Source organism: Bradyrhizobium sp. BR 10261, from assembly GCF_019455395.1.
Lineage (GTDB): Bacteria > Pseudomonadota > Alphaproteobacteria > Rhizobiales > Xanthobacteraceae > Bradyrhizobium > Bradyrhizobium manausense.
This window is the reverse complement of sequence record NZ_JACOFQ010000020.1, coordinates 1-111,613: the sequence shown is the minus strand read 5'-3', so window position 1 is coordinate 111,613 and position 111,613 is coordinate 1. Positions and strand designations below refer to the sequence as shown.

Annotated in this window: 108 protein-coding genes, 1 tRNA gene and 2 pseudogenes (1 of these 111 cut by a window edge); 49 read left to right on the top strand and 62 right to left on the bottom strand. The window is 64.2% G+C overall.

What is annotated here, in order from left to right:
- From HYH07_RS23025 to HYH07_RS23015, 3 genes are all read right to left on the bottom strand, one after another.
- Positions 1-1,191, bottom strand: partial view of a GGDEF domain-containing protein gene (locus tag HYH07_RS23025; RefSeq protein ID WP_220004635.1) — the 5' portion only. It extends 12 nt beyond the left edge of the window; the window shows 1,191 of its 1,203 coding nt (coding positions 1-1,191); the start codon lies at positions 1,189-1,191; its stop codon lies beyond the left edge, outside the window.
- 604 nt (positions 1,192-1,795) lie between these two features.
- Positions 1,796-2,407, bottom strand: coding sequence for a LysE family translocator (locus HYH07_RS23020; RefSeq protein ID WP_220004634.1), 612 nt, complete (start codon positions 2,405-2,407; stop codon positions 1,796-1,798).
- A 70-nt stretch (positions 2,408-2,477) separates the two neighbouring features.
- Positions 2,478-2,852, bottom strand: a complete 375-nt coding sequence (locus HYH07_RS23015) for a response regulator (RefSeq protein WP_220004633.1) — start codon at positions 2,850-2,852, stop codon at positions 2,478-2,480.
- A 127-nt stretch (positions 2,853-2,979) separates the two neighbouring features.
- Here HYH07_RS23015 and HYH07_RS23010 point away from each other — a divergent pair.
- Positions 2,980-3,809, top strand: a pseudogene (locus HYH07_RS23010) (SDR family NAD(P)-dependent oxidoreductase).
- A 174-nt stretch (positions 3,810-3,983) separates the two neighbouring features.
- Here the strand turns inward: HYH07_RS23010 and HYH07_RS23005 are convergent.
- Positions 3,984-4,790 carry a lytic murein transglycosylase gene (locus tag HYH07_RS23005; RefSeq protein ID WP_220004632.1) on the bottom strand — a complete coding sequence of 269 codons (807 nt, stop codon included), beginning with the start codon at positions 4,788-4,790 and terminating at the stop codon, positions 3,984-3,986.
- 155 nt (positions 4,791-4,945) lie between these two features.
- Here HYH07_RS23005 and HYH07_RS23000 point away from each other — a divergent pair, with 155 nt between their 5' ends.
- Positions 4,946-5,470 carry a hypothetical protein gene (locus tag HYH07_RS23000; RefSeq protein ID WP_220004631.1) on the top strand — a complete coding sequence of 175 codons (525 nt, stop codon included), beginning with the start codon at positions 4,946-4,948 and terminating at the stop codon, positions 5,468-5,470.
- A 685-nt stretch (positions 5,471-6,155) separates the two neighbouring features.
- Positions 6,156-6,392, top strand: a complete 237-nt coding sequence (locus HYH07_RS22995) for a hypothetical protein (protein ID WP_057747080.1) — start codon at positions 6,156-6,158, stop codon at positions 6,390-6,392.
- Between the two features lie 264 nt (positions 6,393-6,656).
- Here the strand turns inward: HYH07_RS22995 and HYH07_RS22990 are convergent.
- The 3 genes and pseudogenes from HYH07_RS22990 to HYH07_RS22980 form a co-directional block, all read right to left on the bottom strand.
- Positions 6,657-7,033: pseudogene (locus HYH07_RS22990) on the bottom strand (thiol-disulfide oxidoreductase DCC family protein).
- Positions 7,034-7,481: 448 nt separating this feature from the next.
- On the bottom strand, positions 7,482-9,215 hold the full coding sequence (locus tag HYH07_RS22985; protein ID WP_220004630.1) for an adenylate/guanylate cyclase domain-containing protein: 1,734 nt from the start codon (positions 9,213-9,215) through the stop codon (positions 7,482-7,484).
- A gap of 328 nt (positions 9,216-9,543) precedes the next feature.
- Positions 9,544-9,765, bottom strand: a complete 222-nt coding sequence (locus HYH07_RS22980) for a DUF1127 domain-containing protein (RefSeq protein WP_220004629.1) — start codon at positions 9,763-9,765, stop codon at positions 9,544-9,546.
- Positions 9,766-9,920: 155 nt separating this feature from the next.
- Between HYH07_RS22980 and HYH07_RS22975 the strand changes: the two genes are divergently transcribed.
- The 3 genes from HYH07_RS22975 (at position 9,921) to HYH07_RS22965 (ending at position 13,245) form a co-directional block, all read left to right on the top strand.
- Entirely contained in the window at positions 9,921-11,498 is a 1,578-nt protein-coding gene (locus HYH07_RS22975; RefSeq protein ID WP_220004628.1) for a winged helix-turn-helix domain-containing tetratricopeptide repeat protein, read from the top strand.
- A gap of 306 nt (positions 11,499-11,804) precedes the next feature.
- Complete coding sequence (locus HYH07_RS22970; RefSeq protein WP_220004627.1) at positions 11,805-12,797, top strand: ABC transporter substrate-binding protein; 993 nt, start codon at positions 11,805-11,807, stop codon at positions 12,795-12,797.
- 178 nt (positions 12,798-12,975) lie between these two features.
- Positions 12,976-13,245: a hypothetical protein gene (locus HYH07_RS22965; protein WP_220004626.1), complete on the top strand. Its 270-nt coding sequence runs from the start codon at positions 12,976-12,978 to the stop codon at positions 13,243-13,245.
- A 295-nt stretch (positions 13,246-13,540) separates the two neighbouring features.
- On the opposite strand, the gene HYH07_RS22960 is transcribed toward HYH07_RS22965, so the two are convergent.
- The 6 genes from HYH07_RS22960 to dnaG form a co-directional block, all read right to left on the bottom strand.
- Complete coding sequence (locus HYH07_RS22960) at positions 13,541-13,927, bottom strand: DUF4440 domain-containing protein (protein ID WP_057753135.1); 387 nt, start codon at positions 13,925-13,927, stop codon at positions 13,541-13,543.
- Between the two features lie 31 nt (positions 13,928-13,958).
- Positions 13,959-14,813 carry an SDR family NAD(P)-dependent oxidoreductase gene (locus HYH07_RS22955; RefSeq protein ID WP_057753134.1) on the bottom strand — a complete coding sequence of 285 codons (855 nt, stop codon included), beginning with the start codon at positions 14,811-14,813 and terminating at the stop codon, positions 13,959-13,961.
- A 47-nt stretch (positions 14,814-14,860) separates the two neighbouring features.
- Positions 14,861-17,104 carry an AAA family ATPase gene (locus HYH07_RS22950; protein ID WP_220004625.1) on the bottom strand — a complete coding sequence of 748 codons (2,244 nt, stop codon included), beginning with the start codon at positions 17,102-17,104 and terminating at the stop codon, positions 14,861-14,863.
- Positions 17,105-17,431: 327 nt separating this feature from the next.
- On the bottom strand, positions 17,432-19,222 hold the full coding sequence (locus HYH07_RS22945) for an adenylate/guanylate cyclase domain-containing protein (RefSeq protein ID WP_220004624.1): 1,791 nt from the start codon (positions 19,220-19,222) through the stop codon (positions 17,432-17,434).
- A gap of 476 nt (positions 19,223-19,698) precedes the next feature.
- On the bottom strand, positions 19,699-21,837 hold the full coding sequence (rpoD, locus tag HYH07_RS22940) for an RNA polymerase sigma factor RpoD (RefSeq protein WP_220004623.1): 2,139 nt from the start codon (positions 21,835-21,837) through the stop codon (positions 19,699-19,701).
- A gap of 372 nt (positions 21,838-22,209) precedes the next feature.
- Entirely contained in the window at positions 22,210-24,219 is a 2,010-nt protein-coding gene (dnaG, locus tag HYH07_RS22935) for a DNA primase (RefSeq protein WP_220004668.1), read from the bottom strand.
- Between the two features lie 269 nt (positions 24,220-24,488).
- Here dnaG and HYH07_RS22930 point away from each other — a divergent pair, with 269 nt between their 5' ends.
- On the top strand, positions 24,489-25,052 hold the full coding sequence (locus HYH07_RS22930; protein ID WP_220004622.1) for a chlorite dismutase family protein: 564 nt from the start codon (positions 24,489-24,491) through the stop codon (positions 25,050-25,052).
- Here HYH07_RS22930 and HYH07_RS22925 read toward each other — a convergent pair.
- A complete protein-coding gene (locus HYH07_RS22925) occupies positions 25,049-25,447 on the bottom strand; it encodes a gamma-glutamylcyclotransferase (RefSeq protein ID WP_220004621.1) in 399 nt (132 codons plus the stop codon). The two genes, HYH07_RS22930 and HYH07_RS22925, sit on opposite strands and share 4 nt — an antisense overlap.
- A 127-nt stretch (positions 25,448-25,574) precedes the next feature.
- The gene (locus tag HYH07_RS22920; protein ID WP_220004620.1) at positions 25,575-26,471 is read right to left on the bottom strand and encodes a transglutaminase family protein; all 897 of its coding nucleotides are present in this window, start codon (positions 26,469-26,471) and stop codon (positions 25,575-25,577) included.
- An 89-nt stretch (positions 26,472-26,560) separates the two neighbouring features.
- Between HYH07_RS22920 and HYH07_RS22915 the strand changes: the two genes are divergently transcribed.
- Positions 26,561-27,367: an N-formylglutamate amidohydrolase gene (locus tag HYH07_RS22915; RefSeq protein WP_220004619.1), complete on the top strand. Its 807-nt coding sequence runs from the start codon at positions 26,561-26,563 to the stop codon at positions 27,365-27,367.
- 5 nt (positions 27,368-27,372) lie between these two features.
- Here HYH07_RS22915 and HYH07_RS22910 read toward each other — a convergent pair whose 3' ends face one another.
- Both HYH07_RS22910 and HYH07_RS22905 read right to left on the bottom strand, forming a co-directional pair.
- Entirely contained in the window at positions 27,373-27,990 is a 618-nt protein-coding gene (locus tag HYH07_RS22910) for a LysE family translocator (RefSeq protein ID WP_220004667.1), read from the bottom strand.
- Positions 27,991-28,223: 233 nt separating this feature from the next.
- The gene (locus HYH07_RS22905) at positions 28,224-29,669 is read right to left on the bottom strand and encodes an LVIVD repeat-containing protein (RefSeq protein WP_220004618.1); all 1,446 of its coding nucleotides are present in this window, start codon (positions 29,667-29,669) and stop codon (positions 28,224-28,226) included.
- A 117-nt stretch (positions 29,670-29,786) separates the two neighbouring features.
- On the opposite strand from HYH07_RS22905, the gene HYH07_RS22900 reads away from it, so the two are divergent.
- Together HYH07_RS22900 and HYH07_RS22895 are read left to right on the top strand one after the other, a co-directional pair.
- Positions 29,787-30,101 carry a helix-turn-helix transcriptional regulator gene (locus HYH07_RS22900; RefSeq protein ID WP_220004617.1) on the top strand — a complete coding sequence of 105 codons (315 nt, stop codon included), beginning with the start codon at positions 29,787-29,789 and terminating at the stop codon, positions 30,099-30,101.
- 62 nt (positions 30,102-30,163) lie between these two features.
- Complete coding sequence (locus HYH07_RS22895) at positions 30,164-30,676, top strand: SRPBCC family protein (protein WP_220004616.1); 513 nt, start codon at positions 30,164-30,166, stop codon at positions 30,674-30,676.
- 125 nt (positions 30,677-30,801) lie between these two features.
- Here the strand turns inward: HYH07_RS22895 and HYH07_RS22890 are convergent, their stop codons facing one another.
- Positions 30,802-31,578: a DUF2189 domain-containing protein gene (locus tag HYH07_RS22890; protein ID WP_220004615.1), complete on the bottom strand. Its 777-nt coding sequence runs from the start codon at positions 31,576-31,578 to the stop codon at positions 30,802-30,804.
- Between the two features lie 241 nt (positions 31,579-31,819).
- On the opposite strand from HYH07_RS22890, the gene HYH07_RS22885 reads away from it, so the two are divergent.
- A complete protein-coding gene (locus tag HYH07_RS22885; protein ID WP_220004614.1) occupies positions 31,820-34,048 on the top strand; it encodes an ATP-binding protein in 2,229 nt (742 codons plus the stop codon).
- 8 nt (positions 34,049-34,056) lie between these two features.
- On the opposite strand, the gene HYH07_RS22880 is transcribed toward HYH07_RS22885, so the two are convergent.
- Both HYH07_RS22880 and HYH07_RS22875 read right to left on the bottom strand, forming a co-directional pair.
- Entirely contained in the window at positions 34,057-35,667 is a 1,611-nt protein-coding gene (locus HYH07_RS22880) for an acyl-CoA synthetase (protein WP_220004613.1), read from the bottom strand.
- Positions 35,668-35,893: 226 nt separating this feature from the next.
- Positions 35,894-36,349, bottom strand: a complete 456-nt coding sequence (locus HYH07_RS22875; RefSeq protein ID WP_220004612.1) for a GatB/YqeY domain-containing protein — start codon at positions 36,347-36,349, stop codon at positions 35,894-35,896.
- Between the two features lie 228 nt (positions 36,350-36,577).
- On the opposite strand from HYH07_RS22875, the gene carA reads away from it, so the two are divergent.
- Entirely contained in the window at positions 36,578-37,768 is a 1,191-nt protein-coding gene (carA, locus tag HYH07_RS22870) for a glutamine-hydrolyzing carbamoyl-phosphate synthase small subunit (protein WP_220004611.1), read from the top strand.
- Between the two features lie 203 nt (positions 37,769-37,971).
- Entirely contained in the window at positions 37,972-38,493 is a 522-nt protein-coding gene (locus tag HYH07_RS22865) for a cupin domain-containing protein (protein WP_220004610.1), read from the top strand.
- Positions 38,494-38,611: 118 nt separating this feature from the next.
- Here the strand turns inward: HYH07_RS22865 and HYH07_RS22860 are convergent, their stop codons facing one another.
- Positions 38,612-39,136 (bottom strand): Dps family protein, encoded by a 525-nt coding sequence (locus HYH07_RS22860; protein ID WP_057741289.1) that lies wholly within the window; start codon positions 39,134-39,136, stop codon positions 38,612-38,614.
- A gap of 104 nt (positions 39,137-39,240) precedes the next feature.
- Here HYH07_RS22860 and HYH07_RS22855 point away from each other — a divergent pair, with 104 nt between their 5' ends.
- Entirely contained in the window at positions 39,241-39,942 is a 702-nt protein-coding gene (locus HYH07_RS22855; protein ID WP_220004609.1) for a class I SAM-dependent methyltransferase, read from the top strand.
- 221 nt (positions 39,943-40,163) lie between these two features.
- Here HYH07_RS22855 and HYH07_RS22850 read toward each other — a convergent pair whose 3' ends face one another.
- A complete protein-coding gene (locus HYH07_RS22850) occupies positions 40,164-40,535 on the bottom strand; it encodes a helix-turn-helix transcriptional regulator (protein ID WP_220004608.1) in 372 nt (123 codons plus the stop codon).
- Positions 40,536-40,648: 113 nt separating this feature from the next.
- Here HYH07_RS22850 and HYH07_RS22845 point away from each other — a divergent pair, with 113 nt between their 5' ends.
- From HYH07_RS22845 to HYH07_RS22830, 4 genes are all read left to right on the top strand, one after another.
- Complete coding sequence (locus HYH07_RS22845) at positions 40,649-41,818, top strand: MFS transporter (RefSeq protein WP_220004607.1); 1,170 nt, start codon at positions 40,649-40,651, stop codon at positions 41,816-41,818.
- 142 nt (positions 41,819-41,960) lie between these two features.
- Positions 41,961-45,425, top strand: a complete 3,465-nt coding sequence (carB, locus tag HYH07_RS22840) for a carbamoyl-phosphate synthase large subunit (RefSeq protein ID WP_220004606.1) — start codon at positions 41,961-41,963, stop codon at positions 45,423-45,425.
- Between the two features lie 225 nt (positions 45,426-45,650).
- Positions 45,651-46,124 carry a transcription elongation factor GreA gene (gene greA / locus HYH07_RS22835; RefSeq protein ID WP_018318257.1) on the top strand — a complete coding sequence of 158 codons (474 nt, stop codon included), beginning with the start codon at positions 45,651-45,653 and terminating at the stop codon, positions 46,122-46,124.
- Positions 46,125-46,260: 136 nt separating this feature from the next.
- Entirely contained in the window at positions 46,261-46,656 is a 396-nt protein-coding gene (locus HYH07_RS22830) for a DoxX family protein (protein ID WP_220004605.1), read from the top strand.
- Between the two features lie 216 nt (positions 46,657-46,872).
- Here the strand turns inward: HYH07_RS22830 and HYH07_RS22825 are convergent, their stop codons facing one another.
- Complete coding sequence (locus tag HYH07_RS22825; RefSeq protein WP_057741909.1) at positions 46,873-47,352, bottom strand: Lrp/AsnC family transcriptional regulator; 480 nt, start codon at positions 47,350-47,352, stop codon at positions 46,873-46,875.
- Positions 47,353-47,619: 267 nt separating this feature from the next.
- On the opposite strand from HYH07_RS22825, the gene trxB reads away from it, so the two are divergent.
- The 5 genes from trxB (at position 47,620) to HYH07_RS22800 (ending at position 51,467) form a co-directional block, all read left to right on the top strand.
- On the top strand, positions 47,620-48,585 hold the full coding sequence (gene trxB, locus HYH07_RS22820) for a thioredoxin-disulfide reductase (RefSeq protein WP_220004604.1): 966 nt from the start codon (positions 47,620-47,622) through the stop codon (positions 48,583-48,585).
- A gap of 5 nt (positions 48,586-48,590) precedes the next feature.
- Positions 48,591-49,514 carry a LysR family transcriptional regulator gene (locus tag HYH07_RS22815; protein ID WP_057741302.1) on the top strand — a complete coding sequence of 308 codons (924 nt, stop codon included), beginning with the start codon at positions 48,591-48,593 and terminating at the stop codon, positions 49,512-49,514.
- Between the two features lie 445 nt (positions 49,515-49,959).
- On the top strand, positions 49,960-50,868 hold the full coding sequence (locus HYH07_RS22810; protein ID WP_220004603.1) for a 4-hydroxy-tetrahydrodipicolinate synthase: 909 nt from the start codon (positions 49,960-49,962) through the stop codon (positions 50,866-50,868).
- Positions 50,869-51,020: 152 nt separating this feature from the next.
- Entirely contained in the window at positions 51,021-51,167 is a 147-nt protein-coding gene (locus tag HYH07_RS22805; protein WP_167353956.1) for a hypothetical protein, read from the top strand.
- Positions 51,168-51,299: 132 nt separating this feature from the next.
- The gene (locus tag HYH07_RS22800; protein ID WP_220004669.1) at positions 51,300-51,467 is read left to right on the top strand and encodes a hypothetical protein; all 168 of its coding nucleotides are present in this window, start codon (positions 51,300-51,302) and stop codon (positions 51,465-51,467) included.
- A 75-nt stretch (positions 51,468-51,542) separates the two neighbouring features.
- Here HYH07_RS22800 and HYH07_RS22795 read toward each other — a convergent pair whose 3' ends face one another.
- Complete coding sequence (locus tag HYH07_RS22795; protein ID WP_027575286.1) at positions 51,543-52,220, bottom strand: ParA family protein; 678 nt, start codon at positions 52,218-52,220, stop codon at positions 51,543-51,545.
- Positions 52,221-52,600: 380 nt separating this feature from the next.
- Positions 52,601-52,933 carry a hypothetical protein gene (locus HYH07_RS22790; RefSeq protein WP_220004602.1) on the bottom strand — a complete coding sequence of 111 codons (333 nt, stop codon included), beginning with the start codon at positions 52,931-52,933 and terminating at the stop codon, positions 52,601-52,603.
- Positions 52,934-53,368: 435 nt separating this feature from the next.
- Between HYH07_RS22790 and HYH07_RS22785 the strand changes: the two genes are divergently transcribed.
- Positions 53,369-54,304 (top strand): AEC family transporter, encoded by a 936-nt coding sequence (locus tag HYH07_RS22785; protein ID WP_220004601.1) that lies wholly within the window; start codon positions 53,369-53,371, stop codon positions 54,302-54,304.
- A 121-nt stretch (positions 54,305-54,425) separates the two neighbouring features.
- Here HYH07_RS22785 and HYH07_RS22780 read toward each other — a convergent pair whose 3' ends face one another.
- Both HYH07_RS22780 and tenA read right to left on the bottom strand, forming a co-directional pair.
- Positions 54,426-54,596, bottom strand: coding sequence for a hypothetical protein (locus tag HYH07_RS22780; protein WP_220004600.1), 171 nt, complete (start codon positions 54,594-54,596; stop codon positions 54,426-54,428).
- Between the two features lie 109 nt (positions 54,597-54,705).
- Entirely contained in the window at positions 54,706-55,380 is a 675-nt protein-coding gene (tenA, locus tag HYH07_RS22775; protein WP_220004666.1) for a thiaminase II, read from the bottom strand.
- A gap of 247 nt (positions 55,381-55,627) precedes the next feature.
- Between tenA and HYH07_RS22770 the strand changes: the two genes are divergently transcribed.
- The 3 genes from HYH07_RS22770 (at position 55,628) to HYH07_RS22760 (ending at position 58,242) form a co-directional block, all read left to right on the top strand.
- The gene (locus HYH07_RS22770) at positions 55,628-55,975 is read left to right on the top strand and encodes a hypothetical protein (protein WP_220004599.1); all 348 of its coding nucleotides are present in this window, start codon (positions 55,628-55,630) and stop codon (positions 55,973-55,975) included.
- A 260-nt stretch (positions 55,976-56,235) separates the two neighbouring features.
- On the top strand, positions 56,236-57,063 hold the full coding sequence (locus HYH07_RS22765) for a hypothetical protein (RefSeq protein WP_220004598.1): 828 nt from the start codon (positions 56,236-56,238) through the stop codon (positions 57,061-57,063).
- A 12-nt stretch (positions 57,064-57,075) separates the two neighbouring features.
- Positions 57,076-58,242 (top strand): C45 family peptidase, encoded by a 1,167-nt coding sequence (locus tag HYH07_RS22760; protein WP_220004597.1) that lies wholly within the window; start codon positions 57,076-57,078, stop codon positions 58,240-58,242.
- Between the two features lie 88 nt (positions 58,243-58,330).
- Here the strand turns inward: HYH07_RS22760 and HYH07_RS22755 are convergent.
- Both HYH07_RS22755 and HYH07_RS22750 read right to left on the bottom strand, forming a co-directional pair.
- Positions 58,331-58,407, bottom strand: a tRNA-His gene (locus HYH07_RS22755).
- Between the two features lie 332 nt (positions 58,408-58,739).
- Positions 58,740-59,171, bottom strand: a complete 432-nt coding sequence (locus HYH07_RS22750) for a phasin (protein ID WP_057741497.1) — start codon at positions 59,169-59,171, stop codon at positions 58,740-58,742.
- Between the two features lie 716 nt (positions 59,172-59,887).
- On the opposite strand from HYH07_RS22750, the gene HYH07_RS22745 reads away from it, so the two are divergent.
- On the top strand, positions 59,888-63,430 hold the full coding sequence (locus HYH07_RS22745; protein ID WP_220004596.1) for a PAS domain-containing protein: 3,543 nt from the start codon (positions 59,888-59,890) through the stop codon (positions 63,428-63,430).
- Positions 63,431-63,438: 8 nt separating this feature from the next.
- Here the strand turns inward: HYH07_RS22745 and HYH07_RS36385 are convergent, their stop codons facing one another.
- From HYH07_RS36385 to HYH07_RS22680, 13 genes are all read right to left on the bottom strand, one after another.
- Complete coding sequence (locus tag HYH07_RS36385; protein WP_409363906.1) at positions 63,439-63,660, bottom strand: hypothetical protein; 222 nt, start codon at positions 63,658-63,660, stop codon at positions 63,439-63,441.
- A gap of 260 nt (positions 63,661-63,920) precedes the next feature.
- Positions 63,921-65,894, bottom strand: a complete 1,974-nt coding sequence (locus HYH07_RS22735; RefSeq protein WP_220004594.1) for a methyl-accepting chemotaxis protein — start codon at positions 65,892-65,894, stop codon at positions 63,921-63,923.
- Positions 65,895-66,090: 196 nt separating this feature from the next.
- Positions 66,091-67,263 (bottom strand): acetyl-CoA C-acyltransferase, encoded by a 1,173-nt coding sequence (locus tag HYH07_RS22730; RefSeq protein ID WP_220004593.1) that lies wholly within the window; start codon positions 67,261-67,263, stop codon positions 66,091-66,093.
- Between the two features lie 246 nt (positions 67,264-67,509).
- A complete protein-coding gene (serA, locus tag HYH07_RS22725) occupies positions 67,510-69,099 on the bottom strand; it encodes a phosphoglycerate dehydrogenase (protein ID WP_220004592.1) in 1,590 nt (529 codons plus the stop codon).
- Positions 69,100-69,250: 151 nt separating this feature from the next.
- Positions 69,251-70,423 (bottom strand): phosphoserine transaminase, encoded by a 1,173-nt coding sequence (locus HYH07_RS22720; RefSeq protein WP_220004591.1) that lies wholly within the window; start codon positions 70,421-70,423, stop codon positions 69,251-69,253.
- 79 nt (positions 70,424-70,502) lie between these two features.
- Positions 70,503-70,709, bottom strand: coding sequence for a hypothetical protein (locus HYH07_RS22715; RefSeq protein ID WP_057741513.1), 207 nt, complete (start codon positions 70,707-70,709; stop codon positions 70,503-70,505).
- Positions 70,710-70,865: 156 nt separating this feature from the next.
- A complete protein-coding gene (locus HYH07_RS22710) occupies positions 70,866-71,330 on the bottom strand; it encodes a GNAT family N-acetyltransferase (RefSeq protein WP_220004590.1) in 465 nt (154 codons plus the stop codon).
- Between the two features lie 17 nt (positions 71,331-71,347).
- Complete coding sequence (locus HYH07_RS22705; RefSeq protein ID WP_220004589.1) at positions 71,348-71,938, bottom strand: glutathione S-transferase family protein; 591 nt, start codon at positions 71,936-71,938, stop codon at positions 71,348-71,350.
- 74 nt (positions 71,939-72,012) lie between these two features.
- Positions 72,013-72,894, bottom strand: coding sequence for an outer membrane protein (locus HYH07_RS22700; RefSeq protein WP_220004588.1), 882 nt, complete (start codon positions 72,892-72,894; stop codon positions 72,013-72,015).
- Between the two features lie 167 nt (positions 72,895-73,061).
- Positions 73,062-73,892 (bottom strand): outer membrane protein, encoded by an 831-nt coding sequence (locus HYH07_RS22695; protein WP_220004665.1) that lies wholly within the window; start codon positions 73,890-73,892, stop codon positions 73,062-73,064.
- A 218-nt stretch (positions 73,893-74,110) separates the two neighbouring features.
- Positions 74,111-75,364, bottom strand: a complete 1,254-nt coding sequence (locus HYH07_RS22690; protein WP_220004587.1) for an MFS transporter — start codon at positions 75,362-75,364, stop codon at positions 74,111-74,113.
- Positions 75,365-75,643: 279 nt separating this feature from the next.
- Positions 75,644-76,987 (bottom strand): phosphoglucosamine mutase, encoded by a 1,344-nt coding sequence (gene glmM, locus HYH07_RS22685; protein ID WP_220004586.1) that lies wholly within the window; start codon positions 76,985-76,987, stop codon positions 75,644-75,646.
- Between the two features lie 220 nt (positions 76,988-77,207).
- A complete protein-coding gene (locus tag HYH07_RS22680; RefSeq protein ID WP_220004585.1) occupies positions 77,208-77,375 on the bottom strand; it encodes a hypothetical protein in 168 nt (55 codons plus the stop codon).
- A gap of 101 nt (positions 77,376-77,476) precedes the next feature.
- Here HYH07_RS22680 and HYH07_RS22675 point away from each other — a divergent pair, with 101 nt between their 5' ends.
- On the top strand, positions 77,477-78,613 hold the full coding sequence (locus HYH07_RS22675) for an alpha-hydroxy acid oxidase (protein WP_220004584.1): 1,137 nt from the start codon (positions 77,477-77,479) through the stop codon (positions 78,611-78,613).
- A 130-nt stretch (positions 78,614-78,743) separates the two neighbouring features.
- Here HYH07_RS22675 and HYH07_RS22670 read toward each other — a convergent pair whose 3' ends face one another.
- The 5 genes from HYH07_RS22670 to HYH07_RS22650 all read right to left on the bottom strand — a co-directional run bounded on the left by HYH07_RS22670 (position 78,744) and on the right by HYH07_RS22650 (position 84,684).
- Positions 78,744-79,370 carry a hypothetical protein gene (locus HYH07_RS22670; protein ID WP_220004583.1) on the bottom strand — a complete coding sequence of 209 codons (627 nt, stop codon included), beginning with the start codon at positions 79,368-79,370 and terminating at the stop codon, positions 78,744-78,746.
- Positions 79,371-79,425: 55 nt separating this feature from the next.
- Positions 79,426-80,265: a shikimate dehydrogenase gene (locus HYH07_RS22665; RefSeq protein ID WP_220004582.1), complete on the bottom strand. Its 840-nt coding sequence runs from the start codon at positions 80,263-80,265 to the stop codon at positions 79,426-79,428.
- A 324-nt stretch (positions 80,266-80,589) separates the two neighbouring features.
- Positions 80,590-82,638 carry an elongation factor G gene (locus HYH07_RS22660; protein WP_220004581.1) on the bottom strand — a complete coding sequence of 683 codons (2,049 nt, stop codon included), beginning with the start codon at positions 82,636-82,638 and terminating at the stop codon, positions 80,590-80,592.
- Between the two features lie 191 nt (positions 82,639-82,829).
- The gene (locus HYH07_RS22655) at positions 82,830-83,312 is read right to left on the bottom strand and encodes a DUF992 domain-containing protein (RefSeq protein ID WP_220004580.1); all 483 of its coding nucleotides are present in this window, start codon (positions 83,310-83,312) and stop codon (positions 82,830-82,832) included.
- A gap of 169 nt (positions 83,313-83,481) precedes the next feature.
- Positions 83,482-84,684: a pyridoxal phosphate-dependent aminotransferase gene (locus tag HYH07_RS22650; RefSeq protein ID WP_220004579.1), complete on the bottom strand. Its 1,203-nt coding sequence runs from the start codon at positions 84,682-84,684 to the stop codon at positions 83,482-83,484.
- A 627-nt stretch (positions 84,685-85,311) separates the two neighbouring features.
- Here HYH07_RS22650 and HYH07_RS22645 point away from each other — a divergent pair.
- From HYH07_RS22645 to HYH07_RS22620, 6 genes are all read left to right on the top strand, one after another.
- On the top strand, positions 85,312-85,962 hold the full coding sequence (locus HYH07_RS22645) for a glutathione S-transferase family protein (protein ID WP_220004578.1): 651 nt from the start codon (positions 85,312-85,314) through the stop codon (positions 85,960-85,962).
- Between the two features lie 155 nt (positions 85,963-86,117).
- The gene (locus HYH07_RS22640; protein ID WP_220004577.1) at positions 86,118-86,294 is read left to right on the top strand and encodes a hypothetical protein; all 177 of its coding nucleotides are present in this window, start codon (positions 86,118-86,120) and stop codon (positions 86,292-86,294) included.
- A 74-nt stretch (positions 86,295-86,368) separates the two neighbouring features.
- The gene (locus tag HYH07_RS22635; protein ID WP_220004576.1) at positions 86,369-86,527 is read left to right on the top strand and encodes a hypothetical protein; all 159 of its coding nucleotides are present in this window, start codon (positions 86,369-86,371) and stop codon (positions 86,525-86,527) included.
- A gap of 129 nt (positions 86,528-86,656) precedes the next feature.
- A complete protein-coding gene (locus tag HYH07_RS22630; RefSeq protein ID WP_220004575.1) occupies positions 86,657-87,469 on the top strand; it encodes a PAS-domain containing protein in 813 nt (270 codons plus the stop codon).
- A gap of 78 nt (positions 87,470-87,547) precedes the next feature.
- Complete coding sequence (locus HYH07_RS22625; RefSeq protein WP_220004574.1) at positions 87,548-88,003, top strand: GNAT family N-acetyltransferase; 456 nt, start codon at positions 87,548-87,550, stop codon at positions 88,001-88,003.
- 256 nt (positions 88,004-88,259) lie between these two features.
- Positions 88,260-89,201 carry an aldo/keto reductase gene (locus HYH07_RS22620; RefSeq protein ID WP_220004573.1) on the top strand — a complete coding sequence of 314 codons (942 nt, stop codon included), beginning with the start codon at positions 88,260-88,262 and terminating at the stop codon, positions 89,199-89,201.
- Between the two features lie 26 nt (positions 89,202-89,227).
- Here the strand turns inward: HYH07_RS22620 and HYH07_RS22615 are convergent, their stop codons facing one another.
- The 3 genes from HYH07_RS22615 to HYH07_RS22605 form a co-directional block, all read right to left on the bottom strand.
- A complete protein-coding gene (locus HYH07_RS22615) occupies positions 89,228-89,551 on the bottom strand; it encodes an antibiotic biosynthesis monooxygenase (protein WP_057741548.1) in 324 nt (107 codons plus the stop codon).
- Between the two features lie 117 nt (positions 89,552-89,668).
- Complete coding sequence (locus HYH07_RS22610; protein WP_220004572.1) at positions 89,669-90,886, bottom strand: DUF1501 domain-containing protein; 1,218 nt, start codon at positions 90,884-90,886, stop codon at positions 89,669-89,671.
- A 2-nt stretch (positions 90,887-90,888) separates the two neighbouring features.
- The gene (locus HYH07_RS22605) at positions 90,889-92,436 is read right to left on the bottom strand and encodes a DUF1800 family protein (RefSeq protein ID WP_220004571.1); all 1,548 of its coding nucleotides are present in this window, start codon (positions 92,434-92,436) and stop codon (positions 90,889-90,891) included.
- 114 nt (positions 92,437-92,550) lie between these two features.
- Here HYH07_RS22605 and HYH07_RS22600 point away from each other — a divergent pair, with 114 nt between their 5' ends.
- Positions 92,551-92,754 carry a cysteine-rich CWC family protein gene (locus tag HYH07_RS22600; RefSeq protein ID WP_220004570.1) on the top strand — a complete coding sequence of 68 codons (204 nt, stop codon included), beginning with the start codon at positions 92,551-92,553 and terminating at the stop codon, positions 92,752-92,754.
- Between the two features lie 113 nt (positions 92,755-92,867).
- Here the strand turns inward: HYH07_RS22600 and HYH07_RS22595 are convergent, their stop codons facing one another.
- The 3 genes from HYH07_RS22595 to HYH07_RS22585 form a co-directional block, all read right to left on the bottom strand.
- Positions 92,868-93,566, bottom strand: a complete 699-nt coding sequence (locus HYH07_RS22595; protein WP_220004569.1) for a glutathione S-transferase family protein — start codon at positions 93,564-93,566, stop codon at positions 92,868-92,870.
- 129 nt (positions 93,567-93,695) lie between these two features.
- On the bottom strand, positions 93,696-93,926 hold the full coding sequence (locus tag HYH07_RS22590) for a hypothetical protein (RefSeq protein ID WP_220004568.1): 231 nt from the start codon (positions 93,924-93,926) through the stop codon (positions 93,696-93,698).
- Positions 93,923-94,702 (bottom strand): sulfite exporter TauE/SafE family protein, encoded by a 780-nt coding sequence (locus HYH07_RS22585; RefSeq protein ID WP_220004567.1) that lies wholly within the window; start codon positions 94,700-94,702, stop codon positions 93,923-93,925. The genes HYH07_RS22590 and HYH07_RS22585 overlap by 4 nt, the downstream gene beginning before the upstream one ends.
- Before the next feature lie 170 nt (positions 94,703-94,872).
- On the opposite strand from HYH07_RS22585, the gene HYH07_RS22580 reads away from it, so the two are divergent.
- The 4 genes from HYH07_RS22580 to uvrB all read left to right on the top strand — a co-directional run bounded on the left by HYH07_RS22580 (position 94,873) and on the right by uvrB (position 99,399).
- Positions 94,873-95,784, top strand: coding sequence for a LysR substrate-binding domain-containing protein (locus tag HYH07_RS22580; protein WP_220004566.1), 912 nt, complete (start codon positions 94,873-94,875; stop codon positions 95,782-95,784).
- Positions 95,785-95,891: 107 nt separating this feature from the next.
- Positions 95,892-96,116: a hypothetical protein gene (locus HYH07_RS22575; protein WP_220004565.1), complete on the top strand. Its 225-nt coding sequence runs from the start codon at positions 95,892-95,894 to the stop codon at positions 96,114-96,116.
- A 60-nt stretch (positions 96,117-96,176) separates the two neighbouring features.
- Complete coding sequence (locus tag HYH07_RS22570; protein WP_220004564.1) at positions 96,177-96,407, top strand: hypothetical protein; 231 nt, start codon at positions 96,177-96,179, stop codon at positions 96,405-96,407.
- Positions 96,408-96,498: 91 nt separating this feature from the next.
- Entirely contained in the window at positions 96,499-99,399 is a 2,901-nt protein-coding gene (uvrB, locus tag HYH07_RS22565) for an excinuclease ABC subunit UvrB (RefSeq protein ID WP_220004563.1), read from the top strand.
- Positions 99,400-99,428: 29 nt separating this feature from the next.
- Here uvrB and HYH07_RS22560 read toward each other — a convergent pair whose 3' ends face one another.
- Positions 99,429-99,815, bottom strand: coding sequence for a hypothetical protein (locus HYH07_RS22560; RefSeq protein WP_220004562.1), 387 nt, complete (start codon positions 99,813-99,815; stop codon positions 99,429-99,431).
- Positions 99,816-99,964: 149 nt separating this feature from the next.
- The gene (locus tag HYH07_RS22555) at positions 99,965-100,201 is read right to left on the bottom strand and encodes a hypothetical protein (RefSeq protein WP_220004561.1); all 237 of its coding nucleotides are present in this window, start codon (positions 100,199-100,201) and stop codon (positions 99,965-99,967) included.
- 415 nt (positions 100,202-100,616) lie between these two features.
- On the opposite strand from HYH07_RS22555, the gene HYH07_RS22550 reads away from it, so the two are divergent.
- The 4 genes from HYH07_RS22550 (at position 100,617) to HYH07_RS22535 (ending at position 103,243) form a co-directional block, all read left to right on the top strand.
- On the top strand, positions 100,617-101,057 hold the full coding sequence (locus tag HYH07_RS22550; protein ID WP_220004560.1) for a nuclear transport factor 2 family protein: 441 nt from the start codon (positions 100,617-100,619) through the stop codon (positions 101,055-101,057).
- Positions 101,058-101,270: 213 nt separating this feature from the next.
- Positions 101,271-102,191 (top strand): hypothetical protein, encoded by a 921-nt coding sequence (locus tag HYH07_RS22545; RefSeq protein WP_220004559.1) that lies wholly within the window; start codon positions 101,271-101,273, stop codon positions 102,189-102,191.
- Between the two features lie 172 nt (positions 102,192-102,363).
- A complete protein-coding gene (locus tag HYH07_RS22540; RefSeq protein ID WP_220004558.1) occupies positions 102,364-102,789 on the top strand; it encodes a hypothetical protein in 426 nt (141 codons plus the stop codon).
- 316 nt (positions 102,790-103,105) lie between these two features.
- Complete coding sequence (locus HYH07_RS22535; RefSeq protein WP_164933651.1) at positions 103,106-103,243, top strand: hypothetical protein; 138 nt, start codon at positions 103,106-103,108, stop codon at positions 103,241-103,243.
- 36 nt (positions 103,244-103,279) lie between these two features.
- On the opposite strand, the gene HYH07_RS22530 is transcribed toward HYH07_RS22535, so the two are convergent.
- The 3 genes from HYH07_RS22530 to HYH07_RS22520 form a co-directional block, all read right to left on the bottom strand.
- Entirely contained in the window at positions 103,280-103,426 is a 147-nt protein-coding gene (locus HYH07_RS22530) for a hypothetical protein (RefSeq protein ID WP_164938884.1), read from the bottom strand.
- Positions 103,427-103,627: 201 nt separating this feature from the next.
- Positions 103,628-104,107 (bottom strand): MaoC family dehydratase, encoded by a 480-nt coding sequence (locus tag HYH07_RS22525; protein WP_220004557.1) that lies wholly within the window; start codon positions 104,105-104,107, stop codon positions 103,628-103,630.
- Complete coding sequence (locus HYH07_RS22520) at positions 104,107-104,559, bottom strand: MaoC family dehydratase (protein WP_220004556.1); 453 nt, start codon at positions 104,557-104,559, stop codon at positions 104,107-104,109. Before HYH07_RS22520 ends, HYH07_RS22525 begins: the two co-directional genes overlap by 1 nt.
- A gap of 153 nt (positions 104,560-104,712) precedes the next feature.
- On the opposite strand from HYH07_RS22520, the gene HYH07_RS22515 reads away from it, so the two are divergent.
- Both HYH07_RS22515 and HYH07_RS36610 read left to right on the top strand, forming a co-directional pair.
- Positions 104,713-105,009, top strand: coding sequence for a DUF4282 domain-containing protein (locus HYH07_RS22515; RefSeq protein ID WP_092230128.1), 297 nt, complete (start codon positions 104,713-104,715; stop codon positions 105,007-105,009).
- A gap of 211 nt (positions 105,010-105,220) precedes the next feature.
- Positions 105,221-105,781, top strand: coding sequence for an acyltransferase (locus HYH07_RS36610; protein WP_312016691.1), 561 nt, complete (start codon positions 105,221-105,223; stop codon positions 105,779-105,781).
- Between the two features lie 134 nt (positions 105,782-105,915).
- Here the strand turns inward: HYH07_RS36610 and ychF are convergent, their stop codons facing one another.
- The 4 genes from ychF to HYH07_RS22490 all read right to left on the bottom strand — a co-directional run bounded on the left by ychF (position 105,916) and on the right by HYH07_RS22490 (position 108,914).
- Entirely contained in the window at positions 105,916-107,013 is a 1,098-nt protein-coding gene (gene ychF, locus HYH07_RS22505; protein ID WP_220004554.1) for a redox-regulated ATPase YchF, read from the bottom strand.
- 4 nt (positions 107,014-107,017) lie between these two features.
- On the bottom strand, positions 107,018-107,623 hold the full coding sequence (gene pth, locus HYH07_RS22500) for an aminoacyl-tRNA hydrolase (RefSeq protein WP_220004553.1): 606 nt from the start codon (positions 107,621-107,623) through the stop codon (positions 107,018-107,020).
- Between the two features lie 61 nt (positions 107,624-107,684).
- Positions 107,685-108,410, bottom strand: a complete 726-nt coding sequence (locus HYH07_RS22495) for a 50S ribosomal protein L25/general stress protein Ctc (RefSeq protein ID WP_057741585.1) — start codon at positions 108,408-108,410, stop codon at positions 107,685-107,687.
- Between the two features lie 252 nt (positions 108,411-108,662).
- Positions 108,663-108,914 carry an accessory factor UbiK family protein gene (locus HYH07_RS22490; RefSeq protein ID WP_057741966.1) on the bottom strand — a complete coding sequence of 84 codons (252 nt, stop codon included), beginning with the start codon at positions 108,912-108,914 and terminating at the stop codon, positions 108,663-108,665.
- Between the two features lie 176 nt (positions 108,915-109,090).
- Here HYH07_RS22490 and HYH07_RS22485 point away from each other — a divergent pair, with 176 nt between their 5' ends.
- From HYH07_RS22485 to HYH07_RS22475, 3 genes are all read left to right on the top strand, one after another.
- A complete protein-coding gene (locus HYH07_RS22485; RefSeq protein WP_220004552.1) occupies positions 109,091-109,825 on the top strand; it encodes a dienelactone hydrolase family protein in 735 nt (244 codons plus the stop codon).
- Positions 109,826-109,833: 8 nt separating this feature from the next.
- A complete protein-coding gene (gene lgt / locus HYH07_RS22480; protein ID WP_220004551.1) occupies positions 109,834-110,679 on the top strand; it encodes a prolipoprotein diacylglyceryl transferase in 846 nt (281 codons plus the stop codon).
- A gap of 21 nt (positions 110,680-110,700) precedes the next feature.
- On the top strand, positions 110,701-111,613 hold a 913-nt coding region (locus tag HYH07_RS22475), incomplete at its 3' end, for an SAM-dependent methyltransferase (protein ID WP_220004550.1).

The window sequence follows — 111,613 nt, the reverse complement described above, 5'->3', positions numbered from 1 at the left end:
GCGCGCGGGTTCGACCGGCTCGGGCGAGAGCGGCGGGGACTGATCATAGATCGCAAAATCGTTCTTGCCGTGCTTCTTGGCGGCATAGAGGGCATGGTCGGCGTGGGCGATCAGCCTATCCGGGAATTGGCCGACGCCGCGATCCCATTCCGCAACGCCGATCGAAATCGCGATCGGGATGTCGTTGCCCGAGCAGCCGGCGGCGTCCTGGCGGCAGACCTCGAGGATGCGGCGGGCGATCAGCGCACCCTCGCGCAACGACGAGGACGGCAGCACGACGCAGAACTCGTCGCCACCGGTCCGGGCGAGCATGTCGCCGGGCCGGAGGCGCGTCTGCGCCATCAGGGTGAAGTGCCGGAGGCAGGCGTCACCGGCGGCATGGCCATAGGTGTCGTTGATGGTCTTGAAGCCGTCGAGATCGATCACCAGCAGCGAGAACGGCTCACCGCTGCGCTCCGAACGGGCGCATTCCTCGCTCAGCCGCTGCAACAGATGGCGGCGATTGGCGACGCCGGTGAGATCGTCGAGCAGCGCAAGGTCGGCGACCTCGTTGCGGAGGCGGTCCATCGCCATCAGCAGGAAGCCGAAATTGAGCGTCATCGACAGGAAGAGCAGCACCAGCACCATGACGGCATGGTTCTGACCGCGCGCGACTGCCGAGAAATCGCCGCCAAGCGCGTTGCCGACCGTACGGGCCACGAACACCGCGATCATGGTGAGGATGACGATGCCGGCAAGCCGCGCGCCGGGGCTGGCGCGGCCCTCCGGCGGCGACAACAGCAGGCGCAACGACAACACCAGCGGCCAGCCCTGACCGATGGTGTAGCAGAGCATTCGCAGCTGCATCTGGTCGAAGCCGAACTTAAAGAACATGACACCGCCGAGACTTGCGATCGCGGTCGCGGTCATAAGGCGCCAGGACGCCGGCCGATCGTAGAAACGCTGAATGCCCGCAGCCGCAAAGCAGCTCGCGGCAATGATGCCGGCAGCCCCGAACAGCAGCGGCACCACGGAATTGACGAACAGGCCGGTCAACGCCGTGATCGCGCCGGCTGCGCCGACGAAAGCCGACGCCATCCAGAACCGTGCAGCTTCGAATTTCGGATAAGAGCGCGTCACATAGGCCCAGATCAGACCGAGCGCCGAGAAGTTGACGACGAAGACCATCCAGAGCGTCGGTACGTTCAGCACGGCGTCCGCGATACGCGTAGCGTGCCGCCCCCCGTCTCCAGCAGAAGTTCGTCCATGACCCGCCCCCGCGTTCTTGCGGAGGATCATGCGCCGGTTGCGCTTAACGGAACCTCACTGCGATTGTCGAAAGCGCGCCCTTGGTTTTGGATTCATGAACGCAGCGTCTCGGTTATCGATCGTTAGGCACGTCGCCGGCGTCGAGGCGCGATCGCGTCGACGCCGACCGCGAAGCGGATTCGCGGGCCAAAATCACCTGAAAAGGCATCTGAGCTGTGGATAACGTGATGACGCAGATGTGACAGCGCGGGGCATAGACGCGCGAATCTGCTGAGTTTGTCAGCGAGGATGTTGCGAGGCTGGCCCTCCGCCGAGCGATCCTCGTGTCGCGTTTCACCATTAACCCTTAAGAGGATCCTATGGCTAAGAAAGCGAAGAAGGCGAAGAAGGCGACGAAGAAAAAGGCCAAGAAGGCCGCGAAGAAGAAGTAGCGCGGATGTTCTTTGCCCGGGTGGAGCATGCTCCGCCCGGGCGTCGGGCAAAGCTACAGGCTACAAGGCTAAGAGAGTTTGAAGATGGCGGGCGCGGGGCCCGCTTTTTTTATTGGCTACCGCTCGGCGAAGGCCAGCTTGGCACCCAGCAAGGCGAAGCCCGCCGCAAAGGAGCGGCGCAACCAGGCCATCACGCCGGGACGGGAGATGACGCGCTCGCGCACGGAGGCGGCGCAGAGGCCATAGATGACGAACACCACAAAGGTCATCGCCATGAACGCGCCGCTCAATTCCAGCATCCGCGCCAGCACATGCGCTTCGTCCACCGCGATGAACTGCGGCAGGAAAGCGAGGAAGAAGATCGAGAGCTTGGGGTTGAGGATGTTGATCAGGAAGCCGGTGACGATGACCCGGCCGCCCGAGCGTTCCTTGATCTCGCCGTCGACCGCAAGCGCCCCCGTCTCCCGCAGCGCCTGCCAGGACATGTAGAGCAGATAGGCCACGCCGCACCATTTCAGCGCGGCAAAGGCGAGCGCGCTGGTATGGAGCACGGCGGCAAGGCCGAGCATCGCAGCACACATGTGCGGCACGATCCCGAGCGTGCAGCCGAACGCCGCCGCCACACTGGCGCGCGAGCCGCGCGTCAGCGCCGCAGCCAGGGTGTAGAGCACGCCGGTGCCGGGCGACGCGACGACGATCAGCGAGGTGAGCAGGAAGGACCAGGACATGCCTCGTCCCTACCACCCCTGCCGCTTGCCGAGAAGTCACGACACGGTCAGCGCTGCAGCCGGGCGCGCCTCAGTTCAGCTGGGCGATCTCGGCTTCGCGCAGGACGTCCAGCGGCGCCCAGGGCTTGGCCCAGAATTTTGCGCCGGCGGGCAACGCCTGCACCAGGGGGCGGCCGGAGGTGACGACGACGTCGAGCTTCGGATTGCGGTCCTTGGCGACGTGCGCCAGCTCGACGCCGTTCATGCGACCGGCCAGCTGCACGTCGGTCAGCATCAGGCAGAGCGCGCCGGCGCTCTTGTCCAGCACACGCTCGGCGGCCTCCGCACTTTCGCACTGGATGACCTGGTAGCCGCTCTCCTCGAGCAGGAGGCAGAGCATCTCCCGCTGCATGAGGTCGTCTTCAACGATGAGGGCGGTGGCACGAAATGGTTCTGATTGTCCCATCGGCGGCTCCCAATGCTTGCCTCCGTTCAAGTAACGCATGTTAAAGATGGAGCGGGACAACGGTTCGGTTCCAAACTGAAAAAATGTACATTCTTGTTCCCGCCACGCGGGCTTGACGGGGGGCATCATGACAATGATTCGCGGCGCGGCGGCTATCACGGGGGCGGCCAGCGGCATCGGCCGCGCGCTCGCCATCGAATTCGCTCACCGCGGCTGCGACCTCGCGCTCGCCGATCGCGACGAGGCCGGGCTGAAATCGCTGGCCGCCGAGATCGGCGCACAGCGCAAGATCAGCGTGCATCGCATCGATGTCAGCGAGCCCGATGACATCGCGCAATTCGCGCGCGAGGCCATCGCTATGCATCCCGCGCTCAACATCGTCATCAACAATGCCGGCGTGGCGCTGATGGGGACGTTCGAGGAGATCGACCAGGCGCAGATGGACTGGCTGTTCGACATCAATTTCTGGGGCGTGGTGCACGGCACCCGCGCCTTCCTGCCGCATCTGAAGACGCAAGCACAGGGGCATGTCGTCAACATCTCCTCGATCTTCGGCATCTCGCGCCGCCGGGGCAATCAGCCTATGCGGCGGCCAAGTTCGCGGTGCGCGGCTTTTCCGAGAGCGTGCGGCATGAGCTCACGGTCGCTCGCAGCCCGGTGCGGCTCTCGGTGGTGCATCCCGGCGGGGTCGCCACCTCGATCGCGCGCTCCTCGCGCACCGGGGTCGGCGGCACCGACAATGCGCGCCGCGCCGAGGCGATCGACCGGTTCGAGCGTGCGGCAGGGACGACGCCGAAGGACGCGGCGCTGCGCATCATCAGGGGCATCGAGCGCAACGAGCCGCGCATCCTGATCGGCAACGATGCGAGATTCATGGACATCCTGCAGCGCTTCCGCCCGGGCACGTATTGGGCGCCGTTGCAGCGGCGGCTGGAGAAGATGGGGAAGGGGAAGTAGGTGGGGCGCAATAGCGGCGGCCTCACCCTCCGCTGTCATTCCCCGCGAAGGCGGGGAATCCAGTACGCCGCGGCTTCTCGGTTCAATCACGGCTGTCTCTGGAATACTGGATCGCCCGATCGAGTCGGGCGATGACAGCGAGTATGAGGCGCGGGCGCTCCGCCTCTCGCCCCTCTACTGCCCCACCAGCCGGTCGGCAAAATACCCGATCGTCTTGCGGTAGACCACCGCCCTGTTCCACTCGCGCATGGCCTCGAAATTGGCCGAGCCTTCGCCATAGGGCTGGCCCATCTTGAAGCCGTTCGAGTGCAGCAGATTCGCGGTCGAGGCGAGCACGTCGGCGACGCTGTGGCGGAGGTCGACATGGCCGTCGCCGTCGAAATCGACGCCGTATTTGATGTAGGACGACGGCAGGAACTGGGTCTGGCCGATCTCGCCGGCATAGGCGCCGATGAGGTCGCGCAAGGGCAGGTCGCCGCGCTGCACGATCTTGAGCGCGGCGAGCAGCTCGCCCTGGAACAGCTCGGTGCGGCGGCAATCATGCGCGAGCGTCGCCAGCGTGCGGATGACAGGCAGCTTGCCCATGTCGCCCTTGCCGAAATCGCTCTCCAGCCCCCAGATCGCGACCAGGATCTGCCGGGGCACGCCGAACTGCTGCTCGATGCGCGAGAGCAGCGCGGCATGACGCTGCAGCAGCGCGCGTCCGCCATTGATGCGGCCGGGGCCGACGCGGGTCGAGACATACTGCTCGAAGCTCTTGTTGAAGGTGTAGCGCTGGCGCCGATCGAAGGCGAGCACGGCGGCATCAGGCGTGATGCCGCTGAATGCCGCGCTGGTCACGGCGGCCGAGACGCCGGCGGCTTGCGCTTCCGCAGCCATGCTGGCGATGAAGCTGTTGAAGTCGCCGCCGCAACGCGCGGCCTCGGCCGAGCCGCCGACGAGACAAACCATGACGGCGGCGGCGAGAAGCGGTCTCAACATTCGAAAGATTCCTCATGGCATGGGCGCGAAACAGAAGGCGATCATGCCCGGGAACGCGGGCACGGTCAAAGCAGCAGGTTTGATCCGCATCAACGTGCCTCACGCTCCTGTTCATAAATTCGAGCAGACCGAGCGCCTGCCGAGGAGATCAGCCCATGACCGGAATCACCCTGACCACCGACCAGATCCGCAATGCACCGCCGGCGGTGCGGCAATGGATCGAGCAGGAGGTCATCACTTCGCTCGGCCTGACACCGCGGGCGCCTGCGGCCATCCCGGCTCAAGCCGCCCATCTCGTCGCCTGCAGTGTGGACGACGTCGCCGGCGTGCTCGAGCGCATCCGCGGCACGTTCCCGGCGGTGAACGTGCTGTTCGAATTCGGCCGGCCCGGCATCAATTACGGACAGCCCGCGGTGATGACGTTCCGCCTGATGGACATCCTGCACCACACCCGGCTGCAACAGATCGAGCAGGTCATGACCTGCCTCGAAATGATCAACCAGGCGCTGACCGTGGTCAGGAAAGACCCGTCCGCGCGGTTCTGCGGCTTCGACAATGAGGGCCATTGCCTGATCGCGCCGCAGACGCAGGCCAGCATCGCAGCGCTCTGGCAGGACATGATGGCGCGGCAGCAGATGCAGCAGACCAAGGCGGACGACCATATCGCGCCGGCGGCGTGAGGGCCTGGAGGCGCGCGACCAGCTGCGCAAACAAAACCGCAAAACAACCCCATGCACAGTAGGGGCCGAGCCACGACATGATGCTCTTTTTCCGAATTGCGGTTTGACCCGTCGGGCAAAACAGGAGTATGGTGTCAGCATCGCAGACTCCGGGCGCAGGCGCCTGCCCCACGACAATCCGGCGAGGCGTCGTGCGATCCACCATCATGCCCGACGACGCATGGGAGCCGGCACCGCATCCCGCCGCGCATGGTCGCAGGGCTTGATCCCGGTACCGCACGCGTTCTCGCTGCATTGCGAGAGCCAGGCCAACGAATCATTTCAATATCCAAGCATCTGCTTTCGAGATCACGGGAACCCGCTTGTGACATCTTCCGCATATCCGATGCGCCGGCTGCGACATCATCGCCATCACGATTTGCCTTGCCAGCATGGAGCACAAGCGATAGAGTTCTATCTCAGGTTGTCGCCCTGCCAGCCCCGGGCCGACGCTGAAGACCTCAAGATAAGCGGCGGGCTTATCGGCCCGCCGCTTCTTGAGGTGATGGGCCGCGCGCAGATATCAGGACGCTGCTGGCCGACAACAAGCCCTATCCATGAGCTCCGCCGGTATTCGGGTCGCGAAGAACATCGACTTCCGCGCGAAGTCATTTGACTGCGGCGCCCTGATCGACGACAAGCCGCCATGGCCAAGAAACCCGGAACCAACCCGAAAGGCGAGTTCGCCTTCTTCAACGTCGTCTACGAAGACGGCTCGCAACGCTCCAACCGCCGCGTGCCCAGCGAGCTGCTCGGCGGCCTCGACGGCGACGAACCCGCCCGCAACTTCATCAGAGAGCAGGACCGCGAGATCGCGGAAAAGAGCGGGCGGCCCGCGCTGGAGATCGAGCGGATCGAAAGGGTGGGAGCGAAGAAGAAGTAGGTAGCTTCGGCTCGGAGATTGGGCCCAACTGGTGCGGCATCGGAAGTCCACCTCTCCCTTGGGAGAGGTCGGATTGCTTGGTGCGCAATTGCGCACCTGAGCAATCCGGGTGAGGGTTTACGGTCTCACGGTGTGCAGCACCCCCTCACCCGATTTGCACCCGACGATGCTTCGCATCGCCAGGAGCAAATCGACCTCTCCCCGCTGGGGAGAGGTGTCAGAGTCCGCGGCCAATTAAACGAATCCAAGCCCCCGGCCGAGCGCTCACCAGCGCCCGCACCATTTATTCCAGGCAAACAGCAGGTCGGCAAACCGGTCGTAGACAAACCGTGTAATCGGCAGCACCACGCGATTGCCTGATAGCGCCGCAAGCCACCCCTCGCCCGGCGTCTTCAGCCACAGCGCAATCGCGACGTCAGCACCGACGATGAGCCGGCCGGCCGCATCGGTCGCATGCAGGCGGCGCCTGATGTCGTCGAGCGAGGCGCCAAACTGCGCCAGCGCATCTGGCTGCTCGTTGATGTCAGTGAATTCGACGGCACCGCTGCGCACCAGCGCCAACAGCTTGTTGCGCTGCCAGTCGATCCGGCATCACAGAAGGGGCGGCGGATGTTGTAATAGATGGTGAGGTGGGTCGGTATCGATGCGCCTTTCACGCACTAGTATAGTCCGAGAGAAAGCCAGATAAACCGCTTTGGCTGAACGCTGCCGATGCGTAGACATAAGAAGAGCGCCCGATATCGGTCCTCCGGATTGCTCGGTGGCCTCGACGGCGACGAACACGCGCAACTCGATTCGGGAGCAGGACCGCGAGATCGCGGCGAAGAGCGAGCGGCCGACGCTGGACATCGAGCGGTAAGGGCGAAGAAGAAGTAGGCTTCGGCCCTATCCAGGTCATTGCGAGCGCAGCGAAGCAATCCAGAGATGCGTCTGTCGGGATGGTCTGCAGAGCAGACCTGATTTGCTCAACCTGAGTTCTTCGCGTTTTGACCCGAATCGGACGTTTGGCGATCCGACAAGAGACGTCGTGCGAGAAACGTCGAACAGCTCGCTGCAAACAGAAGGGATGGCCTGCAGTTTAATGCAGCCTCACCCCCTCCATCCGGCCTTACCGAGACCGTCGACGAGATGCGCGTAGTCTTCTGGACGAAACCACGGAGCTCTGTTGCGGACATACATATCTAATGCCCCCGGTGCGCGCGAGACGGCCTTTTCCAGTTCTTCCTTCGCTTCCGCTGTGCGGCCAAGCTGGCCCAGCGCCGCCGCGGACCAGCGGTAGATCATCGGAAAATTCGGATACGATCGGATCAGGCGTTTTGCGGCCTCGATCGATGCCTCGTATTCGCCGCAGAAATATAAACCGCACGCAATGTGCAACAAGCGGACTGCCAGATAGGGATCGCGGGGGTCGAGCCTGATACACACGTTGAGAGCCGTGACCCCCTCCTTGGGCCGTCCGGCAAAGATCAGCGTCGCGCCTCGATGGCCATGCGCGATCGCGAGATTTGGACTCATAGAGAGAGCTCGCTCGATCTCCGCCAACGCATCGTCAGCCTCGCCGCGCGCTTGCAAGGCCCAGCCAAGGCACGAACGGGCTTCGGCATCGGCACCATCGAGCGCGACCGCCCGGCGGGCCAAGGCCTCCGCCGAGTGTTGCGCGTCTCGCAGGCCAATCTTCTGATAGAGCGCGGCCGCTTGCAGCTGGTACAGAGCGAGCGCGCTGTAGCTCCCGCTGAAAGTCGGGTCGAGATCGATCGCCTGTCTGAAGAATTTCTCGGCGCTCTCATCGTCCTCTGCGGTCGCTTTGCTCAGATGCCACAGGCCGCGCTGATAGGCGGCCCAGGCATCAAGGCTGCCCGGCGGCCTGCGCATGGCGCGTCGGAGCTCGGCGTCTGCAATGGCGGGGGCGAGCGCAGTCGTCAGCGCTTCGGTAAGCTCATCCTGCACGGCGAAAATATCTGCGAGATCGCGGTCGTAGCGCTCGGCCCATACATGATTGCTGGTCGCCGCCTCTATGAGCTGCGCGGTCACGCGGATCCGGCTGCCGGCCTTGCGCACGCTACCTTCAAGCACGTAGCGGACGCCGAGCTCGCGCCCGACCTGTCTCACATCAACCGCTCGCCCTTTGTAAGTGAACGACGAGTTCCGTGCGATGACGAACAATGAGGGATAACGCGATAACGCCGTGATCACATCTTCGGCGATGCCGTCGGAGACGAATTCCTGCTCTGGGTCGCCGCTCATATTGGTCAGCGGCAGCACGGCGACAGACGGCTTGTCAGGCAACGCGAGCGCCGGAATCTCGCGTTTGGGCGTCCCAGTCCGCGGGCCCGGGTCGATGATGATGCGGTAAACGTGGACGGGCCGGGCGATGTTCTTCAGAGTTTGCTCACCCGCTTCCTCAACGTCGAACGGCACCTTGTCGCGCGCGTGATTGAAGACAGTCTGAGAGATACAGATGCCGCCGGGTTCAGCGATACTCTCGAGCCGGGCCGCAATGTTGACGCCGTCTCCAAAGATGTCATGGGCTTCGACGATGATATCACCGATATTGAGCCCCACACGGAAGAGAATGCGCCTGTCTTCCGCGTCGTCGCAGGTAAGTTCGTTGATGCGGGACTGAAACTGCATGGCAGCCCGCACCGCTTCGACCGCACTTGGAAACTCAGCCAAAAACCCGTCGCCGGTGTTCTTCACGATGCGGCCGCCGTGCTGCGCAATTGCGGGCTCGACGCCTCCGGCGAGAAGGGCCGTCAGCTTGGCGTGTGTCGCCTCTTCGTCATTGTGCATGAGCCGAGAATAGCCGGCCACGTCGGCGGCCAAGATCGCTGATAATCTTCGCTCGACTCGGACCCGCTCTTGCACCATGGCCGCACCAGGCCCCACCGGCCCACCATACTCTAAACGGATCAGAGCACATCGCCAAACGCGCTTTGACGTTTCGGTCATGCGCTAAGTTGAAACGTCAACTGTGCTGACCCGGGGTGCGCCTGAGCTGACCAGCGGTGCGCACCAAATAGAGATCGAGTCCGGGCCGCCAATGTCGCCTCCTGTGAAGGATTTCGGATGCTGGCCGCCGCGGGCAGCTTTTGGACCCATGGCGGACATCACTCGCGCGGCGCTCAAGTGAGAAGTGCGATATCGCGCCACGTCAGACATGTCGCGGGTCGATTTCCGGGTGCGAGGCCAGGTACTCGATGTCGCTATGGGCAATGCCGATATCGTGCAGGTCGCGGCTGTTCATGCCGTACAAGGCGGCCCGCACCTTCTCGCGGCGGCGCTGTTTCTGAATCGCATTCCTTGCTCGCTCGATGAAATCTGTAACTTTCCGGGTCAGCACGGCAGGCTGTCCCAATACTGTCATCGTGCTCATGGCGGTCTCTCCTTGGGAGGGGCGGGCCAAAGGATGCCAAGGGATGGACGAGCGCGCTTTACCTGCTCCTTACATTTTCGTCACTGGCGGCTTAATCTTTGACCGATCGGCGTGTTGGAGCCTGATGTTCGGAAGTTACTTAGGGAAACAGTAGCTTGCGTTATCTCTTCGACAACTGCGCTTTGGATACCGACCGCCGCGAGTTGCGTCGCGGCGCCGAATTAGTCGCCGTCTCGCCGCAGGTCTTCGACTTACTTGAATACCTGATCCGCAACCGGGAGCATGTGGTCAGCAAGGACCAGTTGATCGAGGCCATATGGAAGGGGCGAATTATCTCTGAGTCGGCACTCACGACCCGACTGAATGCCGCTCGAAGCGCCATCGGCGACACGGGCGAGGAGCAGCGCCTCATCAAGACCCTTCCACGCAAAGGCTTCCGTTTCGTCGGATCAGTTCAGGAGGCGACAAGGCTCGAGGGCGAGGCAATCGGCGATGCTCCCGTGCAGGAGTCGATACCGGATCTTCCGTTCCCCGAGAAAGCCTCCGTGGCCGTTCTCCCATTTACTAATCTTAGCTCCGATCCGGAACAGGACTACTTCGCTGATGGAATGACCGAAGACATCATTACAGCGCTGTCTCGGTTCAAGGCCCTGTTCATCATCGCGCGCAACTCGAGCTTCACCTACAAGGGGCGTCTCGCCGATGTGAAGCAAATCGGGCGCGAACTTGGGGTGCGGTACGTGCTGGAAGGCAGCGTCCGAAGCGCACTCGGCCGCATGCGCATCACAGGCAAGCTCATAGACGCCGCGACCGGGGCACATCTTTGGGCCGACCGATTCGAAGGCGACCTGGGAAACGTCTTTGATCTGCAGGACCAGGTAACTGAGAGCGTGGTAGGAGCGATCGCACCGACGGTTGAAAAAGCAGAGATTGAGCGCGCGAAGCGTAAGCCAACAGAAAGTCTCGATGCCTATACGGTCTATTTGCGCGGGTTGGCCAAATTTTATCAGATAGATACCAACCGGCTGGCGATCGACGATGCATTGCAGCTGTTCAACAGCGCGACTGAACTCGATCCTGATTTTGCGGTCGCGTACGGCCGTGCTGCCTCTTGCTACGCGTATGGAAAGGGGAACGGCTGGTTTTCAGGCGCCGAGGAAGAGATTGTGCAAGCAGCATTGCTCGCTAGACGGGCCGCCGAGTTGGGCAAAGATGATGCAATCGCACTTAGTGGGAGCGGGTGGACTTTCGCCTACGTCGTTGGTGATTTCGAACAAGGTGCCGCCTTGGTCGACCGCGCACTTTTTCTCAATGTCAATTTGGCAGAGGCTTGGCACTTTAGTGGCTGGATTAAAAACTGGCTTTGCGAGCCGGACCAAGCACTTAATTGCTTTACGCACGCCATGCGTCTGAACCCATTGGATCGGCGGATAGCAGGCATGCGAACCGGGACAGCATATGCGCACTTCCTGCTGGGCCGCTATGAAGAGGCAGCGTCCTGGGCGGCAATGGCATTGCAATACAACCCAGAATTTCCCGCCGGACTGCGCGTCGCTGCGGCGAGCAACGCAATGGCCGGCCGACTCGAACAGGCACGCAAGGCCATGGCGCGTCTCCGGCAACTACGTCCCGCGCTCCGGGTATCCAACATCCGTGACCTGGTGCCTCATCGGCGGCCGATTGACCTTGCGCGATTTGAAGAAGGGCTGAGGAAAGCCGGGTTGCCAGAGTAAACTTGGTTCACTTGGGCAAACGCCTGATCGAAGGAGCGCAAGGTCCGCAATCGGGTCCATCGCTGCCGCATCCCACGGCCGAGGATATGTCGGCTGTCAGAGGTAGACCGGACCTAACTCAAGCCGGGCCAAACCGTCGCGATTGACCCAACTCAGACCTTCCAGAGTTTAGGAGATTGTCGCCGCCGTCCATCCGCCAGCGAGTGCCGTGCGGACCAGAAGATTTCCTAATTAATGGAGAGCACGGCTCGCCGACAAAGTGATAGGCTTTTCACCATTGCAGACATGGTCCTGGAGTACGGACACATGCGACGACGCGATTTTCTAGTTGGGTTATTGGGGACCGCAGGAGCAGGCGCCCTCTCGGCAGCTGAGCCCAACAAGGTCTATCGGCTGGCAGTTTGCAGCCAGGACGGAATGGAGAATTTCGCAAAGACGTTCTGGAGGGTTCTCTTCAATCGGCTGGCTCAGATCGGTTTTACAGAGGGCAAGAACCTGATCGTGGATAGATACGCCACGGAGGGTCGGCCCGAACGCTATGAAGAAGTCGCGCGCAAGATGGTGCAAACAAAGCCTGACGCAATAGCGCTTGGGTTTGATCACCAGATGATCCTGAAAGTTGCGAAGGAGACAACCACAATTCCGATCGTCGCCACGTTTGGCGATCCGGTGGCCGCTGGGATTGTAAAGAACATGGCAAAGCCGGAGCGCAATATCACGGGCGTTTCCTTAGATGCCGGAATTGAGATGCAGGGAAAGCATCTCGAACTTTTACATGAGGCAATTCCAACGGCATCGCGCATTGCCTATCTTTCCAACCGCGCAGAATGGGAGGGGGCTTGGGGACAGGCAGTTAGAGACGCCGGTCAGCGGTCGAAAGTTTCAATCATCGGCATATCAATGGAACGTTCGGCAGGAGAGCCGGAATATCAGCAAGCGTTCGAGACCATGGCGCAGCAATCGGTTCAGGCGCTCATGGCCAATGGACTTCCTCCCAATTCCGAACACCGAGAGCTGATACTCCGGTTGGCAATGAAATATGGCCTGCCCACCATTACTTGGTGGACGGACCTCGTCGAAAATGAGCCGGTATTTTTGGCCTATGCGCCAGATTGGCCATATTATTTCGGTCTCTGGGCAGATGATGTTGGCCAGGCTCTCAACGGAGTGGCACCGGCCGACATTCCTATCCATCAGCCAACGAAACTTATACTCGCAATCAACCTCAAAACCGCGAAGGCACTCGGCCTCACCATACCACCGGCATTGCTCGCCAGCGCCGACGAGGTGATCGAATAGGATGCGCGCGGATGTCGGGTTGTGGCCCATCGCTTCCATTAGGGCGTTGCGGCGAGATGTCCGGGATCGGGGGTAAAGCGGAAGCGCCCAGCGCTGTTGACCCATCTGGGGCATGGTCCGACCGGAGCTCAGGAATTCCGTTACTGGGGCCCAAGGAGGACATCCAGATGTCGGCTACGTGACACTCATCACATCCTGTAATCTCGGCGTCGGGTATCCCATCGGCTACGGGCTGAGGTTGGTCTTCATCGAGAGATTAAAGGGAACGACGATGCGCGATATTCGTGATCGGAATTCAATCAAACTGAATGACGAGAAGCGCGAGCTGACAATTGCAGAGCTCGACAGGATCGCTGGTGCTGGCGGCTACAGCGAGGCCGACCAAGCACTGTCCTCCCTGATAAAGAGCCTTCACGACGCCAGAAACTCCAATATCGGAAAGATCTGAGAAGAAGGGATTTCCGCGTTGAGACCGGCTCAAGTGGCGGCCTCTCTCATTTCGAAATGTCGCTTATTGGCCCATCGGCGAAGGTTGCGGCGGGCACGTCAGCAGTTGAGGCAGGACCGCAAATGTCGGAGACAAGCCAAAAGCGACGCGATTGACCCTGAACGGACATCTAGGAGAGCCCCTTCGCAGATCTGCAGTCAACATAAACCCTCGAAGCGGGCGAGCGCTTGCATCGGTCCAAGACCTGCGCAGGATCCAGGACCGATGCTGTTCTGCGCGCTCGTTTTGAGGCGAGTCAGTTGGGCGGGTTGACGCTCCAGGTATGCGCCTTGATGCGCAGGGCGGAGCCTTCCTTCTCGGCAACGAGCAGGAAGTTGCCGCTGATGTCCATCGTCTCCTTCGCGTCGGGCACGTTGATGTTGCCGGTCCAGGTGCCCTGCTCCCAAACCACGTCTCCTTCGGTCGAGCAGCTTCCTCCGTCGTGAATCTCGAGGTGGTTCCAGATCTTCATCGCGCCCTCGGCCCATGTCTCGATGCCCGCGCGTCCGGTCACGCTCGGTTCTCCGGCGGGAATGAGAACGGCATCTTCGGAAAACAAGGCCGCCCAGCGATGGGGGTCATGGCCGTTGACGGTCTCGGTAAACCTGGCGTTCAAGTCGGTAAATGCTCCGGAAAAACTCATAGTCGCCTCCTGTGTTGAGATTTGCTGGTGATTAGGCGCGCGCGGCGATTGCCTCCGGAGGCGCGGTTTCGAACAGCGCCGCCTTGTCGAACGCGGCCAGGATCCGGTCGAAGCGGCCGGCGATGACGTCGCGCAATTCCGGATGCGTCAGGATGTAGAGGTCGTTATCCGCGATCCCGGCCAACACGCGCTCGGCCACGAAGGCCGGATCGATTCCGGCGGCGACAAGGATAGCCATCTGAGGGTTGGCCGGCTCGTCGGACGGTCCGCCGAAACGCGATGGCCGGTTGCGGACACTGGTGGCGATGCGGGTTTGCACGAACGCCGTACACAGCACGCTGACCCCGATCTTGGTGCCGGCGAGCTCGGCCGCGAGGGTCTCCGTCACGGAGATCACGCCGGCTTTGGTCGCATTGTGCGGGCCCGTGCCGGGTTGAGCAAGCAGGCCAGCCAAGGACGCGGTGTTCACGATGTGCCCCCCTTCGCCATGCGCCTTGATGTGTGGCAGGAACGCCTGGATGCCATGGACCGAGCCCATGAGGTTGACGGCCGTGAGCCAATTCCAGTCCGTCTCGACGATGGCCTCGATGGGACCGCCGATACCGGCGCCGGCGTTGTTGCAGACGACGTGGACCTTGCCGAACGCGGCGAAGGTCTCATCCGCCGCCTTCATCACGGAGATGGGGTCGGACACGTCGCAGGCGACGGCCCGTGCATTTGCTCCGGAATCCCGGAGGTCGCGCAGGGCCGCGTCGAGCGCGCCTTCCTCGATGTCGGCGAGCATTACCTTCACGCCCTTCGAGGCAAGGGCGCGGGCCAAGGCGAGGCCGATGCCACTGGCGGCGCCGGTGACGAAAGCCGTTTTTCCGTCGAAGCTCTCGATCATTTCCCTTCTCCTCTCCGTGCTTGCTTTCTCCATCTGGTTCATCGGATTCAGGCGGACCACCACCATCCGCCGACCATGATGCGGTTCCTGAGCTCCACGGTTCGCGGAGCGCGCGGCGGAAGCGTCGCGACGAGTGCGAGCGCGCGTTTGAGGTGCGCCGCCGCCTCGACATTGTTACTGGCCGCGGTGGCACGGCCCGAGGCCGCGATGTAGAGCTCCACCGCCTTCTCGGTCTGGCCCGCTTCGGCGCAATGACGGGCCAGCGTCTCCGGCTGGCGCTTCGGGACTTCCGGGAAGTCAGTTTCGAGCACCGCGGCGATGCGCCCATGCAACCGCTGACGCCGGTCGCGCAGCATCGTGGCGTAGGCGGCGTCCTGCACCAGCGCATGCTTGAAAGTGTATTCGGCGTCGGGCGGCGCGCCGCGCCGGAAGATTAATTCGGCGCTCTCGAGCCGCTCCAGCGAGCGCTCTAGCAGCGCTGGCGGCAGTTCCGAGACGGCGGCGATCAGCTCATAGGAGAATTGCCGGCCGAGCGCCGCGCCCAGTTGGGCGAGATCGCGCGTCTCCGGCATTCGGTCGAGACGGGCGAGCAGAGAGGCGAGCAGCGTCTCCGGAATCGCCGTCCGCCCGATCAGGGCAGTCGCGATATAGGCGTTGCCGGCCTTCCTGACCAAGCCGCTCTTGAGAACGGTCTTGGTCAGTTCCTCGACGAACAACGGAACGCCGTCGGTGCGGTCCAGGATCTGGCCGGCGATCTCTCGTGGCAGCAGCCTACCGCCTGTGAGGTGGGATATGATCGCAACGCATTGGTCGGGCGCCAGCCGGCCGAGGCTGAGCAGATCCACGTGAGTGCGGTCGCGCCATGCCGGAACGAATTCCGGGCGGAACGTGATGACGAGGAGGACCCGCAGGACCGCGAGCCGGTCGACGAGGATGTCGAGCAGCGCACGCGTGGTCGGATCGCTCCAGTGAGCGTCCTCGAATATCATGAGCACGGGCCGCCGCGCGGCAAGTCCCTCGGCCAGCGTCAGCGGCGCTTCGAGAGTCTTCGCCCTACGCGCTGCGGGCGTCAGGTCGAGCGGCGGATAGCGGTCGCCGATGGGGATGCCCAAGAGATCGGCCAAGAGCGGAGCGGTCTCGGCGACCCGGTCGGTCGCCTCCGCGATGATGTCTTCGAGCTTGGCGAGGCGTTCGCCGTCGGTGTCGGTCCGGCGGATGCCGGCCGCATGATTCAACTGCGCTATCAGCGGGTGGAGCGCGCTGTCCTGATGATGCGGGGAGCAGAAGTAGCGCAATCGCGCATGCGGCTCCTGGGCGGAGCATTCAAGTAGTACCTGCGTCATGCGCGACTTGCCGACGCCGGCCTCTCCCGACAGCAGCACAACGCGGCCCTCTCCCGCTTTCGCCTGCTCCCAGCGGCCCAAGAGCAGCGCGGTCTCGTCGTCGCGACCGACGAGCGGCGTACTGGCGGCACGCAGTGCCTCGAAGCGGCTTTCGGCCGCGTCGCTGCTCAGCACCTGCCAGGCTCGCATGTCGCGGTCGAATCCCTTGAGCGCGACCGTGCCGAGATCACGGTATTCGAATAGCCCGCCGGTCAGGTCGCGAGTGCCGGACGCGATGACCACAGTGCCCGGCTTTGCCAGCGCCTGCAGCCTGGCGGCGAGGTTCGGGGTCTCGCCGACGACCGCCTGCTCCTGCGCCGCGCCAGTGCCGAGCAGGTCGCCGACGACCACCAGCCCGGTGGCGATCCCGACCCGGACCCCGAGCGGCGCGTTGGCGGGGGTCTCGAGACCCGGTACGGCCTCAACCAAGGCAAGGCCGGCCTGGACCGCGCGCTCGGCATCGTGCTCGCTCGCCTGCGGATAACCGAAATAGGCCAGCACGCCGTCGCCCATGTATTTGGCGATGAAGCCACCTTCGCCTTCGATGATCTCCGCGCAGCACCGGTGATAAGCGGCGACGACGGCACGCAGATCCTCGACGTCCAGCCTGGTCGACAGCGCTGTCGATCCGACGAGATCGCAGAACATGATGGACAGATGACGGCGCTGGGCGTCGTCGCGCGGCGCTGGTGCCATCGTCTTCGGACGGGCGCTCGACGTGACCGGCAGTTCGGCAATGTTCGCCAGCAGCTTGCGCCGGTGACCGAGCGAGACGCCTAGCTCCTTCAGGTCGCGATCTGTGAGATGGCAGAGGACGGAGAGGTCGATGTCGTGATCGGCGAACCGCGTCGCGTATTCGGGCATCCCTATGGCCGTCAACCATTCGGCAATGGAAGCTGGTTGGGACATCTCGACCCCGCCCATGCGTGCCCGGTTAGCGCGTCAGTTTAACAAAACCCTCATAAATAGCTACATGTCCGCCCGACGGTGCGTTCTCCCAACTACCGTTCGTGTACTTCTTGGCCGACATGGTTCGCCCAGCCAAGCTCTACCCGGTGATTGCTCGTCCCTCCACTTTACGAAGCCCGTTCTTGCGGCCGCGCTGTGGATGACCTCCACAGGGGAGGTGTCACGATTAGATTGCACCAACTGAGACAGCAAGGATGACCATCCACGTCGGTCCCGCATTCGTTTCAATGTCGCCTTTTGACACCGGAACGGACTCGTTGCGCGCTTCTATTCCGGCAGGCCGGCCACACGAAGCGCTTCCGCCAAGGGCTCGGCGATCGAAGGATGGAGGCCGGCGGCGGCGCGCATGCCACTGATGGTATAGCCCGGCTCCAGCTCCAGAACGCGCGCGGCGGCCGCCCGGGCGGCGTCGACCCGCCCAAGCTTCGCGTGTGTCGCCGCCAGCAGCATGTGCGCGTAGCTCCAGTTGGGGTTGGCCTGGAAGCACCTGCGCGCCGCCTCCGCGGCCCCCTCATACTCTGCGCGCTGGAAATGGCCGAACGCGATGGCGAATAGCGGGCCGAAGCTCATGGGGTCGAACGGGCTCAGACGGAGCGCTTGCTCGCCCCATTCAATGCCCCGATCCGCATCGCCGCCCGTGGCCATCACCACGCTGCCGAAGCCGTAGGCGAGCGAGCATGACGGGCTCAGCGCCAGCGCCACCTCGAACGCTCGAGACGCGGCTTCGCGGTCGTGCGCGACGAGGCCGAGGGCGAAGCCTCCGAGCGCCAGCGCGGTGGCGTCGTCGCGTCCATTGGCAATGGCCGCGTGGGCATGGCTCGCGGCGCCGAGCCGGTTCTCTTCGTGCGCGCCGCCGCGTACGAACAGGATTTCATGGCACCATGCGGCAAAGCCGTGCGCGGCAGCGTAGTCCGGCTCGAGGTTGAGCGCGCTTTCAAGCAACGGCAGCGCCTTCGCGGCGCGACCCGGCATGGCCGGATAGACGTCGGGGATGGCGCGGAGCAGCAGATCGTAGGCGTCGAGGTTGTCGGGCCGCTTTCGCTTGACACGTTCGACCTCCGCTTGGCGGAGACTTGGCTCGATGGCAGCGACCACACTTGTCGTAAGTTCGTCCTGGAGCGCAAAGATGTCATCAAGGGTGCGGTCGTAACGCTCCGCCCAGACGTGCCGGCCCGTCTCGGCCTCGACCACCTGACCAGTGACGCGCACGCGGTTCGATGCCTTGCGCACGCTCCCCTCAAGGACGTAGCGCACGCCCAGATCGCGCCCCACCTGCTTCACGTCCACGGATTTTCCCTTGTAGACGAAGCTCGAATTGCGCGCGATGACGAACATCCACTTGAGGCGCGAAAGGCCGGTAATGATGTCCTCGACCATGCCGTCGCAGAAATAGTCTTGCTCGGCATCGCCGCTAATGTTGGCGAATGGCAGCACGGCGATTGAAGGCCGATCAGGAAGTGCGAGCATCGCAGGCCCCGGGTTGCCTGAGGAGGCCGCATTGCCTGAGGAGGCCGTCTTGGGCTCGGAGCGCGTCTCGATCCGATAGACATGGACCGGTCGCGCGATGTTCTTGACGCTGTGCTCGCCCAGGTCGGCGAACCCGATGGGAAGCTTCTCACCGACGTGTTCGCGCACCGTGGCGCTGACGCAGATCTCGCCGGGCTCAGCGAGCGTCTCCAGCCGCGCCGCGACATTGACGCCGTCTCCGAAGATGTCGCCGTCTTCGACGATCACGTCGCCGACATTGATGCCTACGCGAAAGCGGATGCAATCGCTGTCGTCGAGGTTTGCGTTGCGATCTTTCATGCCCTGCTGCATCACCACGGCAAAGCGCACCGCATCGACGATGGATGCAAATTCGATGAGAAGGCCGTCCCCCGTCGTCTTTACGATGCGGCCCTGATGCTGTGCGATCAGGGGATCGATGAGTTCCTTGCGATGGCCTTTGAGCGCGGCCAGCGTGCCTTCCTCGTCAGCGCCCATGAGGCGCGAATATCCCACCACATCCGCGGCAAGGATTGCGGCGAGCCGCCGCGCAGTATGCGACTCTTCGCTCATGCGCTTGTCTCCAGCGCGACCCGTCAACACCCCGTGCCGTGGGCCTGACGAACTATGCCTTGACGCCCGAACTGGCGCAATAACAAGGAGTTCCTCAGGAACGAAATTCGTGAGGGACGACGACACCAGGTGGGAGCGCTCGTTATTCGCCTTTCCGCGGTTCCAACCACATAGATCCAGGCGGTGACAAAAACAGGCATGCATGAGTCCGCAAGTGGTCCATCTCGGAAGCCGGGCACCGTCCGCTCTTTCGTTGCTGTTGGAATAGAAGCGGTCATGGGTCGGGCAATCGCCTGGTGAGTACAAGCCGCAGCCTGGATTGCTTCGTCGCATCAGCGCAAAATTGCTTTGCAATTTTGTCGCTAGCTCCTCGCAATGACTTGGCGAGAGCCGGGTCAAACAAAAACGGCGGGCTGTTGGCCCGCCGTTTTCGTTCAGATGGATGCCCGGGTCGAGCCCGGGCATGACGGTCCGAGTTAGTTGTCCAAGAAGCTCCGCAGCTTCCTTGACCGCGACGGATGCTTCAGCTTCCGCAGCGCCTTCGCCTCGATCTGGCGGATACGCTCGCGCGTCACCGAGAACTGCTGGCCGACTTCTTCCAGCGTGTGGTCGGTGTTCATGCCGATGCCGAAGCGCATGCGCAGGACGCGTTCTTCGCGCGGGGTGAGCGAGGCGAGCACGCGCGTGGTGGTCTCGCGCAGGTTCGACTGGATCGCGGCGTCGATCGGGAGGATCGCGTTCTTGTCCTCGATGAAATCGCCGAGATGCGAATCCTCTTCGTCACCGACCGGGGTTTCGAGCGACAAGGGCTCCTTGGCGATCTTGAGGACCTTGCGGACCTTCTCCAAGGGCATGCCGAGCTTTTCGGCGAGCTCTTCCGGGGTCGGCTCGCGGCCGATCTCGTTGAGCATTTGCCTCGAGGTGCGCACGATCTTGTTGATCGTCTCGATCATGTGCACGGGGATGCGGATGGTGCGGGCCTGGTCCGCGATCGAGCGGGTGATCGCCTGGCGAATCCACCAGGTGGCGTAGGTCGAGAATTTGTAGCCGCGGCGGTACTCGAACTTATCGACCGCCTTCATCAGGCCGATATTGCCTTCCTGGATCAGGTCGAGGAATTGCAGGCCGCGGTTGGTGTACTTCTTGGCGATCGAGATCACCAGGCGGAGGTTGGCTTCCACCATCTCCTTCTTGGCCTGGCGTGCCTCGCGCTCGCCCTTCTGCACGGAGTGCACGATCTTGCGGAACTCGACGATCTCGAGGCCCGTCAGCGCGGCGAGCTGATGTACCTCGTGACGGAGGTCCTTGATGCGGTCCTTCTCGTGATGGACGAAGTTCTTCCAGCCCTTGGCCGAGAGCTTCGAAACGCGGTTGAGCCAGCGCGGATCGAGCTCCGAGCCGGTGTAGTTGCGCAGGAAGTCCTCGCGGGCGACGCCATGGCTGTCGGCGAGGCGCATCAGGCGGCCCTCATGCGAGACGAGGCGCTTGTTGATGTCGTAGAGCTGCTCGACGAGCGAGTCGATACGGGCCTGGTTGAGGCGCAGCGACTTCACCTCGACGATGATCTCGTCCTTCAGCTTCTTGTACTTGCGCTCCTGGTGCGGCGAGAGCGACTCGTTCTGGAGCTGGTTCTGGATGTCCTGCTCCTGAAGCTTGCGCAGCTTCTTGTAGCTGTCGGCGATCTTGTCGAAGATCTCGACCACCTTCGGCTTGAGCTCGGCCTCGATGGCCGCAAGCGACATCTGGTTCTCGAACTCGTCGTCGTCCATGTCGGACTCGGCGGCAGCCTCGGCCGGATCCTTCTCCTCGCCGGCCTCTGCGCCAGCGGCGGGAGCGGCGCGGAACGGGGTCGGTGCCGGGGGAGCTGCCGGCGGGGCCACATGCGCAGGTGCGCCAGCGACGGCAGCCGCCGCCTCGCCTTCGGCCGGCGCCTCTCCGTTCTCGCCGGTGGGACCTGCGATCATCGCGGTGTTCATGCCGCCCTTGGCGTCGGGACCGGCATAGGTGGCTTCGAGATCGATGATGTCGCGAAGGAAGATCTTGCCTTCGTTCAATTCGTCGCGCCAGATGATGATGGCCTGGAAGGTCAGCGGGCTTTCGCAGAGGCCCGCGATCATCGCCTCGCGGCCGGCCTCGATGCGCTTGGCAATGGCGATTTCGCCTTCGCGGGAGAGCAGCTCAACCGTGCCCATCTCGCGCAGATACATGCGCACGGGATCGTCGGTGCGCTCGCCCGGCTCGCTCTTCTTGACCTCGGTGACGGCCTTCTGGGTGACCTCGACGAGCTCGTTATCGGTCTCGTCGTCGGCCTCGTCCTTGTCTTCCTCGCCTTCGCTATCCTCGGCTTCGGTGACATTGATGCCCATGTCGGAGAGCATGGACATGATGTCCTCGATCTGCTCCGGCGAGGTCTGGTCGGACGGCAACACTTCATTGAGCTGATCGAAGGTCACGAAGCCGCGCTTCTTGGCCTGCTTGATCATCTTCTTCACTGCCGCGTCGGACAGATCGAGCAAGGGCGACGGCGCGTCCTGGGAATCCTTCTCGGGAGCGTCCGCTGCCTTGTCGTCTTTTTCCTTGTCCTTCGCCTGCAGCGTCTTTGCCTTGGTGGCCATCCATTGCTCCTAAACGCGTTTCATGCAGACGTGCGCTGCGCCTGCGTGAAATCACTTGAACCTGTTGCTCGACGCTCTCGCTTCGTCAGATCTCGACACGGAAAGGGCGGCGCGCACACATCTCGCCACCCCGACCTTTCTCTCGCCGGATTTGCCTAACGCTTCGTGAGCCTCTTTGTCGCGGCGGATGCAGGTGAAGTGCCAACAGCTGTTGCGCGGATTCATTCCTGACGCGTCTGTTCTGCCTGCGGCCGCGGGGGCCAAAGTGCTACAAGACCGTTAAGCCTCGATTAACCCTGTTTTTGCCGCCAAACCTTGGATTTGGCGAGTCTTTTAGCGACACCTAACCCGGCCGTCCGCATGAATCTTTCATCACACGCTCTTCTGGAACCTGCCCGACAGCTCGCCAAAACCCTCGATCAGGGCCTCGGTACCGTCGACCTCTCCTATCCGAGCCTTGACGTCACGCAGCCACGCCAAATTGGCCTCGCTGGGGTCCTCCCCCAAGGCCAGCTCGGCGTCTTTCAGCTCTCTAAGTAGTGAATGCCATTGCCGATGCAAGGCAACGAGCTGATGCCAGGTCGAGAGAACGTCGTCCCGTGCCGCCCCCTCACGGGCGCCCCACACCGCCGCGGTGGTGATGGCGCCCTCAACCCGTTGAAGAACCTGAGATAATCCACCTTTTTCGAGGTCGCCGCGCATCTTCTCGGCCTGCTCCTCGGGGTCCGGGGAGTGGTAGTGGTCGTTGACAAAGGCGCTGATAATGGCGGCCCGGAGCTTGTGGGCCTCGGGATGGGCGATCTCCAGGGCTGCCACCTCCTCGAGATGGTCATGCAGCAGCCAGGGGTGGTTGATCAGGCATTGCAGAATCAGCGCCTCCCGCCGGGAGATGGCGCTGCGCTGGCCGCGCATGATCGGGCTCGCCGCCAGCTGGGGGCTCGCCGCCTGGTAGGGGCCTGATGGCAGCGGCGCCGGGCCGGGCGGGCCGCCCCGGCGGCCTCCAAACCCTTGGCCGCCGAATCGATTCGCCTGACCGCCGCGGGGCTGGAACGGGCGGCCGCCGCCCCCCTGGCGGAAACCACCCCTGCCAGCAAAGCCGCCGCGCCCGCCGTCCGGCGAGAAGGTGCGCTGCAGCCGCTCGATGAACTCGTCGCGATAATAGCGCCTGACAACCTCGTCGCGGATGCCGTTCGACAATTCCCTGATGCGCGCTTCCAGCGCGGCGCGGCGCTCGGGCGTGGCAAAGTTGCCGCCTTCGAGCTCGCGCGACCACAGCATGTCGGCGAGCGGACGCGCCGCCGAAATCACCTCTTCCATCGCGCCGCGGCCACTGGTGCGCACGAGATCGTCGGGGTCCTGCCCCTCGGGGAGCAGCGCGAAACGAAGACTTTTGCCGGGCGCGAGAAACGGCAGCGCGAGATCGGCGGCACGATAAGCCGCCTTCTGTCCGGCGCGGTCGCCGTCGAAGCAGAGGATCGGCTCGTCCGCCATCTTCCAGAGCAGCGCGAGCTGGCTTTCAGTGAGCGCGGTGCCGAGCGGCGCGACCGCGCCTGCAAAGCCCGCGGTGACCATGGCGATGACGTCGACATAACCTTCGACCACGATCAGCGGACTGCCATCATGGGTGGCTTTGCGGGCGGTCTGGTGATTGTAGAGATTGTCGCCCTTGTGGAAGAGCGGCGTCTCCGGCGAGTTCAGGTACTTTGCCGGAACGTCCTTCTCCAGCGCGCGTCCGCCGAAGGCGATGACGCGGCCGCGCAAATCCGTGATCGGAAACATCACGCGATCGCGGAAGCGATCATAGGGTACGGGAATATCGTCGCCGGCAACCAGCAGCCCCGTTTCGACCATGTCCTCGACGGAGACGCCGAGCTTGCCGAGATGCTCCTTCAGCGCGAAGCGATCGGGCGAGGCATAGCCGAGGCGGAATTGCAATTGCGTCGCAGGCGAAATGGCGCGGTCGGCGAGATAGCCGCGCGCCTTCGCACCCAAGCGCGAGGCCAGCGTTTCCGCAAAATACTTTGCGGCGAGATCCATGACGTCATGCAGCGTGCGGCGCCGCTCCTCGTGCCGCGCCGCATCCGGCGTCACCGCCGGCAGCGGCAGCCCGGCCATGCCGGCGAGCCGCTCGACCGCCTCGCCGAACGGCACACCGTCGGTCTCCATCACGAAGGTGATGATGTCGCCGTGCTTGCCGGAGGAGAAGTCGTGGTAAAAGCCCTTCTGGTCGTTGACGTAGAAGGACGGCGTCTTCTCCTGCTGGAACGGCGACAGTCCCTTCCACTCCCGCCCCGCCTTCTTCAGCTTGACGCGCTTGCCCACGACCTCGGAGACCGAAAGCCGGGCGCGGAGCTCGTCAAGGAATTGGGGCGTGAAGCGCATGGCCATGGTGTAGCGCGAACCGGGGTGAGTCGGGCGAAGGATCTGGGATATAGGTGCGGGGCGGCCAGAAGTCAGGTTTAGCTGGGTTATCCTGACTATTCGACCTATGCACAGGGGCGGTCATTCCGGGGCGATGCGGAGCATCGAACCCGGAATCCATTTCTCCAGCATTCCCGCGGGACAATGGATTCCGGGCTCGCGCCAAGGGGCGCGCCCCGGAATGACGGGAAAAGCTTGAACCCCGCCCGGTTCCACGCTTCGATAGCGCCATGTTCAGGACCTTTCGGGGTGGCCAGAGCGGGGGCTGGCGCGTGACTTCGATGTCGCCTGTGACGGGCGAGCCCCTGCCCTTCATGCCGGCGCTGTCGGTGACCGACAGCGACGCCGTCGCGCTGCCGGTGGTGCCCTCGCGCAATGCCTGGCGCCTGATCGGCGTGCCGAGCAGCCTGCGCTACACCGAGCGAGCAGAGAAGCAGCAACTCGTCGCCATGCAGGCCGGCCTCGGCCGGCTGGAAGCGACGAGCGCGGCGCTGATTCCGATCCGCAAATCGCAGGCCTGGTGGGATCTCACGCAAGAGGAGCGGCGCAAGATCTTTGAAGACAGGTCGCACCATATCGCCAGCAGCATGCGTTTCCTGCCCGCGATCGCGCGCCAGCTCTATCACTGCCGCGACCTCGGCGAGCCCTTCGATTTCCTGACCTGGTTCGAATTTTCCCCCGCGCATGCCTCGCTGTTCGAGGAGCTGGTGGGGATGCTGAGGCGGACCGAGGAATGGAGCTATGTCGAGCGCGAGCTCGATGTGCGCGTGGTGAAGGAAGTGCTGTCGGCTTAATGGTCAAGAAAGCGGCCGGACTCGATGTGCGGCAGGCCGGTGACCGGCCAGTTGTAGACGTAAGTCCAGGCCTTCTCCGCAACGCCATCCGCGCCGGTGACTTCGATCAGCTGCCGCAGATATTCGGTCGGCTCCGGAAAGCCTTCGCCGCAGGCCTCGTACATGTCGAGCTCGCGCAACAGCTCATCGCCGGCGCGCAAGGCGAACAGCTCGCCATGCACGATATCCGATGACACCTCGGACAACAGCAATCCCGGATAGTGCTTCGCCAGCACGAGCCGGCCGCGGCAGGTGGCTTCACCGAGGAAATCCGCATGCTGCGAGAGCAGCCGCGCCATCGGATGGTCGAAGCCGCGCATCAGGGTGCCGTAGACGAAGAGACGGTCGGAGGTCATGGGGTGTCTATAAACTCTCCACGCCGTCATTGCGAGGAGCCCGCGACAAAATTGCGAAGCAATCCAGAGTCCCTCCGCGGAAACAGCCTGGATTGCTTCGCTCGCAATGACGAAGGAAACAGCCCGTCTACGCAACCGCCGCTTCCAGCTCCTCGGCCGCGACCACCTTGACGCTGACATCCATGACGTCGAACGCATCCTGGGTGCCGATATAGATGCCGTGCAGCGGGATGGCCTGGCGCGGGTCGCGCGCGACGGCGACGCGGATGAGGTCGCGGGTGCCGACGATGCCGTTGGTCGGATCGAACTCGATCCAGCCCGCGCTCGGCAAGTAGACCTGCACCCAGGCATGGGTCGAGCCGCCGCCGACATGGTGCTGCGCGATGTCCTTGGGCACGAAGACGTAGCCGGAGACGAAGCGCGCGGCGATGCCGAGCCGGCGCAGCGCCTCGATCATGAACAGCGCGTAGTCGCGGCAGGTGCCGGTGCCCCGCAGCAAAGTCTCGCACGGGCTCTGCGTGCCCGGCGCGTGACGCCTTTGGTATTTGAACTGCTTGCGGACGGCGTGGGTGATGCGGCTGAGGATGTCGAAGGTTGGCGACGGCGCATTCTCGTCGAGAAAGCCGCGTGCCCATGCCGCGATCCTGCCCTCGGGATCGGGATATTGCGCCGTGATGTACTGGACGAGATCGGGCAATTCCGCATCGTCATAGGCGAACGGATAGAAATAGGCGGGATCGTCGGGCGTCAGCGCGAACTCGTCCACGGGATTGTGCTCGACGGTGACGTGCCAGTCGAACACCAGCCTGTCCGCGCGCGCGTCGAAATCGGCGATCGCGACCGAATTGCCGAACACATCGTGAATCCAGCGCAGCGACATCGGTTTCGGCGAGATATCGAGCCTGGAATCGAGCACGCGCAGATCATGGCCGTCGCTCGGACGCAGCATGAATCTGTGCTCGCCGAAGGCCACGGGACGATAGTAGCGATATTCGGTCTTGTGATGAATCGTCAGCAGCGGCATCGTCGGGAGATCAAGGTGATGTTGGGCAGGCCCATTGTTAATGTTTGCCCAATGTCCGGGGCGACTGCTTTTTCCACAGGCAATCAGGAATGGCTTTCAACACAGCCGAGGCGACGGATCAACTACTAGGCGACGGCGATATTCCGCCAGTGCATGAGGTGAATGCAGAGGGCACATCGCCCTTTTTGCTCACATCGGACCATTACGGCCGTAGTCTGCCGCGGGCGCTCGGCGATCTCGGTGTATCGGAAGACGAGCTAACGAGGCACATCGCCTGGGACATCGGCATCGCCGGCGTCTCCGAGCGGCTGGCAAACATGCTTAACGCGCATCTGATCGCACAGCGCTATTCGCGGCTGGTGATCGACTGCAACCGTCCACCCGCTGTCGCGAGCTCGATCCCCGTGATATCGGAGGCGACCGCGATCCCGCGCAACGAAGGAATCTCGGACGGTGAGCGCGCGGCACGGCGGCGCGAGATTTTTCAGCCCTATCATGATCGCATCGATGCGGTGATCGACGGCCGGAGCCGCGCGAAGCGGCCGACGGTGCTGGTGTCGCTGCACAGCTTCACGCCCGTCTATGCGGGCGTCGCCCGGCCCTGGCACATCGGCGCGCTGTACAATCACGACAAGGTGCTGCCGCAGCTGCTGCTGAAACACTTACGCAGCGAGGGCGATCTCGTCGTCGGCGACAACGAGCCCTATGCGGTGAGCGATCTCAGCGACTACACCATTCCCGTTCATGGCGAGGCGCGCGGTCTCGTCAACACCGGCATCGAGATCCGCCAGGATCTGATCGCGGATCAATCCGGCCAGCAGCAATGGGCGGAGCGGCTGGCAAGGATCTTTGCGGAGATCGAGGCGGAGCTGAGACCGGCGCTGCTGGTCGGCTAGCATGCTCATTTGGCCCGGATCAGCGCTAGCCAGATTCCGCCGCCGATCATGAAGCCGCCGGAGACGCGCGACACCAGGCGGGTGCGGCGCGCCGAGAAGAAGCCGCGGACCTGGCCGGCAAGCAGCGCGTAGATGCCGTCGGTCAAGCCGGCCAGCACCATGAAGGTGATGCCAAGCACCAGGACCTGCGACAAATGATCCTTGCTCATGTCCATGAATTGCGGAATGAACGCGCCGAAGAACACCAGCAGCTTCGGGTTCGACAACGCGACGACGAAGCCCTGCAAGAGGAAGCCACCGCGCGGCGGAGGCGGCGGCGCGTCGGCGTTGACGCCCTCGACCGGCGAGCGGATCAGCTTGATGCCGAGCCAGACCAGATAGGCCGCGCCCGCAAAGCGCACCCAGTTGAACCAATAGCCCATCGTCGCCATCAAGGTGGTGAGGCCGACCGCAAGGATGCCGATCACGATCAGCAACCCCATCTGCACGCCCAGAATGTTGGTCAGCGCCGAGCGTGTGCCGTACCGCAGGCCGTTGGCGATGACGAGGGTCACGATCGGCCCCGGCAGCAGCGCCAGCGCAATGCAGGCAGCGATAAAGGCGAGATAGGCTTGCATGGACATCATGGGAGGACTCTGCGCGATGGCGTTTGCAGCTATTAATGCATGAGAAGAGCAGGAACGGAAGTCATCACTGTGTGACACAGAGGCCCTGCAATCAGGGGTGTTATCACCCGCGAAGGCGGGTGATCCAGTACGCCGAGACCTTCATGAGATACGGAGAGGTTGCGGCGTACTGGATACCCCGCCTTCGCGGGGTATGACAGCAGAGGTGGTGGAAGCACCGCGCCGCATCGTCAATTTTTCGGCAAGCCGGCAACGGCGCGCGCGGGGCCGGTCAATTCGATGATATGCAGGCCGGTGTTGGCGCGATCGACGATGTAGATGTAGCCGCGGTCGTCGGTTTCGACATTGTTGGTCTGGATCGCGACCTTGCAGCGCTCGCCGCCCTCAACAGGAATGCAGCGCTTGTCGGTGGCGCTCGTGATCGCCGGGATGAAATAGCCGACTTCCCTTGGATGATAGGGATCGCGAACGTCAAGCGCGCGAACGCCGGCATTGAAGAAGGCGATGAAGGCCATCTTCTTGTAATAGACCGGCGCCATGCTCTCGTTCGAGGAGTGCGAGCCGAAGCGGCCGCCGCGCTGGCAGAACTTTCCGCTCGCCTCCGGCACGGTGTAGCTCGAGATCATCATCGGCCGCGCCTCGGTTGTGACGTCGGCGAACCACACCATCTGCCTCGCCTCACCGCATTCGTTGAGGATCGCCTCATCCACGATCATGACGATGTCGCGGGTCTTGCCGTCCTTGTCCTCGGCAAATTCCGCCACGGGCATGTCGAGCATCGGGAACGTGGTGTGCGCGCCGTTGAAGGCGGACATCGGCAGCCGCGAGATCTCCGGAAAGCGCAGATTGTCCGGCGTCGGCTCCTTCGGCCCCGTCAGCAGCTTCTCGCGATCGACGATCTGCAGGATGCCGCCCTTGTTGGTGCCGTAGCCGAAATAGACGCGGTTGCCGTCGGGCCCGGTCGAGATCGGTCCGTGCAATTCGGTCGGCACCGCGCCGGTCGAGCCGGGCTCCTGGCCGGGCAGGCCGAAATCGCGGATCTTCTGCGGATGCGCGGGGTCGGAGAGATCGTAGACCTGCGTCATGCGCCGCGTGCGCCAGTCCGGCGCGCCCGAGACGAGATAGGCAATGCCGGTGTCGCATTCCCACCAGCTCTTGTGCGTGTCTTTCAGGCCGCCAAGACGCGTGATCATCACGGGATTGGCGGGGTCGGCGACGTTCCAGATCTCATGCGCCTCGCTGCCGAAGGTGCGCAGCATGTAGACCGCGTTGGGATCGCCCTTCGGCAAGGTCTTGCCGTCGCACACGCGCACCATCTGCGCGCCGCCGGATTCATATTTGCCCGGCTGTCCCGGCAGGTGCCTGAGATATTTGGGATGCGCGGGATCGGTGACGTCGAGGATCGAGGTGCCGTTCGGCTCGGCATTGCCCGTCATCGGATTGACCGGAGCCGGCACGTCGTCGGTGCCGCCGTGGTGGCCGATATAGGCGATCCAGCGGTCGCCCTGATGATGGATGGTCGGCTGATAGGCGCTGCGGGCCTGAAGATCGTTGCTGCCGACCAGCTTCATGTTCGATGCCTCGGGCGGCGCACCGATGGTCTGCTTCTGGGCGTGAACAGAAGCGCTGCCGGCGAAAAGGACGAGGGCCGCAGCAGTCAGGACGCAACGGAACATCAAAGCCCTCCCCGGAACCAATCTGCGCTGGCTGAGCTTCAACGCTAGCACGGCCGCTCGCACGCGCCAAAGACACCATCTTGACATGCAACCATTTAGTTGCATATTATCGCCGCCATGGATGAGGTCTTCAAGGCGCTCGCCGATGCGTCGCGACGGTCGCTGCTGGACCGGCTTCACGCCAGGAACGGCCAGACATTGAACGAGCTTTGCGAGGGCCTGGCGATGACGCGCCAGGCGGTGACGAAACACCTGGTTATCCTGGAAGAGGCCAATCTGGTTACGACCATCAAGCATGGCCGCGAGAAGCTGCACTATCTCAACCCGGTGCCGATCCACCAGATCGGCGAGCGTTGGATCAGGAAATTCGAGCGCAGCAAGCTCGCCGCACTCAGCGAGTTGAAACGCCAGCTGGAGAAGCGTGATGAGTAAGCCGCAATTCGTCTAGTCACCTATATCCCGCGCGCAGCGCTCAACAAGGGATTTGATGCGAAATGAACCTCGACAACTTCCAGCCCCTGACTGTCTACAGCATCTACATCGCCGCCACGCCGGAGAAGGTGTGGGAGGCGCTGACCTCGGCCGAGTTCAGCAGGCAATATTTCTTCGGCAATACCGTGGAGGTCGAGCCGCGGCTCGGCGGCGCCTTCATCGTGCGGACACCCGACGGCGCCCTGCATATCAGCGGCGAGGTGCTCGCTTACGATCCGCCGCGCAAGCTGGCGGTGACCTTCAACGTCAACTGGCCCGAGCTGATCGAGAAGCTGGGGCCGACCCTCGTCACTTACGACATCGAGCAGGTCGGCGACGCAGTCCGGCTGACCATGAGCGAAGGCCACGATCGTCCGCTCAGCGATGACATCCTGTCCGGCGGACGGTCGGGCTGGCCAGCGATCCTGTCCAGCCTCAAGAGCTTGCTCGAGACCGGCAAGCCACTCGTCGTCAAGCTCGGGCCGCCACAGCGGATGCTGGATGCGCTGAAGGCGATGGGGATCAAGACGCCGTAGGCCTGACCTTGTCATTCCGGGGCGCGCGGAGCGCGAGCTATGGTGCGCAATTGCGCACCTGAGAATCCATCGCGCAGCAGAGTTGGTGGAACAATGGATTCCGGGTTCGCCCTGCGGGCGCCCCGCTAGCCTGGCACTGGCACCACCAAGCGCCGGTAAAGATGCCATGTCGCATGCCCGAGCACCGGCAGCGTTACCACCAGGCCGAGGAAATACGGCAGCGCCGACACGATCAGCAGCATCACGATGACGGCGGCCCAGCCGACCATCGGCAGCGGACTGGTCACCACCGCACGCACGCTCGTCACCATGGCGGTGACGAAATCGACCTCGCGATCGAGCAGCAGCGGAAACGACACCACGGTCAGTGAAAACAGAATCAACGACAACGCCGCGCCGACTGCATTGCCGATCGCGAGGAACAGCAAACCCTCATTGGTGGTCAGCACCACCGTCATGAATTCCTGCAAGCTCGAGAACGAGGCGTGCAGGCCCAGCAACAAAGCGATCAACAGCCGCACCTGGTACATCCAGATCACGAACACGAACAGCGTGACGAAGGCCATCCAGCCGATTTCGCTGCGCGAGCGTATCGCGGACCAGATCGCACCGAAAGAGACGGGCTGGCCGCGCTCGCGGCGGCGGCTCACCTCGTAGAGGCCGATGGCCACGAACGGCCCGATCAGCGCGAAACCGGCGGCCAAGGGATAGACGAGATAGACCATGCCGAAGGCGGTGAGGCAGAGCATGATGGTGATGCCGCCGGCGGCGTAGAGCGCGCCGAAGCAGAGCCCGTAAAGCGGCAGCGCCTGGAAATCGCGCAGGCCCTCCGCCAGCGCCTCGGCGATATCGGTCGCCGCAACGGGGCGCACCACCGGATCGACCTTGCCCGAGATGGACATCAGCTTCCTCCGCGCATCGGCGCGATCTTTTGTCGCGCGCAGGCCGCGATATTAGCGTCACTGCGCCCGGGCGCAACTTGACGCCGGATGGCGGAGCGATTGTAGCGTCGCCGCGATGCACGCGTGACAAAATCTTTAGCGTTCCGGGCAATTTCGCGTCGATGCCTATGGACGGGGCCGACGATCGTGCCGCAAATTGTACCTCCAAACATATACACGCGAACAGCGGACCGGCCAATCGATGAGCCTGCGTACCCGGTTACTGATCCTCGTCATCGCGGCCATGCTGGTACCGGCGAGCCTCGTCGGCTTGCGCTTCGTGCAGAACCGCTCCAGCGAGATCAACGCTGCGCTGGCCAATCTTGTTGCCTCGGCCGATGACATCGCGAGTGATCTCGGCGGGAAGATCCAGGGCACGGCCCAGCTTCACTATGGCCTTGCTCGCGCCCGCGACCTCGACACAAGCGACAAGGCGGCATGCTCTGCCTTCCTGTCCGATGTGCGCGAAGAATATCCGCAGTTCACGGGAATCCTGACGATCAATCCGGACGGCAGCCTGTTCTGCGACTCGCTCCGGACCAACCGCAGGCTCGATCTAAATGACCGTGCCTATTTCAAGCAGGCCAAGGTCTCGCAAGGAGCCGTCGCGGTGGAGCCGGTGTTCGGCCGCCTGACGGGACTATCGGTCCTCCAGATTGCCTATCCGGTGCGCTCGGACGCCGGCGCGCTGAAATTCATCCTGCTTGCCTCGTTCAACTTGAACAAGTTCGCGGAGTTTCACGACAGGCGCTTGCTCGCCGAAAAGGAGATCCTGTTCCTCGACAGCAAGGGTACGGTGCTGGTGGCCCCCACGCGCGGCGGCTGGAGCGATCCGATCGGCGCCTCGATCGCTGGCTCTGATCTGTTCCGCTTTGCGGCAGCGGCCGACGGTGAACCTTCTCGCGAGCTCACCGATCGCGACGGCCGCACGCAGGTCTGGGCCGTCGCCCGGTCGCCGTCGATCCGCAAGGCCGGCCTCTATATCCTGGTCGGGCGCTCCAAGGACGGGCTGGTCGCCGCCGCCAACCGCCGGCTCTACGAGGATCTGGCGATCCTCACTGTGGCCTCGCTGCTGCTGCTCGCCGGTGTCTGGATCCTGGCGACGGTCAGCGTCGGGCGCCAGGTCGGCCGGCTTGCGGCGATGGCCAAGCGGCTCGGGCTCGGCGATCTCAGCGCACGGATTCCACCGCCGCATCCGCGCGGGGAGCTTGGTGGGTTGATGATGCTGCTCAACGGCACCGCCGAGTCGCTCGAGCAGCAGCGCGCCGCCATCGCCGATCTCAGCCACAAGCTCAGCCAGTCCCAGAAGATGGAGGCGATGGGCCAGCTCACCGGCGGCGTGGCGCACGACTTCAACAATCTCCTGACCGTCATCCTGGGCAACTCCGAGCATCTCGCCGACCGGCTGGCGGACGACAAGGAATTGCAGCGGATCGCCGCCGATATCGCGACCGCGGCCGAGCGCGGCTCCGACCTGACGCGCAGCCTGCTTGCCTTCGCGCGCAAGCAACCGTTGCGGCCGCGCGAGATCGACATCGCCGAGCAGGTCGTCGGCATGGAGCAGTTGTTGCGGCGATCACTCGGCGAGCACATCGAATGCGGCTTTGCCTTTGGAGCAGATCTGTGGCGGGCCAGCGTCGATGCCGGCCAGCTCGCAACCGCCCTGCTCAACCTCGTGCTCAACGCGCGCGACGCGATGCCTGAGGGCGGCAAACTGACGGTCGAGGTGCGCAACAATTCGCTCGGTCCATCCGATCTCGACGTCAACGGCGAGCCGCGGCCCGGCGACTACGTCATGGTGGCTGTGACCGATACAGGCTGCGGCATGGCCGATGATGTCGCGAGCCGCGCGTTCGAGCCGTTCTTCACCACCAAGGAGGTCGGCAAGGGCACAGGCCTCGGCCTGAGCATGGTCTACGGATTTGCGCAACAGTCAGGCGGTCTGGTGCAGCTACAATCCGAGCCGAAGCAAGGCAGCGTCGTCAGGCTATTCTTCCCGCGCATCGTTGCAGCACACGACGAAGCCTCGGCTCCGGCAGAACCGATCGCGGTCCCCGACGGACGCGAGACTATTCTCGTCGTCGAGGATGACGACATGGTGCGCGCCTATGTCGAGAATGAGCTGCGAACGCTCGGCTACCGCGTCATCACGACGTCGAACGGGCCCGCGGCGCTGGAAGTGCTGCAAAAGCCCGGCGACGTCCATCTGCTGCTCACCGACGTCGTGATGCCCGGCGGCATGTTCGGGCCGGAGCTTGTGCGGCAGGCGACGGCGCTGCGGCCCGGTCTCAAGGTGCTGTTCACCTCCGGCTACAGCCAGAATCCGGTCAAGATGCCCGACGGCGTCGACGCCCGCATTCTGACCAAGCCGTTCAAGCGGCAGGATCTTGCCGCGATGCTGCGGTCTACACTGTCGGCGCCGCCGCGCTAAAATACGCTCTAACCTCTCGCCCGCAATTCGCGCCGCAGCACCTTTCCTGTCGCCGTCATCGGCAAGGTCTCGGCGAATTCCACGTAGCGCGGATATTCGTGGGCGGCGAGTTGCACCTTGACGAACTCCTGGATTTCGCGCGCGAGCGCATCGTCAGCGGCAAAACCCGGGCGCAGCACGATCCAGGCCTTGATCGATTCGGTGCGGATCGGATCGGGAATGCCGACCACCGCCGCCATCGCCACCGCCGGATGCTTCATCAGCGTGTGCTCGATCTCGGACGGGCCGACGCGATAGCCGGCCGTGGTGATGACGTCGTCCTCGCGGCTGACATACCAGAAATAGCCGTCCTCATCCTGCACGCCGAGATCGCCGGTCAACAGAAATTCGCCGGCATATTTCTTCGCTGTCGCGTCCGGGTTGCGCCAGTATTCGAGCATGGTGACGGGACATGGCTGGCGCACGCCGATGATGCCGCGCTGGCCGCGTGGCTGCTCCTCGCCCTTGTCGTTGACGATGCGGACGTCGAACCCTGGCGTCGCCTTGCCCATCGAGCCGGGCCGGATCGGAAACAGATTGGAGTTGCTGCCGATCACCAGATTGCACTCGGTCTGGCCGAACACTTCGTGCGCATCGACGCCGAAGGTGTCCCGCACCCAGCCGAGCAGCTCGCCGCCGAGCGATTCACCGCCGGTAAAGATGCTGCGCAGCTTGACGCCCGCGTGTTTCACGCCCGCCTGTCGCATCAGCTTCAGCGCGGTCGGCGGCAGGAAGACGTTGCGGACGCCGAGATCGGCCATCATCTGCATCGCCGCCTGCGGCTCGAATTTTCGCGCGCGATGTCCAACCAGCGGAATGCCGTGATACCAGAACGAGAGCAGGCCGTTGATGAGACCACCGATCCAGGCCCAGTCCGCCGGCGTCCACATCAGATCGCCAGGGCGCGGCAGGAAGTTATGACACATCTCGACATTGGGGAGATGGCCGAGCACGACGCGATGCGCGTGCAGCGCGCCCTTTGGGTTGCCCGTTGTACCCGACGTGTAGATGATCAGCGCTGGATCATCGGCGGATGTGTCGACATTCGCAAAATCTTCGGACGCGGTTTCGATTGCCGACCAGAACGGTTTCGCGCCGGCGTGGACGGCACCGCTCGTGATGTAGATGTCCTGCAGATAAGGCAGCCGATCGCGGATCTTGGTGAGCTTCTCCCAGCCAGCCTCATCGGTGATGATCGCCTTCGCTTGCGAATTCGACAGGCGGAATTCCAGCGCATCCTCGCCGAACAACGCGAACAGCGGGATCGAGATCAGCCCGGAGCGGAACGCCGCCATATGCGCGATCGGCAGCTCCAGCGACTGCGACAGGAATACCGCGACGCGATCGCCGCGGACTAACCCGTCCGCCTTCAGCACATTGGCGAAGCGGCGCGACATCTCGGCGACTTCGTCGAACGAGGTGCGCGTGGTGGCACCGTTTTCGTCGACATAGACAAGCGCAAGCCTGCCGGTTCCGTCGGCATGGCGGTCGCAGCACGCATCCGCGATGTTGAAGCGCGCTGGGATGTCCCAGCGGAAGTTGCGGTAGAGCTCGTCGTAGGTTGCGGCTTCGGTGAGCATGGTCGTTTCCCGGCGGCGGCGTCATGGCCGGGCTTGTCCCGGCCATCCACGCTCTTGTTTTTGGCGACACTCTAAAGCCGTGGATGCCCGGGACAAGCCCGCATGACGCTCCATTCGATGTCATTCCGGGGGCGTGCGGAGCACGAGCCCGGAATCCATTGATCAACAGAGTTGGTGGCACGATGGATTCCGGGTTCGACGCTTCGCGTCGCTCCGGAATGACGGCCTAGCCCGACAGCGCCGCCTTCACCAACCCGCTGGCCTTGCCAAAATCCATCTGTCCCGCGTACTTGGCGCGCAATACCGCGATCACCTTGCCCATGTCCTTCATGCCGGCAGCACCGGTCTCGGCGATGGCATCGGAGATCGCCGTCTTCACTTCGTCCTCTGCCATCTGCTTCGGCAGATAGGCCGAGATCACCGCGATTTCCTCGCGCTCCTGTGCGGCAAGCTCGGCGCGGCCGCCCTTGTCGTAGAGCTCGACCGCCTCCTGGCGCTGCTTGATCATCTTCTGCAGCACGGCGAGCAAGTCGGCGTCGGACAGCGGCGGCTTGCCTTGGCCGCGGGCGTCGATGTCCGCGTTCTTGATGGTCGAGTTGACCATGCGCAGCGTGGAGAGCTTGCGCTCGTCCTTGGCCTTCATGGCCTCCTTGACCGCATTGTTGATGTCGTCGCGCAGCATGATCGTATCCTCTTGATCTGTCGCCCTGATCTAAGCCGTTCGTGGGAAAGAGGCCAGTGTGGACCTGTCACCGGGGGTTCATTGTTTCCCGCCTGACGGCCAAAACGGCGCAAAATTTCAGGCCCCACCCTAAGTCCCTGAAGACACCTGTCAAATATGCAAAAACGCATGTGAATCCGGCGTTTCCTGCTTTGACGGGCGCCCGTGGGGGGCTTATGAAGCGGGCTCATGACACAACATGACAACGATCCCGCCTGGCCGGACCATAGACCGACCGCGCTCCTCGTGCTTGCCGATGGCACGGTGCTCGAAGGTTTTGGTCTCGGCGCCGAAGGCCAAGCCGTCGGCGAAGTCTGCTTCAACACCGCGATGACCGGCTATGAGGAGATCCTCACCGATCCCTCTTATGCCGGCCAGCTCATCACCTTCACCTTCCCGCATATCGGCAATGTCGGTACCAACGAGGAAGACATCGAGACGGTGAACATGGCCGCGACGCCGGGCGCGCGCGGCGTGATCCTGCGCACCGCGATCACCAATCCTTCGAACTACCGCGCCACCAGGCATCTCGACGCCTGGCTGAAGGCGCGCGGCATCATCGGCCTGTCCGGCATCGACACCCGCGCGCTGACCGCGCTGATCCGCAGCAAGGGCATGCCCAATGCGGTGATCGCGCACGCCAAGGACGGCGAGTTCGACCTGCATGGCCTGAAGGAAGAAGCGCGCGAATGGCCCGGTCTCGAGGGCATGGACCTCGTGCCGATGGTCACGTCAGGCCAGCGCTTTACCTGGGACGAGACACCCTGGCTGTGGAACAAGGGTTTTGGCCGTCAGGACAAGCCCGAGTTCAACGTGGTCGCGATCGACTACGGCATCAAGCGCAACATCCTGCGCCTGCTCGCCGGCGTCGGCTGCAAGGTGACGGTGGTGCCGGCGACGACCTCGTCCGAAGACATTCTGGCGATGAAGCCCGACGGCGTGTTCCTGTCGAACGGCCCGGGCGATCCGGCCGCCACAGGCAAATACGCGGTGCCAGTGATCCAGGACGTCATCAAGTCGGGCACGCCGACCTTCGGCATTTGCCTCGGCCACCAGATGCTGGGCCTTGCCGTCGGCGCGAGGACCAAGAAGATGCATCAGGGCCATCACGGCGCCAATCATCCGGTCAAGGACGAGACCACCGGCAAGGTCGAGATCACCTCGATGAACCACGGCTTTGCCGTGGACGAAAGGACGCTGCCCAAGGGCGCGACGCAGACCCACATTTCTTTGTTTGACGGGTCCAACTGCGGCATCCAGCTCGACGGCAAGCCGGTGTTCTCGGTGCAGTACCACCCGGAAGCCTCGCCCGGTCCGCGCGACTCGCACTATCTGTTCCAGCGCTTTGCCGATCTGATGCGGCAGAAGAAGAGCGCATAAGGCTAAATCTCTCGTGCCCGGGCGCGGTGCATCACGCCGCTCCTCGCGGCGTGATGCACCGCAGAACCGGGGCCCATATCGCGGCCCGCTGGGTCCCGCCTCTGCGACGCAGCGTTGCACGCTGCATCGCGTCCGGGACAGGGGAGGAACGCAGCGCGGGCAATGCCCGTTGAATCCTGCCACGTCCGTGCAGGAGTCCTGTCATGTCCGTCGTCCGCGACTATGCCGAGCCGCTCGCCATCCTGTTCGAGGATGACGGGCTCGTGCCGAACAACATCCTTCCCTTCCTCATTTACCAGGGCGCGGTGACGCTCGATCCGAAGCAGCCCGAACGAACCATCGAAAACCTGTTCGAAACCAACGGATGGGGCGGCACGTGGCGCAACGGCGTCTACGACTATCTGCATTACCACGCGACCGTGCATGAGGTGCTCGGCGTCGCGCGCGGCCATGCCCGTGTTCGCTTTGGCGGCGATCACGGCCAGGAGCTGGAGATCAAGGCCGGCGACGTCGCGATTTTGCCTGCTGGCACCGGACACCAATGCATCACGGCGAGCGATGATTTCTGCGTGATTGGCGCTTATCCGCCGGGATCGAAGATGGAGATCACGCGGGCAACACCCGAGAACCACGCCAAGGCGTTGCAGACGATCCCGAAGATCGCGTTGCCGCCGGCCGATCCGGTGACGGGGAAGCACGGCGCGTTGATGCGGTTGTGGCGATAACCAAAAAGCGCGAGATCGGTAGGGTGGATTAGCGAAGCGTAATCCACCTCTTCCGTTTCCGCTGAGACAGACGTGGTGGATTACGCCTTCGGCTAATCCACCCTACGGCAGTGTACCCTTACGCTTCGTTCGCGCCTTCCTGCCGTGTTGCCTCGAACAGGAACCACGTTCGTCGCTCGGTCTCGTCGATGAAGACCTCCAAGATGCTGGCGCTGGCGACGTCGCCGGCGTCGTCGCAGACCTCGTGCGCCTTGCGCATGCTGGCGGCGACATGCTTGTTGTCCTGCATCAGCTCGCGCAGCATCTCGCGCGGCGGGACGTAGTCCTCGTTGTTGTCCTTGATGGTCTGGAGCTTGGCGACCTGGCCGATCGACTTCAACGTGGTGCCGCCGATCTTGCGGACGCGCTCGGCGAGCTGGTCGGTGGTGGCGAAGATCTGCTCGGACTGCTCGTCGAGCAGCAGGTGATAGTCGCGAAAATGCCGGCCGCTGATGTGCCAGTGGAAATTCTTGGTCTTGAGGTACAGCGCGAACGCGTCGGCCAGAAGCACGTTGAGCGCCTCGGACACCTTGTTGACCGCCTGGGGCTGCAGATCGGTGGGGGTATCGAGATCGGGCGAGACCTTGCTGGGGGCTTTGCTCACGGGAAACCTTCCTGTTAGGACGCGGACATTGACGGCGCGCCGTCGCACCCCTAACGCAAGGCGGGCAGCGCGGTTCCTCAACAGGAACCACTGGGCGGGATCTCATGGACGATTGGATCGACTATTACGACTCGACGCATACGATCTATGTCAGCAAATTGCACCGCGATTTGCACTTCCAGATCATCGCGCGGGACATCATCGGCTACATCACCTCGCCTGACGCGATCGTGCTCGACTATGCCTGTGGCGAGGCGCTCTCGGCGAGCCAGGTGGCGACCGCCTGCGGCCAGCTGATCCTGGCCGAGCCCGCGCCCGGTGTGCGGGGCCGTCTGATCGCTCGGTTTGCGCCCGACACCAAGATCCGCGTCCGCTCGCTCGACGACGTGCGCAAGATGCCGGACCAATCCATCGACCTCGTCGTGATGAACTCGGTCGCGCAATATATGACATCCGAGGAGCTCGATGCCGCGCTGCTCAATATCAGGCGGATCCTGAAGCCATCAGGCAAGCTGGTGCTGGGCGATATCCTTCAGCCGCATGTCGGGATGCTCAGGGACGTGGCGGCCTTGCTGTCCTTCGGACTGCGACACGGCTTTCTGAAAGATGCGCTGATCGGGCTGATCAGCACCGCGCTGTCGGACTACCGTCATTTGCGCTCGCGCATCGGATTGCAGCGCTACAGTGAGGACGAGATCACCGCCAAGCTGAAGGCGGCGGGTTTCGCCAGCCAGCGTGCCAACACCAATATCGGCCACAACCGCTGGCGCATGACCTTCATCGCCCGGCCACCCCTGGTGCGTTAAGCATAACCACCACCTGAGGTGGCTTGTCGCAGCTCTATCGGGCAATGATCGCCGCGGCCCGGTGGCGGAAGCGTCTACGCGAGAGCGGTGCATCGCTCTTCATCCTGGTTCAAATCCAGGCCGGGTCTCCAGCCTTCGCCGGCTTCGGCTAGGCGAGCCCTGTCGTAGCGAAGGCTGCCTCGGCGAAGCCCGAAGGGCGAAGCCGGGCGTGGCGCAGCGCGCTACTTCGCCTCAACCACATCGCACTCCGCAACGAGCTGAAGCCTGTCCGCGTCCTTGGCCGCCGACTTGAGCACGGCGTCGAGCAGGCCCGGAAAGCGCGCCTCGAGATCCTCGCGGCGCAGCCGCATGAAGCGGTTCGTGCCTGCCACGCGGGTCTGCATCAGCCCGCAATCGCGCAGCTTTGCGAAGTGATAGGTGAGGTTCGACTTGCCAGAGAGACCGTTGAAGTCGCCGCAGCAGAGCTCGCTGCTGACACGTTCCTGCTGTGCGAGCTGATACACGATCGCCAATCGGATCGGATCGCTCAGACAATCCAGGACCCGCGGCAGCTCGATCTGCTCTCGCGTGGGATGAGGAGGGGTGCGGCTCATGATGTGAGGAATCATAGCGATGCGGGCTCAATGTTCAATAGTTCTTGAACTGATTGACTCCTGAATCGACTTATTCGATAGTTCAATAAACATTGAACATAGGAATTCGAGCAATGAGCGTGTTCTGGCTGGCCCTGGGGGCTTTCGCGATCGGCACTGAAGGCTTTGTCATTGCTGGGCTTTTGCCGGCGATCGCCGGCGACCTGTCGATTTCGGTCTCGGCCGCCGGCCAATTGGTCACCGCCTACGCCCTCACCTACGCCGTCGGCTCGCCGATCCTGGCGGTGGCGCTGAACAACATCGACCGTCGCACCGTGCTGGCGCTGGCGCTGACGACCTTCATTGCCGGAAACCTCGCGGCGATGGTGGCCTCCAACTACGCGCTGCTGCTGGCCTCGCGCATGCTGATGGCCCTGGGCTCCGGGCTGTGCATGCCGACAGCTCTCGCCGTATCGGTTGCTGTCGCCTCGCCGGAACGGCGTGGCCGCGCTGTTGCGCTGGTGACCTCGGGCCTCACGGTCGCGACCGTCATCGGCGTGCCCCTGGGCAATCTCATTGGCAGCCTGCTCGGCTGGCGCGCGACGTTTGCCATGGTTGCCATCATCGGCGCGGTCGCGCTGGCTGGCCTCTTGCTCGGCCTGCCCCGCGGCCTGCCGCGGAACACCGCTTCGCTCAGCGAACGGCTGGCGGTGGCGCGTCACAGCAATGTCGTGATTGCACTCGCCATCACGATTTTATGGGCGCTGGGCGGCTTCACAGTGTTCACCTATTTTGCGGTGCCGCTGCGCGGCCTCGGCTTCGATGCCTCGCAAATCAGCCTTGCCCTGCTGGTGTTCGGTGGCGCTGCCGCGATCGGGAACATGCTCGGCGGCATCCTCGCCGATCGACTCGGCACGCTCGCAACGGCAGCACTTGGCCTTGCCGGCATGGCAAGCGCGCTCATTCTACATTCGCTGGTCCTGAAACTGCTGCCCGGACAGGCGCATTACGCGGTGCTGGGCGCGATCTTCCTCTGGGGCCTCTCCGGCTGGGCGTTCTATCCGGCCCAGATCGCCAGCATCATCCGGATCGAGCCGCAGGCCTCGATGATTGCGCTCTCGCTGAACGCCTCGGCGATGTATCTCGGCTTCGCCATCGGTGGTGCCTTGGGCGGAGCGGTGCTGGCCACCCTCGCGCCTGATGACCTCGGCTGGATCGGCGGATCAAGCGTTGCGGCCTCGCTTCTGGTGCACCTCGCCCGCGGCTGGCAGGCCCGGCCAAAACCGGTCAAAATTGCTGGTTGATGGGCGTTTTTCGGGGTTTCGCCGTCCCGAAAACTGGTCTAAGACCCACCCGCGCGCGAGGGAGACCCCCGCGCTCTCGGCTTAGGGGACGCGCGGCAAGCGCGCCCTTTTTTTGTGCCCAAAATCCAGCCCGCGAGCGGTGATGCCTAAACGAACCGACATCTCGACCATCCTGATCATCGGCGCCGGTCCCATCGTGATCGGCCAGGCCTGCGAGTTCGACTATTCGGGCACGCAAGCGGTGAAGACGCTGAAGGAAGAGGGCTATCGCATCGTCCTCGTCAATTCCAATCCGGCCACGATCATGACCGACCCGGAATTGGCCGATGCCACCTACATCGAACCGATTACGCCCGAGATCGTCGCCAAGATCATCGAGAAGGAACGCCATGTCGTTCCCGGCGGCTTCGCGCTGCTGCCGACGATGGGCGGCCAGACCGCGCTGAACTGCGCGCTGTCGCTGCGCCGGCAGGGCACGCTGGAGAAATTCGACGTCGAGATGATCGGCGCGACCGCCGACGCGATCGACAAGGCGGAGGATCGCCAGCTGTTTCGCGAGGCCATGACCAAGATCGGGCTGGAGACGCCGAAGTCGCGGCTCGCCAACGCCTCCGAGCTGAAGAAGGCGTTCCGCGACAAGTACCATGCCGAACGCGAGAAGCTGTCGGGCGCGGCCCTCGAGGAGCTCGACCGGCAGTGGACGCTCGGCGAGAGCGATCGCCGCAAGCGCTACCAGGAATATGCTTTCGGCCAGGCCATGATGGCGCTGTCCGAGATCGGCCTGCCCGCGATCATCCGGCCCTCCTTCACCATGGGCGGCACCGGCGGCGGCATCGCCTACAACAAGGAAGAATTCCTCGACATCATCGAGCGCGGTCTTGACGCGTCGCCCACCAACGAAGTCCTGATCGAGGAATCCGTCCTCGGCTGGAAAGAGTTCGAGATGGAGGTGGTCCGCGACAAGAAGGACAATTGCATCATCGTCTGCTCGATCGAGAATTTCGATCCGATGGGCGTGCACACCGGCGACTCCATCACGGTGGCGCCGGCGCTGACGCTGACGGACAAGGAATATCAGATCATGCGCGACGCCTCGCTGGCGGTGCTGCGCGAGATCGGTGTCGAGACCGGCGGCTCCAACGTGCAGTTCGGCGTCAATCCGGAAGACGGCCGCATGGTCGTGATCGAGATGAATCCGCGTGTGTCGCGCTCCTCCGCGCTGGCCTCGAAGGCGACAGGCTTCCCGATCGCCAAGGTGGCGGCCAAGCTCGCCGTTGGCTATACGCTCGACGAGATCGCCAACGACATCACCGGCGGCGCGACGCCGGCCTCGTTCGAGCCGACGATCGACTACGTGGTGACCAAGATCCCGCGTTTCGCCTTCGAGAAATTCCCCGGCGCCTCCTCGACGCTGACGACCTCGATGAAGTCGGTCGGCGAGGTCATGGCGATCGGCCGCACATTCCAGGAGAGCCTGCAGAAGGCGCTGCGCGGGCTCGAGACCGGCCTCACCGGTCTCGACGAGATCGAGATCGAAGGCCTCGGCCAGGACGACGACAAGAACGCCATCCGCGCAGCGCTCGGCACGCCGACGCCGAACCGCCTGCTCCAGGTCGCGCAGGCCATGCGGCTCGGCTGGTCGAACGAGGATATCTTCAACTCCTGCAAGATCGATCCGTGGTTCCTCGGCGAGATGCGCGGCATCGTCGACATGGAGGAGAAGGTCAGGAGGCACGCCCTGCCAAGCAACGCCTTCGGCATGCGCACGCTCAAGGCCATGGGCTTCTCGGATGCACGCCTTGCGGTGCTCGCCCAGATGACCGAAGCCGACGTCACCGCCAAGCGCCACGCGCTGGGCGTCCGTCCGGTCTACAAGCGCATCGACACCTGCGCGGCCGAATTCGCCTCGCCCACAGCCTATATGTACTCGACCTACGAGGCGCCGTTTGCCGGCAGCGCCGCCGACGAGAGCACGCCGTCGGACAAGAAGAAGGTCATCATCCTCGGCGGCGGCCCGAACCGCATCGGCCAGGGCATCGAGTTCGATTATTGCTGCTGCCATGCCTGCTTCGCGCTGCACGACGCCGGCTATGAATCCATCATGGTCAACTGCAACCCGGAAACGGTATCGACCGACTACGACACTGCCGACCGGCTCTATTTCGAGCCGCTCACCGCCGAGGACGTGCTGGAGATCATCGCCAAGGAGCGCAGCAACGGCACGTTGCACGGCGTGATCGTGCAGTTCGGCGGCCAGACCCCGCTGAAACTTGCCCGCGCGCTGGAAGCTGCCGAAGTGCCGATTCTCGGCACCTCGCCCGACGCCATCGATCTTGCGGAAGACCGCGACCGCTTCAAGCGCGTGCTCGACAAGCTCCGCCTGAAGCAGCCGAAGAACGGCATCGCCTATTCGGTCGAACAGGCTCGCCTGGTCTCCGCCGATCTCGGCCTGCCGCTGGTGGTGCGCCCGTCCTACGTGCTCGGTGGCCGCGCGATGCAGATCATCCGCGAGGAGAACCAGCTCAACGACTATCTGCTCGGCACGCTGCCGGAGCTGGTGCCCGCCGACGTCAAGGCGCGCTATCCGAACGACAAGACCGGGCAGATCAACACCGTTCTCGGCAAGAACCCGCTGCTGTTCGACCGCTATTTGTCCGACGCCACCGAGATCGACGTCGACTGCCTCAGCGACGGCAAGGACACGTTCATCGTCGGCATCATGGAGCACATCGAGGAAGCCGGCATCCATTCCGGCGATAGCGCCTGCTCGCTGCCGCCGCACTCGCTCGACGCGAAGATGATCGCGGAGCTGGAGCGGCAGACCCGCGAGCTCGCGCTCGGCCTCGACGTCGTCGGCCTGATGAACGTGCAATATGCCATCAAGGACGGCGAGATCTACGTGCTCGAAGTCAATCCGCGCGCCTCGCGCACGGTGCCTTTCGTCGCCAAGGTGATCGGCACGCCGGTCGCCAAGATCGCCGCGCGCATCATGGCCGGCGAGAAGCTCGCCGACTTCAAGCTGAAGAAGGCGGACTTCAAGCATGTCGGCGTGAAGGAATCGGTCTTCCCGTTCGCCCGCTTCCCCGGCGTCGACACGGTGCTGGGTCCGGAGATGCGCTCGACCGGCGAGGTCATGGGCATTGATCGTTCTTTCGCGGTTGCCTTTGCCAAGAGCCAGCTTGGCGGCGGCACAAGAGTACCGCGCAAGGGCACGGTGTTCGTCTCGGTACGCGAGAGCGACAAGGTTCGTATCGCCGAAGCCGTGCGCCAACTGCATTCGCTTGGCTTCAAGGTGCTGGCGACATCAGGGACGGCGCGCTTCCTGACCGATCAGGGCATCCCGGCGGAGAAGGTGAACAAGGTGCTGGAGGGACGGCCGCATATCGTCGACGCCATCACCAATGGCGATGTCCAGCTCGTTCTCAACACCACCGAAGGCCCGCAGGCGCTCGCCGACAGCCGCTCGCTGCGGCGCGCGGCCCTCTTGCATAAAGTGCCATATTACACCACTCTTTCCGGGGCCGTGGCGGCCGCGCAGGGCATCCGCGCCTATCTGGGCGGGGACCTTGAGGTTCGGACCCTGCAGAGCTACTTTTCGGAAACCTGATCGTTAGCGAAAGGCCCGGCCCTGAGGGGTTAAGCCTTGCGCTAAGTGATTGGCAATCAAGCCATAATGGCCGGAGGAACCGTCCGGCCATGTGGTTGTTTTGTTCCGGCGCCAGCCCACTTAACGTTCCGGTGGCCGTGTGTTCGGATCCGGAAAGCACTGACGAATCAGGGTTGCCGCGCCCTCCGCTTTCGGCGGGCGCGCGACTGGAAGACGAGAGAAAAGATGGAAAAGGTTCCGATGACTGCGAGCGGCTTTGCCGCGCTCGGGGAAGAATTGAAGAAGCGCCAGTCCGAGGACCGTCCGCGCATCATCGAGCATATCGCGGAAGCGCGCTCCCATGGCGACCTCTCCGAAAACGCGGAATACCATGCCGCGAAGGAAGAGCAGTCCCATAATGAGGGCCGCATCGCCGAGCTCGAGGACAAGCTCGCGCGGGCCGACATCATCGACATTTCCAAGCTCTCCGGCGACACCATCAAGTTCGGTGCCACCGTGACGCTGGTCGACGAGGACACCGAGAAGAAGACGGTGTGGCAGATCGTCGGCGAGGTCGAGGCCGATGCCAAGAAAGGCCGGATCTCCATCACCTCGCCGCTGGCGCGCGCGCTGATCGGCAAGAAGAAAGGCTCGACCGTCGAGGTCAACGCCCCCGGCGGCGCCAAGGCCTACGAAATCACCAAGGTGGAGTGGCGGTAATCCACTCGACAAAGAGTGCCTGAAAGGCCGCGCGGGTTGCGCGGCTTTTCTGTTTCGCAATCTGTCCAGGGCGCGATTGTGAGCCGCACCGTCCTCCGTCATGCTCGGCGCTGCCGTTCGAGCACGGGAGGACAAGATGGACATCGATCGCATCGCTGCGCAAAGCCAGCCCTATCTGCTCAGCCTCTTCCGCTTCATCACCGGGCTAGTGTTCTTTCACTATGGCGTAGCCAAGCTGTTCAAGTTTCCGCCGGTGGAAATGTTTGCCGACGTGACGCCGTTGTCGCTCTGGGGCGTCGCCGGCATGCTCGAATTCGTGCTCGGCGGTCTCTTGATGATTGGGCTGTTCACGCGGCTGGCGGCCTTCATCCTGTCCGGTGAGATGGCCTTCGCCTATTTCATCGAGCACATGCCGCACAGCTTCTTTCCCGTCGTCAACGACGGCGCGCTTGCGATCGTGCTGTGCTTCGCGTGCCTGTTCCTCGCGGCCGCTGGAAGCGGTCCGGTCAGCGTGGATGCGCTGCGGCGGTAACCCTGCTCCCCGCCGTCATTGCGAACGCGAATCGATCACCGTCACCCCGCGCAACGGCGAAGCCGTTGTCGCTGGGGGCGCTCGCCTGTTCGGCGAGTCGAAGGGCGACGGCCCAACTGCCAGCTTGGCCGCTCATCCTTCGAGGCTCCCGGCGCGATGCTTCGCATCGTGCCACTCGCACCTCAGGATGAGGGATCTGCTATGCCGTTTTGGAAGCTACCTTCTTCCCTTCACGTCGAGCGGCACCGCCGCCTCGTATTTCGAATTGTGCAGCACCAGCGAGGTGCGCACGTTGCGCACGTGCGGCGCCGCGGTCAGGTGCGTCACAAAGTCCTGGAAGGTCGCCATGTCAGGGGCGACGCATTTGAGAATGAAATCGACCTCGCCGGACAGCATCCAGCATTCCCGCACCAGCGGCTCGGCGCGGACGAACTCCTCGAAGGCGCGTAGATCCGCCTCCGCCTGGCTGGAGAGGTGCACGGCGGCGAACACCGTGACGTCGAAACCGAGCTTTCGCGCGTCCAGCAGCCCGCGGTAGCCGTGGATATAGCCCTCCTCCTCCAGTGCTCGGACCCGGCGCAGGCAGGGTGGAGGCGAAATACCGACCCGTTTGGCGAGCTCGACATTGGTGATTCGACCGTCGGCCTGGATTTCGGACAGAATCTTGAGGTCGATCTCGTCTAGGTTCCGCGACACGTGATTGGAACTCCTGGCCTTATCGGCGGTATCCGGTGGGGTCTGTCGCAATCCTCATAGCCAGTCTGGGCCAAATGAGCAATTTTATTGCGCGTGCAGCGCAATCGACTTTTGTTCCTTGTTGGAAAAATCCGCCGAGAGGGAATGCAATTCTTGCATAGCTCACCAGAACGCTTAGATTAGCTCTGATATTTCAGCGCCTCCGCGAGGCCTCCCGGCACGTTCCGCGCCCGCGCTGCAAATCCCCCGTGAAAGGCGTCCATCGAAATGTCCGCTCCTGTTCATGCAAAGGTCATCATCATTGGCTCCGGCCCCGCCGGCTACACCGCCGCGATCTACGCTGCGCGCGCGATGCTCGAGCCGATCTTGATCCAGGGCATGCAGGCCGGCGGCCAGCTCACCATCACCACCGACGTCGAGAACTATCCGGGCTTCGCCGACGTGATCCAGGGTCCCTGGCTGATGGAACAGATGGAAAAGCAGGCCGTGCATGTCGGCACCAGGATCGTGACCGACCTGGTGATCAAGCTCGACACCTCGCAGCGGCCATTCCGCCTCACCTGCGACTCCGGCGATGTCTATCTCGCCGACACCGTGATCCTCGCCACCGGCGCGCAGGCGCGCTGGCTCGGGCTGCCTTCTGAAGCGAAATTCCAGGGTGGCGGCGTCTCGGCCTGCGCCACCTGCGACGGCTTCTTCTACCGCAACAAGGAGGTCGTGGTGGTCGGCGGCGGCAATACCGCGGTCGAGGAAGCGCTGTACCTGACCAACCACGCCTCGCAGGTCACCATCGTGCATCGCCGCGATCATTTCCGCGCCGAGCGCATTTTGCAGGAGCGCCTGTTCAAGCACCCGAAGATCAAGGTGATCTGGGACTGTGCGGTCGACGAGATCTGCGGCACCGAGAACCCGAACAAGGTCACCCATGTCCGCCTCAAGAACGTCAAGACCGGCGCGCTGACGGATGTGAAGACCGACGGCGTCTTCGTCGCCATCGGCCACGCGCCGGCAACCGAGTTGGTGAAAGATAAGGTCAAGCTGAAACCGTCGGGCTATGTCGAGGTCGCCTCCAACTCGACCGCGACGTCCGTGCCCGGCTTGTTCGCCGCGGGTGACGTCGCCGACGAAACCTATCGCCAGGCCGTGACGGCCGCAGGCCTCGGCTGCATGGCAGCGCTCGAGGCCGAACGTTTCTTGGCCCTGCGCGCCAGCGAGCGCGCGGCAGCGGAATAACGATCATGCCCCGAACACGCGACGGATTCACGGATATGGACTGGGACAAGCTGAAGGTGTTTCACGCGGCAGCAGAAGCGGGCAGCTTCACGCATGCGGGGGAGCAGCTCGGCCTGTCGCAATCGGCGGTCTCGCGCCAGGTTTCGGCGCTGGAACAGGAGCTCTCGGTCTCGCTGTTCCACCGCCATGCCCGCGGCCTGATCCTCACCGAGCAGGGCGACCTGTTGTTCCGCACCGCGCATGACGTGTTCATGCAGCTGCAGGCGGCGCGTGCCAAACTGACCGACAGCCGCGAACGGCCGAGCGGCGATCTCAAGATCACCACCACGCCCGGCGTCGGCATCAATTGGTTGATCCCGCGGCTCGGCGAATTCACCGCGCTCTATCCGGAGATCCGGATCTCGCTGATCGTCACCGACGAGGAACTGGATCTGTCCATGCGCGAGGCCGACGTTGCGATCCGCACCCGCAAGCCGACGCAGCCGGATCTCATCCAGCGCAAGCTTTTCGCGATGGGCTTCCACGCCTATTGCTCGCCGGAATACATCAAGCGGTTCGGCACGCCGCGCACGCTGGAGGAGCTCGACTCCCACCGCATCATCACGCTTTCCGATGGCAACTTCGCGCCGCATCTGCAGAACCGCAACTGGCTGGTCGAAGCTGCGCGCAACGGCTCGGGTCCGCGCGAGGCCTATTTCAAGGTCAACAACATCCTCGGCCTGGTGCGTGCCTGCCAGCAGGGCCTCGGCATCGCTGCGCTGCCCGACTACCTGGTCGAAGACCAGAGCCGCCTCGTACAACTGTTCGGCGAGTCGGATTCGATCCAGCTCGACACCTATTTCGTCTACCCGGAAGAGCTCAAGACGGTCGCGCGCGTGCAGGTGTTCCGCGACTTCGTGGTGAGCAAGGCGCAGCGCTGGCCGTCCTGATTTCCGCATGTCTGACATGCGACCTCGGCTGTTGCTGCATGGCGCTGGAGAAGCCCATAATGTTTGCACGCTGAGCCTTCGCGTTGCGCATTTGTCCCCCTCCTCCAGTGGCGCGGGAGTTCAGTAATCCCTCTTGGAAGGTGATTGTGTCGGCCTCACGTGGCCAATACCTAAGCCGGGCCCTCGGGTCCGGCTTTTTTTCTGCCCAATCAGGCTTTCGCCCTCCGCGTGTATTGACAGTCTTGGGCATAGCCCGCATCATTTCCCAATGATCACGAAGTCGTGCGCAATCGTTTCGAAAAAAGGCCCCCATCCGGGGACCTCGGATTTTGCGCGCGCTAGCTGACTTCGTCATCGCTGCCAAATCCCGAAAACCCCGCCGCCTGGACGGGGTTTTTTCATGTGCCCTCCGTCTCAGGTCCATCACCGAGAAGGAGATAGGAACATGACTGATTTGCGAACCCACATGCATGGGCTGTGGCTGCCGCTGGTGACGCCGTTTCGGAACGGTCGTCTCGACCAGAACTCGCTGCGTCGGCTGACGCGGCACTACGCCGCGCAAGCCATCGACGGCTTCATCCTGGGGGCGACCTCGGGTGAAGGCATGACCCTGCGCGAGGCCGAGCTCGAACGCCTCGTCGCCATCGTCCGCGACGAGATGGCGGCGGGACGCCGCAACGTTCCGATCGGCCTCGGGCTGTCCGGCGCGGACACCTCGCGGATGAAGGAGCGGCTGGACGAGACCGCGGACTGGCCGATCGACTTCTATCTGATCGCGAGCCCCTATTACGTGCGGCCGTCGCAGCGCGGGATCGTTGCGCATTTCGAGGCGCTGGCCGATCACGCCGCCTGGCCGCTCGCGCTCTACAACATTCCCTATCGCTGCGCGGTCGGGATCACCAACCAGACCATGCTGCGGCTCGCCGAGCATCCCAACATCGTGGGCTTGAAGGATTGCAGCGCGAGCCGCGAGCAGTCGGTCGCGCTGCTGCGCGACCGGCCGAAGGATTTCCGCGTGCTCACCGGCGAGGATGCCAATTATCTCGAGGCGCTCAGCGACGGTGCCGACGGCGGCATCCTGCTGTCCGCCCATCTCGAGACCGCGGCGTTCGCGGCAGTCTATAGCGAGCTGAAGCAAGGCAATGCCGACGCGGCAGAGGCGCGCTGGCAAGAGGTCGCGGAGCTGACGCGGCTGTTGTTCACCGAACCGAGCCCGGCGCCGGCGAAGTACTGGCTGTGGCGGACGGGCCTGATCGACAGCCCCGAGGTGCGCCTGCCGATGGTGGAGGTGAGCAGCGAGCTCGCCGCCACGCTCGACCGCGAGATCGAGCGGCGGATGAAGGTCGCGGCGTAACTCTTCGCTCGCCTCTCCCCGCGTGCGGGGAGAGGCGCCTTGGTTAACCGCACACCAACGCGCTTCGCAGCTGCCGCATGGCGCATCCACGTCTCGTTTACGCAATGGCGCCTATCGTCCCCCAGCAACGTCTTTCAAAAGGGGGAAGGACCATGAGGCAACGCGTTCGCCCGACTGCGGCGGAAATATTCGCGCCTGCCGATCTTTTGCGGGGAATTTTGGTGGTGTCGTCGTTCGGCTTCTGGGCCGTGATGCTCGGCCTGATGCCGGTGCTGCTATTCCGGCTCTGGCTCGCCTGATGACGCAAGGCCGCGGCGATGGTTAATCCGTGGTGGCAAATGCGCTCAAAATGCGAGCGTGGCGCTGAGCCGGAATTTTAAAACATCCCGCGTATCGTTCTCCCCATAAGCGAAGAAATCGCGGGGGCGATCTTGAACAATCAGAACGATATGGTGCCGCATTACGGCGCCACGCAAAGCTTCGACGACAACGAGCAGCAGGGCTTTTCCACCGGAGACATTCTCTGGGCCGCCGGCGTCTGGTCGGTGATCCTGACGTTGTCGCCGGTGATCGTGTTCTACATGCTGATGGTGGCGTAACGGCATCATCAGCCCCAGAAAACGCAAAACGCGCGGGATGCCGCGCGTTTGTCGTCCGGGGAAATGATTGATGAATTATGCCGCCTGCTTGTGCATTGCGCCGGATGCCGACGCCGTGCCGCGAATAGCTTTTACTGAACGCTCGATCGCCGCCCACAGTCTTGCAATTTCCTGGGCCGCACGGCTTTCGGCCTGATACTCACGCGCGCCCTCGCCGTGGCTGAGTGCCATCAACAAATCCGAACGATTGGTGATCTGACCGCCCCAAACAGGAGCGCGGAACTTGGCCAGCGCCTCGCGGGCGATGGTGACGATCGGGCTTTCGGCTTCGTCGCGGCGCGCCGGAGCGCCGTTGAGCACGACCGCGTAGGGCTTGCGCGCCGCGCGGCACATCTGGATGGTTTCCTGCACCGCGTTGACGTCGAACACGCCGGGCCGCGCCGGAATGATCACCATCGTCGCGTTGCGGATCGCATCATCGACCACGGCCGACAGGTTCGGCGGCGTGTCGATCAGCACCCACTCGTAACCGTCGCGCTTGGCCGCGGAGACGATGCCGCTGACCGAATTCACGGCCGCCTTGATCGGCGGCTCGTTGGTGCCCCGCAGCTTGTGCCACAGCGTCAGCGAACCCTGCGGGTCCGCATCCACCAGCATCACCTGCTTGCTCGCCTTGATCTGCGCAGCGAGATGTGCAGCCAGGGTACTCTTGCCCGAGCCGCCTTTACGCGATGCGAAAACAATTACATTCATCCTCTGGCCTCCAGATTGACCCCAGGCCGCGAAAATGAATCACCGCGCTGATTCGGGAAAGAAAAATTATCGGCAGTCGTGCCGGCGCCATGAAATAACAAGACGTGTTGGCTTTTGAGTCACACTGCCTTGCGCGGCTGATGACATCAACCATCGTGAACTGCAGACCACGCCAGCAATCCCAAATCTTTTCAAGCAGGACAACCTTGCCGCGCAAATTCTCGCGATGCTTTTTTTCAGCAGAGCGAAGCGCGATGGCTGCAAGCCGCGCGCTGACCTCGGGCGAACAAAACGAGTCCGGTGGCTGTCGCGCGGCTGGTGTCGCCCTTCGCGTCACGATGGCGCGCGGGGCAGGAGGAGGTTTCGCGAAGGAAACGCGCCTAGCCGTCGTCGGTCTTTTTCTTCTTCGCCTTCGGCTTGGCCTTCCTGGCGGTCTTCGGCGCGATCTTGGTGGGCTGCCCGGCAACCGGCTCCGGCCCGCGGCGGAAGAACACCGCGCATTGCGGCGACAGCTGCGCCCTCTTCTGGATCATGCAGGCGGTGATGGCATCGACGTTGGGCACGAACTCGCCGCACAGCCGCATCGCATCTGGCGTGCAGGCCTGCTGCTGCTCCGGCGTGTAGGCAGAGCCAATACCCGGCTCGACCAGAACGGCGAGGGCAACCCCAAAGGTCGCAGCAACCACGGACGTCGTGACGCGAGATACCGGCATCGATCCCCCCAAATGTCGAACAGGACGGGAGTGTGGGTGAACGGGCGTTGGTTGGCAACGAGGGCCGAGGCGAAAGGTCGGAGCTGTGCGGTCTCGGCAACAGCGGGCCTCCCTCGTCGCCCGGCCTTGTGCGCAATTGCGCGCTGGACCGGGCGACCCGGTACGCCGAGACGGTTGTGATGGAGCCGAGGGGCCGCGGCGTACTGGATCCCCGCCTGCGCGGGGGATGACAGCGATGGGTGGGGTGGGCCGCTGCCCCAGAACGTCAAAACAACCCCATGCACAGTAGCCAGCCCGCTGGGCTGCCTCGCGGATTCCCGTCGTTTACGGATTTTACGAATTTTCCTTTGACTTGTCGGGCAAAACAGCGGCATGATGGCAGCATCGAGAGGCGCGTGGGGTGGTCGGCCGAAATCCCCGTGAGGGGAGGACCGCATGGCCACCATGTTGATCGTCGCGCCGGTGTTTGCGCTGATCGCGGCCGGCTATGCGGCGGTGCTGTTTCGCTTCGTCTCCGAGGGCGCGCACAAGGGCATCTCCGAATTCGCCTTCAGCATCGCGATCCCCGCGCTGCTGTTCCGCACCATCGTCGTGTCGGAATTCCCCGACGTCAGCCCGTGGCGCATGTGGGGCGCCTATTACGGCGCGCTCGCCATCACCTGGATCGCGGCGCTGCTGATCTCGGCGCTGATCCGCCAACGGCGCGAGGACCATGAGGACGGCGTCGTGTTCGCGATCGGCTCGGTCTACGGCAACATCGTCATGTTGGGGATTCCCCTGGTGCTCTCCGCGCTGGGCAACGAGGCCGCCGGCCCGATGTCGCTGATCCTGTCGGTGAACACGCCGCTGCTCTGGCTCTGCGGCATCCTGCAGATGGAGCTGGTCAGCCGCAAGCGCACCGGCTCGGTGCTCTCGGTGATCTGGCCGATCCTCGCAGACCTCGCCAAGAACCCGCTGATGCTGGGGATCGGCTTCGGCGTGATCTGGCGCTTCACCGGCCTTGGCCTTGCGCCGGTCGTCGACAAGACCATCGAGCTGCTCGCGCAGGCGGGATCGCCGGCCGCGCTGATTGCGCTCGGCATCACCCTGTTCCGCTTCGAGGTGAAAGGCGAGATGACAAGCGTCGCCGCGATCAGCGCACTCAAACTGCTGGCGATGCCGGCAGTGGCGTTCGCGCTGGCCAAGCTCTTGAACCTGCCGCCTGTTGTCACGGGCGTCGTCGTGCTGTTCGCGGCGATGCCGACGGGCGCGAATGCCTACATCTTCGCGGTTCAGTATCAGCGGATGGTGAACCCGGTCTCGGGCGCGGTGGCGCTGTGCACGCTGCTGGCCGCGGCGACGCTGCCGGTGGTGGTGATGGTGGTGCGGTAGGGGGTAGGCGAGAGCCCGGCCTAAAGCGCGATGAGATTGGCTTGAATCGTCATCGCGCTTTAGCTCTTTGTTTGAGCATGATCCTTTCGGAAAACCGCTTCACACTTTTCCGGGTCATGCTCTAGGCAGCCCAGTCCATGATCGCGTCGATGAAAGTCTTGGCCTGGCGGATCGCATCCAGCCTGGTGGCACAGACACCGACCGACACTGTCCGGCCCTTCCCCACGGTCCACTTCCAACCATAGGGGTAGCTCATTTCAACGATGGAAAAGCTGACGCCGCGATGTTCCACGGAGGACCTCCGCTGACATGTTGCTCTGCGAAAAGGTTACGCCAAATGGGGAATCTGGTCCAGCGGGACGGCTCGACCATCATGTGCCGAAACCGCTATTCGACACACGCTATTCAACGGGCTGGCCAGCGCCCCAGGCCATCTCCCAGAAGTTGGCCTCGAGCCGGGTGGCCTCCTTGAAGATAGCTACCAGCTCGGCCTCGCGGGCCGGCGTGGCGTAGAGATCGGCAAGATGCTCCAGATGCGCCCGCGCCTTGGCCGCGACCTCCTGATACGGCGCGCCGGCGTATTCGGCGATCCAGACGCGATAGGCGTTGGTCGTAGCCCCCGCATCGGGGCGCGAGGCGAGCCGCGTTGCGATCTCCGCGTAGCCGATCACGCAAGGCGCAAGCGCCACCTTGAGCGCCAAGAGATCGCCGCGCATTCCCGCATCGAGCACATAGCGCGTATAGGCCAGCATCTCGGCCGCCGGCGGGGCTTGCTCAAGGTCGATCGGGGAGAGGCCCCAATCGGCACAGAGCTTCACATGCAGGTTCATCTCGACATCGAGGATGGCGGACAGGCCGGCTGCTGCTTCACGCATATCGGCAAGCCTGGGCGACTTGTAGACCGCGAGCGCGTAGGCGCGGGCAAACTCGATGAGGAACAGATAATCCTGAACGAGGTAGTGACGGAACGCCGCTTCGGGGAGCGAGCCGTCCGCCAATCCGCTGGTGAAGGGATGCTCGGTGTAGGCCCGCCACTCGGCGGATGCTGCTGTCTTGAGACGCTCGAAGAAGCTCACGATCTCTCCCGCCTGGCTCGCCATGAACGTCCTTGGCTGGCTACCGATATCGCATTGCGTAGCGAGGAGCTACGGTGGCAGTGCACGAAACTGGCTTTGCGAAGCGGTGCGGATAGGGCACTCCCCGCGTCGAGAGTTTGGTGTGCTGTAGTTCCTGCAGGCGCAGCAGGGACCTGCGCGCGCCACGCGATAGCCATTTTGGTCTGGCTCAACTCGGCTGCAAGACCGGTCGATGTGGTGGGCTTGAGTGATCACCCCGGGCAGATACTCCGTTTGGTTCAAGACGCCGGTCGGCGAAGGCGCCGGTGTGGTCGAGTTCGGCCCTGACGGAAAACTCAGCGGCGGCGATTCCACCTTTGCCTATGCGGGACACTGGACGCAGCAGGGCGAGCACTTCAAAGCCACTCTTTCCGCCCGACGCGTCGAACCGGGGCCGCCCGGTGTGTTCGGACTGGATGAGATCGACATCGTGGTGTCGGGGCAGTCGGTGGATGACTCGTCGACGTTGTGCACGGGCTTTGCGAAACAAGCCCCGGGCTTGAGGCTCGAGGTGGAGCTTGTGCGGATTCTTGGCGATCATGGCGAAGATGCGTAAATCGGACTTAGCCGGCGTTTGCGCGTGCTCGGGAGGATCAGGAGTTTAGGTTCTCGACCCGGCAATCACCCGTGAACCAGGACTGATCCGTCGTCGACAAATTGGCTGCATACGCGCGTTGCTGATGGCACGGCGCCCGTTATCTTGCGTTCGGTCGATGACTGGTCCGAAGGAGACCGATCTTGCGCCTGCCATGGCCGCTTCTGTTCGGATATGCCGTCGTCACCAATTGGTTCGTGACCATCCCGCTGGCGCTCGCGTTGGCCTTTGCCGCCTGGTATGGCTCGCCCTGGATCGGCGGACTGCGCTTTGTATTGATCGCTTGCGCCGCCTTTCTGACATTGCCATTTCCCGCGGCCGGCGCCCTTTATCTTTACCAGAGCTACGACGCAACCAGATATTGGCGCACGCTCGAGATCGCCGAGACCATCGCTGATTTGCCTTTGCCGGCCGGCAGCAAAATCCAGTTCGCCGACAAGGCGCATTCCATCGTCGTCTCGATCGAGCTGCCGCACGCGACCGAGATCCTCGGCATGCGGCTCACCGGAACGCTCAAGCCTTGGAAGCGACAGGGCAATGACGTCACGCATTGGGGTGGCGATCTGCACGGCTATCAAATCATCGACCGATTGCCGTGCAAAGGTGGGCCCTACGCGAACGACCGGTTCGGCGGCGTTCTGTTCGATAAGGCCGGTACGCTCCACCGCTTCACGCTGGGCGCGCCGCACGAGCTGCTTGGGTTGAAGCTGCCGGCCCAGACGACGATCCGGCGCGGCAGCGGCACGGAGCCCTGGAGCTTTCTTCTCTCGGCGAGCGAAGCTTACATCCCGATGCTGGACACGATGGCCCCAGTCGGGGTCACGCTGGACGTTGCCGGTGATGGGCGGCTGGTGCGCATCAGCTCGGGACACGGCCAGACCATCGTCCTTCGCGGTGTGCCCTTGACCAGCAAGAGCTTCGAGGTGCGGGGCGGGACTGTCGTCTCACAGCTCGCCGAACCATTCGCCATCGCCGGAAGAATGCGACCGGCCGGCACCTCGGTGCGGATCGGCTTGGATACGGGAGAGATGTCGGTGATGAGTGCGTGATGAGATCCTCCGGTGTTCGGTGCCAACAAATACGAGAGTTATTGCCTCCCAGCTTTTGCCTATGGGATGGTCTGGGCGCGACTCACCTCAGGCCTCACCATGGCGTCCGCTCCCAAGATGCTTCGCGTCGGCTTCGTGCAATGCCGCGGCACGCCTTACGAGGTCGGTCGGGCTCAGACCGCTGCCTTTGCGGCGACGCTTCGGGGAAAGGTGTTTCTCCGCCGCAAGAATGTTCGTCTGCCCTGGTGGTTCAATGTCCGCACCGAGGAGCGCGCGTTCAGGACCTACGCGCCTGCGCTGTGGGAGGAGATCGGTGGGATCGCCGAAGGGCTCGACATCCCGATGGAGCGCGCGGTCGCTTGTTTCGGCAATGATGGCTTGCGGATGCCAACCGGCGGCTGCTCGGCCGTGATGAGCGGCGGCGTCTACGGCCGCAACTATGATTTCTGGCCGCGCGGCTATGAGGCGCGGTTTGCGCTGATCCAGGTGCGCGGCAGCTACGCCAGCATCGGGGCCAGCCACCAGCTGACGGGACGCCTCGACGGCATGAACGAGCACGGCCTTTCGATTGGACTGCATCAGGTACGGGCGCGGCCGCGATCGCCGGGCCTCACTAGCACGCTATTGATCAGGCGGGTGCTCGACAGCTGCGCGACGACGGCCGAGGCGATCGCCTTTCTGCGCCGTACGCCGCACGCCATGAGTTACAATTATTCGCTGCTCGATGCCGGCCGGGTGGCGGCGGTGGTCGAAGCCGGGGCCGGAGCGGTGGCGGTACGCCTTGGCGACTGGCTCGCCTGCACCAATCATTTCCAGTCGACACAACTGCGCGCCCTGAACCGCCGCGTTGCGCACTCGATCGATCGGCTGCCGCCGCTCGAAGGCTGGGCCGCGCGCGACCTCAGCGCCGAACAAACTTTTGGCGCGCTGAACCTCTCGGCGTCGCCCGCCTTCCACAATTACGGCAGCTGCCAGACGTTGCACACAATCGTCAACGAGCCGGGCAAGCGACGGCTCCTCATCGGCATCGGCGGCGATGCCGCCGCGCTCGAGGAGGATATGCTGGATGTTGATTTCGGGCGGTGGGTGAGCGGGGAGGATCTGGCGATCGGGCAGCTGAAGGGGCAGCTCAATTTGGGGCGGCCGTTGGTTCGGCGAACCAGGAGGAGGGTGAGCTAGGAGTTGCTGAGGGGCGTTCCTAGGCGGAGCGAGGAGATCGCCCCGGATATCCAGGCTTCAGCTCAATGGCTTTCCGGCGATGCAGCGCTGGTACAGTTGGGTGGGCTCGAACCACCGACCTCCTGTTCCACAGACAGGCGCTCTAACCAACTGAGCTACAACTGCATCCTTGCGAGCCGCGCCTCAAGGGCTGCCTGAAAAGGCCTGCTGCCTAAGGGGGCTGGACGGGGCGGAAACTAGGTGCAACGGGGGTTTTTGGCAAGGCCGCAGAGGGGCGAAAAACCAGGGTAAATTGCGGTCTGCGCGATAAAAATCGGGGTTGGTGGCGACTGTGGGGTTGTTCTGCTCGTCTCGCCTGCTTGTGGAGAAAATCCCCTAGAGGAGAGAGCCCTCACCCGCGCCTTCGGCGCGACCTCTCCCGCAGGCGAGAGAGGTAAGAAAAACCCGGGCCTTTTGGAGGCCCGGGTTTCTTGCTTGGTCGATCCGCCGTTCTTTTGTCAGGCCGCCGGGTAGAACTTCGAGGCGGAGGCCTTGATCGGCTCGGCGGTCGCACTGGCGGTGCGCTGGGCGATCTCGAACAGCTCCTTGGCCTGGGCCTGGAAAGTCTCGAGCTGGGTCTTGGCGTGACCGGACCAGAGCTGGAAGGCGTCGGTCGGTGACTTGGTGCCGAGCAGCTCCTGGGTGAAGTCCAGATGGGCCGTGGCGTTGGCCTTAGCGAATTCCATCAGCTTGGCGGTGTACTCGTTCGCACCCTTCTGGGCGGAGGCGAACACGGCCTCGATGGTGCCGTTGTGGGTCTCGGCCGCGTCCTTGAACTTGGCGTAGTTTTCGCGGGCCTGCGAAACGCCCTTTTCGGCGAATGCGCGCACCTGCTCGGGAACCTCGAACGGGATGATCGAGGCAGAAAACGGATCAGTCGCACCTGTCATGTTGGTCCCTCACGCTAAAGTAAAACGAAGTGAGCCTTCTGGCGCGCCCGCCGGGCCAACCGGGGCCGTTTCTTCTTTGAATGGCGGGTACGAAAGACTGGAAACGCAGAACATCGAGATCCTCTCGTCCAGCGCCAGCATTGTTGCTCACTAACATGTCAACATTGTGCAACGCAATGTGATCCGGGGGTGCGCTGCGAAAAATTTAATCCAGAGGGTGAGGTTCCCAGGATGGGGAACCAGGGGTTGAGGTACGCCCGTCAATGGATTGAGGTATGTCCGTCATTCCGGGGCGCGACGAAGTCGCGAGGAGACGGCGGGACTCTCTCCGTTCCCTCCCCCCTTGTGGGGGAGGGTCAGGGTGCCACACGGGGATTCTCTCGGTGAGGCGCCGCTGTGCGTCGTCAACGCGAACAGTCTTTGCTGGGCACAAGGGGTGAGGGAACGCACCGTCGTTGGGGCACGCAGCTGCCTCACTCACTCAAGCTCTTTTTTTCGCGTCCATCGCGGACGAGCCGGCCGCCGAATCCTGCGGATGCAGCGGAGAGGCGCCTTGCGGGTCCGGCCACATTAAGGTTATCGCGGCTTTAGGGTGCCCCCGTTAAGGTCCGGGCGTGGACCTGCCCGCGCCGGCGGGCGATAGTAACCCTTTCTTAAGGCTGCCATTCCCGGCAGACCTGACGTGAAGCGTGGCGCGAAGAGTTGAAGCCGGTCGGATGACGAATTCGGATTTCCAGTTGCGGGGCGTCGGCGATCCCAGGCTGTCCGTGCATGCCACCTCCCCCCTGTCGGCCTGGCTGTGGTCGCTCGACGGCTGCCGCGTGCTGTGGGCCAATCCGGTCGGCGCCAAATTCTTCGGCGCGGCCAATGCGGCTGCGCTGGCGCAAAAAACCTTCGGCCCCGCCGACAGCCATCGCCGCCAGATCGTCCGCCTCGCCCACCGGCTGCCGGCAGGCGGAGCTGTGAGGCTGGAGCGGTTGCGCGGCTTCGGCGCCGGGCTCGGCACGCTGATGACCTGCGCCTGCGCGCGGCTCGAGTTTTCCGATGGCTCATCCGGCGTGCTGGTCAGCGCGATGCAGGGTGCTTGCCGCAGCATGCCACTGGTCGAGCGGCTGCATCGTCTGGTCGACGGCGCGCGGACGCCGATGGCGGCGTTCGCACCTGACGGCCTGTTCGCCGGCGCCAGCGAAGCGGCGCGCTCCCTGCTCGGCTTTCGCGATCTCGGCGAAGCCGGCCTCGACCAGGCGCGCAGCGAGGCGCTGGCGAGGGGCCGCGCCGAGCTGCCTGTCGGCATCGGCAAGATGGTGCTGCAACGGGTCGGCGTCGGCGCCGATGTCGGGCTCATCGCGCTGATCGAGCCGGCGATGGCGCAAGCTCAGCCTGCGGCGGAGCGCGCGCCGCCTCCCGCGGCTGAGCCTGCGCCGCCCGTCGCATCGGCGCCAGCGCACGGGCTCGATGCCGGGATCGCGATGTTCGATCCGTTCGCCGAACCGGACGAGACGCCGGTGACGGCCGCGGATGAGGCGAGCGAGATCGTCTCGACCGAGGACGCCGCGAAGGAGGCCGAGGCGGCTGCTCCGGAAACCATTGCGCAGACGGTCGATGCCGCGCCTGATACAGTGGTTGAAAACCCGCCCGCAGCCATCGTGCCGCCGCAAGCTGCGCCGATCACGAGCCACATGGTCGAGCCCACAGGACACGCGGAGACGCGGTCAGGACATGCGGAGACACCGCGCCAGCATCCGCTGCGCTTCCTGTGGCAGATGGATGCGGAAGGCCGCTTCGCGCTCGGTTCGGATGAATTCATCCGCCTGATCGGCGCGCACACCGCTTCCCGCTTCGGCCGGCGCTGGCGCGAGATAGCAGAGGAATTTGCGCTCGACCCTGACGGCCGCGTCGCGCAGGCGCTCGCCAGCCACGACACCTGGGCCGGCATCACCGTGAACTGGCCGGCCGATGGCGGCGAACATCTGCCGGTCGAGCTGGCAGGTCTTCCGGTCTACGACCGCGCGCGCAACTTCGCCGGCTTCAAGGGCTTTGGCGTGTGCCGCGATCTCGATGCGCTCAACCGGCTCGATGCGCTCCGGCGCTTTGAGCTGTTTTCCGAGCCGGTCGCTGCGCAAGGCCCGTCGGCCGATGTGGTCGAGCCTCCGTCTCAGCCTGTGTCTCAGCCTGGGCCTGAACCGGAGCACAAGGCGGAGACCAAACCGGAAGCAGAGCCTCCGCCAGTCGAGCCGCCGCCCGAGCCTGAGCCGCCTGTCACAATTGAGCCCGAACCGCCCGCACCGATCACCGAAGCGAATTCACACCCAACCGAACCGGAAACGCCAGTGGAAACGCCTCCGAATGTCGTGCCGTTCCGCGCACCCGGTGACCTCAGATCACAAGGTGATCAGAGATCACAAGGTGATCAGAGATCACAAGGTGATCAGAGGTCACAGGGTGACCAGAGATCGCCGACGCTGACGCCGGTCGAGAACAGCGCGTTCAACGAGCTGGCGCGGCAATTGTCCGAGCGGCTCGAACGCGAGCGCGAGCAGATGGCCTCTGCCAGCGCCGAGCCGCCGGCGGACGCGATCACGCCCGACGCGGCGACACCACCCGAGCCCTTGATCTCCGAGCCGCCGATCTCGGAGCTCGAGACGCCGCCGGCCGCGGCCGAATGGCTGAGCGAGCCCGCACCGCCCGCTTACGGCCACAGCGCGCGCGACCGCGCGCTGCTGGATCTCATTCCCTCAGGGATTCTGATCTACCGGCTCGATCGCCTGCTCTACGCCAATTCCGCCTTCCTCAGCCGCATGGGCTATGCCAGCCTCGGCGCGCTGGAAGATGCCGGGGGGCTCGATGCGCTCTATGTCGAGCCGGGCGTTTCCGCGGCCAGCAGCACGTCGCAATCAGGCACGCCGGTGACGATCAGCGCGACGCTCGCCAATGGCGCGCAGAAGCTCGCGACGACGGAAGCGCATCTGCACACCATCGACTGGGACGGCGCCAGCGCGCATGCGCTGATCTGCGCGCTGCCCAATCCTGAACCTGTCGTGACAACTCCCGTCGCCACGCCCGTCATCGTGGCGCCGGTGGCCGCGCCACAAATTGCCGCCGAGACCGAGCTCGACGAGCCCGTCCTGTTCGCGCCCGAGCCTGACGTCGGCGATGCCGATGCGGAAGATCTCGCCGCGATCCTCGACACCACGGCCGAGGGCATCGTGATGTTCGATGCCGACGGCAACATCCACGCCTGCAACCGCAGCGCCGAGGCGCTGTTCGGCTATGACGGCGAGGCGCTGATGCAGCAGAAGCTGCTGGCGCTGTTCGCGCCCGAGAGCCAGCAGATCGTGCTCGATTATCTCGACAGCCTGAAGAGCCAGAACATCGCGAGCCTGCTCGATCACGGCCGCGAGGTGCTGGGCCGCGAGAAGAAGGGCGGCGTGCTGCCGCTCGCCATGATCATGGGCCGCACCCGGCCTGATGGCCCGAACTTCTTCGCCGTGTTCCGCGATCTGTCGCAGGCCAAGAAGGGCGAGAGCGAGCTGACGCAGGCGCGACGCCTGGTCGACGGCGCGGCCAATGCGAAAGCCGACATGCTGGCGCGGATCAGCCACGAGATCCGCACCCCGCTCAACGCCATCATCGGCTTTGCCGAGGTGATGATCTCTGAACGATTTGGTTCGCTGGGCAACGAACGTTACGGCGAATACATGAAGGACATCCGCGCCTCCGGCGAGCGCGTCATCACCATCATCGACGATCTCCTGGAGCTGTCGCGGATCGAGACCGGCAAGCTCGATCTCAGCTTTGCCGACCTCCACCTCAACGACCTCGTCGAGGCCTGCGTCACCGTGATGCAGCCGCAGGCCAATCGCGAGCGCATCATCATCCGCACCTCGCTCGGCCATGCGCTGCCGCAGGTGGCGGCGGATCCGCGCGCGATGCGGCAGGTGACGATGAACCTGATCTCGAACTCGATCCGGCTCGCCAGCGCCGGCGGCCAGGTGATCGTCTCCACCGCGCTCAACGATCGGGGCGAGGTGGCGCTTCGCATCCGCGACACCGGCCATGGCCTCAGCGACAAGGAAGTCGCCGCCGCGATGGAGCCGTTCCGCACGCCGCCGCCCGGCGATGCCGCGGACAATTCCGCGCTGAGCCTGTCGCTGACCAAGGCGCTCGTTGAAGCCAACCACGCCCGGTTCAACATCAAGAGCGCGGGCCAGGGCACGCTGATCGAGGTGACATTCGCGCCGGTGACGGCACGGGCTTAAGCGACGGCTTACCGCTTCGCCGGCTCGCCGCTCTTGTTGCCGGGCAGGCCCTTGATGTTCGACGAATCCTGCTGCTGCACGGTGGAGTTCTGCGAGGCCGCGCCGACCGTTCCCTTCTGCGCGGGAGGACCGTTCTTGTTGCCGGGCGCTCCCGCGATTCCGGTGCCCGAATTCTGCGCGCTGGGCGATGTGGCAGCATCACTGGTGTTGTTGGTGCGGTCACCGGGCATCTTTGCCGCCGCGCCGGGCTTGTCCTGGTCTCCGACATAGCCCGAGGCGCCGGAATTCTGCGTCTTGATGCCCTTGTCGGCCTCGTTCTGCACGTTCTGGTTCTGCGCGATCGCCGGCGCTGCCATGAGCGGGACCGCCAGAAGGAATGCTGCCATTATTGTCCGCATGAGCGTTCTCCTCGACCTGCCCCGTCGCGGGCTTAACGCGTGGGGCGCGAAAGATTTCCGATCGCTTGCGAATAAGCCTTGGCAGATGCGCGTTAGGCCGCGCGCACCGTATCGAGGAACTTGCAGACCTCGAATTTGAGACGGTTGCTGTCGCCGGACAGCGATTTCGCCGCGGACAGCACCTGCGCCGATGCCGAGCCGGTTTCGACCGCGCCCCGCCTGACATTGCTGATATTGGCGCTGACCTGCGTGGTGCCGGCCGCCGCACTCTGGACGTTGCGCGAGATCTCGCCGGTTGCGGCGCCCTGCTGCTCGACCGCGGCCGCGATGGTCGACGAAATCTCGGACAGGCGCTCGATGGTGCCGCCGATGGTCTTGATCGCGCCGACCGAGTCCGCCGTCGCGGACTGGATGCTCGAAATCTGCTGGCCGATGTCGCCGGTCGCTTTCGCCGTCTGCTCGGCCAGCGCCTTCACCTCCGAGGCCACCACGGCAAAGCCGCGTCCGGCTTCGCCGGCGCGCGCGGCCTCGATGGTGGCGTTCAGCGCGAGCAGGTTGGTCTGGCCTGCGATCGCATTGATGAGCTCGACGACGTCGCCGATGCGCGCTGCCGCCTTCGACAATTCGCTGACGCGATCGTTGGTCTGACCGGCCTGGCTGACGGCCTCGCCCGCGATGCGCTCGGAGGCCTGCACCTGACGGCTGATCTCGTGGACGGAGGCGGTGAGCTCCTCCGTGGCCGATGCCACCGACTGCACGTTGGTCGCAGCCTCTTCCGAGGCCGCCTCGACCAGCGTGGCAAGCTCGGTCGACCGGCTCGCGGTGGAGGTGAGCGAGGTCGCGGAGACCTCGAGCTCGGTGGCGGCCGACGACACCGCCTCGACGATGCGGCCGACGGCGGCTTCGAAATGATCCGCCATCCTGATCATGTCGGCGCGGCGGCGTTCGGCAGCGAGCTTGTCCTGCCGGCTCTTCTCCTCCGCCTCCTCGCGCGCCTTCCGCTCGGCGTTGATCTTGAAAGTCTCGACGGCCTGCGCGATCTCGCCGATCTCATCGGGACGGCCGAGGCCGGGCAACACGATGGCGAAATTGCCGTTGGCGAGCTCGATCATCGCGGTGCGCATCGCCGACAGCGGCTTTGCGACCGAACGGCCGATGAAGACACCGAGGCCGAGCACGCAAGCTGCGATCAGTGCGATGGCAATGGCGATCCAGAACTGGATGCTCTCGCGCTCCGCCTCGTTCTGCTTGTCGGCTTCGATGCGGATGGCGTCGACCGATTTCGAGACCTGCTCGATGACGGGCTCGACGGTCGCAAACGCCTCCGACGTCGCCTTCAATTCGCCCGCGAGCTTGAGCGCGGTCTCCATCCAGGCGGAGAAGTCGCGCTGATAGTCCGAGAGCTTTTGCCGCAGCTCGGCCCTGGCGGCATCGGGAATCGCGCCGGCATCGAGGCCGGCGAGGAATTCGGATGCGCGCTTCTGCATCTCGCCGCCATATTTGGCGTCACGACGCAGCATGAAATCCTTCTCGTGCCGGCGCATCATCAGCATGATCACCTTGAGCGAGGCATCGTGGAGCTGATCGACCTTGCCTTCGATCTCGTGGACGGAGCCGCGCAGGCGGCCTTCGAGGCCTGAATTCTCATCCAGCCCGAGGCGCTGCCGCTCCTCGACCACCGCGGCGAAGTGCGCCTGGTAGGTCTTCAGCGACGCGTTCATGGCGTCGACCTTCTGCGCCAGCTCGGGCTTGCCGAGCGCCGCGATCTTGCCGCGCAGCGTCTCAATGTCCAGCGCGACCTGCCGCGAGATCTCGACCTGGCGCTGCGCCCGCGCAGGGTCGCTGCGCAGCAGGAAATCCTTCTCGGCGCGGCGCGCCTCCAATAGCTCGACCGCGATCCTGCTGTTCAGCTCGAACACCGCACGCGCTTTCTCGGCGGCGTCGCGCGATATTCCCATCGCGCGCTCGCCGTAGAGATGAATGCCGCCGATCAGGACGACGCCGACGAGGCCGATGACGCCGATCGCAGTGATCTTGTGAGTAAGCCGCAGAGAGAAAAGCCGCATCGTGATCGCAAGGCCAGTGATGACAGATGCGGTTCATGAGGCCGTAATGCGTGAAAAGTTCCGTTAATTTGCGAGCACGTAGGATTACGTGCTTTGTGACACAATGCACGCAAGAGTGCACCGAATGCGTCTTGGATGCACAACGAAAAGGCACGGCGCTGGTGGCGCCGTGCCTTTCACATCTCTGCGCGTCAGGTCAGCTGTAGATCTCGAACAGGCCGGCGCCGCCCTGGCCGCCGCCGATGCACATGGTGACCACGCCCCATTTGGCCTTGCGGCGGGCGCCCTCCTGCAGCAGATGGCCGGTGAGACGGGCGCCGGTCATGCCGAAGGGATGGCCGATCGCGATCGAGCCGCCGTTGACGTTGTACTTCTCGGGGTCGATGCCGAGCTTGTCGCGCGAATAGAGGCACTGGCTGGCAAAGGCCTCGTTGAGCTCCCAGAGATCGATGTCGTCGATCTTCAGGCCGTGACGCTTGAGCAGCTTCGGCACGGCGAAGATCGGGCCGATGCCCATCTCGTCAGGCTCGCAGCCCGCCGCCGCCCAGGCGACGAAGCGGCCAAGCGGCTTGAGGCCGCGCTTTTCGGCATCCTTGGCTTCCATCAGCACCACGGCGGCGGCGCCGTCGGAGAGCTGGCTGGCATTGCCGGCCGTGACGTATTTGCCGGGACCCTTCACCGGCTCGAGCTTGGCAAGACCTTCGAGCGTGGTCTCGGGCCGGTTGCACTCGTCGCGGTCGACGACGTAGTCGACGATGCTCTCGGCCTTGGTGGCCTTGTCGACCACCTTCATCCTGGTCTTCATCGGGACGATCTCGTCCTTGAACTTGCCGGCCTGCTGCGCGGCGGCCATGCGGCGCTGCGATTCCAGCGAATATTCGTCCTGGTATTCGCGGCTGACCTTGTAGCGCTCGGCAACGATGTCAGCGGTGTCGATCATCGCCATGAAGATGTCGGGCGCGGTCTTGAGCAATTCCGGATCGATCGACTCCTTCGGCGCGCCGCCACCGGGGATCGAGATGCTCTCGACGCCGCCGGCGACGATGCAGTCGGCGCCGTCGGAACGGATCGAGTTCGCGGCCATCGCGATGGTCTGCAGTCCCGAGGAGCAGAAGCGGTTCACCGAGACGCCGGCGGTGCTCTTCGGCAGCCCCGCGAGCAGCGCGGCCTGGCGGCCGATGTTCGGCGCGCCATGGGCGCAATTGCCGAGATAGCAGTCCTCGACATAATCCTTCTCGACGCCGGCGCGATCGACCGCGTGGTGGATGGCGTGCGCCGCGAGCGACATTGGCGGCGTGATGTTGAACCCGCCGCGGCCGGATTTGGCGAGGCCCGTGCGCGCATAGGAAACGATGACGGCTTCACGCATTGTTTTCTCCCTTCTCTCGAACGACTGATACGGAGCGTCCTGACCGCCATTGGTACACAAAGTTTGCGGAGAGCGGGAGAAAAAGCGGGTCGATCAATCAACAAAAAACGCCGCCCCTTACGAGATGGGCGGCGTTGTTCCGCGGGTCGGAATATATGATGATTGTCATTCCGCAGGACGCACGCCCCGCTCTATCCACTCGTCATGCCCGGGCTTGTGCCGGGCATGACGACGGAGGGAGTGTGATCAGAACCTCAGCGCCTTGACCTGCTTGACCTGCGGCAGCACCTGCACCTTGGCGAGCACGTCGGCCGGCACCGCGCCGTCGACCTCGATCAGCGCAATGGCATCGGAGCCCGGCGCGACGCGGCCGAGATGGAAGGTTGCGATGTTGATCTTGGCGTCACCCAGAAGGCTCGCGAAGCTGCCGATGAAGCCCGGCTTGTCTTCGTTGGTGACGTAGATCATCGACTTGCCGAACTCGGCGTCGACGCGGATGCCCTTGACGTCGACAAGGCGCGGCTTGCCGTCATGATAGACCGTGCCGGAGACCGAACGCTCCTGGCGCTCGGTCGCGACCGTCACGGTGATCAGGCTCTCGTAGTCGCTCTGGGCAGCGCGGACGATCTCGTCGACCACCATGCCGCGCTCCTTGGCGACGACAGGTGCGGACACCACGTTGACCTCTCCCAGCATCGGGCGCAGCAGGCCCGACAGCACCGCCGAGGTGATCGCCTTGATTTTCATCTCGGCGACGTGGCCTTCATAGGTGATCTCGACCTTGAGGATGCCTGATTCGGTGAGCTGGCCGGCGAACGAGCCGAGCTTCTCGGCCAGCGCGATGAAGGGCTTGAGTTTCGGCGCCTCTTCCGCGGTGATCGACGGGAAGTTCACCGCGTTCGAGATTGCACCGGTGAGGAGGTAGTCCGACATCTGCTCGGCGACCTGCAGCGCGACGTTCTCCTGGGCTTCCGTGGTGGAGGCGCCGAGATGCGGCGTGCAGATCACGTTGGGATGGCCGAACAGCACGTTCGAGGTCGCGGGCTCCTCGACGAACACGTCGAAGGCGGCGCCGGCGATATGCTTGGCATTGAGCGCATCGACCACAGCCTGCTCGTCGACGAGGCCGCCGCGGGCGCAGTTGATCAGGCGCACGCCCTTCTTCATCTTGGCGATCGCTGATGCGTCGATGATGTTCTTGGTCTTCTCGGTCAGCGGCGTGTGCAGCGTGATGAAGTCGGCGCGCCTCAGCAGGTCATCGAGCTCGACCTTCTCGACGCCGATATCCTTGGCGCGCTCCGGCGACAGGAACGGATCGAACGCGATCACCTTCATGCGCAGGCCGAGCGCGCGGTCGGCAACGATCGAGCCGATATTGCCGCAACCGACCACGCCGAGCACCTTGCCGGTGATCTCGACGCCCATGAAGCGGTTCTTCTCCCACTTGCCGGCCTGGGTCGAGGCGTCCGCCTGCGGGATCTCGCGGGCCAGCGCCAGCATGAGCGTGATCGCATGCTCGGCGGTCGTGATCGAATTGCCGAACGGCGTATTCATCACGATGATGCCCTTGGCCGTGGCGGCCGGGATCTCGACATTGTCGACGCCGATGCCGGCGCGGCCGATCACCTTGAGGTTGGTCGCCTTCTCCAGGATCTTGGCGGTCGCCTTGGTCGCCGAGCGGATCGCGAGGCCGTCGTAATTGCCGATGATCTCGGCGAGCTTGTCCTTGTCCTTGCCGAGGTTGGGCTGGAAGTCGACCTCGACACCGCGGTCTTTGAAGATCTGCACGGCAGCGGGCGAGAGCGCGTCGGAAATGAGAACTTTGGGCTTGGTCATGGGAATGATCCGTTGGTGCGAGCTGCAGTTACGGAACGTCATCCGCGGGCAAAAGCGGAAAGCGCGTCTTCGCGCTTGAGACCCGCGGATCCATCTCTCTTGATGGATGGATGGCCGGGCCAAGCCCGGCCATGACGAGGATTTGGTTCGCTTACGCCGCCTTGGCGAGCGTAGCCTTGGTCTCGGCAAAGGCCCAATCGATCCACTGCGTCAGCAGCTCGACATCCCTGGCCTCGACGGTGGCGCCGCACCAGATGCGCAGGCCGGCCGGTGCATCGCGGTAGTAGGCGAAGTCGTAACCGGCGCCTTCCTTCTCGACCAGCGCGACCAGCTTCTTGGAGAACTCCGCCTGGGCGTCGTCCGAGAGCGAGGTGATCGCAGGGTCGGTGAACTTCAGGCACACCGAGGTGTTGGAGCGGATCGAAGCGTCCTTGGCCAGGAAGTCGATCCACGGCGTCTTCGCCTTCCAGTCGGCCAGAACCTTGGTGTTGGCGTCGGCGCGCGCGATCAGCGCCTTGAGGCCGCCGATCGACTTGGCCCAGTTCAGCGCGTCGAGATAATCCTCGACGCAGAGCATCGACGGCGTGTTGATGGTTTCACCGACGAAGATGCCTTCGTTGAGCTTGCCGCCCTTGGTCATGCGGAAGATTTTCGGCAGCGGCCAGGCCGGCTTGTAGGTCTCGAGCCGCTCCACCGCGCGGGGCGAGAGGATCAGCATGCCGTGCGCGGCTTCGCCGCCGAGCGCCTTCTGCCAGGAGAAGGTGACGACATCGAGTTTTGCAAAATCCAGCGGTTGCGCGAAGGCGGCAGACGTCGCGTCGCAGATTGTGAGACCTTCACGGTCCGCCTTGATCCAGTCGGCGTTCGGCACGCGCACGCCAGACGTCGTGCCGTTCCAGGTGAAAACGACATCGCTCTTGGGATCGACCTTGGAGAGGTCGGGAATCTCGCCATAAGCAGCGTTGAGCTTGGTGACGTCCTTGAGCTTCAATTCCTTGACGATGTCGCTGACCCAGCCCTCGCCGAAGGATTCCCACGCGAGCGTGGTGACGGGCCGCGCCCCGAGCAGCGACCACAGCGCCATCTCGACCGCGCCGGTATCGGACGCCGGCACGATGCCGATGCGATAATCTGCCGGCACTTCAAGCACTTCGCGCGTCAGATCGATCGCGAGCTTGAGCTTGGTCTTGCCGACCTTCGCACGATGCGACCGGCCGAGCGCTGCGTCCTTGAGATTTTGGGCGTTCCAGCCGGGGCGCTTGGCACAGGGGCCGGAGGAGAAATGCGGCACGGTCGGCCGCGAAGCGGGCTTCGCTACAGTCATGATCTACCCTTCCAGATAGTAAGCCTCCCGTTGGGGGGAGGTGTCCCGCCGCGGCTGATACGGGAAACAGGAAGATCAGTCAAGAAACTTCCGGTGGCTCACGGCGGAGTGCAGGCAATTCCGGCGCGATATCGGGGGATTCGACCGCGGCGAGCGCGTTCAGCAAGTCCGTGGCCTCGCTAATCAATTGCGCGGCGCGGCGGCGGCTGCTGACTTTCAGAATGCACTTGTCGTTGGCCTGCACAACGTAGTCGTTGCCAACCTTGATCATGGAATAGCTTGTCATTGAAATCCCCGAACCGACCGAGCCCGGTACTGACGCTCCCTAGCACCGTTCGTTCCTCGATCCACGCGAACGACCAAGGGGTAGTTTATCAGCTGTTAAGATGAACGAACGCGCGATCCGATTTCGCTGATGGCGCAACGGCCATTGCGAGCTGCATCAAAAACGCACAGTCATGCCGACATGACTCGCCGAAAATCCAAGCCGCTGGTAGAAGCGCTGCGCATCGACGCGGCTCGAATGCGTGAGCAGTTCGACCAGATTGCAGCCGCGCGCCTTGGCTTCGGTAACAGCCCATTGCACCAGCTTTTCGCCGATACCGCGGCTGCGGCAATCAGAGGCAACGCGAACATCTTCGAGCAACCCGCGGATGCCGCCTTGCGAGCTGATGCCGGGCAGAAGTGCGAGTTGCAGGCAGCCCACCACCCTGCCGTCGCTCTCGGCGACCACGAGCAGAAGATTGGGACTGCGTTCGACCCGTTCGAACGCTTCGTAATAGACCTCAGGCAGCGGGTCCTCCAACCGCTCGCGGGCGCGGCCGAGCTGGTCATCGGCGAGCATCGCGATCATCGCCGCGACGTCCTCGCGTCGCGCAGGGCGGATGGAAACGGATCTTTCATTCATCGAAAAGCACTCCAGGCTCAGCGCGCAGACGGCAGGCCGAGAAACGCCTCGACCTCGCGCAGCCAGCGGCGAATGGCGGCATAGCGACCGAGATCGAAGCCGCCTTCATGCGCAACGCGCGTATAGGCGAGCAGCGAGACGTCCGCGAGCGAGACCGCATCGCCAGCGAAGAAGCGGTTCGCGGCAAGATGCGCTTCCATGCGGTCCAGCGCCGCATAGCCGCGCTTGACCTTGTCAGGGTCGAGCTCGGAGGCTGACTTGCCGAGATAGACCATCTGGAAACGGCACACCGCGATGTAGGGCTCGTGGCTGTACTGCTCCCAGAACAGCCATTCGTCCATCTTGGCAGCGGCAAAGGCGTCGCGCGGAATGAGTGCGCTGTCGCGGGCGAGATAGCGGATGATGGCGTTGGACTGCGCCAGCGTGCGGCCGTCGTCGAAGGCGACGGTCGGCACCTGGCCGGCGCCGTTCATCGCCAAAAATTGCGGCGTGCGCGTCTCGCCCTTGCGCGTGTCGATCTCGATCCAGCGATAGGGCAATGCGAGATGATCGCACACCCATTTCACCTTCAGACAATTGCCGGAATTGCTGTCGCCGTAAATCTGCATTGCCGCCGCCTCATCGGAGGCGACAGAGCATCAGGCTACGGCGAAGCTGTCAACCGCAACGCAGCGAAGCCGTGTCAGAACTTGTAGCCGAGCCCGACGCGCGCGTTGTTCAGCGTCACGGAGGTGTTCATGACCGGCGAGAATTTCACGTATTCGTATTCGACGCGGGCGAACAGGCCGTCCCAGATGCAATACTCGACCCCGAGACCGGCAACAAAGCCCACCGCGAAAGCGTTGGTTCTATGCTGGGTCTGCGTCTGCGACTGCGCGGGGACATCATAGGTCGTCGCCGTGGTCGACGAGCCGCCGGCGCCCGTCGTGGTCACGATCTTGGTCAGCGTCACGTCGCTCGTCACCGTGCGGGAGACGTCCATCCGGCCAACCGCAGCGCCGGCGAAGGCGTAAGGCATGAAGTCGCCTCCGTCCCAGCCCACGCGTCCGCGCAGCGAAATCATGTCCTTGACTTGCGCTGCGGCGGTCCCGGTCAACGTCACGTTATAATTGTCGGTCGTGCCGGTGGGCGGGTTATCGCCGGGCGGGTTGACGATGATGAGCGAGTTGGAGCCGCGCGTCGACGTGGCGAGGTTGTTGAAGTAGCTGTAGGTGCCCTCGAGGCCGAGAACGGCGTCGTACCATTGCCAATTGCGGCCGACGAAGGCGCCAAAGTTCGTGCCTTGCGTGTTGGTCTTGTTCATGAGCGACCAACTTGCAGTCGGCTGCTGCAGCACGCTGTTGCGGAAGATGAAGTTGGTCAGGCCGACCACGCTTTGGCTGAAATCGGTGGCGTCGGCCGTGTAGCCGCCATTGACGCCGAAATAGGCGCCGTCCCAATTGTGGTGCGTCGTGGACAGACCGTCGGTGAAGCCGCCGCGCAGGACGGGCAGATCCGGCATGTCGGCCGCGTGTGCGGCGGACACAGATCCGAACACCGCCGCCACCAACCAAAGCCTACGCATTGCAACGCTCCATCGGACTCGAACTCTTCAGCGTGATCATGGCTCGTTAACCTTAATCAATGGTTGCGTCTGAGGTTTTCGGCGCCGCTTGCCATGAAAAAATGCAAAGCAAAACGGCGCGGGATGATCCCGCGCCGTTAAGAGACGTTAAGCGATGAGGCTTGCGATCAGCCCTTGGTGACGAGCGGCGGCGGCGGCGCGTAGGCCGGCGGGCTGTCGAGATTCCAGCGCACGCCGAGCTTCAGGTCGTGCGAGGTGATATCCTTGAGCGTGATCGGGTTGTTGGTGGAGGAACCGTTGTAAGCAGTGAAGCTACCCGTGACGCCATCGCCCATATCGACATAGCGATAGGCCAGCTCGAGCGTCATGTTTGGCGTGACTTTGTAGGCGAGACCGGCATGCAGCGCCCACGCGAAATTCCATTTCGAGGCATCCGGCGCAGTCGAGATGCCGGCCCTGACGGTGTTGATGTCATAGAAACTCGATATGGTGTTGCGCGATGCACCGACGCCGGCGCCTATGAACGGTGTTACACACCACCATGTTCCGAGATCGACGTAGGCGTTAGCGAGTGCCAGCCATTCCGACTTGCTGCCATGATATTCGTCAGTGAAGGCAGCCACGCCGCCGTTGCCGTAGACGATATCCAGGCCATGGAAATTGGAGCGGCCGCGATACTCACCGGTGACATCGGCGCGGAACCAATTGTTGAACTTGTAACCGACGCCGAGGCCGAAGATGCCCGCGGTATCGAAGCCCAGCGAGGTGTTGGTCACAGCAGAAATGCCGGGGGCGCGGTAGTCTGGGGTGTCGAGCTTCTTCACACGCTGATTGCTGAAGCCGATATCGCCACGCAAATACCAGCCGCCGAAATCGGCGGGCGGGGCGGGCGGCGCGTACATGGGGGGCGGAGCCGCAATCGGCATATCGGCGGCAAAAGCCATCGAAGAAATCAGTGATGCCGCACCCGCGGCAAGGAGAGACTTAACGCAACGCATTGGCTTCGTCCTTATGGCCGGTGAGGCAAAATGCAGATGCCCCACGTTCTGGAAACTCGCGGAACGGACGATGGCAGCAAATGCTTAAGCGCCACTTAACCCTAATTTTTAAGGTTGATTTTTTCTGAGCGGCCGCGCGGATGCGGTGCGAGCGATGCGTAAATGCGGCAGCAATTGCTAACGATGTATGAAGCCGCAACGCAGAGAAAGAAGGTTTGTTAACGCCTGTGCTGCGGCAGCCTGGGCAGGAACACCGCGAGCAGCCCGATCGCCGGCAGATAGGCGCAGACCTGGTAGACGAACGCGATGGAGGTGTGGTCGGCGAGCTTGCCGAGCACGGCGGCGCCCAGGCCGCCGATGCCGAAGGCAACGCCGAAGAACACGCCGGAGATCATGCCGAAGCGATGCGGCACCAGCTCCTGCGCGAACACGATGATCGACGATGTCGTCGAGGAGATGATGAGGCCGATGATGACCGACAGCACCGCGCTCGCGTAAAGCCCGGCATGGGGCAGCGCCAGCGTGAACGGCAGCGCGCCCAGGATCGAGATCCAGATCACGATCTTGCGGCCGAAGCGATCGCCCAAGGGACCGCCGAAGAACGCGCCGACAGCGTTCGCGGCGAGGAAGACGAAGAGATAGATTTGCGCCGCCTGCGTCGACACGCCAAAGCGGTCGATCAGGTAGAAGATGTAATAGCTCGACAGGCTCGAGACGTAGAGCTGCTTTGAGAACAGCAGCGCCACCAGCACGGCAAGCGCGACGGCGACACGGCGCCGGCTCGGTCCGCCGGGTTGCGCATGCGCGGGCGCGGCTTTCTTCGCGGTGATCTGCGGCGCGTACCAGCGGCCGATGCGCCACAGGATGAGAATCGCGAGGAACGCGATCGAGGAGAACCAGGCGATGCTGCCCTGCCCGAACGGCACGACGATGAGCGCGGCCAGAACCGGCCCCATCGAGGTGCCGAAACTGCCGCCGAGCTGAAACACCGATTGCGCAAAGCCGTAGCGTCCGCCCGAGGCGAGCCGCGCGATGCGCGCCGATTCCGGGTGAAACACCGCCGAGCCGAGGCCGACCAGCGCAGCGGCACCGAGGATGACGAGATACTGCTGTGCGACGCTGAGCAGCAAGAGGCCGAAGAAGGTCGAGGCCATGCCGATCGACAGGGAATAGGGCTGCGCCTTCTTGTCGGTGTAATGGCCGACCAGCGGCTGCAGCAGCGAGGCGGTGAACTGGAACGCCAGCGTGATCATGCCGATCTGCGCGAAGTCGAGCGCGTAGGTGTCCTTCAGGATCGGATACACCGAGGCGATCAGCGATTGCATGGTGTCGTTGAGGAAGTGCGAGAAGCTGATGCCGGCGAGCACGATATAGGCCGGCCCTGCGCTCGGCTTGGCAGGAGCGGTGGTCACGTCGCTGACGACGACGGGCTCGGTCGGCGTTTCCGCATGGACGACGACAGGCTTGTTCACTGGAGCATCCCGGCAGGCGCGGCGGATGGCCGCGATCTGCTAGGTACGATAATGGCGGCGGCCGAACCACCGCCAATCGCAAATGGCTGGGATGCTGGGGACCCCTCCACGAGTCCGGAATCGGTAGGGTGGGTTAGCCCTGCGGATTGCGCGAAGCGCAAACCGCTCGGCGTAACCCACCTCTTTTGTTTCCACGGTGGCAGAAGTGGTGGGTTACGCTCGCTGATCGCGCTTCGCGCGACCGCAAGCTAACCTACCCTACGGCAGTGCGCTTGGAGCTCAGGCCGCGGCCTGGCCCAGCGCGGTGACGATGGTGTCGACGATGTCCTCGACCAGGATGCGGTCCTCGCCCTCGCCCATGACGCGGATCACGGGCTCGGTGCCGGAGGAGCGGATCAAGAGGCGGCCGTGGCCGTTGAGGCGCTTCTCGCCGTCGGAGATCGCCGACTTGACGTCGGAATCGTCGAGCGGCTTGCCGCCCTTGTGGCGGACGTTCTTGAGGATCTGCGGCAGCGGATCGAAGCGGTGGCAGACCTCGGAGACCGGGCGGCGCAGCTTCTGTACCACCGCCAGCACCTGCAGCGCGGCGACAAAGCCGTCGCCGGTGGTGGCGTAGTCGGACAGGATGATGTGGCCGGACTGCTCGCCGCCGAGATTGTAGCCGCCGCTCAGCATCTGCTCGAGCACGTAGCGGTCGCCGACCGGCGTGCGCACCAGATCGAGCCCCTGCCCGTTCAGGAAACGCTCGAGGCCGAGATTGGACATCACGGTGGCAACGATGCCCGGACGCGACAGGCGACCGTCTTCCTTCCAGCTCTGTGCGATCACCGCCAGCAGCTGGTCGCCGTCGACGACATGGCCGCGCTCGTCGACCAGGATGACGCGATCGGCGTCGCCGTCGAGCGCAATGCCGATGTCGGCGCGCATCTCGCGCACCTTCTTCGACAGCGCCTCCGGCGAGGTCGAGCCGCAATCCTTGTTGATGTTGAAACCATCGGGCTCGACGCCGATCGGCACCACGTCGGCGCCCAATTCCCACAGCGCTTCCGGCACCACCTTGTAGGCGGCGCCGTTGGCGCAATCGACCACGACGCGCAGGCCGTCGAGCGAGAGATCGCGCGGCAACGTGCGCTTGGCGAATTCGATGTAGCGGTCATGCACGCCGTCGATACGGCGGGCACGGCCGAGGCTCGCGCTCTGCGCCAGGCGCTTCTCGATCGGCTCGTCGAGCAGCTGCTCGATCTGCTTCTCGACGTCGTCGGAAAGCTTGAAACCCTGCGGGCCGAACAGCTTGATGCCGTTGTCCTCGAACAGATTGTGCGAGGCCGAGATCATGACGCCGAGATCGGCGCGCATCGACTTGGTCAGCATCGCCACCGCCGGCGTCGGCATCGGGCCGACCAGCAGCACGTCCATGCCGACCGAGGTGAAGCCCGCGACCATGGCGTATTCGATCATGTAGCCTGATAGCCGCGTGTCCTTGCCGATCACGACCCGGTGGCGGTGGTCACCGCGCTGAAACGCAAGGCCGGCGGCCTGGCCGACCTTGAGCGCGAGCTCCGGCGTGATCAGTCCGTTGGCGCGGCCCCGGATCCCGTCAGTCCCGAAATATTTGCGGCTCATCATCGTCCCCCAAGCAACAACCAGGGATCCCCACGACAACTTCCGGGTGCCCGAACGGGCCCCGCATCCCTGATTTGCTGGGGATCTTATAATGCCTGGAGGGCTAAATTGGCTTCAAAAAATATGATGAATCATTACGGAACCGGGAACTGGGCTGTCCGGTAACCGGCTGTTAACATTATATTTCCGCTTTTGTCGCCGGAATGAGCCGGAACCGGCCTCATCCCTTCCGCTTCACGTGACCATCCTCGCGGCTCGGCGCCGGCTGGGTGACGTTGACGGGATCGGAGCCCGGGAAGGTCTCCTCGAGGCCCTCTTCGAGCGCGTCGTCGAGGGCCTGCTTCTCCTTGATCTCTTCCGGCGAAGGCCCCGTGTGCGGCTTGGTCATGGTCCCTCTCGCAAACGATTTGGCTGCGCATCCAACCATGCTAGATGACCCCTCAATCTTCCGATGCAAGACTCTCAAGACAAGATGGGCCGGGAACGTTCATGAAGCACATCACCTGTATCGACGATCTTCGCGCGCTGCATAAGCGCCGCGTGCCGAAGGCATTCTTCGACTATTGCGACCGCGGCTCCTATGCCGAGGAAACGCTGCGGGCCAATCGCGAGGACATGCAAGCCATCAAGTTCCGCCAACGTATCTTGGTCGACGTCTCCAAGCGCGACACCTCGACGACGATTTTGGGCGAGCCCTCGACCATGCCGCTGATCCTGGCGCCAGTCGGGCTGCTCGGCATGCAGCATGGCGACGGCGAGATCCACGCCTGCCGCGCGGCGCAGGCCGCCGGCATCCCGTTCACGCAATCGACCATGTCGATCTGCTCGATCGAGGACATCGCGGCCGCCGTGGACAAGCCGTTCTGGTTCCAGCTCTACGTGATGAAGGACCGCGGCTTCATCAAGGAGCTGATCCAGCGCGCGATCGCCGCCAAGTGCAGTGCGCTGGTGCTCACGGTCGACCTGCAGGTGATCGGCCAGCGCCATGCCGACATCAAGAACGGCATGACGATCCCGCCGGAGTGGACGCTGTCGAAATTCCTGGATTTCGCCACCAAGCCGGCCTGGGTCTCGGGCGTGCTGCAGGGCAAGCGTCGCACCTTCGGCAACATCGCAGGCCACGTGAAGAACACCGAGGACCTCAACCGCCTCGCCGAATGGACGGCCTCGCAGTTCGACACGTCCTTGAACTGGAAAGACGTCGATTGGATCCGGAGCATCTGGCCCGGCAAGCTCATCATCAAGGGCATTCTGGACGTCGAGGACGCCGAGGAAGCGGCCAAGACCGGGGCGCAGGCGCTGGTGGTGTCGAACCATGGCGGCCGTCAGCTCGACGGCGCGCCGTCCTCGATCGAGGTGCTGCCGGAGATTGCGGACGCGATCGGTGACAAGATGGAGATCATGTTCGATGGCGGCATCCGCTCCGGCCAGGACGTGATGCGCGCGCTCGCGCTCGGCGCCAAGTCGTGCATGATCGGCCGCGCCTATGCCTATGGCTTGGGTGCCGGCGGCCAGGCCGGCGTCGCCAAGGCGATCGACATCATCCAGAAAGAGCTGCTGACCACGATGGGCCTGTGCGGCGTCAACAGGATCGACGAGATCGACGATCACGTGATTGCGGTATAGCCGCAAGGGCGGTGCCGTTGAGCGTAACCCACCAACTTCGGTCGGCATTTGCGGAAGCATGGTGGGTTACGGCTTCGCCTAACCCACCTACGATGCTAGCGCCCTCACATCGGCGGCAGCTTGCTTCACTTCACATCGGCGGGGTCAGGCCGTCTCGGCCGACGCTGACGCGGTCGGTCTCGAACGAACCATCGGGCCGTTGCTTCATGAAGGCGATGACCTGGGCGCCGGCCTTCAGTTCCGATTTGTCGGCGGGAACGAAGGTCACCACAGGCGTCATATCGGAGACGAAAACTTTCTTCTCGCCGTCCTTGTACTTCACCAGCAGCGTATGACCGTCATTGCCGACCACGCTCTCCGACACCGTGGCGTTGGTCATGCTGGAATTGGGCTTCAGATCGTAGGGCCGCGAGCCCTCGCCGGTGCCGCGCATGCTCTCCGGAAACACATGCACCTCGACGGCATTGTTGCCGCCATCGGGGCCCGGCACGGTGGTGGCGCCGACGAAGGAGCCGACCTTGATGTCGGCGAGCGAGATCCTGGTGACACCGACGACGCGCGCGTCGGGGGCGATATGCAGCTTGACGTCCTCGCCGCTGCGCGACTTGACCTGCAGCGTGTCACCATCGGCGTTCTCGATCGTGCCGCGCACGCGGGTCGGCACCGGCGCCTTTTGCGCGACGGCGGCAAAGGTGGAAGCAACCACCATCGCAGCAGCGATGAGCGGGCGCGTGAAACTGTCACGTTGGATCGTCATTGATGTCTCCGATTGTCCCCACGGGGTAGAACGCCGGAGACAGCGCACTATTCTCTCAAGTCTTTGTGAGATCGGCCTCGACCAAGGCACGGAGCTCGGCGGTCACTTCAGGCCGCCGGCCGAACCACAGCTCGAAGCCGCGCACCGCCTGGTGCAGCAGCATGCCGAGCCCATCGGCGGTCCGGAGCCCGCGGGCCCGGGCGGCCGCGAGCAGCGGCGTCACCAATGGAACATAGACGAGGTCGGCGACGACGGCGGATTCCGGCAGACGCGCCACATCGACCTCGAGCGCGCCCTGGCCATGCATGCCGAGCGAAGTCGTGTTCACGAGAAGTTTTGCACGCGGCAGCACGTCATTGATGCCGTCCCAGGCCAGCGGATGCACATTCGGCCCGAATTGCGCCGCAAGTGCCTCGGCGTTCGCCAGGGTGCGGTTGGCAAGATGGACATTGGTGAAGCCGCGGTCGAGCAAGCCGAATACCACCGCGCGCGAGGCGCCGCCCGCCCCCAGCACCAGCGCTTCGCCGGCCTTGCCCCAGCCGGGCGCGCTGGCGTCGAGATTGCCGAGAAAGCCCTCGACGTCGGTATTGGTCGAGCGCAGCTCTCCATCTTCGAACCACAGCGTGTTGGCGGCGCCCACGGCCCTGGCGCGCGCGTCGGGGGTCGATAGCGCTAGCACGCCGACCTTGTGCGGAATGGTGACATTTGCCCCGACAAAGCCGCGCAGCGACAGCCGCAGCACGAAATCGCGCAAATCATCCGGCGGAACGGCCTCGATGACATAGCCACCTGCGATGCCGAGCGTGCGCAGCCAGTAATGATGGATCAGCGGCGAGCGCGAATGCGCGGCCGGCCATCCGATCAGGCAGGCTGCGGGCGGTTTGGGCGTGGTCATCCTTCCCCCGGGTCGTGTTCGAGGGCGATCCATTTCGCGTCCGGCCGGTCCTGTCAAGCGCGCCGGCGCCACAGTGCCGATCAGGCCGCCAGCTCACGGTTTCGTCCGCGACGGGGGCAGCTGCATCTCGCGCGCCCCTGATATCGGCAACCGCACGCGCGGTCGTCTCCCGAGAAAGACTTTGGATTGCTTCTAAACTCGCAATGACGTGGAGAGGGCGTGGCTCACATAAAGTGCCGCCCTCGCAGAGACAGTCCCTCACGCCTCCCTCTGCCCCTGAGAACGGGGGGAGAGGGAGTGAGAGAACGGCGCGTCCCTAACCGATCACGCCGCGTGCTGATGCGCGGCGATGATCTGGTCGGCGGCGCGGCCGGTGACTTCGGCCATGTGGTCGAACTGACGCGTGAAGCTGCCGGCACCGGCGGTGGCCGAACGCAGCTCGACGATCAACTCGCCGATCTCGGCTTCCGGCATCATGGCGCGAACGCAGTCCCAGCCGCTCCAGCCCTCGCGGGTGTCGAAGCCGAGGATCTGGCCGCGCCGCGCCGACAGGATCGCGTTGATCTTGGCGGTGGCATCGGTCGGACAGACGATCTCGACCATGTGGATCGGCTCCAGCAAGACCGACTGGCATTGCGGCAGGCCTTCGTTGAGCCCGATCCGCGCCGCCGTGCGGAAGGCGAGGTCGGAGGAATCGACGCTGTGATAGGAGCCGTCCGTCAGCGTCACCTCCACGTCGGTGACGGGGAAGCCGAGCGGGCCGCGGGCGAGCCCGTCGACGACGCCTTCTTCCACCGCGCCGATATAGTTGCGCGGCACCGCACCGCCGACGACCTTCTCGGCGAACCTGAAACCTTCGCCGCGCGGCAGCGGCCTGATGTCGAGCACGACATCGCCGAACTGGCCGTGACCGCCGGACTGCTTCTTGTGGCGACCGCGCTGGACGATCGGCTTGCGGATGGTCTCCTGGTAACCGATCGCGGGCGGATGCGAGGTGATCTTGACGCCGAAGCGGTCGCTGAGCCGCTCGCTGGCGACACGCAGGTGCATCTCGCCCTGCCCCCACAGCACGGTGTCATGAGTCTGGGCATTCTGCACGATGACGAGGGACGGATCCTCCTCGTGCAGCCGCATCAAGGCCTGGCCGAGCTTGACGTCGTCCTTGCGGTCGGTGGCCGCAACCGACATGGCGAGCACAGGCGGCGTCGGCTCCGAGGCCTTGAGCGCAGCCGGCGCGGTCTTGCCGCTCGAGACGGTGTCGCCGGTCTTGACCGCATCGAGCTTGGCGAGCGCCACCGTGTCGCCGGCTTCGGCCGAGGCGCGCTTGCTGTCGTAAGCGCCGCTGACGGCGAGGATGCCGGAGACGCGGCTGGCACCCCCGGAGGAGGATTGCAGCGTGGCGCCGTCGTCGAGATGGCCGGAGAGCAGCCGCGTCAGCGACAGTTTGCCGCCGTGCTGCGAATGCAGCGTCTTGAAGACGAAGCCGAGCGCATCCTTGCTTTCCGGGGCGCCGAGACGTTTTGCGGTCTCGGCAATGCCAGGCGCCTCGTGGCGCAACGCCTTCATCAGACGCAGCACGCCGTTTTCGCGCGAAGCCGCGCCAAGTAGAACCGGGCAGATCAGCCCTTCGCGCAATTCGCGGGCGAGGTCGTCGAACACCGCATCGCGCGGCGGCTGAATGTCCTCGAGCAATTGCTCCATCAGCGCGTCGTCGTGATCGGCGAGCTTTTCCAGCATCGAGAAGCGGGCCTCCTTCTCGCGATCGAGATCGCCGCCGTCGAGCGCAATCACTTCGGAGGCCTTGTGCTCGCGATAGATGAACGCGCGCTCCAGCGCGAGATCGACAAAGCCCTCGATCAGCTCGCCCTTCCAGATCGGGATCTGGCGCAGCACCAGCGGCACGCGCGAGGCGGGCTGCAGCATCGCGAGCGTCTCGCGGATGCGCTTGTTGGCGCGGTCGATCTTGTTGAGGAACAGAAAACGCGGGATCTTCAGCTCCTCCAGCTCGCGCAGGATGATCTGAAGCTGCGGCAGCTTCTTCTCGTCGGCCTCGCACACCACGACGGCGGCGTCGACCGCGGGCAGCGCGGCGCGCATGTCGTGGGCGAACTCGACGGAACCGGGACAGTCCAGGAAGGTATAGCTGTCGCCCATGAAACTCGTGGTGGCAGCAGTGAGCCCGACGCTCATCTTGTGATGACGGGCCTCAGGCGTGGCGTCGCCGACCGACGTACCGGCGTCGACGCTGCCGGCGCGCGGGATTGCGCCCGTCCGCGCCAGGATCGCTTCGAGAAGTGTGGTTTTACCTGATTGGAAAGGGCCCACCAGCGCAATGCACCGTGGACCTCGGGGACTTCTGACGTCTTGTCCCATTTCGCCGCCTCCTTGGTGTGGAGCTCGGCCCTTGATTGGGTCGGCAAACGCAGATGCTCTGCCCGTCCCCGAGATTTGGCAAGCGTCAAACGTCGCTGCGGTGCGTCGTCAGTTCGTTGGTACCGCTGTCGCCTGATGTTCCACCTCTCCCGACGGGGAGAGGCGAACGCGACATCGCCGTCGAGGCGGCGTTAGCGACCCGGGCGAAGTTCCAGGCTTTCCAGTCCGGCGGCGACGTTGAGGCCGACCTGGCCCTGCACGCTGAGCGGCTGAAGCGCGATCGAATTGTTGGAGCCGCCGACCAGCACATTGCCGCCGAGGCCAACGCCCACCGAGGCGCTGCCCTGCGCGCCGGCGTAATTGCCGGCGAGATCGCCGGGACCGAGCCGGTTCACCGGTGCGAACACGCCCCAGGCAAGCCCGGTCTCCTGGGTGATGCCGAGGTCGAGGCCGACTTTGCGGATCGTCGCGACATAGCGGTCTTCGGGCAGGCCCTCGGCGCGCAGCACGCAGCCGAGATTGGTCACCGATCCCACGATGAAGCCAACACTGGCGCCGCCACGACATTCGAGCACGCCGACCTGCACCATCCTCTGCTGCTGAGCGTCGCTGCTTGTGACGGAGGCAACGAGGCTGGCGGCAGCGAGCCCGGCGAAGATGAACGAACGGCGCATGAAATATCTCCGGCTATGTGTGATGCGAGCAGAGAGAGCACCCCACCCGTGTTGCGCGATGGTCTATGCCACAACAGCCGCGATGGCGCCAGATCGCACACGATGATAGGCGTGCGAACAAAAAAGGCCCGCCAGAGGCGGGCCCTTCCTGAAGTCGGTCGCAACGGGCCTAGCGCAGATTGCCGCAGAAGCGCTGGATGCGCTTGCAGGCGTCTTCGAGGTCCGAGGTCTTGGTCGCGTAGGAGATGCGGAACGCCGGGCCGAGGCCGAAGGCCGAACCCTGCACGACGGCAACGCCCTCGGTCTCCAGCAGCTCAGTGACGAACTGCTCGTCATTTCCGATCACATTGCCCGACGGCGCCTTCTTGCCGATCGTGCCGGCACAGGAGGGATAGACGTAGAACGCGCCTTCGGGACGCGGGCACTCGATGCCATTGGCCTGGTTCAGCATGGAGACGACGAGGTCGCGGCGCTCCTTGAACACCTTGTTGTTGGCGGGAATGAAATCCTGCGGACCGTTCAGCGCTTCCACCGACGCCCATTGCGCGATCGAGCACGGGTTCGAGGTCGACTGCGACTGGATGGTCGACATCGCCTTGATGAGCTGGGCCGGGCCGCCGGCGTAACCGATGCGCCAGCCGGTCATGCAATAGGCTTTCGAGACGCCGTTCACGGTGAGCGTGCGGTCGTAAAGGCTGGGCTCGACCTGCGCGACCGTGGTGAACTGGAAGTCGTCATAGACGAGATGCTCGTACATGTCGTCGGTCATCACCCACACATGCGGATGCTTGACCAGCACGTCGGTGAGCGCCTTGAGCTCGGCGCGCGTATAGGCCGCGCCGGTCGGGTTCGACGGCGAGCACAGGATCACCCATTTGGTCTTCGGCGTGATCGCGCGCTCGAGCGCCTCGGCTCCGAGCTTGAAACCTGATGCCGCGGTGCAGACCACCGACACCGGCTCACCGCCGGCGAGCGCCACCATTTCAGGATAGCTGACCCAATAGGGAGCCGGGATGATCACCTCGTCGCCCGGATTGATGGTCGCCATCAGCGCGTTGTACAGCACCTGCTTGCCGCCGGTGCCGACGATGATCTGGTTCGGCTTGTAGGCGACGCCGTTCTCGCGCTGAAACTTCGCGATGATCGCGTCCTTCAGCTCGGGGATGCCGTCGACCGCGGTGTACTTGGTCTTGCCGGCCTCGATGGCGCGGATCGCCGCGAGCTTGATGTTGGCGGGCGTGTCGAAGTCGGGCTCGCCGGCGCCAAGGCCGATGACGTTGCGGCCCGCCGCTTTCAGCGCGCGTGCTTTATCCGTGACCGCGATGGTCGCGGACGGCTTCACACGGTCGAGCGCAGCGGCAAGGAAGGACATCGTCATCTCCTGACAAGCGTCGTGAACCCATGGGTCGCACGACTCTGATTGTGGGAATGGAGCCACCCTAAAACGTGTGCCGCTGCACCGCAAGAAACTTCGGCCCGATCTTCAGAAAGTTTACGGGTTTCACGCGGCCGAAGTCTCGATTTTCGCAATTTTCCGCAACTTTGCCGGGCAAAACCCTCATATCCGACAAGGCTTGTCCTCGGAGCAATCTTGCGTGTTGCACGTAGCTGCGAAACCAGCACTCCGTCATGCCCGGGCTTGTCCCGCCTGCGCGGCCGAAGCCGCTTCGGCGAGGCGAAGGCCTGGGCATCCACGTTCTTCGTGCCAAGTGGCAAGACGTGGATGGCCGGGACAAGCCCGGCCATGACGAGGCGGAGACACTGTCGTTCGACCCTGGCACACGATTTCGCGACGCGATGAGTCGCACATGTTGACGCAAGCGTGATCTGATTTGCCGCACGGCGCGAACATGATCTTCCCTCGCATTGCAATGCGGTAGGGATTTCGAGTTTTTCTATTGCCGAGCCCTTGCGGCGGATTCGCATCGGCATCATTGTTTAGCCGCGGTGCGGGGCAACGAGCGCCGCGCCTTCCATCCTTCGGAATCGAACTCCCAGAATGTACAAGCTCTATTCGATGCAACGCTCGGGCAACAGCTACAAGGTCCGCCTTGCGCTGGCGCTGCTGAACGTACCTTACGAAGCGATCGAGGTGGACATTCTGCGCGGCGAGAGCAAGACGCCGGACTTCCTGGCAAAGAACCCGTCGGGACAAGTGCCGCTGCTCGAGGTCGGCGACAACCGCTATCTCGCCGAGTCCAACGCCATCCTCTGGTATGTCGCCGTCGGCACGCCGCTGGCGCCGGAGAACCGGATCGATCGCGCCGAGGCACTGCAATGGATGTTCTTCGAGCAGCACGCGCTCGAGCCGAACATCGGCGCCGCCTATTTCTGGCTGTCGCTGGTCAAGGGCGGCCGCGACCTGCAGACCCACGCGCTGGAGGACTGGATGGAGCGCGGCTATGGCGCGCTCCAGGTGATGGAGAACCACCTCAAGACCAGCGACTACTTCGCTGCCCGCCAGCTCACGGTCGCCGACATCGCCCTGTACGGCTACACCCATCTCGCCGACCGCTGCGACTTCGACCTGCAGCCCTTCCCGGCGATCCGGGATTGGCTGAAGCGAGTCGAGGCCGCGCCCGGCTTCGTGGCCATGGATTGGCGCCCCGCCGACATCGACGACCCCGCCAGCATCGCCGCCGGGGCCTGAGATCAGGCGCGGCGTTAAGAAATAGCGGGCATGGCGTTAACCTTTGCCCAAATCCTGCCATGTTCGGCGCGATCGCCGCCCCAATATTGCCGGTTGAAATTGTGAGATTGTTCGGCGTTGCGGGTGATTCGCTCGCACGTTGAAGGATTTAGACCATGATGCGGGCGTCCGGCACGGTCGGCTTTCAGGGCCGAAACGATACCGTCTCGTCTTCCCGGCTGACCAACGCGGTCGCGGCCTCGCTCGCCGTCGCCGCGCTCTCGCTGTGCCTGATCGTCACCCTCACTGTGCTGTCGACCAAGGCGACCATGGCGATGGGTCTGCCGGTCTGATCCCCGTTTCATCGCGGAATGCCTTCGAGGTGCAGCGCGGCCCCGCGCCCGATGGCCTCCGTGACGGGAGAGTGATGAAATCGCCTGTGGTCATCGTTGCAATCACCCTGACGGCGGCCATCCTGGTCGCGGCGTCGCTGTTGATTTTCGTCGGCACCCGCAAGGGGCCGGGGACGTCGACATGGAATGCGCCCGCCCTGCAGCAGCGCATCGAGCACGCGCATTTGGCCTAAAATCATCCGAAAGCTTTGGCCGCGCGGGCAAGCCCTGATTAAGCGCGCCGCGCGAAATCGGATTGCGCTTGTGCAGCCATGGGACAGTCTGGTGGCCTTATCTCGTTCAGGGAGAAATGAGCAAGGCCAATGCGGTTCGGATGGCGTGCCATGTCCGGTCCCGTGCTGACGGCAGCGATCGCACTGCTGGCGATCCTGCTCGATCGCCATGCTTCCACTCTCTCGCTCGCGCCGCTGTTCGTCGCCATCGTGGCGCTGGCCGGGTCGCTTTCCGGCTTTGCATCCGCACTCGGCAGCGCCGTTATCACCTTCATCGGCGCGGTGCTGCTCGCGCTTGGCCATCGCGCCGCGCCAGACCTTGCCGCGAGCGATCTCGTGCAGCTTTCCCTGCTCGCGCTGACGAGCACCGGCACCGCGGCCATCACCGGATTGGTGCGCGAGCGGCTGCTCGATGCCTTCGCCGCCGAGCGGCGCAACCACGCCACTGCCGCGCGGCTGTCGGCCGCGCTCGACCAGGTCGATATCGGCATCGTGCTGCTCGACGCGGAGACCCGCGCCGAATTCATCAACCGCGCATTTCGCGACTATTTTGCGCTGCCGGACGAGATGGCCGACGACAAGCCGCCCTTCATCGCACTGATGTATCACGGCCGCGACACCGGCGCGTTCGAATTGCCCGCGGACGAACTCGGCGTCTTCATCGCGCAGCGCATGGAGATGGTGCGGACCGGCGATGCCACGCCGATCAATCTCGCCTTGCGCAATGGCGAGGTGCTGCGCTTCGTCTGCACTGCGCTGCCCGACGGCGGCCGCATGCTGAGCTACACGCCGGTGACCGACCTCGTGCGCCACACCGACGCGCCCGAACGCGCCGACTATTATCGCTCGCTGCGCGATCCCACGGGGGAGAAACTGATCCGCTATTTGCGCGTCGCGGAGTGATGACGCGCCACGGCGCGATTGATCCGCACCGCGATCATCCCGTATGAAGGATGCCTCATCGCCCCACGGATTTTCCAGATGTCGCTCACCGTTCGCTCCGTCACACGGCAGGACTACGACCAATGGCTGCCGCTGTGGGACGGCTACAACGCCTTCTACGGCCGCTCCGGTCCGACCGCGCTCGCGCCTGAAATTACCGAGATGACCTGGCAGCGCTTCTTCGATGCCTATGAGCCGGTGCATGCATTGGTCGCCGAGAGCGACGGCAAGCTGCTCGGGCTGACGCACTACCTGTTCCACCGCAGCACCACGGCGATCGAGCCCTCGTGCTATCTGCAGGACCTGTTCACGCTTCCAGCCGCGCGCGGCAAGGGCGTCGCCTCGGCGCTGATCTACGGCGTCTACGAGCGTGCAAAACTCGCGGGATCGCCCCGCGTCTACTGGCAGACGCACGAGACCAACATCACCGCGCAGAGCCTGTACGACAAGGTCGCAGAACGCTCCGGCTTCATCGTCTACCGCAAGATTTTCTGACTATCGGGCCTGTGGATCACTCCAGATGTCACCGGCGCGTAACACACCGGGACTATCCTGCAGTCGCGTCTGATCAGGCCCCCCGTCACCGATCAAGCGCCCCAAGCGGCCCCCGTGAGTCGCCGCGTCTACGGGGGCCGCATTTTTTTTTGCCTGTCGCTTCTTGTCGGCATGGCTGCAACGCGAGGCCAGGCGCTTGCCGCTGCAGCGCTGCGCGGTCACAATGGCCGCCGGCTCTCGTCTGACAGGATCTCCCATGGAAATTCGCAATCTCGGCGGCTCCGGCCTGCGCGTGTCCGCGGTTGGGCTCGGCTGCAACAATTTCGGCCAGCGCACCGATCTGGAAACCTCGCGCAAGGTGATCCATCGGGCGATCGACCTCGGCATCACGCTGTTCGACACCGCCGACATCTATGCCGGCATGGGCGGTTCGGAGACGGTGCTGGGCACGGTGCTCGGCGACCGCCGCAAGGACATCGTGCTCGCCACCAAATATTCCAAGCCGATGGCGACCGACGGCACCAAGCAGGGCGCCTCGCGCCGCTACATCATGAGCGCAGTCGAGGCCAGCCTGACGCGGCTCAAGACCGATTACATCGATCTCTACCAGCAGCACGATTACGATCCGCTGACGCCACTGGAGGAGACGCTGCGCGCGCTCGACGACCTCGTCCGCCAGGGCAAGGTCCGCTATATCGGCCATTCCAACTTTCCGGCGTGGCGGATCGCGGAGGCCGAGTTCACTGCGCGCGCGATGAATGTGAGCCGCTTCGTCTCGGCGCAGGACGAGTACAGCCTCGTCGTCCGCGACATCGAGAAGGATCTGCTGCCTGCAGCAACGGAATACAGGCTCGGCCTCCTGCCGTTCTTCCCGCTGGCAAGCGGCCTGCTGACCGGCAAGTACCAGCGCGGCGCAACTGCGCCGGCCGACACCCGCTTCGGCAAGGTGCCGGCGCTGCGCGAGCGCTATGTTACGCCGCGCAACGAGGACGTCGTCGAAAAGCTGCAGGCCTTTGCCAAGGCGCGCGGCCATTCCATGCTCGAGCTCGCGTTCTCCTGGCTTGCCGCCCGCCCGCAAGTGTCGAGCGTGATCGCCGGCGCCACCCGCGTCGAGCAGGTCGAGCAGAACGTCAAGGCGATCGCCTGGCAGCTCACGGCCGAGGATCTCGCCGAGATCGACAGCATTACGAAGGGGTGATCTAGCGGCGCGTTACTTGGCGGCGCTTACTTGGCGCCGCGTCCCACCGTCTGCATCACCTCAAAGCCCTCGAACTGGGGATGGCCGAGATAAAGCGGCTTGTTGTCGCCGGCCCGGTGATGCGCGGCGCGAAATGCCTCCGATTTGGTCCAGGCGTCGAACGCGGCGTGATTGGCCCATACGGTGTGCGAGGCGTACAGCGTGTGGTCCTCAAGCTCGGGCCCGCGCAGCAGATGAAATTCGACGAACCCCGGCACCTTGTCCAGATGCGTGTCGCGCGTGAGCCAGACCTGCTCGAAGGCGGCTTCGGAGCCCTTGGCGACACGGAAGCGGTTCATGGCGATGTACATGGGCGATTTCTCCTGATGTCACAAGATAGTTCGTCATTCCGGGACGCGCCGCAAGGCGCGGGCTATGGTGCGCAATTGCGCACCATAGCTCGCGCTTCGCGCGCCCCGGAATGACGGCTAAGCCACCAATCCCTTCATCGGCCTTGCGCTGGCGCTGTCGGGGAACACGGTCTGGGCCAGCACCTGATCGGACAGGCCGAACTGGCCCTGCAGCACGCCTTTGACAACGGAGCGCAAATCGGTGGTGGGCTTGAGGTCGCGGCCCTCATAGAGGTTGGCAGGCTTGAGGCCGGGCCAGTCGGAGATGACGCGGCCGCCTTTCACGGCGCCGCCGGCGAGCAGGGCGATGGTGCCGGTGCCGTGGTCGGTGCCGTCGGTGCCATTGATGCGCGCGGTGCGGCCGAACTCGGTGGCGACCACGACGACGGTGTCGCGCCAGCGATCGCCAAGGCCGCTTTCGAACTCGGCGAGCGCGCCGTCGAGACCGCCGAGCAGGAAGGCGAGGCGTCCGACCGGGCCGCCTTCGTTGGCGTGCGTATCCCAGCCGTCGAAGGCGAGCGCGGCGATGCGCGGACCGTCATCGGCGGCCATCAGCTTGGCCGCGCCGCGCGCGACCTGCCGCATCTGCGCGACCTGGTTGCCCGGCTTCGGCTTCATGTCGTCGCCACTCGCGGCCTTCTCCAGCTGCAGGCCCTGCGTCAGCGCCGAGGCGAGCGCGGGATCGCGATGACGGTAGAGATCGACGAGGCGCATCGCGGTGTCCTCGTCGGCCTGCGGCAGCGCGACCGGCGCCCAGCCGACGGTCGGCGCCGCACCGCGCAGCACCAGTGGCGTGGTGGGGCCGACCGCGAGCCCGCTCGATACGCGCTCGCCGCGCGGCAGCGCTTCGAGCGCGCGATTGAGCCAGCCGGACTGCACGCGGCCCGGCCCCGCATAGCCGCTCTCGAGCACGTCCTGGCCGTCAAAATGCGAACGGTCGCGATAGGGCGTCGAGACAGCGTGGATCACCGCCGCATGCCGATCGCGGTACATGCGCGCAAATTCCGGCATCGACGGATGCAGCGCGAAGAAGGAATCGAGTTTCGTCGCGGCATGCGCGCCATCCGCCGTGAGCGCGATCGAACCATGCAGGCCGGCATAATCAGGGTCGCCGATCGGCGCGACGGTCGCGAGCCCGTCGAGGGCGCCGCGCAGGATCACCACGACCAGGCGTGGGTCGCGACCGTCGGCGGCCCGCGCGAATTTCGGCAAGTAGGCCCAGGCCGCGAAGGAGGCACCGCCGAGCAGAAGGCCGCGGCGCGAGGTGAGGAGCCGGTTTTCGACGCAGTCGGTCATCTTCATCTCCTCTGCAGTTCCGGCGACATCAACAGCAGGGCCAGGGCCTGCTGGCGCGATTCGGCGCGCTCGATGGTCCGTCGCGTTTCGGCGGAGGCGGCATCAGCAGCGGCGAATTCAAGAAGATCGAGCGGATCGATGTTGGGCCCGAGCCGCGCGCCCATCTGCGAGGCGATGTCGAGCCGCAGCTTCATGCCCTCAGGCGCCGCCCAGGCCGCAGCCGTATCAGGGAAGCCATTGGGACCGGCCGGCGACCATAGCGGCTGGCCGAGCAAATTGAGGCTGTTGAGATACGGGCCGGGATCCTCCGGCACGCGCGCGAGCAGCCGGCCGCTCGCAACCAGGAAATCGTAAGGCGAGCGCATCTTGGTGAGCGGCGCCTTCCATGCCTCGTCGGAATCGACCAGCGCGGTCGCGAGCGCCTTGAGGTCACCGTCGGTCCTGACGAAGACATCGCGCAAGCGCGCCACCAGCGCCGGCGGAGGATCGTCGGCGACGAAGTGGCGCACGAATTTTGTGGCGATGAAATTCGCGGTCGACGGATGGCGCGCAATGTCGGCGAGCGCGGCTTCGCCCTGCGCCAAACCGGTGGCCTCATAGGTCTTGCCGAGCAGCAGCTGCGGCCCGGGCTGATGCGCATTGGCGTTGAACACGAACGACCCGGGCGCCCCGAGCTGCCCCTGCCGGCCGGCAAAGGTCCAGCCGGTGATGATGCGCGCGAGCGAGGTGACATCCTCCTGCGTATAGCCGCCGCCGACGCCCAGCGTATGCAGCTCCATGATCTCGCGCGCGAGATTTTCGTTCAGCCCGCGCTTGCGGTTCTGGCCTGCGCGCGAATCCGGCCCGAGCGATTGCTGATTGTCGAGGAAGAACAGCATCGCCGGATGCTGCTCCACCGCCTTCAGCATGTCGGCGAAGCGGCCGAGCACATGCGGGCGGATCGCCTCGCGCTCGAACGCGCCGGCCCACATCCGCGCCAGCTCGCCCTTGCTCGCGGAGATGCAGAAATGATTGGACCAGAACACGACGAGGCGCTCGGTGAAGCCGCAATCAACCAGCATCGCGCGCTGCAACCGCGCCAGCGCCTCAGCGCGAAACGTCTTCTGGATCACGTTGAGGGGCTGCTGCGGCTGCTTTGCAGCAGCAGGTGCCGCAGCGTTGGGCTGCATGGCCTCGGGCTTCGCTTCCGCCATCTGCCGACCTGATATCTCGCTCGCCACCGTGTTGAGCGAGAGATTGCGGCGCAATTGGTTGTCGGGCTTCTGGTCCGCGGGCAGCGTCGGCGCCGGCGCTTCGGTCGGCGCCACAGCCTTCGCGGCCTCGCGCGCCTGCTTGACCTCGTCCTGATAGGCGAACACGGCCTGCCCGAGCTGCGGCGTCGATTGCAGGCCCGGCGCCTCTAGCAGCGCGCCAAGGGGGCGCGCCAGCTCCGCCTTCACGAAGCCGCGTGGATCGGAGGCGGCATTGAGGAGATCGCCGGATGCGCCGCCGCGCGGCCCGAAGCCGAAGCGGTTCAGCGCGACGAGAGCGGCTCGGGAATCGCGGGCCATCGATTTGTCCTCCGCGCCTTGCCAACCACTTCCATGGCCTGCGCGCGGCGCCTAATATACCGCGGCGAGAGATGAACCCGACATGAAAATGACGGCAAAGCTTCGACGTAAATCATGACAAATCCGAAAGAAATCACGATTGCGCAACCGGCTCCGCGCCGCCTTGGCTGTTCCCGCTGCGGCACCGAGTTCGGCTGCGATCTGTCGGGCCAGTGCTGGTGTGCGGAGGAGACGGCCAAGCTGCCGATGCCGGTGAAGGGCGAGGATTGCTTGTGCCGGGAGTGTTTAAGGAAGGCGGCGGCCGAGGCAGTGCCGTAGGGTGGGTTAGCGTCAGCGTAACCCACCTCTTTTGTCTCCGCGTCAAGAGAAGTGGTGGGTTACGCCAAGCAGATGCGCTTCGCGCACTGCTTAGCTAACCCACCCTACGAAGATCACACCGCGTGCCCCGGCGACTTCCGCGCCATGCCGTCGAATGCATCGAGCAGCTTTTCGCGCCAGGCATAAACGGGATCGTCGGCCTCGAGCAGCTTGAACGGGCTCACCACGCGCGCCCATTGGAAACCGCCGAACACGATGTAATCGGCGTAGTTCGGCGCGACTCCGCCCAGATAGGGCTGAGACTTGAACGTCTGCCGCATGATCTCCAGCGATTTGCGGAACGCGACGACGCCGCTGTCGCGGCTCGCCATGATCTCTTCCAGCGTCTTGCCGCCGAAGCGTGCTTCACGCGACCTTCGGAAATAGGCCGCATCGGCCTCGGCCAGATTGTTCGGGATGTCGGCGATGATGAGCGGGAAGATGCCGCCGACGATGGCGATGTCGCCCCACGCATTGATCATGCGCGCCATGGCGCGGCCGCCCTCGCCGCCGAACAGCGAGGGACTGTCAGGGAAATTGTCTTCGAGATATCCAGCGATCGCCCAGGAATCGACCACGGGCCTGTCGTGATGCAGCAGCACCGGAACCTTCTCCGAGCCGTGCGGCGCGATCGCGCTCTTCTCGGTGAAGCGCCAGGGCAGAGATTGCGCCGTCAGCCCCTTATGCGCCAGCGCCATCCGCGTGCGCCAGCAATACGGGCTGAAGGGACGCGAGGCATCGGTGCCGACGAGTTCGTAGAGCTTGAGCGACATGCAGGGTCTCCACAGGCTCCGTCATTGCGAGGAGCTCTTGCGACGAAGCAATCCAGACTGCTTCCGCGGAGACATTCTGGATCGCTTCGCTTGCGCTCGCAATGACGATTGTGGAGGCAGAAGCGCGTATCACCGCCCGTTTGCGCGCAGCAGCCGCTCGCCGTCTTCCGTCACGGCAATGACGAGCCCCAGGCCTGGCACTGTCTCGCGCGCGACGAAGCCGCGGTCGGCGGCGTCCTCCCAGATGGTGAGGCGCGGGCACGAGGTCTTCCAGGTCGAGATCACCTCGGCATAGGCGCGCGGCTCGCGTGCGATCCATTCCACGAAGTCCAGCACCAGCGGGTCGGCCTCACAGCTCATTGCAAACCTCCCTTGTCGAAGGCGGCCAATACCGGCGTGCGAACCAAGAGCCAGCCGCCATAGGCGATGTAATAGCACGCGATGGTGGTGATCAGCTTGTTCGACCAGGCGATGAATTGCTGGTCGGTCATGGCTTCGAGAATGCGCCGCGCCAGCGTGGTGCCGAGCATCGAGGCGAGGATTGCGACGCCGGCCAGAACCGGATCGAGCGAGGCGGCCTGGTCGATGATGCCGCCGAAATAGATCAGCTTGGTGAAATGGCTGACGAGCTGGCACATCGCCTTCGTCGCCACCTTCTCGCGCCGGCCGAAATCGCCGCCGAGGAAGAAGGTGTCGAGCAGCGGACCGGAGACCCCGGTCATCAGCATCAGGCCCATGCAGATCGTGCCATAGACCGTGCCCTGCCAGAGACGATCCGGATCCGGCTTGATATTCGCGGGCAACAGCCGCGCCATGAACGGCGTGGCGCCGAGCATCAAAAGCGCCGTCGGCTTGTCCGGCACGTAGCGCGTGAGCGACCATGCCCCGAGCGCGATGGCAGCGCCGACCATGTAGTTCGCCACAGGCCGCCAGCGGATATGCGCCCGCCACAGGAACGCGCGCCAGCCATTCGAGGCCATCTGTGTGATCGCATGCAGCACCATGGCGGTCGGCAGCGGCATCAGGGCGAGCAGCACGCCGATCAGGATCAGCCCGCCCGCCATGCCGAACAGCCCCGACAGGAACGCGGTGGCGACCATCAGCAATCCAAGGGCAGCGATCATGATGGGCGTCACGAGGGGATGCTCCTGTGATGGCTCGGCGAAAGCGAGGCACGCGGACTGCGCATTCCCCCTCGCCACCATGCTCACCCCGCACGCGGGGAGAGCATGGTGAAGGTGCCTCGCTTGCCGCGCCTGCGCAAACTGAGTTATCTTGGCCTGGCATCAGCTTTCCTGAGGGTCCCTTGCGGCGGCTGCTCTTTCTCAACGGCATCAAGGCATTCGAGGCGGCGGCGCGGACCGGCAGCTTTGCCGCGGCCGGGATCGAGCTGAACGTCTCGGCGGCCGCCGTCAGCCGCATGGTGCATCTGCTGGAGGAGCGGCTCGGCGTCGCGCTGTTCGAACGCAAGGCCAACAGGCTGGTGCCGACGCAGGCGGGCCGCGCCTATCAAAGCGGGCTGACGCCGATTTTCGATGCGCTCGCCAGCCTCACCGCGCAGGTGACGGCACCTGCAAGCGTGCGGGTGCTCACCATCGGTGTCGGCCACACCTTTGCGATGCGCTGGCTGATCCCGCGGCTGTCGGAATTCCGCAGCGAAGAGCCCGACATCGAGGTGCGCTTCACCACCGGCGGCGCCGAGGTGCCGTTCGGCGAGGACTGGAGCTGCGGCATCAAGCTCGGCAGCGGCGACTGGCCGGGCCTCGTCGCCGAGCCGCTGTTCGCGGGCGATTTGACGCCGGTCTGCGTGCCCCGCCTCGCCAGCGGCCTGAAGCGGCCGTCCGACCTCAAAGGGCCGGGCCTGATCCGCGTCACGCATTCGCCGGAGGACTGGCCGATCTGGCTGAAGGCGGCGAACCTCACCCGCATCAATGCGCGCGGGCCGGAGTTCCAGTTCTACGGCCAGGCGCTGCAAGCTGCTGTCGACGGACTCGGCGTCGCCATGGGCATCCGGCCCTATATCGACGACGACCTCGCCGCCGGACGCCTGGTGGCGCCGTTCGACCTCTCGGTGCCCAAGGGCATGCGCTGGTACCTGATCTACCGCAGCTTCCAGACCGAGCAGCGCGATTTTACCGCGTTCCGCCGCTGGATCATGCGAGCGGCGGCGGAACCGGCGGCCCGGCCGCGGCGGTCGGGGCGCGCCGCGCGGAACTGACGACCAATCGTTCGGCTGAAAAAGCCGGCCTCTTGTGAACGGCTTCACATATCGAAATCCGCAAACGTGGTCCTCTAACCCTCCATCTGAGCATTTGGGGACTTCCAATGACGACCCTCTACGACGGCTTTGACATCGAATCCTTCGAAGCTGGCAAGGGACTGTGGCACGCCCGGATCCGGCGCGCCGATTTGAGCCCGCTTGCCATCGACGGCGTGCTGTTTCCGACCATGGAAGTCGGCTTCGCTTGGCCGGATCCCGACGCTGCGATCGCAGACGCCAAGCATCACATCGACCGCTTCCGCCGGCACGCCGGCGACAGCGACGAATAGGCCGGGGGCGCGGCAACAGGACTGAAGGACATCGCGGCACAGCAGGGGAACACCTGGACCATGTCAGTGATCGAAATCGACGACGGCGGGCGGCCGCGAATCTATTCGCGCCAGGTGCTGTCGATCTGCCCGGAATGCGACGGCGATCTCGCGATTCTCCGTGTGATCGGCGGCCGCGCCGGGTGCGAGTACTGGACCATGCGCTGCACCGATTGCGGCGGGATCCATCTCGATATCCTCGAGCCGCGCCTGACGGTCGTGGACGGCGACGGGCCGCTGCCGGCGGCGTAGTCTGGCGCTGCTGCCAACCTGCTGTCAGCAGCCTGCTCCGGGACATAGCTTCGCCCTTTTCTGAAGGGCGGACTCGTCCCATATTCGCTTCATGGCGAAGAAACCTGCTCCCCCGAAAACCCCTAAAATCAAGGCTCCGAATTCGAAGGCACATCGGCCTGATGTGCAGCCGATCGGGCCGGCGCTGGCCGAGCTGCTCAATCCTGCGATCAATCGCGGCGATGCGGGGCTTGGATCGGGCACCGGGCTGCAGCCGCCACCCGACAACTCGCGCGACCGCCGCGCTGGCGGCGAGGCTGCCGCGCATCGCGCGCGCGCCTCGACGCCGAAGGATTTTCCGGCCGACCGGCTGGCCGGACTGGAAGAAGCGCCGCAGGCCAATTACGGAACTGCCGCCACGATCCCGACGCTCGATCCGGAACTGGCGCGGCAGCTCGGTCTTCCCACCGAGGAGGACGACGCCGAAGCGCTGGCGCGTCCGCCGCGGTCAAAGATGGAGGCGCTCGGCGTCAAGGCGACGGCCGACGCGCTGGAATCGCTGATCCGCGAGGGGCGGCCGGAGTTCCGCAAGGACGACGGCTCCATGAGGGTGTGGACGCCGCATCGGCCGCCGCGCCCGGAGAAGTCCGAAGGCGGCGTGCGTTTCGAGATCAAGTCGGAATACCAGCCGCGCGGCGACCAGCCGACCGCGATCAAGGAGCTGGTCGAAGGCATCGAACGCAACGATCGTTCGCAGGTGCTGCTCGGCGTCACCGGCTCCGGCAAGACCTACACCATGGCCAAGGTGATCGAGGCGACGCAGCGCCCGGCGCTGATCCTGGCGCCGAACAAGACGCTGGCCGCCCAGCTCTATGGCGAGTTCAAGAACTTCTTCCCCGATAACGCGGTCGAGTACTTCGTCTCCTACTACGACTACTACCAGCCGGAAGCCTATGTCCCGCGCACGGACACCTACATAGAAAAAGACTCCTCGATCAACGAGCAGATCGACCGCATGCGCCACTCGGCGACGCGCGCCCTGCTCGAACGCGACGACGTCATCATCGTCGCCTCGGTGTCCTGCATCTACGGTATCGGCTCGGTCGAGACCTACACCGCGATGACGTTCGCGCTGAAGAAAGGCGAGCGCATCGACCAGCGCCAGCTGATCGCCGACCTCGTCGCGCTCCAGTACAAGCGCACGCAGGCCGACTTCACCCGCGGCACTTTCCGGGTGCGCGGCGACGTCATCGACATCTTCCCGGCGCACTATGAAGACCGCGCCTGGCGCGTGAACCTGTTCGGCGACACCATCGAGAGCATCGAGGAGTTCGATCCGCTCACCGGCCACAAGCAGGACGAACTCGAATTCATCAAGATGTACGCCAATTCGCACTATGTGACGCCGCGTCCGACGCTGGTGCAGGCGATCAAGTCGATCAAGTCGGAACTGAAGCAGCGGCTCGACCAGCTCAACAATCAGGGCCGCCTCCTGGAAGCACAGCGGCTGGAGCAGCGCACCACCTTCGACCTCGAGATGATGGAAGCGACCGGAAGCTGCGCCGGCATCGAGAACTATTCGCGCTATCTCACCGGGCGCCGCCCCGGAGAGCCGCCGCCGACCCTGTTCGAATACGTCCCCGACAACGCGCTGATCTTCGCCGACGAAAGCCATGTCACCATCCCGCAGATCGGCGCCATGTTCCGCGGCGACTTCCGCCGCAAGGCGACGCTGGCCGAATACGGTTTCCGCCTGCCCTCCTGCATGGACAACCGCCCGCTCCGCTTCGAGGAGTGGGACATGATGCGGCCGCAAACAATCGCGGTGTCGGCGACGCCGAGCAGCTGGGAGCTGAACGAAAGCGGTGGCGTATTCGTCGAGCAGGTGATCAGGCCGACCGGCCTGATCGATCCGCCGGTCGATATCCGCCCGGCCCGCACCCAGGTCGACGATCTCGTCGGCGAGGTGCGCGCGACCGCGCAGGCCGGCTATCGCTCGCTGATCACGGTGCTGACGAAGCGCATGGCGGAGGACCTCACCGAATATCTGCATGAGCAGGGCATCCGCGTCCGCTACATGCACAGCGATATCGACACCATCGAGCGCATCGAGATCATCAGGGATCTGCGCTTGGGTGCGTTCGACGCGCTGGTCGGCATCAACCTGTTGCGCGAAGGCCTCGACATTCCCGAATGCGCGCTGGTCGCCATTCTCGATGCCGACAAGGAAGGCTTTCTGCGCAGTGAAACGTCCTTGATTCAGACCATCGGCCGCGCCGCGCGCAACGTCGACGGCAAGGTGATCCTCTATGCCGACCAGATGACCGGCTCGATGGAGCGCGCCATCGCCGAGACCAACCGGCGTCGCGAAAAACAGGTCGAATACAACACCGCCAACGGCATCACGCCTGAAAGCGTGAAGAAGAACATCGGCGACATCCTCAACTCCGTCTATGAGCGCGACCACGTGCTGGTCGAGGTCGGAGGTCACGACATGACCGACGACGTCATCTCGATCGGCCACAATTTTGAAGCCGTGCTTGCCGACCTCGAGACGCGGATGCGCGAGGCCGCCGCCGACCTGAACTTCGAGGAAGCCGCGCGCCTGCGCGACGAGGTCAAGCGCCTGCGCGCCACCGAGCTCGCCGTGGTCGACGATCCCACCGCCAAGCAGCGCGCCGTCACCGGCAAGGCCGGCGCCTATGCCGGCACCAGGAAATACGGCGATGCCGCCAATTTGCCGGTCAGTGCGATGAAGAACAAGAGCGCCGCAACAGCGCTCAAGGCGGGCGGCGGCAAAGGCTCACGCGTGCACAAGCCGCATCTCGACGAGATGCACGGCCCGGAATCGCTGCCCTACCGCGCCAGCCCGAGCATGCCGGCCAAGCCGTTCGGCAGCACCAGCCGGATCATCCAGCCGACGGATTCAAGGCAATCCGGGCCGGAGTTCGGGCCTGCGCCGAAATCGACGGGTGGGATGCCGGGACGACGGGGTGGGTGGAAGAAAAGGTAGGGTGTCGGGTGTGAGGACGGTCAACGCCCTCACCCGACACTCGCCGTCACCACAGCCATCACCGACAGCAGCAGCATGATGGTCATGAGCTGGAGCGAGGCGGCCGGCTGGGTGCGCCAGGCGGTGATCTTGTCGGAGAGCGACAGATGGGCCGCGAAGAATTTCGGCTCGTAGACGGTCTTGAAGGCGGCGGGGAAGCTCGGGCCGAGCGTCACGGCCAGCATCGCGTGGGCGAGCGAGGCGAAGGCGACGAAGATGGCGACGCCGGGGTCGCCGACGAGGTCGTGGTTGCCGCACAGCTTGAGCAGCAGCGCTGCCGCCGCGAAGGTCGGAAAGCTCTGCAGCAGCGCGGTCAGCGCAAGGCCTTCGAGCGCGTTGCGCGGGCGGGACTTTCTCGCGGTGGCGATAGCGGCCATGGCACGTCTCCCTGATGACATGGGGATGACCTTAGCCACAGGGTGAAGGCCGGGATGTGAGGTGACTCACGCCCCATTCAACTATCGGAACTGCCGCATGATGGATTCCGGGCTCGCGGCTTCGCCGCGCCCCGGAATGACGAAGTAGACTACAGCCTGCCCTGCCCGTTCGCCTGGCTCTGTTGTTGCTGCTGCCTGTCCTGCTCGTTGGCGCGATGGCGGCCGTAGAGGCAGCCGGCGGCGGCGCCGAGCATGCCGTGATGACCGGCATAATGGCCGGCAACGCCGCCGACGATGGCGCCCTTGATGCAGCCCTTGGCGTTGGCGGCGGAATTTGCGCCGAACATAAGCAGCGCGGCGGTGACGGTGAGAAGCGGGGATTTCATCGATGTCTCCTGCGGTGTCAGCGTCCTCAACGACGGCGAGCCGGCCGGGTTCCCGTGCTCGCCACATGGTGAGAAACCTCGGGCCGTTGATCGTGGGGGCGGGAGTGGAGGCGGAGCAGGTGTCTCCCCGGAGTGGTCCTGGCGAAGGCCAGGACGACACTGGTTGTGCCGCGCGGGCACTCGCGCATCTCCAACGGCCCGTTGAACCTCCCCCGCTTCCCGGACCCGGTAGGATTACGGGGTCCTGTTGTAAATCTCACACTTTGCGCTCACTTGTGCCTTGCAAAAACGTGATTTGAGTTTTTCCAGAAATCCCGTATTTGTTCGCATACAAATGAATTCAGCAGCCCCTCGGCACCTTACTGTGCATGGGGTTGTTTTCCGTTTTTACGCTTCAATTTCAGGACGCCCCCAAATGACAGAGCACAGCCTCTGGCGTTTCTCGCGCGCGTTGCACCGTGCGATCAACGACCGGCATTTCGAGGATATCGAGGCCCTGATCGACGAAGACGTCGAATGGGCGATCTACGGCCCGATCGACATGTTTCCGTTCCTGGGCGCGCGCCAGGGCAAGGCGGCCGTGCTCCGGGTCATCCGCCAGCTCGCCGACAATTTCCGCGTCCGCCGCTTCGAGCGCGAGAGCATCATGCTGGGCGTCGATTCCGCCTCCTCGATGCTGCGCTACTCGCTGACGGCGCTGGATTCCGACAAGCCGATCAGCCTGCGCGTGGCGCAGTTCGTACAGTTCAGGGCTGATAGGCTGATCAGCCTGCGTGTGCTGGTCGACACCTTCGATCTGGTCGAACAGGCGCTCGGCCGCGCCATTCATCTGCCAAAGATAACCAGCGTCGGCTGAAGGGACACCAACGGGCTTCCTGAGAATTCGGGACCGGTCGATTGATGCTGCTATGACACGTACTGGCCTCCAGCCCCGCCGGACGCCGTCATGGAGATGCTCATCACCGGGCGCGCCATTTGCGCGCGGCCCGTTGGTTCGTCATTATCGGCGCCACAATTTCGCAACGATAGTTCCGCATTTTCCGCGCGAACTGGGCTCGCGGGCAAGGCAATGGAATTCACGACAGGTTTCGGCTGGACCAGGCTGCCGCTGGCTGCCGCGTTCATTTTGGGTTCAGTGCTGACGGCTGCAGCGCAGATGATTCCGCCCTTCTCCCCGCCCCCCGCCGCGACCACGGCTGACGACGACGAGGCCGAGGTCGCCGAGGCCCCCAGCGTCAACGCCCCCGACGTGCTCAAAGGCATCGACGTCGACAAGCTCGACTGGAGCCAGCTCGCCATCGACGCGGGTACGCTCAACGACCTCCTCGCCGCCAAGAAGCGCGCGCAAGCCGCCGCCAAGGACGGGATCGACTGGTCGTCCAGCGCCAATGCCAACGGCTCCTCGGGCGTTAAGGTCAAGCAGTCGGTGTCCCCGTTCTGGGACGCCCGCATCGGCGCCGACATGACGGTGACGAAAGAGCCGACCACGATGTCGGAGCTGCTGGCGCTGAAGGCCGAAAATGGCGGCAACCTGCCGCAATCCTCCGGCAGCGCCTGGGCCGCCGCGACCGCGCCGGGCGCAGGCGCGATCTGGGACAAGACTGCGGTCGAAGCCCGCGTCGATCCGGGCAGCGAACAGAGCAGGCTCGGGGCGTCGCTGACCAAATCAATGCCGCTGTCGGGCGACACCTCGCTGACGCTGCAGAACGGCTACAGCGTCAACCAGCAGGGCACCACGGCGCTGCCCGGCCTCGGCGGCCACGTCAGCCGCAATTACGAGACCGACCAGTCCGCCAAGGTCACGATCACCGACACCGGGACCAGCATCTCGGCGGGGCAGAGCCTATCGACCACCGACGACAAATGGCTGCGCAAGGTAGGCGCCGAGCAGAGGCTGTTCGACAACGTCACCGTCTCCGGCTCGGTCGGCGAAACCTCGCAAGGCGTGATCAACAAGAACGTGACGGCCGGCTTCAAGAAGAGCTGGTGAGCCTTGTTTAGACTTCCCTAACCGTACGCCACGGCAAAGCCCCCGAATGGTCCGCCCTTGCCGCATCTCGGCCCTGTTGCGGTCAAAATCCGGCGCACAGATGCATCGGCCTGACACACATCGTCGTGCGGGGGACACTCGCGCTGCGCTCAACGCGAACAGGGGAATAACGATGAACGCCATGCGTCCGGAAAAGACCGAGACCACCGAGACCGAGACGGTCGACAGCAATCTCGCCGCCGTGACCGAAGTCGAGGCCGGTATCCGCGATTTCGTCCGCAACGACATCGCCTATCTGCGCCGGCCGGCCACCGCCGCGACCACGGACTCGCCGCCGCTCGATCCGAGCGCGGAAGCCACCGTGACCAACGTCAACTCGCTGATCCAGCGCGTCGCCGGCACCTCGCTCGCCGAGATCGAGAATCTGATCTCCGAGCTGGAGAGCCTGCGCGACCTGCTTCATGCCGAAGGCCAGCGCGTCCAGCGCGAGATCTCGGGCTACGCCCAGCTCAGCCAGGCCGCGATGAAGTCGACCCGCATGATCGCCGACAACGTCGCCCAGTGGAAGCGCGCCGCCGACGGCCTGCGCAATAGCTGATCGGACGGACGAAGCATCACCAGCCGCCGCGTTCCGAAAAGGGGCGCGGCGGTTTTGATTTTGGCACGTGAGGGGCTCACGCTGTCTCTCCAAGACAGGTGTCATCACCCGCGAAGGCGGGTGATCCCGTATTCCAGAGACGCTTGTGGTTGAGCCGAGGCGCCGCGGCGTACTGGATGCCCCGCATTCGCGGGGCATGCAGCGCTGGGTGTGGCCGCGAAGGCGGCGAATGCGCCGGTTTGAACCCACCGCCTACTCCCGGCGACCAATGCCAAGCGTCCGTGCCGCTGACGGCCGGGCCTCGGGGACATCTCAGATGGAAAGCATTCGGCCCGATACCACGGACCCGATACCGCTGCGGCCCGCGCCGAGCCAGTTCGGGACCATCATGCTGCGCTTTGTCGGGCTGCTGGCGGTTGCGATCGCAATTTTGGCGTTCGTCTATAGCCGCTGAGGCCGGAAGCCGCTTGCCCGGAACGTAAACAGTCTCTTAACGGCTCGCGTCGACCGTCGAGGCTTCCAGGGTGTAGGCGCCGTCGGCGTAGCCCTTCACCACCATGCCGGCCACCAGCATCACGGCCAGCGTCGCGGTAGCGAAGATAAATCCGACCAATTTCAGTGCGCCGCGGTCTGCCATCGTTCTCGTTCCCTGTCCTCTGCCCAGTTCGTTCAAATAGACAGCGACAGGTTCATAATTGGTTAGCAACTCGATGGTTCCGGTTGCTGCTTCGCGAGGGACCGGGCCATCTCGGGAGGCTTATGGCAGTCACCCTGAATCGCGTCCATAGCGCGCGGGCAACACTCGCGCGCTGTTTTGGCTGATCATCCTGGAACTGGTCTAAGCGCTCTTCCGCATCGGCACGAAGGCGCTGGCGGTGATGGAATAGACCTCCTCGCCGCGCTGGTTGGTGCCGGTGGTGCGGGCGGTCAGGATGCCCCAGCCGGGACGCGAGGCGGAGCTGCGCTTGTCGATGACGACGCTGGCGAAAGAGATGATATCGCCGGCGAGCACCGGCCTGATCCAGCGCAGGTCGCGAAAGCCCGGCGACGGTCCCCAGACGGCAACCTCCTCGCCGCGTGAAGCTGCCTCACGCGCCAGACGTTGGCCGTCGGCGACCACCAAGCTCATGCAGGCCGAGCCGACATGCCAGCCGGACGCAGCAAGCCCGCCGAACAGCGAATTCTTGCCTTCCTCCTCGTCAAGGTGAAAGCGCTGCGGATCGAACCTGGCGGCGAAAGCCTTGATGGATTCGGCGGTGAAGCTGTAGGCGCCGAGTTCGCGGCGCTGTCCGATCTCGATCTGCTCGAAGAACCGCATCAGGCCGCTCCCGCGCGTCGCTCGATCAGGATCGGCGAGGTCATCTCGCACAGCGCTTCGCCTTTGGCGTTACGCGCGGTGCATTTGAACTTGACGATGCCGAGGTTCGGCCGGCTCTTCGAGGTGCGCGCTTCAACGACATCGACGTCGAGCGTGAGATCATCACCCGGCCTGAGCGGCGAGAGCCAACGCACCTCGTCGACCCCCGGAGACCCGAGCGAGGCGGCACGGGTGATGAAACCGTCGGCCATCATCCGCATCATCAAGGAGCACAGATGCCAGCCCGAGCCCGACAGGCCGCGCAGCATGCTTTTGCTGGCGGCCTCTTCATCCAGATGCATCGGCTGCGGATCGAACTCGGCGGCAAACGCCAATATCTCGTCGCGGGTGACATGGCGCGGGCCGAACGTTCCATAGCGGCCTGGCGGGAAATCTTCGAAGGTCAGGGTCATCTTGGAAAAGCTTTGCGGGAAGGACAGATTGTGGCCGCACTTTGCAGCAATCTCAACCCGCCGGCCCGCATGGCTCGTGCTACATTCGGCGAGTCGGCCTGCCTCATTGTCCTGACGGCACGGCCGGGGGCGCGATTTGCCCGGGGGAGAGAGATGTTTTCATTCAGCGATCTGTTTCAGTGGGACCGCTTCATCACGCCGACGATCATCAAGACCTTCTACTGGCTGGTGATCGGCGTGATCTGCCTGTTCGGACTCTCCGGAATCTTCGCCGGCCTCACCGCGATGGCGATCAGCCCGTTCGCCGGTTTCCTGGTCGTGCTGGAATCGATCGCGGGCGTGGTCGTCGGCGTGGTGTTCTCGCGCATCGCCGCGGAGCTGATCCTGATCGTGTTCCGCATCAACGAGCATCTCGGCGCCATCAGGGATCAGGGCGGCGGGATGCGGTGATACGAATGCAGGTGCCGTAGGGTGGGCAAAGGAGCAAAGCGCCGTGCCCACGGCCATTCCGCGATTGAGAGAAATGGTGGGCACGCTGCGCTTTGCCCACCCTACTGCACCCATGAGGTAGACCTCGTTCTTCACCGCGTATTTACGCGCGGATGACAGGCTCGGCCCAGCGTGAGAGGCGCGGGACGCCACAGGGGTCAGGAGCGGATTGGTGGGCAAGATCGAGAACCCGGTGCTGCGGGTCGGTGCGCTCCTCTTCTTCGCCTGTTGTCGGGCCTGGCTGACATTGCGGTACGGGCGCCGGCTCCAGCTCGGGCCCGGGATCGTGTTCAAGGGGCGGCTGGTGCTCGGTCGGGGCGTCCGGGTGTCGATCGGAGCGAATTGCCGGATCGGCAAGCGCGTGCTCATCACCGGACATGGCCAGGTGACGGTCGGCAAGGACACCTTGCTCAATGGCTGCTGGATCGGCTGCGCGCAGAAGGTCGATATCGGGTCGTCCTGCCTGATCAGCGACTGCGACATCGTCGACACGGACTTTCACAACCTTCCCCCGCGGCTTCGGCACGCGCCTGCGGTTGCTCGGGCCGTCGCGCCGGTGCACATCGGGGACAATGTCTGGGTGGGCGCGCGCTCGATCGTGCTCAAGGGCGTGACGATCGGCGACCACTCGGTCGTGGGCGCCGGATCGGTGGTGCGTGAGGACGTCCCACCCCGCGTGGTCGTCGCCGGAAACCCGGCGGCGGTCGTCAGACAGTTCCGCGACGACGAATAGAGAACGCTGTGTAGGACACGGTGCCGTAGGGTGGGCAAAGCCGCGCAGCGCCGTGCCCACCATCATTTCGCGATTTGAGAAAGACGCGTGGGCACGCTTCGCTTTGCCCACCCTACGGTACCGCCGTTGAGGCCTTAGGTATTAAACCTGAAATGCATCACGTCGCCGTCGGCGACGACGTATTCCTTGCCTTCGAGGCGAAGCTTGCCGGCATCGCGGGCGCCGGCTTCGCCGCCGAGCGCGACGTAGTCGTCATAGGCAATCGTCTCGGCGCGGATGAAGCCCTTTTCGAAATCGGTGTGGATCACGCCGGCCGCGCCCGGCGCCTTGGTGCCGCGATGGATGGTCCAGGCGCGCGCTTCTTTCGGGCCCACCGTGAAATAGGTGATGAGCTCGAGCAGCTTGTAGCCGGCGCGGATCAGACGATCCAGACCCGCTTCTTCGAGACTCAGCGTCTCCAGGAAGTCGGCACGCTCCTCGCGCGAGATCGTCGCGATCTCGGATTCGATCTTGGCGGAGATGACGACGGCAACCGCGCCCTCCTTGGCCGCCTGCTCCTCGACCGCCTTGGAGAAGGCGTTGCCGGTGGCCGCCGAGCCTTCCTCGACGTTGCAGACGTAGAGGACCGGCTTTGACGACAAGAGGCCGAGCATCGAGAACGCCCGCTCCTCTTCGGCCTTGCGCTCGACGAGGCGCGCGGGCTTACCGTCGCGCAGCAGCACCAGCGTGCGGTTGACGAGGTCGAGCTGCTCCTTGGCGTCCTTGTCGTTGCCCTTGGCTCTCTTGGTCAGATTGTCGACGCGCTTCTCGAGGCTGTCGAGGTCGGCGAGCATCAGCTCGGTCTCGATGGTCTCGATGTCGGCGAGCGGTGCGATCTTGCCCTCGACATGGGTGATGTCGGAATCCTCGAAGCAGCGCACGACATGCACGATGGCGTCGACCTCGCGAATATTGGCGAGGAACTGGTTGCCGAGGCCTTCACCCTTGGACGCGCCGCGCACCAGGCCGGCGATGTCGACGAAGGTCAGCCGGGTCGGAATGATCTGGCCCGACTTGGCGATCGCCGCCAGCTTGTCGAGCCGCGGATCCGGCACGGCGACCTCGCCGACATTAGGCTCGATGGTGCAGAACGGATAGTTCGCAGCTTGCGCCGCGGCCGTCTCGGTCAGCGCGTTGAACAAGGTCGACTTGCCGACATTGGGCAGTCCGACGATTCCGCATTTGAATCCCACGAGCCTATTCCTTGCCGTTCTCGTCCTTGGTCAAAAATCCCTTCGCCTGCATCGCCAGATGCACCCGGTTGGCAAAGGTCGCGTCAGTGCCCTTGGCGATCAGTGCGGCGTGCTCGGCCACCGCCTCGCAGAGCGTCGTCACCCACTCATTGTCGGCCTTGGCGAAGTCCGACAGCACGTGGCCGTGCACCAGCTCCTTGACACCGGGATGACCGATGCCGAGCCTGACACGGCGGTACTCGTTGCCGATATGCGCCGAGATCGAGCGCAGACCGTTGTGGCCGGCGATGCCGCCGCCGATCTTCACCCGCACCTTGCCCGGCGGCAGCTCGAGCTCGTCGTGAAACACCGTGGTATCAGCAGGCGCGATCTTGAAGAAGCTCGCCGCTTCCTGAACGCTGCGGCCGGACTCGTTCATATAGGTCGTGGGCTTGAGCAGGATGACGCGCTCGGGTCCGAGCGTGCCTTCCGACGTCTCGCCCTGAAAACGACGGCGCCATGGTGAAAAACCATGACGCCGCGCAATCTCGTCGACGGCCATGAAGCCGATATTGTGCCGGTTACGTGCGTATTTCGCGCCGGGATTGCCGAGCCCAACAAAGAGTCGCATGACGCGGCGCGCCCCTCAGCCGGCACGCGATCGAAGACCGCGCACCAGCTCGTCTGAAGGATTACTTCTTCTTGTCGCCGCCGGCCGGAGCCTTGGCAGCAGCAGCCGGAGCAGCAGCACCCGCAGCCGGAGCCGCGCCAGCCGCCGGAGCAGCAGCGCCCGCAGCCGGAGCCGCGCCGCCAGCAGCCGCCGCAGCCGCGGCCTTCTGCTCTTCGGCGTAGCCGGACGGCGGCACGATGGTGACGAGGGTCGCGTCCTCGCGGGTCAGCGCCTTCACGCCGGCCGGAAGCTTGATGTCCGACAAATGCAGCGAGTAGCCGATTTCGAGCGCGCCGACGTCGGCCTCGAGGAACTGCGGGATGTTCTCGACCGAGCACTCGAGATCGATGGCGTGGGCGACAATGTTGACGGTGCCGCCGCGCTTCACGCCCGGGGAGGTTTCCGCCTTCACGATGTGCAGGGGCACGCTGATGCGGATGGTGGCGCCTTCGCCGAGCCGCATGAAGTCGACATGGATCGGGAAGTCCTTGACCGGATCGAGGTGGTAGTCGCGCGGAATCACGCGGTGCTTCTTGCCCTCGAGCTCGATGTCGACCAGCGTGGTCAGGAACCGGCCGGCGAGGATGCGCTGGCGCAGTTCACGATCTGCAATCGAGATCGTCAGCGGGGGCTGGTTGTTGCCATAGATCACTCCGGGCACGCGCCCGGCGCGACGCTCAGCCCGGGCGGCCCCCTTGCCGCTCTTCGGACGTGCGGTCGCCTTCAATTCCTTGACGGTCGTCGCCATAGTCTAAGTCCTTGTTTTTGCAAAAGTTAATGGGCCGCAGCGCGGCCCATGGCATGGTCCACAGCAAGCCTCCAGGGGTGCGGGGGCCGTGAACGTGGCGGGCTTTTACCCGGAAGATCCGGAAATGACAAGGAGAATGGGCGGGCTTGGGGCACGGAGCAGCCCGGATGGAGCGGAGCGAAATCCGGGGACTGTGCAACAGGCCAGACCTGCCCGGATTGCGCTCCGCTCCATCCGGGCTACGGAACCGCATTACCCGCCGAGCTTGGCCTCCAGCGCCGCGATGCGCGCCTTCAGGGCTTCGTTCTCCTCGCGGGCCAGGCGGGCCATGTCCTTGACCGCCTCGAACTCCTCGCGCTTGACCAGGTCCATGTCGCGCAGGAATTTTTCGGCCTGGTTGCGCATCACGGTGTCGAACTCGCGCTTGACGCCCTGGGCCGCACCGGCGGCATCGTTCATCATGCGGCCGATCTCGTCGAAAAACCGGTTGGTGGTCTGGGTCATGTCGGTCTCCTGATCGGTTGGCGGCCCCGATAAACTTTGCGCGAACGCACCAAAAGACAATGGCAATCTGCGGTGACAGGTTCAAGGGCCGCGCCGCGGTATCCTTGTCATGCCCCGGTTTCCTTGCAATCGTATTCAACGTCGCTGCATAACCGGGAATCACAAGGCGGAAAGACATGATCGAGCAGCAGATCGCTATTCCCACCAAGGACGGCCACACCGCGACCTTCATCGTCCATCCCGAGCGTGGTGGACCGTTCCCGGTCATCCTGTTCTACATGGACGCGCCGGCGATCCGCGAAGAGCTGCGCGACATGGCGCGGCGCCTTGCGACCTCGGGTTATTACGTGATGCTGCCGAACCTCTATTACCGCTCCGGCGTGATGGAGCTCGGCGCGCTGCCGGCCGATCCGAACGCACCGGAGCGCAAGCGCATGTTTGCGCTGATGAGCTCGTTGACCATTCCCCTGATCATGGACGACACGCGTGCGCTGCTCACTTACGCCGAAGGCCAGACGGCCGCGAACACCAAAATCGTCGGCACCGTCGGCTACTGCATGAGCGGCCGCTACGCCGTGAACGCCGCCACGCATTTCCCTGAAAGCGTCAAGGCCGCCGCCTCGGTCTACGGCACGCAGCTTGCGACCGACCAGGACGACAGCCCGCATCTCGCGGCCGGCAAGACCAAGGCCGAGCTCTATTTCGCCTGCGCCGAGACCGACATCTACGCGCCGACCGAGATCATCGAGAAGGTCAAGCAGGGCATGAAGGGCGCGAAGGCCGAGGTCGAGATCTATCCCGGCACCCATCACGGCTTCGCCTTCCCCAAGCGTCCGGTCTATGACCGCGACGCCGCCGAGCGGCATTGGGAGCGGCTGCTGGCGCTCTATCGCCGTAATCTCCATCAATAGCAGGCGCGATGCCCCTTCTGCTCATCGACTTTCCATCGTTCAATCCGGTCGCGCTTCAGATCGGACCGTTCGCGATCCGCTGGTACGCGCTCGGCTATATCTGCGGGATCACGTTCGGCTGGCTCTATGCGCGGTCACTGTTGAAAAAGCAGCGCTTGTGGGGCGGGCCAGTTCCAATCTCGCTGGTGCAGATCGATGACTTCATCCTGTGGGTGACGCTCGGCATTATTGTCGGCGGCCGCACCGGTTACGTGCTGTTCTACAATTTGCCCTTTTTCATCGAGCATCCGGCTGCCATCTTCAAATTGTGGGAGGGCGGCATGTCCTTCCACGGCGGTTTCCTGGGCTGCGTCGTCGCGGTGATGTGGTTCGCCCGCAAGAATGGCATCTCGATCCTGTCGCTGGGCGACATCACCTGCGGGGTTGCGCCGATCGGAATCTTTCTGGTGCGGCTGACGAATTTCATCAACGGCGAATTGTGGGGCCGCGCCACCGATGCGAGCGTGCCCTGGGCGATGATCTTCCCCAACGATCCCTCGCACCTGCCACGCCATCCGAGCCAGCTTTATGAAGCCGGCATGGAGGGCATCCTGCTGTTCACCGTGCTCGCGATCATGATCCGCCTCGGCGCGCTGAAGCGCCCGGGCATGATCCTCGGCAGCTTCATCCTGATCTACGGCCTGACCCGGATCATCGGCGAGCACTTCCGCGAGCCGGACGTCCAGCTCGGCTACCTCTGGGGCGGGTTAACCATGGGCATGCTGTTGTCGATCCCGATGCTACTCGTCGGCGGCATACTTATTGTAATGGCAGTACGGCGCGGCGCGCCGAAGCCCGCCACCTCCATTCGTTAATTCATTTCGAGACATCAGCTCGTGACCGAACAGGCACTGCTCAACGAGATCAAGGCACTGATCAAATCCTCAGGCCCCATGCCGGTCTGGCGATACATGGAGACGTGCCTGATGCATCCGCGCTACGGCTATTACGTCTCGCGCGATCCGCTCGGGCGTGAGGGCGACTTCACCACCTCGCCCGAAGTCAGCCAGATGTTCGGCGAACTCCTGGGGTTATGGACCGCCTCGGTCTGGAAGCAGATGGGCTCGCCGCCATCCCTGCGGCTGATCGAACTCGGTCCCGGCCGCGGCACCATGATGGCGGACGCGCTGCGCGCGCTCCGCGTGCTGCCGCCGCTCTATCAGGGGCTCAGCATTCATCTGGTCGAGGTCAATCCGGTGCTGCGCGAACGACAACAGGCGACGTTGTCGGGGGTGCGCAACAGCATCACCTGGCACGACAGCATCGACGACGTGCCTGATGGTCCCAGCGTCATTCTCGCCAACGAATATTTCGACGTGCTGCCGATCCACCAGATGATGAAGCGCGAGGACGGCTGGCATGAGCGCGTGATCGAGATCGACCCCAACGGCAAGCTCCAGTTCGGCGCCGCATCCGAGCCGACGCCGCGCTTCGACGTGCTGCTGCCCCCTTTGGTGCGGGCGGCGCCGGTCGGCGCGGTGTTCGAATGGCGGCCCGATACGGAGATCATGAAGCTTGCCTCTCGCGTGCGCGACCAGGACGGCGCCGCGCTGATCATCGATTACGGCCATTTGCGCAGCGATGCCGGCGACACCTTCCAGGCCATCGCGCGCCACACCTTCACCGATCCCTTGAAGGCGCCTGGCCAGGCCGACGTCACCGCCCATGTCGACTTCCAGGCGCTGGCGCGGGCAGCCGAGAACGTCGGCGCGCGTGTGCACGGGCCGGTGACGCAGAGCGACTTCCTCA

What these genes read in the sequence shown, in the direction of transcription:
- HYH07_RS23020 (WP_220004634.1), bottom strand. Translation starts at nt 2,407, where the DNA reads ATGTCCTGGTCCTTCCTGCTCACCTCGCTGATCGTCGTCGCGTCGCCC.
- HYH07_RS23015 (WP_220004633.1), bottom strand. Translation starts at nt 2,852, where the DNA reads ATGGGACAATCAGAACCATTTCGTGCCACCGCCCTCATCGTTGAAGAC.
- HYH07_RS23005 (WP_220004632.1), bottom strand. Translation starts at nt 4,790, where the DNA reads ATGTTGAGACCGCTTCTCGCCGCCGCCGTCATGGTTTGTCTCGTCGGC.
- HYH07_RS23000 (WP_220004631.1), top strand. Translation starts at nt 4,946, where the DNA reads ATGACCGGAATCACCCTGACCACCGACCAGATCCGCAATGCACCGCCG.
- HYH07_RS22995 (WP_057747080.1), top strand. Translation starts at nt 6,156, where the DNA reads ATGGCCAAGAAACCCGGAACCAACCCGAAAGGCGAGTTCGCCTTCTTC.
- HYH07_RS22980 (WP_220004629.1), bottom strand. Translation starts at nt 9,765, where the DNA reads ATGAGCACGATGACAGTATTGGGACAGCCTGCCGTGCTGACCCGGAAA.
- HYH07_RS22970 (WP_220004627.1), top strand. Translation starts at nt 11,805, where the DNA reads ATGCGACGACGCGATTTTCTAGTTGGGTTATTGGGGACCGCAGGAGCA.
- HYH07_RS22960 (WP_057753135.1), bottom strand. Translation starts at nt 13,927, where the DNA reads ATGAGTTTTTCCGGAGCATTTACCGACTTGAACGCCAGGTTTACCGAG.
- HYH07_RS22955 (WP_057753134.1), bottom strand. Translation starts at nt 14,813, where the DNA reads ATGATCGAGAGCTTCGACGGAAAAACGGCTTTCGTCACCGGCGCCGCC.
- HYH07_RS22950 (WP_220004625.1), bottom strand. Translation starts at nt 17,104, where the DNA reads ATGTCCCAACCAGCTTCCATTGCCGAATGGTTGACGGCCATAGGGATG.
- HYH07_RS22945 (WP_220004624.1), bottom strand. Translation starts at nt 19,222, where the DNA reads ATGAGCGAAGAGTCGCATACTGCGCGGCGGCTCGCCGCAATCCTTGCC.
- rpoD (WP_220004623.1), bottom strand. Translation starts at nt 21,837, where the DNA reads ATGGCCACCAAGGCAAAGACGCTGCAGGCGAAGGACAAGGAAAAAGAC.
- dnaG (WP_220004668.1), bottom strand. Translation starts at nt 24,219, where the DNA reads ATGCGCTTCACGCCCCAATTCCTTGACGAGCTCCGCGCCCGGCTTTCG.
- HYH07_RS22930 (WP_220004622.1), top strand. Translation starts at nt 24,489, where the DNA reads ATGTTCAGGACCTTTCGGGGTGGCCAGAGCGGGGGCTGGCGCGTGACT.
- HYH07_RS22925 (WP_220004621.1), bottom strand. Translation starts at nt 25,447, where the DNA reads ATGACCTCCGACCGTCTCTTCGTCTACGGCACCCTGATGCGCGGCTTC.
- HYH07_RS22920 (WP_220004620.1), bottom strand. Translation starts at nt 26,471, where the DNA reads ATGCCGCTGCTGACGATTCATCACAAGACCGAATATCGCTACTATCGT.
- HYH07_RS22915 (WP_220004619.1), top strand. Translation starts at nt 26,561, where the DNA reads ATGGCTTTCAACACAGCCGAGGCGACGGATCAACTACTAGGCGACGGC.
- HYH07_RS22910 (WP_220004667.1), bottom strand. Translation starts at nt 27,990, where the DNA reads ATGTCCATGCAAGCCTATCTCGCCTTTATCGCTGCCTGCATTGCGCTG.
- HYH07_RS22905 (WP_220004618.1), bottom strand. Translation starts at nt 29,669, where the DNA reads ATGTTCCGTTGCGTCCTGACTGCTGCGGCCCTCGTCCTTTTCGCCGGC.
- HYH07_RS22900 (WP_220004617.1), top strand. Translation starts at nt 29,787, where the DNA reads ATGGATGAGGTCTTCAAGGCGCTCGCCGATGCGTCGCGACGGTCGCTG.
- HYH07_RS22895 (WP_220004616.1), top strand. Translation starts at nt 30,164, where the DNA reads ATGAACCTCGACAACTTCCAGCCCCTGACTGTCTACAGCATCTACATC.
- HYH07_RS22890 (WP_220004615.1), bottom strand. Translation starts at nt 31,578, where the DNA reads ATGTCCATCTCGGGCAAGGTCGATCCGGTGGTGCGCCCCGTTGCGGCG.
- HYH07_RS22885 (WP_220004614.1), top strand. Translation starts at nt 31,820, where the DNA reads ATGAGCCTGCGTACCCGGTTACTGATCCTCGTCATCGCGGCCATGCTG.
- HYH07_RS22880 (WP_220004613.1), bottom strand. Translation starts at nt 35,667, where the DNA reads ATGCTCACCGAAGCCGCAACCTACGACGAGCTCTACCGCAACTTCCGC.
- HYH07_RS22875 (WP_220004612.1), bottom strand. Translation starts at nt 36,349, where the DNA reads ATGCTGCGCGACGACATCAACAATGCGGTCAAGGAGGCCATGAAGGCC.
- carA (WP_220004611.1), top strand. Translation starts at nt 36,578, where the DNA reads ATGACACAACATGACAACGATCCCGCCTGGCCGGACCATAGACCGACC.
- HYH07_RS22865 (WP_220004610.1), top strand. Translation starts at nt 37,972, where the DNA reads ATGTCCGTCGTCCGCGACTATGCCGAGCCGCTCGCCATCCTGTTCGAG.
- HYH07_RS22855 (WP_220004609.1), top strand. Translation starts at nt 39,241, where the DNA reads ATGGACGATTGGATCGACTATTACGACTCGACGCATACGATCTATGTC.
- HYH07_RS22850 (WP_220004608.1), bottom strand. Translation starts at nt 40,535, where the DNA reads ATGAGCCGCACCCCTCCTCATCCCACGCGAGAGCAGATCGAGCTGCCG.
- HYH07_RS22845 (WP_220004607.1), top strand. Translation starts at nt 40,649, where the DNA reads ATGAGCGTGTTCTGGCTGGCCCTGGGGGCTTTCGCGATCGGCACTGAA.
- carB (WP_220004606.1), top strand. Translation starts at nt 41,961, where the DNA reads ATGCCTAAACGAACCGACATCTCGACCATCCTGATCATCGGCGCCGGT.
- greA (WP_018318257.1), top strand. Translation starts at nt 45,651, where the DNA reads ATGGAAAAGGTTCCGATGACTGCGAGCGGCTTTGCCGCGCTCGGGGAA.
- HYH07_RS22830 (WP_220004605.1), top strand. Translation starts at nt 46,261, where the DNA reads ATGGACATCGATCGCATCGCTGCGCAAAGCCAGCCCTATCTGCTCAGC.
- trxB (WP_220004604.1), top strand. Translation starts at nt 47,620, where the DNA reads ATGTCCGCTCCTGTTCATGCAAAGGTCATCATCATTGGCTCCGGCCCC.
- HYH07_RS22815 (WP_057741302.1), top strand. Translation starts at nt 48,591, where the DNA reads ATGCCCCGAACACGCGACGGATTCACGGATATGGACTGGGACAAGCTG.
- HYH07_RS22810 (WP_220004603.1), top strand. Translation starts at nt 49,960, where the DNA reads ATGACTGATTTGCGAACCCACATGCATGGGCTGTGGCTGCCGCTGGTG.
- HYH07_RS22805 (WP_167353956.1), top strand. Translation starts at nt 51,021, where the DNA reads ATGAGGCAACGCGTTCGCCCGACTGCGGCGGAAATATTCGCGCCTGCC.
- HYH07_RS22795 (WP_027575286.1), bottom strand. Translation starts at nt 52,220, where the DNA reads ATGAATGTAATTGTTTTCGCATCGCGTAAAGGCGGCTCGGGCAAGAGT.
- HYH07_RS22790 (WP_220004602.1), bottom strand. Translation starts at nt 52,933, where the DNA reads ATGCCGGTATCTCGCGTCACGACGTCCGTGGTTGCTGCGACCTTTGGG.
- HYH07_RS22785 (WP_220004601.1), top strand. Translation starts at nt 53,369, where the DNA reads ATGGCCACCATGTTGATCGTCGCGCCGGTGTTTGCGCTGATCGCGGCC.
- HYH07_RS22750 (WP_057741497.1), bottom strand. Translation starts at nt 59,171, where the DNA reads ATGACAGGTGCGACTGATCCGTTTTCTGCCTCGATCATCCCGTTCGAG.
- HYH07_RS22745 (WP_220004596.1), top strand. Translation starts at nt 59,888, where the DNA reads ATGACGAATTCGGATTTCCAGTTGCGGGGCGTCGGCGATCCCAGGCTG.
- HYH07_RS36385 (WP_409363906.1), bottom strand. Translation starts at nt 63,660, where the DNA reads ATGCCCGGTGACCGCACCAACAACACCAGTGATGCTGCCACATCGCCC.
- HYH07_RS22735 (WP_220004594.1), bottom strand. Translation starts at nt 65,894, where the DNA reads ATGCGGCTTTTCTCTCTGCGGCTTACTCACAAGATCACTGCGATCGGC.
- HYH07_RS22730 (WP_220004593.1), bottom strand. Translation starts at nt 67,263, where the DNA reads ATGCGTGAAGCCGTCATCGTTTCCTATGCGCGCACGGGCCTCGCCAAA.
- serA (WP_220004592.1), bottom strand. Translation starts at nt 69,099, where the DNA reads ATGACCAAGCCCAAAGTTCTCATTTCCGACGCGCTCTCGCCCGCTGCC.
- HYH07_RS22720 (WP_220004591.1), bottom strand. Translation starts at nt 70,423, where the DNA reads ATGACTGTAGCGAAGCCCGCTTCGCGGCCGACCGTGCCGCATTTCTCC.
- HYH07_RS22715 (WP_057741513.1), bottom strand. Translation starts at nt 70,709, where the DNA reads ATGACAAGCTATTCCATGATCAAGGTTGGCAACGACTACGTTGTGCAG.
- HYH07_RS22710 (WP_220004590.1), bottom strand. Translation starts at nt 71,330, where the DNA reads ATGAATGAAAGATCCGTTTCCATCCGCCCTGCGCGACGCGAGGACGTC.
- HYH07_RS22705 (WP_220004589.1), bottom strand. Translation starts at nt 71,938, where the DNA reads ATGCAGATTTACGGCGACAGCAATTCCGGCAATTGTCTGAAGGTGAAA.
- HYH07_RS22700 (WP_220004588.1), bottom strand. Translation starts at nt 72,894, where the DNA reads ATGCGTAGGCTTTGGTTGGTGGCGGCGGTGTTCGGATCTGTGTCCGCC.
- HYH07_RS22695 (WP_220004665.1), bottom strand. Translation starts at nt 73,892, where the DNA reads ATGCGTTGCGTTAAGTCTCTCCTTGCCGCGGGTGCGGCATCACTGATT.
- glmM (WP_220004586.1), bottom strand. Translation starts at nt 76,987, where the DNA reads ATGAGCCGCAAATATTTCGGGACTGACGGGATCCGGGGCCGCGCCAAC.
- HYH07_RS22680 (WP_220004585.1), bottom strand. Translation starts at nt 77,375, where the DNA reads ATGACCAAGCCGCACACGGGGCCTTCGCCGGAAGAGATCAAGGAGAAG.
- HYH07_RS22675 (WP_220004584.1), top strand. Translation starts at nt 77,477, where the DNA reads ATGAAGCACATCACCTGTATCGACGATCTTCGCGCGCTGCATAAGCGC.
- HYH07_RS22670 (WP_220004583.1), bottom strand. Translation starts at nt 79,370, where the DNA reads ATGACGATCCAACGTGACAGTTTCACGCGCCCGCTCATCGCTGCTGCG.
- HYH07_RS22665 (WP_220004582.1), bottom strand. Translation starts at nt 80,265, where the DNA reads ATGACCACGCCCAAACCGCCCGCAGCCTGCCTGATCGGATGGCCGGCC.
- HYH07_RS22660 (WP_220004581.1), bottom strand. Translation starts at nt 82,638, where the DNA reads ATGGGACAAGACGTCAGAAGTCCCCGAGGTCCACGGTGCATTGCGCTG.
- HYH07_RS22655 (WP_220004580.1), bottom strand. Translation starts at nt 83,312, where the DNA reads ATGCGCCGTTCGTTCATCTTCGCCGGGCTCGCTGCCGCCAGCCTCGTT.
- HYH07_RS22650 (WP_220004579.1), bottom strand. Translation starts at nt 84,684, where the DNA reads ATGTCCTTCCTTGCCGCTGCGCTCGACCGTGTGAAGCCGTCCGCGACC.
- HYH07_RS22645 (WP_220004578.1), top strand. Translation starts at nt 85,312, where the DNA reads ATGTACAAGCTCTATTCGATGCAACGCTCGGGCAACAGCTACAAGGTC.
- HYH07_RS22640 (WP_220004577.1), top strand. Translation starts at nt 86,118, where the DNA reads ATGATGCGGGCGTCCGGCACGGTCGGCTTTCAGGGCCGAAACGATACC.
- HYH07_RS22635 (WP_220004576.1), top strand. Translation starts at nt 86,369, where the DNA reads ATGAAATCGCCTGTGGTCATCGTTGCAATCACCCTGACGGCGGCCATC.
- HYH07_RS22630 (WP_220004575.1), top strand. Translation starts at nt 86,657, where the DNA reads ATGCGGTTCGGATGGCGTGCCATGTCCGGTCCCGTGCTGACGGCAGCG.
- HYH07_RS22625 (WP_220004574.1), top strand. Translation starts at nt 87,548, where the DNA reads ATGTCGCTCACCGTTCGCTCCGTCACACGGCAGGACTACGACCAATGG.
- HYH07_RS22620 (WP_220004573.1), top strand. Translation starts at nt 88,260, where the DNA reads ATGGAAATTCGCAATCTCGGCGGCTCCGGCCTGCGCGTGTCCGCGGTT.
- HYH07_RS22615 (WP_057741548.1), bottom strand. Translation starts at nt 89,551, where the DNA reads ATGTACATCGCCATGAACCGCTTCCGTGTCGCCAAGGGCTCCGAAGCC.
- HYH07_RS22610 (WP_220004572.1), bottom strand. Translation starts at nt 90,886, where the DNA reads ATGACCGACTGCGTCGAAAACCGGCTCCTCACCTCGCGCCGCGGCCTT.
- HYH07_RS22605 (WP_220004571.1), bottom strand. Translation starts at nt 92,436, where the DNA reads ATGGCCCGCGATTCCCGAGCCGCTCTCGTCGCGCTGAACCGCTTCGGC.
- HYH07_RS22600 (WP_220004570.1), top strand. Translation starts at nt 92,551, where the DNA reads ATGACAAATCCGAAAGAAATCACGATTGCGCAACCGGCTCCGCGCCGC.
- HYH07_RS22595 (WP_220004569.1), bottom strand. Translation starts at nt 93,566, where the DNA reads ATGTCGCTCAAGCTCTACGAACTCGTCGGCACCGATGCCTCGCGTCCC.
- HYH07_RS22590 (WP_220004568.1), bottom strand. Translation starts at nt 93,926, where the DNA reads ATGAGCTGTGAGGCCGACCCGCTGGTGCTGGACTTCGTGGAATGGATC.
- HYH07_RS22575 (WP_220004565.1), top strand. Translation starts at nt 95,892, where the DNA reads ATGACGACCCTCTACGACGGCTTTGACATCGAATCCTTCGAAGCTGGC.
- HYH07_RS22570 (WP_220004564.1), top strand. Translation starts at nt 96,177, where the DNA reads ATGTCAGTGATCGAAATCGACGACGGCGGGCGGCCGCGAATCTATTCG.
- uvrB (WP_220004563.1), top strand. Translation starts at nt 96,499, where the DNA reads ATGGCGAAGAAACCTGCTCCCCCGAAAACCCCTAAAATCAAGGCTCCG.
- HYH07_RS22560 (WP_220004562.1), bottom strand. Translation starts at nt 99,815, where the DNA reads ATGGCCGCTATCGCCACCGCGAGAAAGTCCCGCCCGCGCAACGCGCTC.
- HYH07_RS22555 (WP_220004561.1), bottom strand. Translation starts at nt 100,201, where the DNA reads ATGAAATCCCCGCTTCTCACCGTCACCGCCGCGCTGCTTATGTTCGGC.
- HYH07_RS22550 (WP_220004560.1), top strand. Translation starts at nt 100,617, where the DNA reads ATGACAGAGCACAGCCTCTGGCGTTTCTCGCGCGCGTTGCACCGTGCG.
- HYH07_RS22545 (WP_220004559.1), top strand. Translation starts at nt 101,271, where the DNA reads ATGGAATTCACGACAGGTTTCGGCTGGACCAGGCTGCCGCTGGCTGCC.
- HYH07_RS22540 (WP_220004558.1), top strand. Translation starts at nt 102,364, where the DNA reads ATGAACGCCATGCGTCCGGAAAAGACCGAGACCACCGAGACCGAGACG.
- HYH07_RS22535 (WP_164933651.1), top strand. Translation starts at nt 103,106, where the DNA reads ATGGAAAGCATTCGGCCCGATACCACGGACCCGATACCGCTGCGGCCC.
- HYH07_RS22530 (WP_164938884.1), bottom strand. Translation starts at nt 103,426, where the DNA reads ATGGCAGACCGCGGCGCACTGAAATTGGTCGGATTTATCTTCGCTACC.
- HYH07_RS22525 (WP_220004557.1), bottom strand. Translation starts at nt 104,107, where the DNA reads ATGCGGTTCTTCGAGCAGATCGAGATCGGACAGCGCCGCGAACTCGGC.
- HYH07_RS22520 (WP_220004556.1), bottom strand. Translation starts at nt 104,559, where the DNA reads ATGACCCTGACCTTCGAAGATTTCCCGCCAGGCCGCTATGGAACGTTC.
- HYH07_RS22515 (WP_092230128.1), top strand. Translation starts at nt 104,713, where the DNA reads ATGTTTTCATTCAGCGATCTGTTTCAGTGGGACCGCTTCATCACGCCG.
- pth (WP_220004553.1), bottom strand. Translation starts at nt 107,623, where the DNA reads ATGCGACTCTTTGTTGGGCTCGGCAATCCCGGCGCGAAATACGCACGT.
- HYH07_RS22495 (WP_057741585.1), bottom strand. Translation starts at nt 108,410, where the DNA reads ATGGCGACGACCGTCAAGGAATTGAAGGCGACCGCACGTCCGAAGAGC.
- HYH07_RS22490 (WP_057741966.1), bottom strand. Translation starts at nt 108,914, where the DNA reads ATGACCCAGACCACCAACCGGTTTTTCGACGAGATCGGCCGCATGATG.
- HYH07_RS22485 (WP_220004552.1), top strand. Translation starts at nt 109,091, where the DNA reads ATGATCGAGCAGCAGATCGCTATTCCCACCAAGGACGGCCACACCGCG.
- lgt (WP_220004551.1), top strand. Translation starts at nt 109,834, where the DNA reads ATGCCCCTTCTGCTCATCGACTTTCCATCGTTCAATCCGGTCGCGCTT.